The sequence below is a fragment of the Mesorhizobium sp. L-8-10 genome (assembly GCF_016756635.1).
Classification (GTDB): Bacteria; Pseudomonadota; Alphaproteobacteria; order Rhizobiales; family Rhizobiaceae.
Genome location: NZ_AP023263.1, coordinates 567,027 through 682,369, shown reverse-complemented (window position 1 = coordinate 682,369; position 115,343 = coordinate 567,027). Strand labels below are relative to the sequence as shown.

The 115,343-nt window shown below is 65.1% G+C and carries 90 protein-coding genes (2 of these 90 cut by a window edge); 55 read left to right on the top strand and 35 right to left on the bottom strand.

Annotated elements, in window-relative coordinates; translation table 11 throughout:
- From JN280_RS03050 to JN280_RS03020, 7 genes are all read left to right on the top strand, one after another.
- On the top strand, positions 1-113 hold the 3' portion of the coding sequence (locus JN280_RS03050; protein WP_244742860.1) for a carbohydrate ABC transporter permease. Its footprint begins 787 nt before the window's first position; only the last 113 of its 900 coding nucleotides appear in the window; its start codon lies beyond the left edge, outside the window; it ends in the stop codon at positions 111-113.
- 31 nt (positions 114-144) lie between these two features.
- Entirely contained in the window at positions 145-1,044 is a 900-nt protein-coding gene (locus JN280_RS03045) for a carbohydrate ABC transporter permease (protein WP_244743459.1), read from the top strand.
- Between the two features lie 4 nt (positions 1,045-1,048).
- On the top strand, positions 1,049-2,134 hold the full coding sequence (locus tag JN280_RS03040) for an ABC transporter ATP-binding protein (RefSeq protein ID WP_202310050.1): 1,086 nt from the start codon (positions 1,049-1,051) through the stop codon (positions 2,132-2,134).
- Between the two features lie 29 nt (positions 2,135-2,163).
- Positions 2,164-2,910, top strand: coding sequence for a sugar phosphate isomerase/epimerase family protein (locus JN280_RS03035; RefSeq protein WP_202310049.1), 747 nt, complete (start codon positions 2,164-2,166; stop codon positions 2,908-2,910).
- Positions 2,911-2,922: 12 nt separating this feature from the next.
- Positions 2,923-4,068, top strand: a complete 1,146-nt coding sequence (locus tag JN280_RS03030; RefSeq protein WP_202310048.1) for a Gfo/Idh/MocA family protein — start codon at positions 2,923-2,925, stop codon at positions 4,066-4,068.
- A gap of 239 nt (positions 4,069-4,307) precedes the next feature.
- Entirely contained in the window at positions 4,308-5,357 is a 1,050-nt protein-coding gene (gene mgrA / locus JN280_RS03025) for an L-glyceraldehyde 3-phosphate reductase (RefSeq protein ID WP_202310047.1), read from the top strand.
- A 64-nt stretch (positions 5,358-5,421) separates the two neighbouring features.
- Positions 5,422-7,035, top strand: coding sequence for a glycoside hydrolase family 43 protein (locus JN280_RS03020; RefSeq protein ID WP_202310046.1), 1,614 nt, complete (start codon positions 5,422-5,424; stop codon positions 7,033-7,035).
- A gap of 294 nt (positions 7,036-7,329) precedes the next feature.
- Here the strand turns inward: JN280_RS03020 and JN280_RS03015 are convergent, their stop codons facing one another.
- Positions 7,330-8,106 (bottom strand): cyclase family protein, encoded by a 777-nt coding sequence (locus JN280_RS03015; protein ID WP_202310045.1) that lies wholly within the window; start codon positions 8,104-8,106, stop codon positions 7,330-7,332.
- A gap of 425 nt (positions 8,107-8,531) precedes the next feature.
- Between JN280_RS03015 and JN280_RS03010 the strand changes: the two genes are divergently transcribed.
- The gene (locus JN280_RS03010; RefSeq protein WP_202310044.1) at positions 8,532-8,936 is read left to right on the top strand and encodes a Fur family transcriptional regulator; all 405 of its coding nucleotides are present in this window, start codon (positions 8,532-8,534) and stop codon (positions 8,934-8,936) included.
- A 256-nt stretch (positions 8,937-9,192) separates the two neighbouring features.
- Here the strand turns inward: JN280_RS03010 and JN280_RS03005 are convergent, their stop codons facing one another.
- The 3 genes from JN280_RS03005 to JN280_RS02995 form a co-directional block, all read right to left on the bottom strand.
- Positions 9,193-10,398, bottom strand: a complete 1,206-nt coding sequence (locus JN280_RS03005) for a penicillin-binding protein activator (RefSeq protein WP_274609253.1) — start codon at positions 10,396-10,398, stop codon at positions 9,193-9,195.
- A gap of 220 nt (positions 10,399-10,618) precedes the next feature.
- The gene (locus tag JN280_RS03000) at positions 10,619-10,987 is read right to left on the bottom strand and encodes a hypothetical protein (RefSeq protein WP_202310043.1); all 369 of its coding nucleotides are present in this window, start codon (positions 10,985-10,987) and stop codon (positions 10,619-10,621) included.
- Positions 10,988-11,035: 48 nt separating this feature from the next.
- Positions 11,036-22,159: a VCBS domain-containing protein gene (locus JN280_RS02995; protein ID WP_202310042.1), complete on the bottom strand. Its 11,124-nt coding sequence runs from the start codon at positions 22,157-22,159 to the stop codon at positions 11,036-11,038.
- A gap of 605 nt (positions 22,160-22,764) precedes the next feature.
- On the opposite strand from JN280_RS02995, the gene JN280_RS02990 reads away from it, so the two are divergent.
- Positions 22,765-23,463 carry a transglutaminase-like cysteine peptidase gene (locus JN280_RS02990; protein WP_244742853.1) on the top strand — a complete coding sequence of 233 codons (699 nt, stop codon included), beginning with the start codon at positions 22,765-22,767 and terminating at the stop codon, positions 23,461-23,463.
- Between the two features lie 20 nt (positions 23,464-23,483).
- Here JN280_RS02990 and JN280_RS02985 read toward each other — a convergent pair whose 3' ends face one another.
- The 4 genes from JN280_RS02985 to JN280_RS02970 form a co-directional block, all read right to left on the bottom strand.
- Positions 23,484-24,032 carry a ribbon-helix-helix domain-containing protein gene (locus JN280_RS02985; RefSeq protein WP_244742850.1) on the bottom strand — a complete coding sequence of 183 codons (549 nt, stop codon included), beginning with the start codon at positions 24,030-24,032 and terminating at the stop codon, positions 23,484-23,486.
- 67 nt (positions 24,033-24,099) lie between these two features.
- Complete coding sequence (locus JN280_RS02980; protein ID WP_202310040.1) at positions 24,100-25,389, bottom strand: HlyD family type I secretion periplasmic adaptor subunit; 1,290 nt, start codon at positions 25,387-25,389, stop codon at positions 24,100-24,102.
- A 33-nt stretch (positions 25,390-25,422) separates the two neighbouring features.
- Complete coding sequence (locus JN280_RS02975) at positions 25,423-27,558, bottom strand: type I secretion system permease/ATPase (protein WP_202310039.1); 2,136 nt, start codon at positions 27,556-27,558, stop codon at positions 25,423-25,425.
- Positions 27,559-27,597: 39 nt separating this feature from the next.
- A complete protein-coding gene (locus tag JN280_RS02970; RefSeq protein WP_244743456.1) occupies positions 27,598-29,007 on the bottom strand; it encodes a TolC family outer membrane protein in 1,410 nt (469 codons plus the stop codon).
- A gap of 488 nt (positions 29,008-29,495) precedes the next feature.
- Between JN280_RS02970 and JN280_RS02965 the strand changes: the two genes are divergently transcribed.
- On the top strand, positions 29,496-30,281 hold the full coding sequence (locus tag JN280_RS02965) for a GGDEF domain-containing protein (RefSeq protein ID WP_202310037.1): 786 nt from the start codon (positions 29,496-29,498) through the stop codon (positions 30,279-30,281).
- Between the two features lie 161 nt (positions 30,282-30,442).
- On the opposite strand, the gene polA is transcribed toward JN280_RS02965, so the two are convergent.
- Complete coding sequence (gene polA, locus JN280_RS02960) at positions 30,443-33,433, bottom strand: DNA polymerase I (protein ID WP_202310036.1); 2,991 nt, start codon at positions 33,431-33,433, stop codon at positions 30,443-30,445.
- Between the two features lie 91 nt (positions 33,434-33,524).
- Positions 33,525-33,824: a hypothetical protein gene (locus JN280_RS02955; protein WP_202310035.1), complete on the bottom strand. Its 300-nt coding sequence runs from the start codon at positions 33,822-33,824 to the stop codon at positions 33,525-33,527.
- Here JN280_RS02955 and JN280_RS02950 point away from each other — a divergent pair.
- From JN280_RS02950 to JN280_RS39215, 8 genes are all read left to right on the top strand, one after another.
- Positions 33,823-35,214, top strand: coding sequence for a M20/M25/M40 family metallo-hydrolase (locus JN280_RS02950; protein ID WP_202310034.1), 1,392 nt, complete (start codon positions 33,823-33,825; stop codon positions 35,212-35,214). The two genes, JN280_RS02955 and JN280_RS02950, sit on opposite strands and share 2 nt — an antisense overlap.
- An 8-nt stretch (positions 35,215-35,222) precedes the next feature.
- The gene (locus JN280_RS02945) at positions 35,223-35,840 is read left to right on the top strand and encodes a ribonuclease D (protein ID WP_202310033.1); all 618 of its coding nucleotides are present in this window, start codon (positions 35,223-35,225) and stop codon (positions 35,838-35,840) included.
- Between the two features lie 142 nt (positions 35,841-35,982).
- A complete protein-coding gene (locus tag JN280_RS02940; RefSeq protein ID WP_202310032.1) occupies positions 35,983-36,414 on the top strand; it encodes a BA14K family protein in 432 nt (143 codons plus the stop codon).
- Positions 36,415-36,558: 144 nt separating this feature from the next.
- Entirely contained in the window at positions 36,559-36,843 is a 285-nt protein-coding gene (locus JN280_RS02935) for a hypothetical protein (protein WP_202310031.1), read from the top strand.
- A gap of 463 nt (positions 36,844-37,306) precedes the next feature.
- Positions 37,307-42,259, top strand: coding sequence for a beta strand repeat-containing protein (locus JN280_RS39920; RefSeq protein ID WP_202310030.1), 4,953 nt, complete (start codon positions 37,307-37,309; stop codon positions 42,257-42,259).
- Positions 42,260-42,659: 400 nt separating this feature from the next.
- On the top strand, positions 42,660-42,914 hold the full coding sequence (locus JN280_RS02925) for a GlsB/YeaQ/YmgE family stress response membrane protein (RefSeq protein WP_202314491.1): 255 nt from the start codon (positions 42,660-42,662) through the stop codon (positions 42,912-42,914).
- Positions 42,915-43,150: 236 nt separating this feature from the next.
- The gene (locus JN280_RS02920; RefSeq protein ID WP_274609063.1) at positions 43,151-43,420 is read left to right on the top strand and encodes a DUF6065 family protein; all 270 of its coding nucleotides are present in this window, start codon (positions 43,151-43,153) and stop codon (positions 43,418-43,420) included.
- Between the two features lie 514 nt (positions 43,421-43,934).
- On the top strand, positions 43,935-46,742 hold the full coding sequence (locus JN280_RS39215; RefSeq protein ID WP_244742846.1) for a right-handed parallel beta-helix repeat-containing protein: 2,808 nt from the start codon (positions 43,935-43,937) through the stop codon (positions 46,740-46,742).
- Positions 46,743-46,986: 244 nt separating this feature from the next.
- Here the strand turns inward: JN280_RS39215 and nhaA are convergent, their stop codons facing one another.
- Positions 46,987-48,192 carry a Na+/H+ antiporter NhaA gene (gene nhaA / locus JN280_RS02900; protein WP_202310028.1) on the bottom strand — a complete coding sequence of 402 codons (1,206 nt, stop codon included), beginning with the start codon at positions 48,190-48,192 and terminating at the stop codon, positions 46,987-46,989.
- 266 nt (positions 48,193-48,458) lie between these two features.
- On the opposite strand from nhaA, the gene JN280_RS02895 reads away from it, so the two are divergent.
- Positions 48,459-50,663, top strand: a complete 2,205-nt coding sequence (locus tag JN280_RS02895) for a transglycosylase domain-containing protein (protein ID WP_202310027.1) — start codon at positions 48,459-48,461, stop codon at positions 50,661-50,663.
- 281 nt (positions 50,664-50,944) lie between these two features.
- Positions 50,945-51,694, top strand: coding sequence for an SDR family NAD(P)-dependent oxidoreductase (locus JN280_RS02890; RefSeq protein ID WP_202310026.1), 750 nt, complete (start codon positions 50,945-50,947; stop codon positions 51,692-51,694).
- 172 nt (positions 51,695-51,866) lie between these two features.
- Here JN280_RS02890 and JN280_RS02885 read toward each other — a convergent pair whose 3' ends face one another.
- Positions 51,867-52,427: a PAS and helix-turn-helix domain-containing protein gene (locus JN280_RS02885; protein ID WP_202310025.1), complete on the bottom strand. Its 561-nt coding sequence runs from the start codon at positions 52,425-52,427 to the stop codon at positions 51,867-51,869.
- 304 nt (positions 52,428-52,731) lie between these two features.
- On the opposite strand from JN280_RS02885, the gene JN280_RS02880 reads away from it, so the two are divergent.
- The 6 genes from JN280_RS02880 to JN280_RS02855 all read left to right on the top strand — a co-directional run bounded on the left by JN280_RS02880 (position 52,732) and on the right by JN280_RS02855 (position 58,864).
- Positions 52,732-53,931 carry a substrate-binding domain-containing protein gene (locus JN280_RS02880; protein WP_202310024.1) on the top strand — a complete coding sequence of 400 codons (1,200 nt, stop codon included), beginning with the start codon at positions 52,732-52,734 and terminating at the stop codon, positions 53,929-53,931.
- A gap of 149 nt (positions 53,932-54,080) precedes the next feature.
- Positions 54,081-54,848: an ABC transporter ATP-binding protein gene (locus JN280_RS02875; protein ID WP_202310023.1), complete on the top strand. Its 768-nt coding sequence runs from the start codon at positions 54,081-54,083 to the stop codon at positions 54,846-54,848.
- Positions 54,845-55,564, top strand: a complete 720-nt coding sequence (locus JN280_RS02870; protein ID WP_202310022.1) for an ABC transporter ATP-binding protein — start codon at positions 54,845-54,847, stop codon at positions 55,562-55,564. The genes JN280_RS02875 and JN280_RS02870 overlap by 4 nt, the downstream gene beginning before the upstream one ends.
- Positions 55,565-55,792: 228 nt before the next feature.
- On the top strand, positions 55,793-56,788 hold the full coding sequence (locus JN280_RS02865; protein WP_202310021.1) for a branched-chain amino acid ABC transporter permease: 996 nt from the start codon (positions 55,793-55,795) through the stop codon (positions 56,786-56,788).
- 133 nt (positions 56,789-56,921) lie between these two features.
- Positions 56,922-58,028, top strand: coding sequence for a branched-chain amino acid ABC transporter permease (locus JN280_RS02860; RefSeq protein WP_244742844.1), 1,107 nt, complete (start codon positions 56,922-56,924; stop codon positions 58,026-58,028).
- Positions 58,025-58,864 (top strand): alpha/beta fold hydrolase, encoded by an 840-nt coding sequence (locus JN280_RS02855; protein ID WP_202310020.1) that lies wholly within the window; start codon positions 58,025-58,027, stop codon positions 58,862-58,864. Before JN280_RS02860 ends, JN280_RS02855 begins: the two co-directional genes overlap by 4 nt.
- A gap of 13 nt (positions 58,865-58,877) precedes the next feature.
- Here the strand turns inward: JN280_RS02855 and JN280_RS02850 are convergent, their stop codons facing one another.
- Entirely contained in the window at positions 58,878-59,333 is a 456-nt protein-coding gene (locus JN280_RS02850) for a baeRF12 domain-containing protein (RefSeq protein ID WP_202310019.1), read from the bottom strand.
- Between the two features lie 428 nt (positions 59,334-59,761).
- On the opposite strand from JN280_RS02850, the gene cysG reads away from it, so the two are divergent.
- From cysG to JN280_RS02820, 6 genes are all read left to right on the top strand, one after another.
- Positions 59,762-61,222, top strand: coding sequence for a siroheme synthase CysG (gene cysG, locus JN280_RS02845; protein WP_202310018.1), 1,461 nt, complete (start codon positions 59,762-59,764; stop codon positions 61,220-61,222).
- On the top strand, positions 61,219-61,527 hold the full coding sequence (locus tag JN280_RS02840; protein ID WP_202310017.1) for a DUF2849 domain-containing protein: 309 nt from the start codon (positions 61,219-61,221) through the stop codon (positions 61,525-61,527). Before cysG ends, JN280_RS02840 begins: the two co-directional genes overlap by 4 nt.
- 33 nt (positions 61,528-61,560) lie before the next feature.
- Positions 61,561-63,231, top strand: a complete 1,671-nt coding sequence (locus JN280_RS02835; protein ID WP_202310016.1) for a nitrite/sulfite reductase — start codon at positions 61,561-61,563, stop codon at positions 63,229-63,231.
- A complete protein-coding gene (locus JN280_RS02830) occupies positions 63,206-63,976 on the top strand; it encodes a phosphoadenylyl-sulfate reductase (RefSeq protein ID WP_202310015.1) in 771 nt (256 codons plus the stop codon). Before JN280_RS02835 ends, JN280_RS02830 begins: the two co-directional genes overlap by 26 nt.
- A 9-nt stretch (positions 63,977-63,985) precedes the next feature.
- Entirely contained in the window at positions 63,986-64,528 is a 543-nt protein-coding gene (locus tag JN280_RS02825; RefSeq protein ID WP_202310014.1) for a DUF934 domain-containing protein, read from the top strand.
- Positions 64,529-64,779: 251 nt separating this feature from the next.
- Positions 64,780-65,388, top strand: a complete 609-nt coding sequence (locus tag JN280_RS02820) for a DJ-1/PfpI family protein (protein WP_202310013.1) — start codon at positions 64,780-64,782, stop codon at positions 65,386-65,388.
- Between the two features lie 61 nt (positions 65,389-65,449).
- On the opposite strand, the gene JN280_RS02815 is transcribed toward JN280_RS02820, so the two are convergent.
- Together JN280_RS02815 and JN280_RS02810 are read right to left on the bottom strand one after the other, a co-directional pair.
- Complete coding sequence (locus JN280_RS02815; protein WP_202310012.1) at positions 65,450-65,641, bottom strand: hypothetical protein; 192 nt, start codon at positions 65,639-65,641, stop codon at positions 65,450-65,452.
- Positions 65,642-66,080: 439 nt separating this feature from the next.
- The gene (locus JN280_RS02810) at positions 66,081-66,905 is read right to left on the bottom strand and encodes an LssY C-terminal domain-containing protein (protein WP_202310011.1); all 825 of its coding nucleotides are present in this window, start codon (positions 66,903-66,905) and stop codon (positions 66,081-66,083) included.
- A gap of 138 nt (positions 66,906-67,043) precedes the next feature.
- Between JN280_RS02810 and JN280_RS39915 the strand changes: the two genes are divergently transcribed.
- The 12 genes from JN280_RS39915 to JN280_RS02755 all read left to right on the top strand — a co-directional run bounded on the left by JN280_RS39915 (position 67,044) and on the right by JN280_RS02755 (position 79,521).
- Complete coding sequence (locus tag JN280_RS39915; RefSeq protein WP_274609062.1) at positions 67,044-67,178, top strand: hypothetical protein; 135 nt, start codon at positions 67,044-67,046, stop codon at positions 67,176-67,178.
- A gap of 179 nt (positions 67,179-67,357) precedes the next feature.
- Complete coding sequence (locus tag JN280_RS02805; protein WP_202310010.1) at positions 67,358-68,053, top strand: CBS domain-containing protein; 696 nt, start codon at positions 67,358-67,360, stop codon at positions 68,051-68,053.
- Between the two features lie 223 nt (positions 68,054-68,276).
- A complete protein-coding gene (locus JN280_RS02800; RefSeq protein ID WP_202310009.1) occupies positions 68,277-69,986 on the top strand; it encodes a Na/Pi cotransporter family protein in 1,710 nt (569 codons plus the stop codon).
- An 836-nt stretch (positions 69,987-70,822) separates the two neighbouring features.
- On the top strand, positions 70,823-71,914 hold the full coding sequence (locus JN280_RS02795) for a LacI family DNA-binding transcriptional regulator (RefSeq protein ID WP_202310008.1): 1,092 nt from the start codon (positions 70,823-70,825) through the stop codon (positions 71,912-71,914).
- A gap of 49 nt (positions 71,915-71,963) precedes the next feature.
- Positions 71,964-72,839: a carbohydrate ABC transporter permease gene (locus JN280_RS02790; RefSeq protein ID WP_244742839.1), complete on the top strand. Its 876-nt coding sequence runs from the start codon at positions 71,964-71,966 to the stop codon at positions 72,837-72,839.
- Entirely contained in the window at positions 72,829-73,662 is an 834-nt protein-coding gene (locus JN280_RS02785; RefSeq protein ID WP_202310007.1) for a carbohydrate ABC transporter permease, read from the top strand. Before JN280_RS02790 ends, JN280_RS02785 begins: the two co-directional genes overlap by 11 nt.
- Positions 73,663-73,691: 29 nt before the next feature.
- Positions 73,692-74,987: an ABC transporter substrate-binding protein gene (locus tag JN280_RS02780; protein WP_202310006.1), complete on the top strand. Its 1,296-nt coding sequence runs from the start codon at positions 73,692-73,694 to the stop codon at positions 74,985-74,987.
- A gap of 109 nt (positions 74,988-75,096) precedes the next feature.
- On the top strand, positions 75,097-76,539 hold the full coding sequence (locus JN280_RS02775; RefSeq protein WP_202310005.1) for an FAD-dependent oxidoreductase: 1,443 nt from the start codon (positions 75,097-75,099) through the stop codon (positions 76,537-76,539).
- 48 nt (positions 76,540-76,587) lie between these two features.
- Positions 76,588-76,830: a hypothetical protein gene (locus JN280_RS02770; RefSeq protein ID WP_202310004.1), complete on the top strand. Its 243-nt coding sequence runs from the start codon at positions 76,588-76,590 to the stop codon at positions 76,828-76,830.
- A gap of 1 nt (position 76,831) precedes the next feature.
- Positions 76,832-77,896: an ABC transporter ATP-binding protein gene (locus JN280_RS02765; protein WP_202310003.1), complete on the top strand. Its 1,065-nt coding sequence runs from the start codon at positions 76,832-76,834 to the stop codon at positions 77,894-77,896.
- Positions 77,897-78,083: 187 nt separating this feature from the next.
- Positions 78,084-78,347 (top strand): hypothetical protein, encoded by a 264-nt coding sequence (locus JN280_RS02760; protein ID WP_202310002.1) that lies wholly within the window; start codon positions 78,084-78,086, stop codon positions 78,345-78,347.
- Between the two features lie 34 nt (positions 78,348-78,381).
- Entirely contained in the window at positions 78,382-79,521 is a 1,140-nt protein-coding gene (locus JN280_RS02755; RefSeq protein WP_202310001.1) for a M14 family metallopeptidase, read from the top strand.
- Between the two features lie 153 nt (positions 79,522-79,674).
- Here JN280_RS02755 and JN280_RS02750 read toward each other — a convergent pair whose 3' ends face one another.
- The 6 genes from JN280_RS02750 to JN280_RS02725 form a co-directional block, all read right to left on the bottom strand.
- A complete protein-coding gene (locus tag JN280_RS02750) occupies positions 79,675-80,211 on the bottom strand; it encodes an NADPH-dependent FMN reductase (protein WP_202310000.1) in 537 nt (178 codons plus the stop codon).
- A gap of 2 nt (positions 80,212-80,213) precedes the next feature.
- The gene (locus JN280_RS02745) at positions 80,214-81,530 is read right to left on the bottom strand and encodes a TRAP transporter large permease (RefSeq protein ID WP_202309999.1); all 1,317 of its coding nucleotides are present in this window, start codon (positions 81,528-81,530) and stop codon (positions 80,214-80,216) included.
- Complete coding sequence (locus JN280_RS02740; protein WP_244742836.1) at positions 81,527-82,099, bottom strand: TRAP transporter small permease subunit; 573 nt, start codon at positions 82,097-82,099, stop codon at positions 81,527-81,529. The genes JN280_RS02745 and JN280_RS02740 overlap by 4 nt, the downstream gene beginning before the upstream one ends.
- A gap of 126 nt (positions 82,100-82,225) precedes the next feature.
- Positions 82,226-83,305, bottom strand: a complete 1,080-nt coding sequence (locus tag JN280_RS02735) for a C4-dicarboxylate TRAP transporter substrate-binding protein (protein WP_202309998.1) — start codon at positions 83,303-83,305, stop codon at positions 82,226-82,228.
- 102 nt (positions 83,306-83,407) lie between these two features.
- Positions 83,408-84,547: a CaiB/BaiF CoA transferase family protein gene (locus tag JN280_RS02730; protein ID WP_202309997.1), complete on the bottom strand. Its 1,140-nt coding sequence runs from the start codon at positions 84,545-84,547 to the stop codon at positions 83,408-83,410.
- Between the two features lie 10 nt (positions 84,548-84,557).
- Positions 84,558-85,367, bottom strand: a complete 810-nt coding sequence (locus JN280_RS02725; protein ID WP_202309996.1) for a citryl-CoA lyase — start codon at positions 85,365-85,367, stop codon at positions 84,558-84,560.
- A gap of 117 nt (positions 85,368-85,484) precedes the next feature.
- On the opposite strand from JN280_RS02725, the gene JN280_RS02720 reads away from it, so the two are divergent.
- The 7 genes from JN280_RS02720 (at position 85,485) to JN280_RS02690 (ending at position 95,131) form a co-directional block, all read left to right on the top strand.
- Positions 85,485-86,330 carry an IclR family transcriptional regulator domain-containing protein gene (locus tag JN280_RS02720; RefSeq protein WP_244742832.1) on the top strand — a complete coding sequence of 282 codons (846 nt, stop codon included), beginning with the start codon at positions 85,485-85,487 and terminating at the stop codon, positions 86,328-86,330.
- Positions 86,331-86,456: 126 nt separating this feature from the next.
- Positions 86,457-87,329: a DODA-type extradiol aromatic ring-opening family dioxygenase gene (locus tag JN280_RS02715; RefSeq protein WP_202309995.1), complete on the top strand. Its 873-nt coding sequence runs from the start codon at positions 86,457-86,459 to the stop codon at positions 87,327-87,329.
- Positions 87,326-87,691: a hypothetical protein gene (locus JN280_RS02710; protein ID WP_202309994.1), complete on the top strand. Its 366-nt coding sequence runs from the start codon at positions 87,326-87,328 to the stop codon at positions 87,689-87,691. The genes JN280_RS02715 and JN280_RS02710 overlap by 4 nt, the downstream gene beginning before the upstream one ends.
- Positions 87,692-87,861: 170 nt before the next feature.
- On the top strand, positions 87,862-89,328 hold the full coding sequence (locus JN280_RS02705) for an amidohydrolase family protein (RefSeq protein ID WP_244742829.1): 1,467 nt from the start codon (positions 87,862-87,864) through the stop codon (positions 89,326-89,328).
- A 123-nt stretch (positions 89,329-89,451) separates the two neighbouring features.
- On the top strand, positions 89,452-90,498 hold the full coding sequence (locus JN280_RS02700; protein WP_202309993.1) for a uroporphyrinogen decarboxylase family protein: 1,047 nt from the start codon (positions 89,452-89,454) through the stop codon (positions 90,496-90,498).
- Positions 90,499-90,631: 133 nt separating this feature from the next.
- A complete protein-coding gene (locus JN280_RS02695; RefSeq protein ID WP_202309992.1) occupies positions 90,632-94,762 on the top strand; it encodes a peptidoglycan-binding protein in 4,131 nt (1,376 codons plus the stop codon).
- A 192-nt stretch (positions 94,763-94,954) separates the two neighbouring features.
- Complete coding sequence (locus tag JN280_RS02690) at positions 94,955-95,131, top strand: hypothetical protein (RefSeq protein WP_202309991.1); 177 nt, start codon at positions 94,955-94,957, stop codon at positions 95,129-95,131.
- Positions 95,132-95,187: 56 nt separating this feature from the next.
- Here JN280_RS02690 and JN280_RS39910 read toward each other — a convergent pair whose 3' ends face one another.
- The 4 genes from JN280_RS39910 to JN280_RS02670 all read right to left on the bottom strand — a co-directional run bounded on the left by JN280_RS39910 (position 95,188) and on the right by JN280_RS02670 (position 99,028).
- Positions 95,188-95,310 (bottom strand): hypothetical protein, encoded by a 123-nt coding sequence (locus tag JN280_RS39910; protein ID WP_274609059.1) that lies wholly within the window; start codon positions 95,308-95,310, stop codon positions 95,188-95,190.
- Between the two features lie 162 nt (positions 95,311-95,472).
- Complete coding sequence (locus JN280_RS02680) at positions 95,473-97,563, bottom strand: xanthine dehydrogenase family protein molybdopterin-binding subunit (RefSeq protein ID WP_202309990.1); 2,091 nt, start codon at positions 97,561-97,563, stop codon at positions 95,473-95,475.
- Complete coding sequence (locus JN280_RS02675) at positions 97,560-98,537, bottom strand: FAD binding domain-containing protein (RefSeq protein ID WP_202309989.1); 978 nt, start codon at positions 98,535-98,537, stop codon at positions 97,560-97,562. Before JN280_RS02675 ends, JN280_RS02680 begins: the two co-directional genes overlap by 4 nt.
- Before the next feature lie 2 nt (positions 98,538-98,539).
- The gene (locus JN280_RS02670) at positions 98,540-99,028 is read right to left on the bottom strand and encodes a (2Fe-2S)-binding protein (protein ID WP_244743452.1); all 489 of its coding nucleotides are present in this window, start codon (positions 99,026-99,028) and stop codon (positions 98,540-98,542) included.
- A gap of 300 nt (positions 99,029-99,328) precedes the next feature.
- Between JN280_RS02670 and JN280_RS02665 the strand changes: the two genes are divergently transcribed.
- The gene (locus JN280_RS02665; RefSeq protein ID WP_202309988.1) at positions 99,329-100,462 is read left to right on the top strand and encodes a LysR family transcriptional regulator; all 1,134 of its coding nucleotides are present in this window, start codon (positions 99,329-99,331) and stop codon (positions 100,460-100,462) included.
- A gap of 871 nt (positions 100,463-101,333) precedes the next feature.
- Here the strand turns inward: JN280_RS02665 and mnhG are convergent.
- From mnhG to JN280_RS02630, 7 genes are all read right to left on the bottom strand, one after another.
- Positions 101,334-101,735, bottom strand: coding sequence for a monovalent cation/H(+) antiporter subunit G (mnhG, locus tag JN280_RS02660; RefSeq protein ID WP_202309987.1), 402 nt, complete (start codon positions 101,733-101,735; stop codon positions 101,334-101,336).
- Positions 101,732-102,013, bottom strand: a complete 282-nt coding sequence (locus JN280_RS02655) for a K+/H+ antiporter subunit F (protein ID WP_202309986.1) — start codon at positions 102,011-102,013, stop codon at positions 101,732-101,734. The genes mnhG and JN280_RS02655 overlap by 4 nt, the downstream gene beginning before the upstream one ends.
- Complete coding sequence (locus JN280_RS02650; RefSeq protein ID WP_202309985.1) at positions 102,010-102,495, bottom strand: Na+/H+ antiporter subunit E; 486 nt, start codon at positions 102,493-102,495, stop codon at positions 102,010-102,012. Before JN280_RS02650 ends, JN280_RS02655 begins: the two co-directional genes overlap by 4 nt.
- A complete protein-coding gene (locus JN280_RS02645; protein WP_202309984.1) occupies positions 102,492-104,114 on the bottom strand; it encodes a monovalent cation/H+ antiporter subunit D in 1,623 nt (540 codons plus the stop codon). Before JN280_RS02645 ends, JN280_RS02650 begins: the two co-directional genes overlap by 4 nt.
- Complete coding sequence (locus tag JN280_RS02640; RefSeq protein ID WP_202309983.1) at positions 104,111-104,455, bottom strand: Na+/H+ antiporter subunit C; 345 nt, start codon at positions 104,453-104,455, stop codon at positions 104,111-104,113. Before JN280_RS02640 ends, JN280_RS02645 begins: the two co-directional genes overlap by 4 nt.
- Positions 104,455-107,367: a monovalent cation/H+ antiporter subunit A gene (locus JN280_RS02635; protein ID WP_202309982.1), complete on the bottom strand. Its 2,913-nt coding sequence runs from the start codon at positions 107,365-107,367 to the stop codon at positions 104,455-104,457. Before JN280_RS02635 ends, JN280_RS02640 begins: the two co-directional genes overlap by 1 nt.
- Positions 107,368-108,326: 959 nt before the next feature.
- Positions 108,327-109,523: an amino acid aminotransferase gene (locus JN280_RS02630; RefSeq protein ID WP_202309981.1), complete on the bottom strand. Its 1,197-nt coding sequence runs from the start codon at positions 109,521-109,523 to the stop codon at positions 108,327-108,329.
- Positions 109,524-110,020: 497 nt separating this feature from the next.
- Between JN280_RS02630 and JN280_RS02625 the strand changes: the two genes are divergently transcribed.
- A complete protein-coding gene (locus tag JN280_RS02625) occupies positions 110,021-111,769 on the top strand; it encodes a type I secretion system permease/ATPase (RefSeq protein WP_202309980.1) in 1,749 nt (582 codons plus the stop codon).
- Positions 111,769-113,076: an HlyD family type I secretion periplasmic adaptor subunit gene (locus JN280_RS02620; RefSeq protein WP_202309979.1), complete on the top strand. Its 1,308-nt coding sequence runs from the start codon at positions 111,769-111,771 to the stop codon at positions 113,074-113,076. The genes JN280_RS02625 and JN280_RS02620 overlap by 1 nt, the downstream gene beginning before the upstream one ends.
- 56 nt (positions 113,077-113,132) lie before the next feature.
- Here JN280_RS02620 and JN280_RS02615 read toward each other — a convergent pair whose 3' ends face one another.
- The 3 genes from JN280_RS02615 to JN280_RS02605 form a co-directional block, all read right to left on the bottom strand.
- On the bottom strand, positions 113,133-113,837 hold the full coding sequence (locus tag JN280_RS02615; protein ID WP_202309978.1) for a glutathione binding-like protein: 705 nt from the start codon (positions 113,835-113,837) through the stop codon (positions 113,133-113,135).
- Positions 113,838-113,972: 135 nt separating this feature from the next.
- Positions 113,973-114,452 (bottom strand): hypothetical protein, encoded by a 480-nt coding sequence (locus tag JN280_RS02610; RefSeq protein WP_202309977.1) that lies wholly within the window; start codon positions 114,450-114,452, stop codon positions 113,973-113,975.
- Positions 114,453-114,571: 119 nt separating this feature from the next.
- On the bottom strand, positions 114,572-114,943 hold the full coding sequence (locus JN280_RS02605; RefSeq protein WP_202309976.1) for a hypothetical protein: 372 nt from the start codon (positions 114,941-114,943) through the stop codon (positions 114,572-114,574).
- Positions 114,944-115,203: 260 nt separating this feature from the next.
- On the opposite strand from JN280_RS02605, the gene JN280_RS02600 reads away from it, so the two are divergent.
- On the top strand, positions 115,204-115,343 hold the beginning of the coding sequence (locus tag JN280_RS02600; protein ID WP_202309975.1) for an EamA family transporter. The gene runs 298 nt beyond the window's last position; the window shows 140 of its 438 coding nt (coding positions 1-140); the start codon lies at positions 115,204-115,206; its stop codon lies off the right edge, out of view.

The following is a 115,343-nucleotide window of genomic DNA, read 5'->3' as shown; positions in this document are numbered from 1 at the left end:
CGTCCCAGAACCTCGGCCAAGGGTTTGCCGCGTCGACCATGATGCTCCTGTCGGTGATCATCGTGGTCGTCCCGTGGGTTTATCTCGAATTCGGAGGGAGGAAGCGTGGCTGATACTGCTGTCCTCGACGTTGCCGGTACAAAGCTGCCTGCAGCCGCCGCCTATTCCGGGCCTTGGGGGCCGAAACCTCGCCGCGTCATTTCGCGCCGCAACATTGTCGTATACGGCACGCTCTTCGTCGCGGCCGTTTACTATCTGCTGCCGCTCTACGTCATGATCGTGACGTCGCTCAAGGGTATGCCGGAAATCCGCGTCGGCAACATTTTTGCGCTGCCGCTCGAGGTAACGTTCGAGCCCTGGGTCAAAGCCTGGGCCACCGCTTGCACCGGTCTCAATTGCGACGGCTTGAGCAGAGGCTTCTGGAATTCGGTCCGCATCACCGTCCCGTCGGTAATCCTGTCCATCGCCATCGCGTCGGTGAACGGCTATGCGCTGGCCAACTGGCGTTTCAAGGGCGCGAACTTCTTCTTCACAGTTCTGATCGTCGGCGCCTTCATCCCCTACCAGGTGATGATCTATCCGATTGTGATCGTGTTGCGGGAGATCGGGCTCTACGGCAGCCTCTGGGGCCTCGTGGTCGTTCACTCGATCTTCGGTATGCCGATCAATACGCTTCTCTTCCGCAACTACTTCGCCTCGCTGCCGGAAGAATTGTTCAAGGCGGCGCGCGTCGACGGTGCAGGCTTCTGGCGCATCTATCTGGGCATCATGGTTCCCATGAGCCTGCCGATCTTCGTCGTAGCTCTCATCATCCAGGTTACCGGCATCTGGAACGATTTCTTGTTCGGCGTCGTCTACACGCGCCCCGACACCTATCCGATGACCGTCCAGCTCAACAACATCGTCAACTCCGTGCAGGGAGTGAAGGAATACAACGTGAACATGGCAGCGACCCTGATTACCGGACTCGTTCCCCTGATCATCTATTTCATCTCCGGAAAACTCTTCGTGCGCGGCATTGCCGCGGGCGCGGTGAAAGGCTGAGCCGATGACGAGCGTTCAGGTCAAGGATGTCTCGCTGAACTTCGGTGCCGTCGAAGTCTTGAAGAAGCTGTCCCTCGACGTTACCGAAGGCGAGTTCCTGGTGCTGCTCGGCCCGTCCGGCTGCGGCAAGTCCACCTTGCTCAACTGCATCGCCGGTCTGCTCGACGTGTCGAAGGGCCAGATCTTCATCAAGGGCAGGAACGTCACCTGGGAGGAACCCAAGGACAGAGGCATCGGCATGGTGTTCCAGTCCTATGCGCTCTATCCGCAGATGACCGTCGAAGGGAACCTGTCCTTCGGCCTGCGCAATGCCGGCCTGCCGAAGGACGAGATCGCCCGGCGCGTCGCGAAGGCATCCGGGATCCTGCAGATCGAGCCGCTGCTCCAGCGCAGGCCCGCGGCGCTCTCGGGCGGCCAGCGCCAGCGCGTGGCGATCGGACGGGCACTGGTGCGCGATGTCGACGTCTTCCTCTTCGATGAGCCGCTCTCCAATCTCGACGCCAAGCTGCGCTCCGAGCTGCGCGTGGAGATCAAGCGCCTGCACCAGCGGCTGGGCAACACCATGATCTATGTCACCCACGACCAGATCGAGGCGCTCACGCTCGCCGACCGCATCGCCGTCATGAAAGGCGGCGCCATACAGCAGCTCGACGCGCCGCAGGCCATCTACAACAACCCGGTGAACCGCTACGTCGCCGGTTTCATCGGCTCGCCGGGCATGAACTTCATCGAAGGCCGGATCGAGCCGGGCGCCGTTCCGCTGTTCAAGGCGGGCGACGCCGCGGTCCCGCTCGACCGCTACCGCTTCAGCAGGGATGCCCTGCCTGGCAGCGACGTTACGCTCGGCGTCAGGCCGGAACATATCGGCTTTGCCGACGACGGCCGGGCCTACGCCTTCGCCTTCGAGGCTGGAGTGGAGGTTGTCGAGCCGATGGGTTCGGACACGCTTGTCTGGACCGGGCTCGGCGGCCAGCCTCTGTCGTTCCGCGTCGAGGCTGATCGGCATCTCGCCGTCGGCGACAAGGTGCGCATCGGCTTCGATCCCGCCCGGGTTTCGCTGTTCGACGGCGATACCGGCGACAGGCTCTGACATCCCAACGATCACGCATGAGGAAGACGATGGACTGGTCATTTCAGCTCTATAGCGCGCGCAACTTCCGGCCCTGGGACGGTGTCCTGGAGACGCTTGCGCGGCTGGGTTACAGCCAGGTGGAGGGTTTCGGCGGCGTCTATGGCGACGCCGAGGCCTTACGCGCCACCCTCGACCGGAACGGGCTCTCCATGCCGACGGGGCATTTTTCCATCGAGATGCTTGAGAACGATTTCGCCGGCGCGCGCAAGCTTGCAGAAACACTCGGAATCAAGCTGATCGCCTGCCCCTTCCTGATGCCGGACCAACGCCCGTCCGACGCTGCGGGCTGGCAGGCCTTCGGCAAGCGCCTGGCCAGCATCGGCGATACCGTGCGCAAGGAAGGCTTCGGCTTCGCCTGGCACAATCACGACTTCGAATTCAAGCCGCTCGCCGACGGGTCGATCCCCCAGAAGCACATTCTCGATGCCGCGCCCGAGATCGGCTGGGAGATCGACGTCGCCTGGGTGATCCGCGGCGGCGCCGACCCGCTGCGCTGGATCGACGACTATGGTTCCCGGATCGTCGCCGTCCACGTCAAGGACATCGCGCCGAAGGGCGAGGCGGCCGATGAGGACGGCTGGGCCGATGTCGGCCACGGCACGGTCGACTGGCGTGGGCTTGTCCGCGCTTTGCGCGAGAAGACGCCGGCGAGGCATTTCATCGTGGAGCACGACAATCCGAGCGACTTCGAGCGCTTCGCCGCCCGCTCGATCGCTTCGGCCAAGACATTCTAGGAGCTACCATCCATGGCAAAGAAACTCGGCATCGGCGTAATCGGCTGCGGCAATATCTCCGCTGCCTATTTCGGCCTTGCCCCGCTGTTCCGCGGTATCGAGATGCGCGCCTGCGCCGACATCGACATTGATGTTGCGCGCGCCCGCGCGAAGGAGTTCAAGCTGCGGGCCGAGACCGTCGACGACCTCTTGCGCGCCGACGACATCGATATCGTCGTCAACCTGACCGTGCCCGCAGTCCACTACGAGGTATCGCGGCAGATCCTTGACGCAGGCAAGCATGTCTATTCGGAAAAGCCCTTCGTGCTCTCCGTCAAGGAAGGGCTCGATCTTGCCAAGCGCGCTGTGAAGAAGGGCCTGAGTATCGGCTCGGCGCCCGACACCTTCCTCGGCGGGGCGCATCAGCTCGCCCGCAGCCTGGTCGATTCCGGCAAGCTGGGGCGCATCACCTCGGGCACCTGCCATGTGATGAGCCACGGCATGGAGCACTGGCACCCCAATCCCGACTTTTTCTTCAAGCGGGGCGGAGGACCGATCCTCGATCTGGGACCCTACTATATCGGCAATCTGATCCAGCTCATCGGTCCGGTGAAGCAGGTCGCCGCACTCGCCACCATACCGGTCCGGGAGCGCACCATCACTTCGAAGCCGCGCTTCGGCCAGAAGATCCCGGTCGACACGCCGACCACGATCCATGCCCTGCTCGAATTCCACAACGGCGCCGCCGTCTCCTTCAATGCGAGCTGGGACGTCTGGCAACACGGACATGCGCCGATGGAGCTTTTCGGCGAGGAGGGCACGATCTATGTGCCCGATCCGAACTTCTTCGGCGGGACGGTTCGCTACACCAGGCGCGGTGACGCCGTGAAGAAGCTGCCGAAATGGGACCACCCCTTCAGCGTCCCCAACCAGAAGCATGCCATCGGCATGCTGGCCAATTATCGTGCTGCCGGCCTTGCCGACATGGCGATCGCGATTCGTGAGGGGCGTCCGCACCGCTGCTCCATGGAAGCCGCCCTGCACGCCGTCGATGTCATGACCGGTATCCTGAAATCGGGTGAGACCGGCAAGTTCGTGGCCATGCAGACCACCTGCGAACGTCCTGCGGCGCTCGGCGTGAAGGAGGCGAAAGCGCTGCTGGCCAAGACGAAGAAATAGCCATGGGTCCTTCGAGGCTCGCTTCGCTCGCACCTCAGGATGAGGGAGGTTGCGCTGAAACTCGGGTTCTGAGATATGGCGATTGCAAAGCGAGCCTCGCGATAGGATGCTTCGAAGACCGCGGTACCGTCTACTTTCCTCGAACGAGCCAAGTTTCGATCGGTAGCGTAAACCTCCCTCATCCTGAGGTGCGAGCGAAGCGAGCCTCGACGGACGCACCTAGACAATGAGGAACAACCATGCCCTGGCAGCCGGCCGAAAACCGCTATGAATCGATGATCTACAATCGCTGTGGCCGCTCGGGGCTGAAGCTGCCCGCGATCTCGCTCGGCCTCTGGCACAATTTCGGCGGCGACACGCCGCACCAAGTGAAGCGGGCAATGTGCCGGAAGGCCTTCGACCTCGGCATCACCCATTTCGACCTCGCCAACAATTACGGGCCGCCGCCCGGATCGGCCGAAGAAGCCTTCGGCGAGATACTGCGCACCGATTTCGCCGGTTACCGCGACGAACTGATCATCTCGACCAAGGCGGGTTACGAGATGTGGGCGGGTCCCTATGGCGAGTGGGGCAGCCGCAAATATCTGCTGGCCAGCCTCGACCAGAGCCTGAAGCGGATGGGAACAGACTATGTCGATATCTTCTATTCGCACCGCTTTGACCCGGAGACGCCGCTCGAGGAGACGATGATGGCCCTCGACCAGGCGGTGCGTTCGGGCAAAGCGCTGTATGCCGGCATTTCCTCCTACAATGCGCAGCGCACGCGCGACGCAGCCGATATATTGCGGCAGCTCGGCACGCCCTGCCTGATCCATCAGCCCAGCTATTCCATGATCAACCGCTGGGTCGAGGATGACGGGCTGCTCGGCACGCTTGATGGGCTCGGCATCGGCTCGATCGCCTTCACGCCGCTGGCCCAGGGCATGCTGACGGACAAATATCTGAAGGGTGTGCCCGAAGGCAGCCGCGCCACGCAGGACAAGTCGTTGCGCCCCGATTTCCTCAACGACGCCACGCTGGCCAATATCCGCGCGCTCAACGACATAGCCGGGCGCCGCGGACAGACGCTGGCCCAGATGGCGCTCGCCTGGGTGCTGCGCGGCGGCCGCGTCACCTCCGCGCTGATCGGCGCCAGCCGGCCCGAGCAGATCGAAGACTGCGTCGGTGCGTTGAAAAACCGCGATTTCTCCGAAGCCGAACTCGCCGAGATCGATCGCTACGCGCGCGAGGCCGATGTCAACCTGTGGGCGGCGTCTGCCGAACGCAAGGGCCCGGCCCGCAAGAAATAGGGCAATTGCAACAAAAGTGCGAAGCGGTTTTGCGTCCGGAACTGCGTAAAAACAAAGAGATGCGATGATCCAGAATCCGATCCTGCCTGGCTTCAATCCCGACCCGTCGATCTGCCGGGTGGGATTGGATTACTATATCGCGACATCGACCTTCGAATGGTATCCCGGCGTCCAGATCCATCATTCCACCGATCTCGTGAACTGGCGGCTGGTGAAGCGCCCGCTCGGCCGCGCCGCGCAGCTCGATATGCGCGGCAATCCCGATTCCGGCGGCATCTGGGCGCCGTGCCTCTCCTTCGCCGACGGCCTGTTCTGGCTGGTCTATACCGACGTCAAACGGCTCGACGGCAGTTTCAAGGACAGCCACAACTACATCGTGACGGCGCCTTCCATCGACGGTCCCTGGTCTGACCCCGTCCGGGTCAATTCCAGCGGCTTCGACCCGTCGCTGTTCCATGACGACGACGGCAGGAAATGGTTCCTCAACATGGTCTGGAACCACATCTCCACCGGAGTCGGTGGCAGTCCGAAACATCCATCCTTTGCCGGCATACTTCTTCAGCAATACGATCCGGAGGCAAGGAAGCTGGTCGGGCCGGTAAGGAACATCTTCGCCGGCAGCGCCCACGGCCTGGTGGAGGGGCCGCACCTCTTCAAGCGCGAGGGCTGGTATTATCTCACCACGGCCGAAGGCGGCACGGGCTATGACCATGCGGTGACCATGGCCCGGTCGCGCCGGATCGAAGGCCCTTACGAACTCCACCCCGACATACACCTCATCACCTCGAAGGATGCGCCCGATGCCATGCTGCAGCGCGCCGGGCATGGGCAGATCGTGGAGACGCCGCAGGGCGAGGTCTACCACACGCATCTCTGCTCGCGTCCATTGCCGGGGCTGCGACGTTCGCCGCTCGGCCGCGAAACGGCGATCCAGAAATGCGTCTGGGGCGAGGACGGCTGGCTTCGGCTCGCCCATGGCGGCCCTGTGCCGGAGGTCGAAGTTGCGGCGCCGGTGCCCTCGGCGCGCGCGCCCGAGCCGGAGCTTGTCCATTATGATTTCGACGGTGCGGACCTGCCGCGTGATTTCCAATGGCTGCGCACCCCCTATCCGGAGCGTCTTTTCTCGCTGACGGAAAAGCCCGGCTCGCTGCGGCTCTTCGGACGCGAATCGATCGGCAGTTGGTACGAGCAGGCGCTGGTTGCCCGCCGTCAACAGCATTTCTCGTTCCGCGCCAAAACCGAGCTTGCCTTCGCGCCTGAGACCTTCCAGCAGGCAGCCGGCCTGACGCATTACTACAACCGCCACAAGTTCCACTTCCTCGGGGTCACCCACGATGCCCGGCATGGCCGCGTGCTGACCATCCTCTCCTGTCCCGGCGACTGGCCGGACGGCCGGCTGACCTTCCCGCTCTCCGACCCGCTGCCGCTCAGCGCGGCGGGAGCGATCGGTCTGGCGGCCGAGGTCGACGGCGCGATCCTGCAATTCTGGTATCGCGACGGCGGCGACTGGATGAAGGCCGGCCCGGTGCTCGATGCCAGCGTCATCTCAGACGAAGGCGGCCGCGGCGAGCACGGCTCCTTCACCGGCGCCTTCATCGGCATGGCCGCCTTCGACACCAGCGGGGCGGGGCTGGCGGCCGATTTCGATCATTTCGTTTATGCAAGACGAGGCGGGTGATAGTGTCGGGGCTTGTGCCCAGGCATACCCCTCATCCGACCGCGCGGAGCCTGTCCTCGGGCTTGCCGAAGGCAAGACCCGTGGGCGCGGCCACCTTCTCCCACAGGGGAGAAGGGAGCGCCTGCCGCAAGGTCTCGGCCAATCGTCTACGCTGGTGGTTTGCATAGCCGGCAAAACCAAGCCCCTGCCTTCTCCCCTTGCGGGAGAAGGTGGCCTCGCCCGCGAGGGCGAGGTCGGATGAGGGGTAAGCTGTCTTCGCGAAGCGAAGGCAGCCCGCCGCTTCCTGACGGCCCCTCAATCCTCCAGGATCGCCACGGCCCGCGTCCAGCCGGCGGAGGCCTTCTCGATCTTGACCGGGAAGCAGCTCACCATGAAGCCGGTCGAGGGGAGCTCCTCCAGCCTGTGCAGCTTCTCGATGTGACAGTAGCCGGTGTGGCGTCCGGCCTTGTGGCCTTCCCAGATCAGCGAGGCGTCGCCGGTCTCCCTGTATTTCCTGGCGGTATGGACGAAGGGCGCGTCCCAGCTCCAGCCGTCGGTGCCGGTCACCCTGACGCCGCGGTCGAGCAGGTACATGGTCGCTTCGTAGCCCATGCCGCAGCCGCTCGCCACATAGTCGGGCTGGCCGAATTTGGCGCCGGCGGATGTGTTCACAACCACGATCTCCAGCGGCTGCAGGCTGTGGCCGATGCGCGCCAACTCCGCTTCGACATCGGCCGCCGTGACGACGTAACCGTCCGGGAGGTGGCGGAAGTCGAGCTTCACGCCCGGCTGGAAGCACCAGTCGAGCGGCACCTCGTCGATGCGCATCGATGGTTTGCCGTGGTCCTGGGTGGAGTGGTAGTGCCAGGGGGCGTCGAGATGGGTCCCGTTGTGGGTCGACAGGACGACGCGTTCGACCGCCCAGCCTTCGCCGTCGGGCAGGTCCTCGGCCTTGAGGCCGGGAAAGAAGTTGAGCAGGTCGCCCAGGCTCTGCTTGTGGTCGATATAGGTGATCGCCGGGATCTGGATCGGCGGATCGGCCGGAATATCGTTGGCGATCGAGACCGACAGGTCGATGATGCGGCGGGCCATGGGTTTCCTCCGTTGCAGATGTGTCAGTTTTTCCGGCGCACGACCTTGTTCTTCAGCACGCCGATGTGCTCGACGTCCAGTCCGGCCGACCGATGGTCGCGAGCTTCATCGGCCTCTACCGGGCCGGGATGGGCTCGGCAACTGGATACTGCTCGCTGCCGGCCCTTCCGCGCCCCGGACCTCCATGCCGGCGTGATCCTGCTCGGCGTGCTCGGCTATGTCAGTTCCGTCCTTCTGGCCGCCCTCGAGGCGCCTGCTCGTCTGGCGCAACCGCGCGCGCCGAAACTACCAGCGAAACAAGGGTCGCGCCGTGCCGTCTTGGCGGCATTTGGGAAAATGGCCGTGGCTTGCTATCTATTGGGACGACGATGACAAGAGCGTCGCATCATGCGATCTGATGCGATGACCGCAGGGACAGGAACGGCATGACGGCCAAGGTGGCGCTGACCAAGAACCAGCAGCTCGTGCTCGACAAGCTCGAGGCGGCCCCCGGTCCGCTCAGCGCCTACACGCTGCTCGACCTGCTGCGTGAGCACGGCTTTCGTGCGCCGCTGCAGGTTTACCGCGCGCTCGATGCGCTGATGAAGGAAGGTTTCGTCCACCGCCTCGAAAGCCTGAACGCCTTCGTCGCCTGCTCGAAGCCGCATGACCACGGCCACCGCATGACCGCCTTCGCGATCTGCGATTCCTGCGGCCAGGTCACGGAATTCTCCGACGAAATGGTCGGCGAGCGGCTCGACCAGTGGGTGCGCTCCACGGGCTTCGTCGCCAAGAAGGCGGTCATCGAGTTCCGCGGCACCTGCGCCAAATGCGCCGCGCTTGCGGCGTGAGAGCGGAACTGACTGCATATCGCGTGAAAAGGATTCAGAATCCTTTCACAGTACACGACAGACTGGTCGCGTCTGATCGGCGGCGACATATCCGCTTCGTCATCCACGGACGCGCGCACGCAGCGAAGCGGAGCGCGTGCCGATCCGAGGTTCCATGCCGTGACCGATCCGAAGGCCGCAGACGGTCGAGGAAGAGGATGGCCCCCGTCCACCTGCCCAAGCCCGTTCTGCACCGAAGCAGTCGTCGGCTCATCCGTCAGAATGCTCTGACCGCCTTGACGACAATCTTCAATTGACCTTGCTCGATGCGATGGAGCGGCATTGACCGTTCGCTCGAGCCATCCGGCCGGAAGCGGAACACTCCCGTGGAACCACGAAACCCGGACGGCGTCTGAAGCGTTTCTGGAGCAAACCCGGCGGGGCCCCGTGCGCTCACCAGACCTGCTGCCAGTGCGACGACATCATAAGCATAGGCTCCGTCAAGACCGGGATCGCGATTGTACGCCTGCCGGAAACGCTGTCTCACCGGGCCGATTTCGTCGCTGTCGAGGGTCGCTATCAAGGCACCGTCAAGCGTTTGATCATCCAGGGGATGGTCAAGCCAACGGTGTGAGCCGATGATCCGCATATCGCCTTTGACGAGCCCGCTGCCCTTCAACGCCGCCACGAGTGGCCGAGGGTCGGCCCCACCGGTCGCGATGACGATCGCGTCGGGCGAGTCGACAATGGAGGCAAGATCCGCAGCGACCTTCAGCGGCGATGCCGTCGCGGGACCGAAGCGAAGTGTGATCGCGAGCGACCCGCCGACATTGGCGACAGCGTTGGTAACCCGTTGTTCGACCCGCTGGCCGGCTGCACCTTCCGGCACGATCAGCGCGAATTTTCTGGCTCCCATGCCGGCAACGGCCGCTGCCCCGGCCGCGGCACTGTCGGCTTCGTTCAGAGTGACGCCATAGACCCGGTTTCCGCGCCCGAGATAATCCTCGGCAAGCGACAGCACCGGGGGCCGCCGGGTTCCGGAGATGGCCGCCAGTTGCCGCGACGCCTGTGGCTCGACAGGGCCGAGAATGGCCGCCGCGCCCGAACTCATCGCCTGCTGTGCAAGCTGCTTTGCCCTCGCGTCCTGCCCACCGGTGTCCATGATGGTCAGCGTGATCAGATTGTTGCCCATGTCGTTCATGGCGAGCGTCGCGGCGTCACGCATTCGTGCTCCGCTCTCTCCGAGAGGTCCCGGCGCGGAAAGCGGCAACAGCATGGCAACTTTGACCTGCCCTGTTCCGAGGTTCTTGCTCTCGGCCGCTGGCGCTGCAGCCCTCGATGCCGGTTCTGCCGCCAAGGAATTTGGATCGAGCGCGTCGGCGGCATCACCCTCCGACTGGCAGCCGGACAGCCAGGCCGAGGCCAAAAGAAGGAAGCAAAACCCACACGCCTTCAGCGCAGGGGGCCTTATTGCGAAATTCACCCATTACCCTCCCGAGAATCGGATCGCTGTGGCGGACTCCGCCTCCCCGGCATATCGGTGTGTTCCCCGCAGGAGGCGATCGTGCCCAGCGATCGCACATTGCCGGCCGGATCCCGGGCCTTCGGCGAAACGAAGGTCGAGGAAAGATAGCGATGGACGCATGGCAAGACCCATGGTCCGCCAATCGGCGTTGCGAACATGCGCGCCCGAGACCGGCGGGTCAGTTCATGTACTCGACCATCCGGTTGTGGAAGCACTCGCACTTGTTGATGGTGTCCTCGTCGCGATAACTCGTCTTCAGGTAGCCATAAGCCATACCGCAGGCGACCTTCGCTTCCGAAGCCCACAGGAAGGCCGGCCTGGACGAGTTGATCCATTGGTCGCTCTTGGCGACTGCGATCGCCTCATCCATCAGCCGGACCACTTCGTTCTTCAACGTCGTGTCGCTTTCCGTGAGGATCAGGTTCGAGGTTCCCGCAATCCTGCAATATTCCACTGCGGCACCGGTGTTGAGATCGGCACTCGCCGCCTGCCCTCCCAGAAACATCACGATCGACGCGGCCGCGGCCAGTCTCGAGCTCATGCGCATTCCCCGTTCCCCTAAGTTACCCTGCGAGATTTCGACAATAGATTTCAATCATACGTTATCCGTTTTCGTCCCGGTACCGTCGTCGAACAGAATTTTGATTGCTTCGTCGACATGCGTGTAGCCTTGGAGGACAGCCACCGTCTGGAAATTGTTCCCGCCGCCATCGACATCGACCTGGACCTGCGTGTCGGCGCCGGAAATGATGTTGACATAGCCGGATGTCTCGAGATTGGTCACGCCCGTCAGATTGTCCAGCAGTTCGCTGAGATCGATCGAATCTCCGGACGCTCCGCTCTCGAAATTGACGATGAGGTCATCGATGGCGCCGATCGCATCCGCGCTGACGACGAAGACATCTGCTCCGGCGCCGCCGGTCATCGTGTCGGCACCCAGGCCGCCGACGAGAAGATCATCGCCATCCCCGCCATTGATAATGTCATTTCCCCCGCGTCCGTAGATCAGATCGTCACCGCCGTTGCCGTTCAAGGTGTCGATACCTGACGTGCCATACATCTGGTCTGGCTGCGTTGAGTTTCCGCTCACGGTGATCCCTGGATCGCCGGGGTCGGAGTAGAAGAATTCGAACTTTGCCAGACGTGCCTGGTAGTTGCCCCCGTCATTGTCGAAATAGGAAAGCGTCCAGGTATCTCCCTCCTGTGCCGGATTGGCAGCGAGATATTGCGCAAGGCTGGTGGAGGTCGCGTTGCCCGATGCGTCGAGCTGGAAGATGTTGCTGTAGCTGACCGTAGCCTTCATCAGGCCGGTTGCACTGTCGTAGAACCAGCTTTGTTCGAAGTCCGCTGCGGTCAGATCGTCCTCGACGACCGCAAAGCGGTCGCCGTTGATGATCAGTTCGACCTGCACCTCACCTTCGCGCTGACTTCCTGCATTGTCGGCATTGAACACCGTCGGATTTTGCTCTCCCGCAGGGATCGGAGCGACAACCGGCGTCCGCTGGAAATCGGTCAGAACCTGAATCGTCGCCGTGCCAAGATTCGACATGATCCCGCTGACGAACGCCTCTGACAGCGTAAGGGTTCCTATTTGAGAATTGCCGGAGGTCAATGGCGATTCGCCGTCACCGATCTGACTGGATTCGGCCGGGAGCCGCGTCGGCGGCACCTCGTTGATCGTGACCGTCTGCGACTGCGTCGGTCCGCTTCCATCGGATACGGCGAATGTCAGCGACGTATTGACCGTGTCACCCGGTGCCGATGTTGGTCGGTACACAAGATCATCAAGCAGATTGATGCCGTTGTCCTTGTCATAGACGACAGTTCCGGAGGTAAGAGGCACATAGCTTGAGCCGTTGAAGTAGAAGACACCGCCCGGTACGCCATTCGCAGTCATGACGACATTGTCGTTGGCGTCCGCATCGGTCGGCGTAGCGACGAAGATGGGATAGCCATCAGCATAGCTGGGTGAGCCCAAGGTCTGCTGTGCGGGGTCGCTGGGGACCCAGGTTACAGAATTCCGGATGACGGGCTGATCATCGGCGCCGTTTATGGTGACCGTCACAACCTGGCTGTCGGTGCCGCCATGGCCGTCGTTCACCGTGACGGTCTGGGAGAAGGTGATCGTCTCGCCGGCCCCCAGGAACTGCACCAGATCGTTCGACACGCTGTAGTCCCAGCTGTCGTGATCGGCCGTGAAGCCCGAGGTCAGCGCGGCGATCTGAGCGCCGGTCAGAACGCTGCCCAGCGCGCCGCCCGACCAGGTCGGGCCGCTCAGCAGAGACGACTGGATCGTGTGGCTGTCGGACAGGTCGACGTCGGTGAATGAAAGAACTCCGCTGTCCGTCAGATTTCCGGCAACAACGTTGACGTCCTCCGTGACCGCACCTGCCGTGTCCGCCACCAGGACCGGCGCGTCGTTGGTGCCTGATATGGTGATCGTCACCGTCTGGCTGGCGGTGCCGCCGTGGCCGTCGTCGACCGTCACCGTATAGGTCTGGGTGCGGGTCTCGCCCGCCGCCAGGAAGTCGAGGTCGGCGTCCGCGACCGAGAAGCTCCAGTCGATCGTCCCGGCATTGTCGCCGGTCGAGGCGTTGCCGATCACCGGCACGAAGCTGCCGAGATAACCGGCCGCCGCCGGCGCCGCCGACACCGTGTGGCCGTCGCTGTCGTCGACGTCGCCGAAGTCGAGCGTGCCGCCGACCTGGTGCAACGTGGCGTTCTCGCCCGCTGCGTTGTCGGCGATCTCGGTCACCGAACCGCTGCCCGGACCCGTGCTGATCACCGGCGCGTCGTTGGTGCCCGTGATGGTGATCGTCACCGTCTGGCTGGCGGTGCCGCCATGGCCGTCGTCGACCGTCACCGTATAGGTCTGGGTGCGGGTCTCGCCCGCCGCCAGGAAGTCGAGGTCGGCGTCCGCGACCGAGAAGCTCCAGTCGATCGTCCCGGCATTGTCGCCGGTCGAGGCGTTGCCGATCGCCGGCACGAAGCTGCCGAGATAACCGGCCGCCGCCGGCGCCGCCGACACCGTGTGGCCGTCGCTGTCGTCGACGTCGCCGAAGTCGAGCGTGCCGCCGACCTGGTGCTGCGTGGCGTTCTCGCCCGCTGCGTTGTCGGCGATCTCGCTCACCGAACCGCTGCCCGGACCCGTGCTGATCACCGGCGCGTCGTTGGTGCCCGTGATGGTGATCGTCACCGTCTGGCTGGCGGTGCCGCCGTGGCCGTCGTCGACCGTCACCGTATAGGTCTGGGTGCGGGTCTCGCCCGCCGCCAGGAAGTCGAGGTCGGCGTCCGCGACCGAGAAGCTCCAGTCGATCGTCCCGGCATTGTCGCCGGTCGAGGCGTTGCCGATCGCCGGCACGAAGCTGCCGAGATAACCGGCCGCCGCCGGCGCCGCCGACACCGTGTGGCCGTCGCTGTCGTCGACGTCGCCGAAGTCGAGCGTGCCGCCGACCTGGTGCTGCGTGGCGTTCTCGCCCGCTGCGTTGTCGGCGATCTCGCTCACCGAACCGCTGCCCGGACCCGTGCTGATCACCGGCGCGTCGTTGGTGCCCGTGATGGTGATCGTCACCGTCTGGCTGGCGGTGCCGCCGTGGCCGTCGTCGACCGTCACCGTATAGGTCTGGGTGCGGGTCTCGCCCGCCGCCAGGAAGTCGAGGTCGGCGTCCGCGACCGAGAAGCTCCAGTCGATCGTCCCGGCATTGTCGCCGGTCGAGGCGTTGCCGATCGCCGGCACGAAGCTGCCGAGATAACCGGCCGCCGCCGGCGCCGCCGACACCGTGTGGCCGTCGCTGTCGTCGACGTCGCCGAAGTCGAGCGTGCCGCCGACCTGGTGCAACGTGGCGTTCTCGCCCGCCGCGTTGTCGGCGATCTCGCTCACCGAACCGCTGCCCGGACCCGAGCTGATCACCGGCGCGTCGTTGGTGCCCGTGATGGTGATCGTCACCGTCTGGCTGGCGGTGCCGCCATGGCCGTCGTCGACCGTCACCGTATAGGTCTGGGTGCGGGTCTCGCCCGCCGCCAGGAAGTCGAGGTCGGCGTCCGCGACCGAGAAGCTCCAGTCGATCGTCCCGGCATTGTCGCCGGTCGAGGCGTTGCCGATCGCCGGCACGAAGCTGCCGAGATAACCGGCCGCCGCCGGCGCCGCCGACACCGTGTGGCCGTCGCTGTCGTCGACGTCGCCGAAGTCGAGCGTGCCGCCGACCTGGTGCTGCGTGGCGTTCTCGCCCGCCGCGTTGTCGGCGATCTCGCTCACCGAACCGCTGCCCGGACCCGAGCTGATCACCGGCGCGTCGTTGGTGCCCGTGATGGTGATCGTCACCGTCTGGCTGGCGGTGCCGCCGTGGCCGTCGTCGACCGTCACCGTATAGGTCTGGGTGCGGGTCTCGCCCGCCGCCAGGAAGTCGAGGTCGGCGTCCGCGACCGAGAAGCTCCAGTCGATCGTCCCGGCATTGTCGCCGGTCGAGGCGTTGCCGATCGCCGGCACGAAGCTGCCGAGATAACCGGCCGCCGCCGGCGCCGCCGACACCGTGTGGCCGTCGCTGTCGTCGACGTCGCCGAAGTCGAGCGTGCCGCCGACCTGGTGCTGCGTGGCGTTCTCGCCCGCTGCGTTGTCGGCGATCTCGGTCACCGAACCGCTGCCCGGACCCGTGCTGATCACCGGCGCGTCGTTGGTGCCCGTGATGGTGATCGTCACCGTCTGGCTGGCGGTGCCGCCATGGCCGTCGTCGACCGTCACCGTATAGGTCTGGGTGCGGGTCTCGCCCGCCGCCAGGAAGTCGAGGTCGGCGTCCGCGACCGAGAAGCTCCAGTCGATCGTCCCGGCATTGTCGCCGGTCGAGGCGTTGCCGATCGCCGGCACGAAGCTGCCGAGATAACCGGCCGCCGCCGGCGCCGCCGACACCGTGTGGCCGTCGCTGTCGTCGACGTCGCCGAAGTCGAGCGTGCCGCCGACCTGGTGCTGCGTGGCGTTCTCGCCCGCCGCGTTGTCGGCGATCTCGCTCACCGAACCGCTGCCCGGACCCGTGCTGATCACCGGCGCGTCGTTGGTGCCCGTGATGGTGATCGTCACCGTCTGGCTGGCGGTGCCGCCATGGCCGTCGTCGACCGTCACCGTATAGGTCTGGGTGCGGGTCTCGCCCGCCGCCAGGAAGTCGAGGTCGGCGTCCGCGACCGAGAAGCTCCAGTCGATCGTCCCGGCATTGTCGCCGGTCGAGGCGTTGCCGATCGCCGGCACGAAGCTGCCGAGATAACCGGCCGCCGCCGGCGCCGCCGACACCGTGTGGCCGTCGCTGTCGTCGACGTCGCCGAAGTCGAGCGTGCCGCCGACCTGGTGCTGCGTGGCGTTCTCGCCCGCTGCGTTGTCGGCGATCTCGCTCACCGAACCGCTGCCCGGACCCGTGCTGATCACCGGCGCGTCGTTGGTGCCCGTGATGGTGATCGTCACCGTCTGGCTGGCGGTGCCGCCATGGCCGTCGTCGACCGTCACCGTATAGGTCTGGGTGCGGGTCTCGCCCGCCGCCAGGAAGTCGAGGTCGGCGTCCGCGACCGAGAAGCTCCAGTCGATCGTCCCGGCATTGTCGCCGGTCGAGGCGTTGCCGATCGCCGGCACGAAGCTGCCGAGATAACCGGCCGCCGCCGGCGCCGCCGACACCGTGTGGCCGTCGCTGTCGTCGACGTCGCCGAAGTCGAGCGTGCCGCCGACCTGGTGCTGCGTGGCGTTCTCGCCCGCTGCGTTGTCGGCGATCTCGCTCACCGAACCGCTGCCCGGACCCGTGCTGATCACCGGCGCGTCGTTGGTGCCCGTGATGGTGATCGTCACCGTCTGGCTGGCGGTGCCGCCATGGCCGTCGTCGACCGTCACCGTATAGGTCTGGGTGCGGGTCTCGCCCGCCGCCAGGAAGTCGAGGTCGGCGTCCGCGACCGAGAAGCTCCAGTCGATCGTCCCGGCATTGTCGCCGGTCGAGGCGTTGCCGATCGCCGGCACGAAGCTGCCGAGATAACCGGCCGCCGCCGGCGCCGCCGACACCGTGTGGCCGTCGCTGTCGTCGACGTCGCCGAAGTCGAGCGTGCCGCCGACCTGGTGCTGCGTGGCGTTCTCGCCCGCCGCGTTGTCGGCGATCTCGCTCACCGAACCGCTGCCCGGACCCGAGCTGATCACCGGCGCGTCGTTGGTGCCCGTGATGGTGATCGTCACCGTCTGGCTGGCGGTGCCGCCGTGGCCGTCGTCGACCGTCACCGTATAGGTCTGGGTGCGGGTCTCGCCCGCCGCCAGGAAGTCGAGGTCGGCGTCCGCGACCGAGAAGCTCCAGTCGATCGTCCCGGCATTGTCGCCGGTCGAGGCGTTGCCGATCGCCGGCACGAAGCTGCCGAGATAACCGGCCGCCGCCGGCGCCGCCGACACCGTGTGGCCGTCGCTGTCGTCGACGTCGCCGAAGTCGAGCGTGCCGCCGACCTGGTGCTGCGTGGCGTTCTCGCCCGCCGCGTTGTCGGCGATCTCGCTCACCGAACCGCTGCCCGGACCCGAGCTGATCACCGGCGCGTCGTTGGTGCCCGTGATGGTGATCGTCACCGTCTGGCTGGCGGTGCCGCCGTGGCCGTCGTCGACCGTCACCGTATAGGTCTGGGTGCGGGTCTCGCCCGCCGCCAGGAAGTCGAGGTCGGCGTCCGCGACCGAGAAGCTCCAGTCGATCGTCCCGGCATTGTCGCCGGTCGAGGCGTTGCCGATCGCCGGCACGAAGCTGCCGAGATAACCGGCCGCCGCCGGCGCCGCCGACACCGTGTGGCCGTCGCTGTCGTCGACGTCGCCGAAGTCGAGCGTGCCGCCGACCTGGTGCTGCGTGGCGTTCTCGCCCGCTGCGTTGTCGGCGATCTCGGTCACCGAACCGCTGCCCGGACCCGTGCTGATCACCGGCGCGTCGTTGGTGCCCGTGATGGTGATCGTCACCGTCTGGCTGGCGGTGCCGCCATGGCCGTCGTCGACCGTCACCGTATAGGTCTGGGTGCGGGTCTCGCCCGCCGCCAGGAAGTCGAGGTCGGCGTCCGCGACCGAGAAGCTCCAGTCGATCGTCCCGGCATTGTCGCCGGTCGAGGCGTTGCCGATCGCCGGCACGAAGCTGCCGAGATAACCGGCCGCCGCCGGCGCCGCCGACACCGTGTGGCCGTCGCTGTCGTCGACGTCGCCGAAGTCGAGCGTGCCGCCGACCTGGTGCTGCGTGGCGTTCTCGCCCGCTGCGTTGTCGGCGATCTCGCTCACCGAACCGCTGCCCGGACCCGTGCTGATCACCGGCGCGTCGTTGGTGCCCGTGATGGTGATCGTCACCGTCTGGCTGGCGGTGCCGCCATGGCCGTCGTCGACCGTCACCGTATAGGTCTGGGTGCGGGTCTCGCCCGCCGCCAGGAAGTCGAGGTCGGCGTCCGCGACCGAGAAGCTCCAGTCGATCGTCCCGGCATTGTCGCCGGTCGAGGCGTTGCCGATCGCCGGCACGAAGCTGCCGAGATAACCGGCCGCCGCCGGCGCCGCCGACACCGTGTGGCCGTCGCTGTCGTCGACGTCGCCGAAGTCGAGCGTGCCGCCGACCTGGTGCTGCGTGGCGTTCTCGCCCGCCGCGTTGTCGGCGATCTCGCTCACCGAACCGCTGCCCGGACCCGAGCTGATCACCGGCGCGTCGTTGGTGCCCGTGATGGTGATCGTCACCGTCTGGCTGGCGGTGCCGCCGTGGCCGTCGTCGACCGTCACCGTATAGGTCTGGGTGCGGGTCTCGCCCGCCGCCAGGAAGTCGAGGTCGGCGTCCGCGACCGAGAAGCTCCAGTCGATCGTCCCGGCATTGTCGCCGGTCGAGGCGTTGCCGATCGCCGGCACGAAGCTGCCGAGATAACCGGCCGCCGCCGGCGCCGCCGACACCGTGTGGCCGTCGCTGTCGTCGACGTCGCCGAAGTCGAGCGTGCCGCCGACCTGGTGCTGCGTGGCGTTCTCGCCCGCTGCGTTGTCGGCGATCTCGCTCACCGAACCGCTGCCCGGACCCGTGCTGATCACCGGCGCGTCGTTGGTGCCCGTGATGGTGATCGTCACCGTCTGGCTGGCGGTGCCGCCGTGGCCGTCGTCGACCGTCACCGTATAGGTCTGGGTGCGGGTCTCGCCCGCCGCCAGGAAGTCGAGGTCGGCGTCCGCGACCGAGAAGCTCCAGTCGATCGTCCCGGCATTGTCGCCGGTCGAGGCGTTGCCGATCGCCGGCACGAAGCTGCCGAGATAACCGGCCGCCGCCGGCGCCGCCGACACCGTGTGGCCGTCGCTGTCGTCGACGTCGCCGAAGTCGAGCGTGCCGCCGACCTGGTGCAACGTGGCGTTCTCGCCCGCCGCGTTGTCGGCGATCTCGCTCACCGAACCGCTGCCCGGACCCGAGCTGATCACCGGCGCGTCGTTGGTGCCCGTGATGGTGATCGTCACCGTCTGGCTGGCGGTGCCGCCATGGCCGTCGTCGACCGTCACCGTATAGGTCTGGGTGCGGGTCTCGCCCGCCGCCAGGAAGTCGAGGTCGGCGTCCGCGACCGAGAAGCTCCAGTCGATCGTCCCGGCATTGTCGCCGGTCGAGGCGTTGCCGATCGCCGGCACGAAGCTGCCGAGATAACCGGCCGCCGCCGGCGCCGCCGACACCGTGTGGCCGTCGCTGTCGTCGACGTCGCCGAAGTCGAGCGTGCCGCCGACCTGGTGCTGCGTGGCGTTCTCGCCCGCTGCGTTGTCGGCGATCTCGCTCACCGAACCGCTGCCCGGACCCGTGCTGATCACCGGCGCGTCGTTGGTGCCCGTGATGGTGATCGTCACCGTCTGGCTGGCGGTGCCGCCGTGGCCGTCGTCGACCGTCACCGTATAGGTCTGGGTGCGGGTCTCGCCCGCCGCCAGGAAGTCGAGGTCGGCGTCCGCGACCGAGAAGCTCCAGTCGATCGTCCCGGCATTGTCGCCGGTCGAGGCGTTGCCGATCGCCGGCACGAAGCTGCCGAGATAACCGGCCGCCGCCGGCGCCGCCGACACCGTGTGGCCGTCGCTGTCGTCGACGTCGCCGAAGTCGAGCGTGCCGCCGACCTGGTGCAACGTGGCGTTCTCGCCCGCCGCGTTGTCGGCGATCTCGCTCACCGAACCGCTGCCCGGACCCGAGCTGATCACCGGCGCGTCGTTGGTGCCCGTGATGGTGATCGTCACCGTCTGGCTGGCGGTGCCGCCATGGCCGTCGTCGACCGTCACCGTATAGGTCTGGGTGCGGGTCTCGCCCGCCGCCAGGAAGTCGAGGTCGGCGTCCGCGACCGAGAAGCTCCAGTCGATCGTCCCGGCATTGTCGCCGGTCGAGGCGTTGCCGATCGCCGGCACGAAGCTGCCGAGATAACCGGCCGCCGCCGGCGCCGCCGACACCGTGTGGCCGTCGCTGTCGTCGACGTCGCCGAAGTCGAGCGTGCCGCCGACCTGGTGCAACGTGGCGTTCTCGCCCGCCGCGTTGTCGGCGATCTCGCTCACCGAACCGCTGCCCGGACCCGTGCTGATCACCGGCGCGTCGTTGGTGCCCGTGATGGTGATCGTCACCGTCTGGCTGGCGGTGCCGCCATGGCCGTCGTCGACCGTCACCGTATAGGTCTGGGTGCGGGTCTCGCCCGCCGCCAGGAAGTCGAGGTCGGCGTCCGCGACCGAGAAGCTCCAGTCGATCGTCCCGGCATTGTCGCCGGTCGAGGCGTTGCCGATCGCCGGCACGAAGCTGCCGAGATAACCGGCCGCCGCCGGCGCCGCCGACACCGTGTGGCCGTCGCTGTCGTCGACGTCGCCGAAGTCGAGCGTGCCGCCGACCTGGTGCTGCGTGGCGTTCTCGCCCGCTGCGTTGTCGGCGATCTCGCTCACCGAACCGCTGCCCGGACCCGTGCTGATCACCGGCGCGTCGTTGGTGCCCGTGATGGTGATCGTCACCGTCTGGCTGGCGGTGCCGCCATGGCCGTCGTCGACCGTCACCGTATAGGTCTGGGTGCGGGTCTCGCCCGCCGCCAGGAAGTCGAGGTCGGCGTCCGCGACCGAGAAGCTCCAGTCGATCGTCCCGGCATTGTCGCCGGTCGAGGCGTTGCCGATCGCCGGCACGAAGCTGCCGAGATAACCGGCCGCCGCCGGCGCCGCCGACACCGTGTGGCCGTCGCTGTCGTCGACGTCGCCGAAGTCGAGCGTGCCGCCGACCTGGTGCTGCGTGGCGTTCTCGCCCGCTGCGTTGTCGGCGATCTCGCTCACCGAACCGCTGCCCGGACCCGTGCTGATCACCGGCGCGTCGTTGGTGCCCGTGATGGTGATCGTCACCGTCTGGCTGGCGGTGCCGCCGTGGCCGTCGTCGACCGTCACCGTATAGGTCTGGGTGCGGGTCTCGCCCGCCGCCAGGAAGTCGAGGTCGGCGTCCGCGACCGAGAAGCTCCAGTCGATCGTCCCGGCATTGTCGCCGGTCGAGGCGTTGCCGATCGCCGGCACGAAGCTGCCGAGATAACCGGCCGCCGCCGGCGCCGCCGACACCGTGTGGCCGTCGCTGTCGTCGACGTCGCCGAAGTCGAGCGTGCCGCCGACCTGGTGCAACGTGGCGTTCTCGCCCGCCGCGTTGTCGGCGATCTCGCTCACCGAACCGCTGCCCGGACCCGTGCTGATCACCGGCGCGTCGTTGGTGCCCGTGATGGTGATCGTCACCGTCTGGCTGGCGGTGCCGCCATGGCCGTCGTCGACTGTCACCGTATAGGAAAAGGTGATCGTCTCCCCAACTCCGAGGAACTGTACCAGCGCATTCGGCACGCTATAGTCCCAGCCGTTGGTATCGACGGCAAACCCCGAAGTCAGCGCCGCGATCTCGGCGCCGCTCAGAACGCTTGACAGTACGCCGCCCGACCAGGTCGGGGCGCTCGCCAGCGCGGCGCCGATCGTATGGCTGTCATCGGCGTCGAGATCCGCGAAAGACAGCGACCCGTTTTCCCGGAGGTTGCCGGCGGCGACATCGAAATCCTCCTGCACCCCTCCGAGCGCGTCGATCGTCAGCGTCGGCGGATTGTTCCCGTCGACCTCGCGAACTGGCTCGAGAATCTCGCGCTCCTCAAAAACCGGGAAACTCAGGGCCGTTGGAGGAAGCAGATCCGTCAGGTCGAATGGATTGCCGATCGAGCCGGCCGCCACGTCGAAATTTCCACCGGAGCTTTGGGCTGAGTTCGGTCCGGAGCCAGCCGAGATCGACCCGTCCGCGCCAAAGGCGACGTCGATGCCGCTTGCCTCCAGGGCTGCGAGCAAGGCAATGCGGGGGATCTCAACGTCTCCCAGCATGAAAGTCGGAATGTCGGCGGCCGCATTCTTGATGGTGATGAGCGTCCCGTCGGCCTGCTCGAGAACGAGATCGGCTCCGTTGACCTTGATGTTGTCGATTGAAACGCCGACCGGCAGATGAACGATGTTGTTCGCGTCGGCGACATATTCGCCTGCCGCGGCGGATGCCTGACCATCTGCAGCGGAAGGCGACTGCCCTGCCGGGACCGGCTTGGCCTCAACTGGCGCACCTGTCCCGACATCGACCGGGACCGGATCGGACTGCGTCCCCGGCTGCGCGCCGGTGCCTTCCGCCTGCGCCAGGATCACCTCCCGGGCAGATCCGCGGGTTTCCGCTTCGGCAGCAGCCGGCACCTCACCGTGCGTGACACCGCTGGCGTTCGGCTCGATCGCATTTTCCATGACAGCCCACCCCACAAACAACAATTTTGGCCGACGAAACAGGTTTATTGGATGAATTGCAACCGCAGGCTGACGGACAACATATAATGGGATATGCATTCAATGGAAAATTTCGATATCGTAAATTCATCCTATATACCATAGTATGCAATGCCGTCTTCAGGCCGATCCCAACCTGCCGTTACGGTAAATGAAGACAAAAATCTGGAGTCAATTTTAAGCAAAATAGATCGAAAGCTTTCTATATCCGTTTTCCAGATTCCTTTCCGATAAGTTTGGAGAACATCGGTACCGTTCACCAAAACAGGGTGAGCGCGATGTCAATAAAATGTTCGAGCGTCGGGAAAGTCTTTCGCATCTGCCTGTCCGCGCTTGGGGTCGTGATGGCGGTGGGGGTGACTTCGGAGCGCGTGGCCGCTGGCGACGGCCCGGCGGCGACCCCTGCGGGAGCGGCACTCCGGCTTGGCTATGCGGAGATTCTCGGGGGCGTTCCGCTCGCCCGACCAGGCGTTGATGAGGCAAGCGTCCCTGCCATTCGCATTGGAACAGCAGTTCCGTATTCGGTCGAGGCGCCGCTTTCCCGGAAGGGGCACGAGGAGGTCGACATGATGACGACTTCGGCGGTTGTCGGGGGTGTCTTCGGTTCGGTCGCCATCCCCATGAAGAATTTCCCGATCTCCTCCCGCTGGCGACCAATCTATCAGCGGATCAATGCGTGCATGGCGCGCGGTTCGTGCGTCGATCCGAAGATGGATGCAATACTTCGCGACGCTGACACCAAAGGCTTCTTTCAGAAGCTCGCGCTCGTCAATGTCAGGGTGAACGCACTCGTCAAATACAGCAGGGACAGGGCCAATTACGGCGCACTGGATCATTGGGCCACACCCGACGAGACCCTTTCGCTGAGGTCAGGAGACTGCGAGGACTATGCGATCCTGAAAATGGCAGGGCTGGCTCGCATCGGCGTTCCTCTTCAAAGCATGTCCCTTGTCATCCTGCACGACAGTCATCGGCAGGTCTTCCACGCCGTGCTGTCCGTATCGACGAGCAATGGGAATTACGTACTCGACAATCTCAGCAACGAAGTCCGCAAAGACACCGCCCTGACGAGCTATGTTCCACTTTATTCATTGAGCACCGAAAGAGCCTGGATCCACGGCTCCCGATCGGTAAGCGGTCAGCTTGCACGAATAGATGGAGGGTTCGGGAGTGTCGCGCCAGGCGAAGGCCCGGAGACCGCGGACAGGCCATCGACCAGTGGCAGCGCCGACTTCAAGCTCAGGGCGGCGATCAATTCGCTGTAGTGAATCGGTCGCCGGTCCGGTCAACCGATAATATAGGCGATCAGAAGTTCGTTGTCCTTCACTGGTGCCCTGACCGCGTTCAGCTGGCCCCGGTATCTCCTTTCGCCCAGACCCAGGACGAAACCCGTGACCACCGGAGCGTCCGGATTGTGCGCGAGCCTTTGAAAGATATCGACGACGTTGAGGTCGAGCGCGAGTTTGAGCTCCTGGCGCGTCTCGTCGCCGAAAACCGTTGGCAACTGGCGCCGGATCAGCAGCTGAAACGGCTGGTTGAAGGTGACGATCCTCTTGGCGGACGATAGCGCGAATGCGGGGGACGGGCACGCCATGATCAGGGCGTTTGTCACCTTCTGCGACGCCAGTTGCGCCAGTTCCGCATTCTGTTCGGCGAGCCAGCTGAGACAGACCACACGAATGGCCGAGGTCAGATTGCCGCCATTGCCGCGATGGCGCGCCAGTTCGTCGACGAGCATGCCGATGGTGGCATTTCGGCTCTGCGCCAGCCGCTTGAGGCAGCTCCAGAAGGGTCGTTCCAGCTTGATCCCGTAGCGGACGTTCCCTCGCGCCACGGCACGAAATTCCGGTCGCAGGTCCTCGTCCGGAGGCGGAGGAAGCAACCGTTCCGGCAAAGGGCTCTCACCGCTCACGCAACGCCTCGTCACGCGCCTTGTTGATCGGCTTCAACAGGTAGCTCAAAATGGTCTTGCGACCTGTCATGATTTCCACCGTACTGATCATTCCGGGAATGATGGAGTAGGACTTGTCGCCCTTCTTGAGCGACGAACTGTCGGTCGCGACCCTCACCTCATAATAGGGTTCTCCCGTCTCGGTATTGACGAGACTGTCGGCGCTCACGGTGGAGACCTTGCCGTCCAGGCCGCCGAAAATCGAAAAGTCGTAAGCCGTGATCTTGATGAGCGCGTGCTGGCCGGGCTGGACGAAGGCGACGTCGCGCGGCGAAATGCGCGCCTCGACCAGCAGCGTCTCCGATGTCGGGACGATACCCGCGACGACCGCACCCGGTTGAACGAATGCACCGAGCGTATTGAGATCAAGCGTATTGACGATGCCGTCGACCGGAGAGCGGATATCGGTGCGCGCGACACGGTCGGTGGCGCCCCTGATCGTCTCTTCGACCACCGACAGTTCGGCGATCGCCTGGGTAAGTTCATCCAGCGCCTGCTGCTGCAGGTCCAGCGACAGTTCGTTGACCTGCAGTTCGGCCTCGGTGATGGCAGCTTGCGAGCGCTTCATGGTTTCGCCTGCGAGCTTGAGCTGCCCACGCATTTCCGTCTGTTCGCGATCGACCCGGATCTGCTCGGTCCTTGCCATCAGGCCGCGCTTGACCATGGATGCGACCAGCTTGGCCTCCTCGTCGCTGGCAGCAAGGTTCTGGGCCAAACGTTCATTGTTCGCCTCGGCCTCGTCGAGCTCCTTCCTCCTCTGGTCGAGACGCGACCGGAGGACCGAAAGCTTGGTTTCGAAATTGTCGCGGCGAGCAACCAGGAGCCTCTGCTCGTTGGCGCAGATTTCCGGGACTGCCGAAACGATCTCGTCGGGGCACTGGAACGGATCGCCGATGTTGCCGCCTTCCTCGTGCTTCAGCCGGGCGATCTTGGCTTTCAGGCTGCGGGCCTTCGCCTGCTGCTCGCCGAGGGAGGACGTCGAAAGCGTGTTGTCCAGCCTGATCAGCAGGTCCCCTTTCTTCACCACCTGGCCGGGCTTGACGGCGATCTCCTCGACGACTCCGGGTTCGCTGGCCTGGATGATCTGGGTCTTCGAAGCCGGAATGACCCGGCCGTCGCCGCGCGCGATCTCGTCCACCTCGGCAAAAGATGCCCAAAGCGCAAACGCCACGAACAACGCCCCGATGATGAATATTGGCGCACTCGCAAGAAGCGGCGGCCGATCATCGTTGACTATCATACCCTCACCTTCGCAAGCCCCGGAACCGAAGGTCTATCTTCCGGCTTTTTGCATGGACTGGATAACCTGATCCTTGGGTCCATCCGCTACGATCTTGCCCTGATCGATGACGATAAGCCGATCCACCAGTTCGAGCATGCTGTAGCGGTGTGTCGAGATAATGATCGTCGTGCCGCTGTCGAACGCGCTCCTCAGTTGACGAATAAGCAGCCGTTCCGACGCCAGGTCCATCGAGCCGGACGGCTCGTCGAGGAAGACGATCCTGGGTTTGGTGAGCAGCAGCCTGGCAATCGCCACCGCTTGCTTCTGGCCTCCCGAAAGATTATTGCCTCGCTCCCCGACATTCATGTCATAGCCGCGTGGATGGCGGGAAACGAATTCGTCGACACCGCTCGCGCGTGCCGCTTCAATTATCTCTTCGTCCGTAGCGTCCGGCTTGGCCATCAGGAGGTTATCCTTGACCGTGCCGGAGAACAGGTCTCCGGCCTGAGCCACCACGCCGACGGCGGCGCGCACCTCGGCGGGGTGATACTGACGAATGTCGATCCCGTCGATCAGAACTTCTCCGGCGGCCGGAAGGAACAGCCTGGCGATCAGCCGGCCGAGCGTCGTCTTGCCCGACCCTATGCGGCCGATGATGCCGACGCGCTCGCCGGGCCGCACGGAAAGATTGATCCCGTTGAGAACGGGCACGTCCGAGCCGGGATAGGCAAAAGTCACGTTTCGAAGGGTCAGGGCGCCCGCACTGATCTTCCGATTGACGAAACCGATCGTGTCCGGAACATCCTCGGGCTGCGCCATGATCGCGTTCAGCACGCGAAGCGACATCATCGCCTGACGGAGGCGGGCGAGCGTCATCGCGATCTGGCCAAGCGGCGCCACGGCGCGGCCAGACAGCATCACGCTTGCGATGATGGCGCCGGTGGTGATGTCTCCGGCCTCGAATGCGTATGCACCTGCCACCACGATGGCAACAGTCACCAGTTGCTGGATGAACTGCGCGATATTGGCCGCGCTTGCGGAAAGCTGCTTGATCTTTTCGGAGGTGTTGGCGGCGTTCTTGGAATGCTCGCGCCATTTCCGCAGAAGATATGCTTCCGCCTGAAGCGACTTTATGGTCTCCACCGTCGAGATGGATTCGACCAGCAGCGCCTGCCGCTGCGCCGCCTCATTCATCGAGGCGGCCACTCTCTTGCCGATGCGTTGCTGCACGACGAGACCCACCGCAACGCTCGCCGCCAATGCGAGGGCCGGAATGATCACCAGCCAGCCGGCGATGGCGTAGATCACGGCAAGAAAAATGAAGATGAAAACAGTGTCGATGAGCACGCTGATCGTGTTCGACGTGAAGAACTCGCGGACGAACTCATATTGACTTACCCGATTGGCATACTCGCCGGTCGACATCGGCCGCGCGGAGAGCGAGGTGTTCAGCACCTTCTCGAACAGAAGGTAGGATATCTTCAGGTCGGCCTTTCGCCCGGCATAATCGATCAGGGCGGCGCGGGCCGTCTTCAGCAGCAGGTCGAAAACGATCGCGGTCGCGACCCCGAGCGCCAGAACCCAAAGCGTGGCGACCGCCTTGTTGGGGAGGATCCGGTCGTAGACGTTCATCGTGAAGATCGGCGAGGCGATGGCGAGAAGATTGATGAAGATCGCGGCAAGCGCCACCTTCGCATAGGATCGCCAGAAGGCGCCGACGGTTCCCGCGAGCCAATGTCGCTTCTCGATCTTCTCTGCCGTGCCGACACGCATCTCTTCCGAAGCGTTGCCGTAGTTCAGTGAGAAGCCGATGCCCACCGCGATCGGCTCGCGCTGGAGTTCCGACCTGCCGATCTCGGTGCGCCCATCGGTCTGAACCCCGGTCAGAAAGGAGGCGCCGTCGCCTTGCTCGGCCAGCAAGGCCAGGGGCGGCTGGCCCGATCTGAAGACGATGGCAGGCAGTTCGAAGCGGTTGCGCTGAAAATCGCGATGCGAAAAGGTCTGGGTCTGGAGGCCGATGCGTTCGGCCATGTGGCGCACTTCATCGATCTCGATCGTGTTGCCGGCGAGCGGGATTCCCGAAAACAGGACAGACTCCGCACCGGGCCGCCCCAGAAAGGAGGCGACCGAGGCGAAGCACGACCGAAAAATGTCGGTCTGTGCACCTATGTGTGGCGACTCGTTCACGGTCGACCCGTGCTCCTTTCGGGAGACCCGAGGCGGAGATTACTTCTTTCTGATCGGCGCCAGGATATCGAACGGAAGATCGTTCTTCTGTTCGGAAGGCACGCGCGCATATGTTTCGGTATCCGGCGTTTCCGGCACGTTGAATTCGTCGCGGGCGTAGGCTTTGGACTGTTTCGCCGCCGAGAGATTAAGCGTCGAAAGCAGCTGTCCCGTGGCGGCAAGGAGACGATACTCGGCGAACAACGACGCAAAGGCCGCCGTATCGGCGAGCGTAGCCGTATTGAACCGTGTGTTCTGTGCGTCGAGCACGTCCAGCAGCGATCGCTGTCCGACGTCGAATTGTTCCCTGTAGGAGCGGACGAGCTTGTCGTTGGTTGCAGCCTGCAGGCGGAGCGTCCCCGCCAGTTCGGACTGGCGGATGCGCCTCTCCCAGGATACCCTGACGGCTTCCTCGATCTCGCGGTGCACCTGGTGAAGGACCAAGCGCTGTTCGCTCGCCCGGCGAATCTGCTCCTGCTCATTCGCCTTGTCTATGCCGCCCCGGTAAAGATTCCACCGCAGGACGATACGGCCCTCGACAGTCGACGTCCGCCCATCGATGCCGTCGATGTCGTTTCCGGCGCGCGCGGACCCTTCCGCGACGATCTCGGGTCCATATTTCGCCCGTGCGGAATTGACCATGGCGGTGGCGGCATCGATGTCGCTGCTCGCTATGTGGACGCGCGGGTTGTTCCTGCGCGCGATCCCGATCGCCGTATCCAGCGATCCAGGCAACGCCTTTGCAACCGAGCCGGGCTGCTTGGCGTTGGTCAGCGGCTTGCCGACCAGCTTGTAGAAGCTGATCCTAGCCGTCTCCAGCGCCTCGGTCGCCTCTATCAGCCTTGCCTCGGCGGCATATAGGCGCTCTTCCGCCTGCTGCCGGTCGGCGTCCGTCAGGGCGCCGCCCTCGATGCCCTCGCGGATATCGCCAAGGATCGACTGATGGAAGGCCAGGTTCTTGCGCGCTTCCTCAACGATCGACCCTTGCAGGATATACTCGAAATATTCGCGCGTGATGTTCAGTGCGACGAATTCCGATCGTTCCAAAACCCTGAAGGATGCGCCGTCGACGCGCGAAGCCTGCCTGTTCACTTCGGCCCGCCTCGCGCCGTTGTCGAACAGCTTCTGAGAGACGACGACTCCAGCTTCCGTAGGATAGAGCGGGTCATCCTCGATCGAAAGGGCCCGGCGCCCGGGACCGTCCAGGAGACGTGCGCCGGCAGCCGCCTGGAGATCGATACTCGGCAGGTAAAGGCCTTTGGCCTGACGCAGTTCAAACTCGATTGCCTCGCGGTTCTCGATGGCCTGCCCAATCTCCGGATTGGACTCCAGGGCCACGGCGATCGCTTCCTTAAGCGTCAGGGCCGAGGCAGACCCGGTCGACAGGAAGGTCGTTGCCGTCAGCACCATAGCGGCGCGACCAAGAATTTTAGCGATCCTAGACGGCATTCTATCCCACCCCATATACTTCGGCTGCGCCTTGCGTCTGGGCAGCCCTTCGAATTCAGCCCCAACCATCCACTACGACGGGAACGCCGGATTGCAACATGAAATTACAAAACAATGATCTAACGTCCCCGGAAAAAAATCCGTTTGAAAGAGAAATGTGGCCCAAAGGCAACATTCATTGACCTCCGTCCTCTACATTTTGAAGAAACCGCCGGCGGCAGTATCTTCGACATGGCCCTCGGACAGGGGTGACAACATTTGTCAGCTGCGCTTCCCGGCTTTATACAAATCGTACACATAGCCGCACGTCCCGAACGATCATCTGTCACGGGCGCCCGGCCGAGTGCGGCGCCGACGCCGAGTTCAGATCATTCAAATTTGTCGGCCAAAGGAAACGAAGACTACATACGGACGTGCAAGACAGGGGAGGCAAACGGAGGAACACAGAGTTGGCAAAGCGAGAATCGGCATTCCTCGGTGTGGACTGGTGGGGAGTTGCCCGGTTGGTCGTGCCGGGAACACTCGGCTGTCTCGCCCTTTCCCTGCTGCTCAACTATGCGCTGCTCTTCGGCGACGATATCGATCCGTTCAATCGCAGCCTGATAACAGCTGTTGTCATTCCCCTGGTCGTCGCGGTTCCGCTGTTTTCCCTCCTGGCATTGATGCAGGGCAAGATCCGGCGTCTGGTGCATGAGGTCAATCATCTGTCGGCATTCGATCGCGTAACTCAATGCGTCACCGGCAGCGCATTCTCCTCGCTCGTCGACAGTTCGGTCGCCGTGGAGCGCAGGAGGCCGGCCCAGCACAATCAAGGTGCCCTGCTTGTCATCGACGTGGAGCATCTGACTTCCCTGAATGTCCGCTTTGGCCATAACTGGGGCGACGAAGCCCTGCGTTGCGTCGCCTCGGTGATCCGCTCCTCGGTCCGCAGCAGCGATGTGGTGGGACGTGTCGGCGTCAGCGAATTCGGAGTTTTCCTGCCGGGCGCCAGCGAGGAAAATGCAGTGGAAGTGGGCGAGCGCATCCGTGCGGCCGTTGCAAATGCCTACTTTGCGCCGCAGGGGGTCGAGCAGGTGCTGAGCGTCAGCATCGGTGGCGTCATCTATCGCGACGAGGTGTATTTCGCCGAAATGTTCCGCGCTGCCGAGCAACAGATGTTTCAGTCAAAGACCATTGCGCCAGGCCGGCTCGAGCTCTCGCATCTTTCTTCGAAGGGTACCGGAAACCTGAACTGACGGCACCTGAGCACGACGCCGGGATCGTCGTCCTGGTGTCCCGCACCCGAACGGCCGTTGCGCCAATCGAAACCTCCAGATCTTTGAGCTGGAACTCCGGATTCCGCGCAGTCGGATGAGGTGCAAGCCCCCATGGCCACATGCCCTGGGCTGCCGCCCCCTCAATGCGCCTCGTCCCAATTGTCGGCTGCCTGCGCGTCGACCTGCAGCGGCACGGCGAGCGACACGGCCGGCATGGCAGCGTTCTCCATCACCGCGCGGATGACGGGCATCGTCGCTTCGACCTCGCCCTCGGGCGTCTCGAAGATCAGCTCGTCATGCACTTGCAGCAGCATGCGGGCCGAGAGGCCAGCCTCGTCGAGTGCGGCCTCCATGCGCACCATGGCGCGGCGGATGATGTCGGCAGCCGAGCCCTGGATCGGCGCGTTGATCGAGGCGCGTTCGTTGAAGGCGCGGACCTGCGGGTTGGAGGAGCGGATCTCCGGATAGTGGATCCGCCGCCCGAAGATGGTCTCGACATAGCCGTTCTCGCGCGCGAACGCCTTGCTGCCCTCCATATAGTCCCGGATACCCGGGAAGCGTTCGAAATAGCGCTTGATGTAGTCGCTGGCCTCCTCGCGCGGGATCGAGAGCTGGTTCGACAGGCCGAAGGCCGAGATGCCGTAGATGATGCCGAAATTGATCGCCTTGGCTCGGCGCCGGACGTCGGACGGCATGCCCTCGACGGGAACGCCGAACATCTCCGATGCAGTCATGGCGTGGATGTCGACGCCGTCGGCGAAAGCCTTCCTGAGCTGCGGTATGTCGGCGATATGGGCGAGCACGCGCAGCTCGATCTGGCTGTAGTCGGCCGAGACCAGTTTGTTGCCCTTGTCGGCGATGAAGGCGGTGCGGATCTTGCGGCCCTCGGTCGTGCGGATCGGGATGTTCTGGAGGTTCGGCTCTGAAGACGAGAGCCGGCCCGTGGTGGTGGCGGCGAGCGCATATGAGGTGTGGACCCGCCTTGTCTCGGGATGCACATAGCCGGGCAGCGCGTCCGTATAGGTCGACTTCAGCTTGGTCAGCTGGCGCCAGTCGACGATCTTGCGCGGCAGTTCGTGGCCTTCTGCCGCGAGGTCTTCCAGCACCTGGGCCGAGGTCGACCATTGCCCCGTCTTGGTCTTGGAGCCGCCCGGTAGCCCCATCTTGCCGAACAATATTTCGCCGAGCTGTTTCGGCGAGCCGATAGTGAAGCGGTGGCCGGCAAGCCGGTAGATCTCGTCCTCCAGCCGGCCCGCGCCCTGCGCCAGCTCGCCCGACAGCCGCGACAGGATCTGGCGGTCGACCGAAATGCCGCGCTGCTCCATGCGCGCCAGCACGGGCACGAGCGGCCGCTCGAGCCGTTCATAGACCGATACCAGGCCCTTCGCGGCCAGCCGCGGCTTCAGCACGTGCCAGAGCCGCAGCGTGATGTCGGCGTCCTCGCCGGCATAGCGGGTCGCCTTGTCGATCTCGGCGAGGTCGATCGTGTTGAAAGCCTTGCCCGTTCCGGCCAGCGACTTGAACTCGATCGGCTTGTGGCCGAGCCATTTCTCGGCCAGCGAATCCATGCCATGGCCGCCGGCCGTGCCGCCGTCGAGCACATAGGAGATCAGCATCGTGTCGTCATAGGGCGCGATGTCGATTCCGTGGCGGTTCATCACGACGAGGTCGTATTTGAGGTTCTGGCCGACCTTCAGGACGGACCTGTCCTCCAGCAGCGGCCGGATCGCCTCCAGTGCTGCGCGCACCGGAAGCTGGTTCTCGACCAGCCCCCCGCCCAGGAGATCGCCGCGGCCCGCCTTGTGGGTGAGCGGTACATAGGCCGCACGCCCCGGGCGGACGGCGAGCGAGAAGCCGCACAGTTCCGCCTGCATCGGGTCGAGCGAGGTCGTCTCGGTGTCGAAGGCCACCACGCCGGCCTCGATGCCCTCCCGCACCCAGGCCTGCAAGGTCGGCAGGTCGCGGATCGCCACATAGGCGTCGGGATCGATCTTGGCCGACACCGCCGCCTGGGCGCGCTGCGCCGCGAGCATGGAAGGCGACGTCGCTTCCACCGCGCCGCCGTTCGGTGCAGGAGAAGGAGCAGCCGCTTCGACGGCCGGGCCCCGGCGGGCGCCGGCAGCGCCGTTCACCGGGGCGGCCTCGACCTCTGCCTCGATCGCGCCCGCTCCGACATCAGGCCCATGCGCATCCGCTCCGGTCTCGACCGGCACGAAGGCGGGCTCGATCTCGGCCGCGTCGGTGCCGGTTGCCTCGGCCACGCGGCGTGTGAGCGTCGAGAATTCCATCGCCTTCAGGAAAGCGATCAGCTTCGGGCCGTCAGGCGGTTGCAGGCTGAAGTCTTCCAGGCCTTCCTTCACGGGCACGTCGTTCTTCAGCCGCACCAGCTCGCGCGAGATGCGCGCCTTGTCGGCATTGCCGATGATCGATTCGCGTCGTTTTTCCTGCTTGATCTCCGAGGCACGGGCCAGCAGCGTGTCGAGATCGCCGAACTGCTCGAGCAGCTGCGCGGCGGTCTTCGGGCCGATGCCGGGCACGCCGGGCACGTTATCGATGGAATCGCCGGTCAGCGCCTGGAGGTCGATCATCTTCTCCGGCGGCACGCCCCATTTCTCGACGACCTCGGGGATCCTGATCTCGCGATCCTTCATGGGGTCGTACATCGACACGGTGGTGCCGACGAGCTGCATCAGATCCTTGTCGGAGGAGATGATGGTGGTGTCGGCCTCCGCCTCGCAGGCGAGCCGCGCATAGGTGGCGATGAGGTCGTCCGCCTCGAAGCCCTCCATTTCGATGCAGGGCAGGCCGAAGGCCCGGGTCGCGCGCCGGATAAGGCCGAATTGCGGGACGAGGTCCTCCGGCGGAGCCGACCGGTTGGCCTTGTATTCGGGGTAGAGCTCGCTGCGGAAAGTCTTGGAGGAGTAGTCGAAGATCACCGCAAAGTGGGTCGGCGTGATGCCGACATTGGTGCTGCGTGCGTCCTGGACGAGCTTCCACACCATATTGCAGAAGCCCAATACCGCACTCGTCGGAAGGCCGTCCGACTTCCGGTTCAGGGGCGGCAGCGCGTGATAGGCGCGGAAGATGTAGCCGGAGCCGTCGACGAGGAAGAGGTGGTCGCCTTTTTTCATGCCGCAACCGGTAGCGTGCGCGCCCTGGCCTGTCCATTGGAAACCCGCCGCCCATGTCAGGAGACTGGGAAGAAGCGATCTCACGCGTTTGTTACGAACTTGTAATCTTTGTGCCCTTGAAACGCCATGTTGCGAACGCCAGATAACCGGCATCGGCAGTTTTTGCCGAGTCCGGATCGAAGGCCCGTCCCCCGCCTAGGCCGGACAGTGCGGCAGCCTCATCCCCCTCTCCGGGCTGCCGCATCGTTTCATAGATGCCGCCGTGGTTTCCCTCCACCACGGCGGCACTTTTGTAACCTAGCCCCGCATCGCACTGGCCCAAGCCGCTGCTCTTTTCGTTTCCGATGCAGCCCGCTAGTTTGGCGGCCGCAGAATCGAAAGGCCGCTCCATGTCCGCACTCGCCCCCGTCCTCGACCGCCTCGACGCCGACCTCCCGCAGAGTCTCGACCGCCTCTTCGATCTGGTCCGCATCAAGTCGATCTCGACCGACCCGGCCTTCGCAGCCGACTGCCGCAAGGCCGCCGAATGGCTGGTCGCCGACTTGAAGACGATCGGTTTCAATGCGAGCGTGCGCGACACGCCGGGGCATCCGATGGTGGTGGCCCATCACGACGGTCCCGCAGGCACGCCGCATGTGCTGTTCTATGGCCACTATGACGTCCAGCCGGTCGATCCGCTGGAATTGTGGGATGCCGATCCCTTCGATCCGGTGCTCAAGGAGATCGAGCCCGGCCGCAAGGTGATCACCGGGCGCGGCTCTTCCGACGACAAGGGACAGCTCATGCTCTTCGTCGAGGCGTGCCGGGCCTGGAAGAAGCTGCACGGTTCGCTGCCCTGCAGGATCACGCTGCTTTTCGAAGGCGAGGAGGAATCGGGATCGCCCTCGCTGATCCCCTTCCTCGAGGCCAATGCCGAGGAACTGAAGGCCGATTTCGCCATGGTCTGCGACACCGGCATGCTGGACGCGAAGACGCCCGCCATCACCGTGGCTCTGCGCGGCCTCGTCGGCGAGGAAGTCACGATCAAGGCCGCCAACCGCGACCTGCACTCGGGTGAATTTGGCGGCGCGGCCGCCAATCCGATCCGCATCCTGGCCAAGGTGCTGGCCGACATTCACGACGAGAACGGCCGCGTCACCATCCCGGGCTTCTATGACGGGGTCGAGGAGACGCCGTCGCAGATCCTGAAGGCCTGGGAGAATCTCGGCGAGACGCCGGAGAGCTTCCTCGGTCCGATCGGGCTCTCCATTCCCTCGGGCGAAAAGGGGCGCTCGGTGCTGGAACTGGTCTGGGCGCGTCCGACGGCCGAGTTCAACGGCATCACCGGCGGCTACACCGGCAAGGGCTTCAAGACGGTGATCGCGGCGGAAGCTTCGGCCAAGGTGTCCTTCCGCCTGGTGCACAAGCAGAACCCGGAGAAGATCCGCGCCGCTTTCCGAGCCTTCGTCGAGCAGCGCATTCCGGCCGACTGCTCGGCCGTGTTCCATCCGCATGGCGGCTCGCCGGCCATCCAGCTTTCCTACGACTCGCCCTTCCTGACGTCTGCCCAGCAGGCCCTGTCGGACGAGTGGGCGAACCCCGCGCTCACCACCGCCATGGGCGGCTCGATCCCGATCGTGGGCGATTTCCAGACGATCCTCGGCATGGAATCGCTGCTGGTCGGCTTTGCCCTGTCCGACGACCGCATCCATTCGCCCAACGAGAAATACGACTTGACCTCCTTCCATAAGGGGCAGCGCTCCTGGGCGCGCATCCTCCACGCGCTGACGCAGAAGAGCTGAGCACGACGATGACGATCCGCTTCCACAAGCATGATTTGCCTGATCTCAGCCACTACGCCGTCGACGCGGTCGCCATCGACACCGAGACACTCGGGCTCAGACCGCATCGCGACCGGCTGTGCGTCGTCCAGCTCTCGCCGGGCGACGGCACGGCCGATGTCATCCAGATCGCGCCGGGCCAGAAATCCGCGCCGAACCTCAGGGCCCTGCTCGGCAATCCCGCCGTCACCAAGCTCTTTCACTATGGCCGCTTCGACCTCGCGGTCCTCTACCACGCCTTCGGCGTCATGCCGGAACCGGTCTTCTGCACCAAGATAGCGTCGCGGCTGACGCGGACCTATACCGACCGTCATGGGCTGAAGGATATCTGCGCCGAACTCCTCGGGGTCAGCCTGTCCAAGGTCCAGCAGTCCTCGGACTGGGCGGCCGACACGCTCACGCCCGAGCAGCTCGATTATGCGGCATCCGACGTGCTTTATCTGCACCGGCTGCGCGACGCCCTCGCGGGCAGGCTCGCCCGCGAGAACCGAACGGAAGAGGCCGCGGCCTGCTTCCGCTTCCTGCCGACCAGGGCGAAGCTCGACCTGATGGGTTGGGACGAAGAAGACATTTTCGCGCATAGCTGAGACGCCACTGACCACCGCCACGGGCCGCCGTCGGGAAACCTTCTGAAAACATTACGGAATTGTCATCTTCCGTTCAGCTTGCATTCATTCGCACGGCATCATCTTCCGCCCGTGCTCTCTGGAACATGAAAGGAGTTCGACAATGAGGAAGGTCATTTCGGCAGTCTGTGCCGCGGTGTTTTCCGTGACGGGCGTCATGACGATCGCTCCGGCATCGGCGGCGCCGATCCAGCGGCCACTGAAGCTTGAGCAGTCCTCGGACGTTCAGCAGGTCAGGCAACGACGCGGCTACTATCACTACCACGGCCGCCCTTACTACAACGGTCACCGCGGCTATCGCTACCAGCGTCCAGGATGGCGGAGCTACAACGGCTGGTGGTTCCCGCCGGCGGCCTTCATCACCGGCGCGATCATCGGCGGCGCTATCGCCCAGCCCGCGCCTGTCTATCGTCCGCCGTCCGGTTCGGCCCATGTCCAATGGTGCTACAACCGCTACCGGTCCTATCGGGCGTACGACAACACCTTCCAGCCCTATCATGGGCCGCGCCAGCAATGCTACTCGCCCTATCGCTGAGCACCTGGCGAACCGTACGGCAGTCTCCCGGGTGGATCACATCCGGGAACTGCCGCCGGAATTCGAGAGGCAGTTGTCTCCCGCTGCGCCATGATGGATCATGATCCCGGTTGAACCGGCGGACAGGCGAGGAGAGCCTTCGAAATGCAGGAAAATACGGAAATCCGGCTGCAGGCCGAAGGTGCGATCGCGAAGCTCCATTCGTTGCTTGACGCCGACGCGCAGGACACCGACGAGCAGGAACTGATCGGGCTCGCCGCACTTGCGGCCGGCGCCGTCGCCGATCCCGAGCGCCGGCACGCGTTGACCGAAGGCTTGATCGCGGCGCTTACCGCGCTCCATTTCGGCCCGGTCTTCGACGGCGAACAGGTCGAGAGCCGGAAGCAGGCCGCTGCCATCCTCGACGAATTGGCGGTGACGATTTCGTGAAGTCCGCCTTGCGTGTTCGCGCCGCGGATACCCTTCTCCGCCGCGTGCCGGGGATGACATGCATTTCGATTACCTTTTGGTCACTGCATTGTCCTTGCCGGCGGCCCTGCAGGTGCCGGGCTCGCTCAGGACTCGCAGCCGAGGATATCGACTCGATCGATCCCCAGTCCCTGAAGGAATTATGCGGCCCTTGGGAAGTCCGTGACGACAGCGGCAAGAAGACGTGCCTCGTCGTACCATCGGCGGCTCCGAAGTCACAATCGACCAAACAGCCACCGCAATAGCCGGATGGGCGACCTGCTGTCCCGGGCTTGCATCCGGGCTCTGGAGCAACGCCTACGATCGTATGCACCGGCCACGCACCATAGACTTGCCGATTGAAGTTGGATAAACCCACGGTTGGCGGGTCGCGACCCTTGATGGCAACGGTTGATTTGCGCCGCCCGGGAAGGCGGGAGGCAGCATGACCCAGGTCCTCAATGGCGGTCCAGGTGGCGATTCGCTCACGGGCACGGATCCTGGCGCGCTGGCCAACCCCGACGGCATCGACATCATCAACGGTCTCGCCGGCGACGATACGCTCCTTGGCCTGGGCGGCGACGACATCATCCAGGGCGGGCTCGGCGCCGACAACATGAACGGCGGCGCCGGTTACGACACACTGACCTTCGCCGACGCCACCGCCGGCGTCGGGGTGGTGCTGAACGCCTTTGGTGTCGCCGGTGAGGCTGTCGGCGATACAATGGTCGGATTCGAGGCCTTGATCGGCAGCGCCTTCAACGACCAGCTCGCCGGCGACGGCGGAGACAATCTGGTCGATGGTGGCGACGGCGACGACTATATTCAATTGAGCGGCGGGGTCGACACGCTGATCGGCGGCGCCGGAAGGGACCTCATAGACGGCCGCGTCGTCGGCTCCGGCTTCATCGTCGACCTGACAACCGGCACGGGCAGCGGCGGCGGCATGGCCGTCGGCACCACACTATCCGGCTTCGAACTGGTGCTGGGCTCGGCGTTCGACGACGTCCAGACCGCCAATCTGAACCTCGGCACCGACCTGGTCGGTTTCGATGGCGCCGACACGCTTAATGGCGCCAATGGCGACGACCAACTCTTTGGCGACGATTATGCCGGCATCGTCGTGACCGGCGGTATCGATACGCTGAACGGCGGCGGCGGCAACGACACGCTCGAAGGCGGCGCCTTCGGCGACGTGCTGAACGGCGGCGCCGGCGTCGATACCATCGTCTATAACGGTTCAGCGGTCGCGGTGACGATCAACCTTGCCACCGGGTCCGCCTCGGGCGGAGAAGCTCAGGGCGACACGCTGATCGATGTCGAGAATGTCAACGGCTCCGCCTTCAATGATGGACTCACCGGCAGCGTCGAGGCAAACCGCCTCGACGGCGGCAATGGTGACGACATTCTCGCCGGGCTCGGCGGCGCGGATGCATTGATCGGCGGAGGCGGGGTCGATCTGGCCGACTATTCGGCCTCTTCGTCCGGTGTCACGATCAACCTGCAGAGCGGCACTGGCGGCGGTGGCGACGCCCAGGGCGACACGTTGTCCGGCATCGAGAATGTCGTGGGCTCGGCCCATGCCGACCGTCTGACAGGCGCGGCCGGCGTCAACATCCTCACCGGCGGCGACGGCGACGACATCCTTGCCGGCCTCGGCGGTGCCGACCAGTTGATCGGCGGGGCCGGGATCGATACGGCGGATTACTCGGCATCCGGTGCCGGTGTGACGGTCAATCTCGGCTCGGGCGGCGGCAGCGGCGGTCATGCCGAAGGCGACACGCTCAGTTCCATCGAGGACGCCATCGGATCGGGTTTCGCCGATCGGCTGATCGGAACGGGCACCGCAAACCGGCTCGAGGGCGGTGACGGCGACGACGTCCTCATTGGTCTCGGCGGTGGGGATGTGCTCATCGGCGGTGGTGGTATCGACACGGCTGACTATTCCGCGTCGCTCGGCGGCGTGATCGTCAACCTCGCCGCCGGCACCGGCCTCGGTGGCGACGCCCAGGGCGATACGCTGTCCGGCACCGAGAACGTGACCGGCTCGGACAATGCCGACACGCTTCTGGGCAGCGCCGGAGCGAACCGCCTGGTCGGCGGCGCCGGCAATGATTTCCTGGCCGGGCTGGGTGGGGCCGATGAACTGGTCGGTGGTTCGGGCATCGATCGGGCCGACTATTCCGCTTCCGCCTCGGGTGTGACGGTCGATCTCACGGCCGGTACCGGCAGTGGCGGTCACGCCGAGGGCGACACGCTGAGCGATATCGAGAACCTGTCGGGGTCGGGTTTCGCCGATCGCCTGACGGGTGCCGCCGGCGTCAATTCGCTGAGCGGCAGCAATGGAGACGATATCCTCGCGGGCCTCGGCGGTGGCGACGCGCTCGATGGCGGGGCTGGTATCGACACAGCGGACTATTCGGCGTCGGCTGCCGGCGTGACGATCGACCTCAGCGTGGGCACCGCCAGCGGCGGCGATGCCCAGGGCGACGCGCTGATCGACGTCGAGAACGTCACCGGCTCGGCCCATGCCGACCGGCTGATCGGTGACAGCGGCGCTAATCGCCTCGACGGCGGCGACGGTGATGACATTTTGGTCGGGTTCGGCGGTGCGGACGCGCTGGTCGGCGGCGGCGGCACCGATACGGCGGATTATTCCCTGTCGGCCATGGGGATAATGATCGATCTCGCGCTCGGGGTGGGTACCGGCAGCGACGCCCAGGGCGACACGCTGTCCGGTATCGAGAATGTCACGGGGTCGGCACATGGCGACATTCTGATCGGTGACGCCGGCGCCAATCGGCTCGACGGCGGGACCGGCAACGACATCCTGGAAGGAAAGGCTGGCGCCGACCAGTTGCTCGGCGGTGCGGGTATCGACACGGCCGACTATGCCAGTTCGGCGGCTGGCGTGACCGTCGATCTCGGCGCCGGTACCGGCGTTGGCGGCGACGCCGAGGGCGACATCCTGTCCGACATCGAGAATGTCACCGGCACGGCTTCGGCCGACCGGCTGACAGGGGCGGCCGGTGCCAACCGGCTCGACGGCGGCGGCGGCGAAGATATCTTGGCCGGCCTTGGTGGTGCGGATGTGTTGGTTGGCGGCGGCGGCATCGACACGGCGGACTATTCGGCCTCGGCTGTCGGCGTGACGGTCGATTTCGACGCCGGTACGGGCAGCGGCGGTGATGCCGAGGGCGACACCCTCACCGACATCGAGAATGTCACCGGCTCGGCCCAGGCCGACCGGTTGACGGGCGCCTCCGACGTCAACCGTCTCGACGGCGGAGATGGCGACGACATTCTTGCCGGCCTCGGCGGCGCGGATGCATTGCTCGGCGGAGCCGGCATTGACCTTGCCGACTTTTCGGCATCGGCCTTCGGAGTGACGGTCGATCTCGATGCGGGCACGGGCAGTGGCGGTGATGCCCAAGGCGATACCCTCACCGGCATCGAGAACATCACAGGTTCGGCCCATGCCGACCGTCTGACGGGCGCGGCGGGCGTCAATGTCCTCGCCGGCGGCGATGGCGACGACATCCTTGCCGGCCTTGGCGGCGCCGACCAGCTGATCGGCGGGGCCGGCATCGACACGGCAGACTATTCGGCCTCTTCGGCCGCCGTTACAGTCGATCTCGGCACGGGCGCGGTTGCGGGCGGCGATGCCGAGGGCGACACCCTCACCGACGTCGAGAATGTCACCGGCTCGGCGCAGGCGGACACGCTGAGAGGTTCTGCCGGGGCGAACCGCTTGGACGGCGGTGCGGGCGACGACACGCTGACCGGCCTCGGCGGCGCCGATGCGTTGATCGGCGGAGCCGGCATCGATACGGCGGACTACTCAGCCTCGGCGGCCGGCGTCACGGTCAATCTGTCGACGGGGCAGGGTACGGGCGGCGATGCCCAGGGCGACACGTTGTCCGGCATCGAGACCGTCACCGGTTCGGCTTCGGCCGATCGCCTGACCGGCGCCGCGACGGCCAATGTCCTCACCGGCGGCAATGGCGACGATGTCCTTGCCGGCCTCGGCGGCGCCGACCGCCTGATCGGCGGGGCCGGCATCGACACGGCGAACTATGCGGCTTCCAGCGCCGGCGTGACGATCGATCTCGGCACGGGTGCGGTTTCGGGCGGCGACGCCCAGGGCGATATCCTGTCTGATATCGAGAGCGTGATCGGGTCGGCCTATGCGGACCGGCTGAGAGGCTCGGCCGGAGCGAACCGCCTCGACGGCGGTGCCGGGAACGACCTCTTGACCGGCCTCGGCGGCGCCGACGCGCTGGCCGGCGGAGCCGGCATCGATACGGCGGACTATTCGGCCTCCGCGTCGGGCGTCACGGTCAGTCTCACCACGGGCTTCGGCGCGGGCGGAGACGCCCAGGGTGACAGGCTGTCGGGAATGGAGAACATCGTGGGTTCAGGCGGTACCGACAGGCTGATCGGCGCGGCGACGGCCAATCGCCTGGACGGCGGCAACGGCAACGACGTTCTGGCAGGTCTGGGCGGCGCGGATACGCTGGTCGGCGGGGCCGGTGTCGATGTGGCCGACTATTCGGGCTCTTTGGCCGGCGTCACCGTCAGCCTGTCGACCGGGCGTGGTGTGGGTGGCGACGCCCAGGGCGATATCCTCACCGGCATCGAGAAGGTCATGGGCTCGCGCTTCAACGACGCCATCACGGGGGATGCCGGCAACAATGCGCTGGCCGGAGCGGCCGGCAACGACACGCTGTTCGGCGGTGCGGGCGACGACACGCTGTCCGGCGGCCTCGGTGTCGACACCGCGACGGGCGGCGCCGGCAACGACACCTACGACGTCGACAATGCAGGCGACCGGGTGATCGAGAGCGCCAATGGCGGCATCGACCTGATCCGCTCGCTGGTGAGCATCGGCACGCTTGCCGCCAATGTCGAGAAGGCGACGCTGCTCGGCACAGGCAATCTCAGCCTCGGCGGCAACGAGCTCGCCAACACGCTGATCGGCAATGTCGGCAACAACATCATTTCGGGTGGTGCCGGCAATGACGGAATTTCAAGCCTCGCCGGCAACGACAGCCTGGAAGGGGGCGCCGGCAACGATCGGCTGAGCGGCGGCCTCGGGTCCGACAGTTTCATCTTCCGCCAGACGCTGCTTTCGACTTCGGGTGTCGACCGCATCACCGATTTCGGCGCGGACGACTTCATCCGCTTCGACGTCGCCTCGGGTCCCACCGGGGTGCTGAACGCCGACGCCTTCGTGGTGGGGGCCAAGGCGCTCGATGCGAACGACCGCTTCGTCTACTATGCGCCGACCGGCGGGCTCTACTACGATGCCGACGGCAGCGGCGCGGCCCAGAAGGTGCTGTTCGCCGTGCTCGACAACAAGTTCGCCCTCACCGCCTCGGATATTATCCTGATCTAGAGCAATTCCAGCAAAAGTGCGTAGCGGTTTTGCGTCCGGAATTGCGTGAAAACAGATAAAGAGTATTTCCGTGATTCGGAGAAAACGGAAATGCTCTAGGTGCGAAACGGCGATTGTCCCTCAGACGCTCATAATCAGTCGACAGGATTGACCAGTGGAGCGCGCGACCGCGTGGCCAGCCGTTGGCGCGAAAGCCAAGTGGCGCGGGTTGGCCGCGCGGCGACTGGGGCCAGGCTTAGGCCGACTCGCGGTGCCTTTAACCGCACCGCTTGTTTCGGCGAACAGCGCCGATTTTGAGATCGGCGGCGAGCGAGGGCTCGCCATTGCCACAGCGTCGACGCCACTCGACAATGCAGAGTTGTCCGTTCATTATCGCTGCGTCCAACGGAGGGATCCCGCAATGGGCATCGAAAGCTTGATCGTCTTCCTGATCGTCGGCGCGGTGGCCGGCTGGCTGGCTGGCCAACTCGTCAAGGGTTACGGCTTCGGCCTGATCGGCAACATCGTCGTTGGCATCGTCGGCGCATTGATCGCGGGCTGGTTGTTCCCGGCGATCGGCATCAGTCTCGGGTCCGGCATCATTGCGGCCATCATCCATTCCACGATCGGTGCCGTCATTCTCCTCGTCCTCCTGAGGCTCGTGAAACAGGCATGATTGTTCGGACGAGCCTGTCGCCCGCTCCAGCGCGACTGCTGTGTTGCAGCGCCTGCTGATCGGCAAGCGACCTTCGACGGCGCGATCTCCGTCTCCCCGCGGAGAATCGAGCCGGGCCGCGGCTGCCCGTGGGGCAAAAGCCTGCAGCCCCCGGCAAGCGCGTCTGACGTGGCCACGTCGCATCGCCTCTTCCGGCTGGCGCCGGCCGGTTCGCGAACTGCTATCTCGGCTATACCGTGTTAACCCAACGTCACCCTGGTGCCGCGTGCGGGCCTCGTCCGCGGCAGCCTGAGATCATCCCGCCGGACGATGATCCGGCCTTGAAATCCGCTTTCGAGGCGCGCTCGAAAGGCCGCGCAGATTTCGACAGCAGGCTCGCCGCGCGCGACCCCGATGCGGTCGCCCAGGGCTGGCAACGTCATTATGCGCGCGGCGAGGAAACCGCCGGCCGCACCACCAGCGTCCACAACTCCGAACGAAGGTTGAAGCTCGTCAGGCGAAGCTGAGCCTGGGCACGAGCACCGTCGGTCGAAGGAAAGATCCGGCCCGCCGCGGCGGGCCGGAAGCGTGGCAAGCGACGGGCCCCGAGGGATAAGGCCCGTCGAATATCGAACTTTCAAGCGGCCTTTCAGTTCCATACCCGCGCGAATCGCCCCCTCGCAATGTCGAGCGAAGATGTATTCCGTTGGGTAAGCAGCAGCTCGGCAATGCTGCTTCTGTTGATTGGCTTGCATGGAATGTGATTCAATTTGCGCTTTTCTGGGCCCTGGATCAGGAGAACCGATCCGGTTTTCTCCAATGATTCTGGAAAGCTATGCCGCATATCGATTTTCCTGCTGCGGTTGGGCGTGCCATTCCGGGATACATTCCTTCACGCTTGTTGATTTGCCTCGCGCGGCGCACTTCCATTAGCAGGCGCTACTGTAGCTTCGGCTTACCTAAAAGGGGTACGCGGGCTCATCCGAAAGACTGACACGAAGATCCTGGCTGGCGGGGGCTGGCTAGAGAAAGGCATTCTGCATGGCAAGCACACCGACTGGATTCCCTGACGCGACGACGACGGGCGTCCCATCCGGCACGCAGTTGACGGTTTATACCGGTCCGATGACGATCACCGAGGATGGCACGGTGATCGACGGCAAGATCATCAACGGCACGCTCCGCGTCCTGGCCGACAACGTCGTCATCAAGAACTCCCAGGTCAACTTCGGTGGCATGTGGGGCGTCGATGCCGAGGGGGCAAAGAACATTACCATCCAGGACAGCGACTTCGTCGGGCCGGGTTACTCCGGCGACAGCAATGCCGCGATCCTGGGAAGCGGGAACTTCCTGCGCAACGACATCTCCAAGGCGGAGAACGGCATCGTCCTGACCGGCGGTTCCAGCGTCGTGAAGGGCAACTACATCCACGACCTCCAGGATGGCTCTAGCGATCCTCACTATGACGGCATCTCGGTCCAGGGCGGTCAGAACGGCGTACTGATCGAGGACAACACGGTGTTCGCGCGTGACACCTCGAACATCTTCATCAAGAACGATTTCGGGCCGATCTCGGACGTCAGGGTGAACAACAACTATCTCGCCGGCGATCCCGGGATCATGATCTATGTCGACGGCCGTGCCTCCGGCGGCCCGATCACCGGCGTCTCGATCACCAACAACTACATGGAGAAAGGCTACTACGACTACTTCTCCATCGACAACAGCTCGCCCGTGATTTCCGGAAACGTCTACCTCAAGGAAGGACAGTTTCCCTCCGACGTCGGCGGTGCAAGCACCGACGGCACGGATTCGGGGACCGATAGCGGCACCTCCAGCCCCGACACCGGAACCGACAACGGCACCATCGACCCTGACGCTGGAACCGGCGGAACCACCGACCCGAGCGCCGGAACCGATGGCGGAACCACCGACCCGAACGCCGGAACCGATGGAGGAACCACCGACCTCGTCGCCGGAACCGATGGCGGAACCACCGACCCGAGCGCCGGAACCGATGGAGGAACCACCGACCTCGTCGCCGGAACCGACGCGGGAACCAGTGGCCGATTCCCAGACGCGTCGAACACCGGTGTTCCGGACGGCGTGACGCTGACCCCGTCCGGCTCGATCGTCGTCACCAAGGCGGGGACGGTGCTCAAGAACCTCGACATCAAGGGCGACATCTATGTCATGGCGCCCAACGTCACCATCGAGAACTGCCGCATCACGACCAGTTCCTGGCAGGGCATCAACACCAACGGCAGTGCCAGCGGGCTCGTGGTGCAGAACTGCGAAATCAACGGCCAGGGCAAGATGGCCGGCTCCTACGGCATCATGGGCCACGGAACCTTCATCGGCAACAACATCTACGGCTTCGAAAACGGCATCGGCCTCAGTGGAGGATCCGGCGGCATCGTCAAGGGCAACTTCATCCACGACCTGCAAGCCCCCGGCTCCGATCCCCACTATGACGGCATCGCCATCCAGGGCGGTCAAAGCAACGTGCTGGTCGAGGGCAACACGGTGTTCGCGCGTGACACCTCGAACATCTTCATCAAGAACGATTTCGGGCCGATCTCGGACGTCAGGGTGAACAACAACTATCTCGCCGGCGATCCCGGGATCATGATCTATGTCGACGGCCGTGCCTCCGGCGGCCCGATCACCGGCGTCTCGATCACCAACAACTACATGGAGAAAGGCTACTACGACTACTTCTCCATCGACAACAGCTCGCCCGTGATTTCCGGCAACGTCTACCTCAAGGAAGGACAGTCTCCCTACGACGTCGGCGGCGGAAGCACCGGTGGCGAAACCACCACGCCGGAGGTTCCGGGGACCGGCGGCGACACCACCACGCCGGAGGTTCCGGAGACCGGCGGCGGTACGGGTGAAACCGTCAAGACGATCACCGGGACCGCCGGCAACGACAGTCTCCCGGCTTCGGGCGTGTCCAACGGCGGCAACGAGAAGTTCTACGGCCTTGCCGGTGACGATGTTCTCGAAGGCGGCGCGGGAGCCGACTATCTCGACGGCGGCGAGGGCAGCGACACGGTGAGCTATGCGAGCTCGAACGCCGGCGTCACCGTGAACCTCAAGACCGGCAAGGGCTATGGCGGCCACGCCGAAGGCGACACGATCGTCAGCGCCGGGCTTGTCGTCGGCTCGTCCTATGCCGACAAGCTGCTCGGCAACGACAACCTCAACATCCTTGACGGAGGCAAGGGGGCCGACACGCTCACCGGCTATCAGGGTGACGACACCTATATCGTCGACAATGCAGGCGATGTCGTCGTCGAGGCTGCCGGCGGCGGCATGGACACGGTGCGGTCGTCCGTCAGCTTCACCCTCGGCGCGAACGTCGAGAAGCTGGTGCTGACCGGTTCCGCCAATATTTCCGGCACCGGCAACAGCCTTGCCAACGTCGTTCATGGCAATAGCGGCGCCAACACGCTCAACGGCGGCGCCGGCAATGACACGATCTATGGTCACGGCGGCAACGACACGTTGACGGGTGGGCTCGGCAACGATGCCTTCGTGTTCGACACGGCGCTCAGCGCCAGTTCGAATGTCGACAGAATCACCGATTTCTCGGTGGTCGACGATGTCATCCATCTCGACAATGCGGTGTTTACCGCCTTGTCGTCCGAGGGTGTCCTGTCCGGCGCCAATTTCGTCAAGAACAGCCGCGGCGTGGCGCGGGACGCCAACGATCACATCGTGTACGAGACCGACACCGGCAAGCTGTTCTACGATTCCAACGGCAGCGCTCGCGGCGGCTCGGTCCACATCGCGACGCTCGACGCCAATCTCGATCTCCAGGCGTCCGATTTCATCGTGATCTGATCGTTTTCCCTCCGCGTTGACCGCAGACGGCGCGGAGGGCTTCTTGTTGATGGCGGGGCCGGGATATGTTTCCGGCCCCGCCTCTTTTTGTCCGACGGCCGGATGCCCTATCCGCAAGCATCGGCAGCGAGGGCTTCGGCCAAGGCCCGTTCCCCCCCCCGAGGTCGGACGACCGCACTCGCGCGGCAGGCCGGTTCGGGAAGACGACGCGGGCCCGGCGAGCAGCGGGCGCTCGCCCGGTGGATCACGCGTTCGCCGGCCGACGACGGCGTGTGAGCCGCAGCACCGCGTAGCCTGCAAGGCCGGCGACCATTGAACCCGCGAGAATGCCGAACTTGACCCGGTCGCGGAGTGCCTCGTCTTCGAATGCAAGTGAGCCGATGAAGAGGCTCATCGTGAAGCCGATGCCGCAGAGCAGCGCGACGCCGAAGACCTGCCCCCAACTCGCCGCCGCCGGCAGGCTGGCCAGTCCGGAGCGCACGACGAGAAACACCGAGCCGAACACCCCCACCAGCTTGCCGACAACCAGGCCGCCGGCGACCCCCAGAGCCAAAGGCTCGGCCAGGACGGCAGGCGTTACTCCGGCAAAGGAAACACCGGCGTTGGCGAAGCCGAAGATCGGCACGATCAGGAACGCCACGGGAGCGTGAAGCGCCTGCTCCAGGCGGTGAAGCGGCGAGACCTGGGGAGAAGCTTCCGGCGTGCCGGGCGTCCGCTTGATCGGTATGGTCAGGGCGAGAACGACGCCGGCAAGAGTGGCGTGAACCCCCGAGCGGTACACGAAGACCCAGAGAACCACACCGAGCAGCAAATAGGGAACCAGCGATTTCACCCCGGCCCGGTTGAGCGCAAGCAGCGCCGCCACGACCGCCGCGGCGCCGGCGAGATCGGGCAGCGACAGGTTGCCCGTGTAGAACAAGGCGATGATGATGACGGCGCCGAGGTCGTCGAGGATCGCCAATGCCGTCAGGAACACCTTGAGAGAGGTCGGGACGCGCGGCCCGAGCAGCGACAGCACGCCCAGGGCGAAGGCTATGTCGGTGGCCGACGGTATCGCCCAGCCGCGAATCGCACCGGGGTCGGAGTGGTTGAGGGCGGCGTAGATTGCCGCCGGAACGATCATGCCGCCGGCCGCCGCGATCCCGGGCAGGATTCGGCGCGGCCAGCTCGACAATTGTCCGTCGGTCATCTCGCGCTTGATCTCCAGCCCCACCATCAGGAAGAACACGGCCATCAAGGCGTCATTGATCCAATGCTGGACGCTCAGCGGACCGACATAGGCGTGAAGGGCGGCAAAGTAGCCTTCGGACAAGGGCGAGTTGGCCGTGGCGACGGCGAGCATCGCAACAGCCATCAGCAGGAGCCCGGCGGAAGTCTCGCTGTCCAGGAATCGGCGAAGGGTCGAGTTGATGCGGCCCTTCTCGGGGCCCGAACCGGAAGTTGATGTCACGCGTGCGCGGCCTCTGAACGGGTTTCATCCAGGTCTCCGTTCAACAGCGGCCCGGCGCACGCAGCACACGCCATGGGCAACCCCGATATAGGAACCGATGCCCTCGTTTCCAGCAAAACCGGCATGGAAATCGACCGGCATCCATCGAAATTGCAAGGGTCGCGAGGAGGGGAGCCAGCGGACCTTTCCCCGAAAGCCGCTTTAACACCCCCTTAAATCACCGCATTTAGTCTCCACCCCCGGGGCCGATGAGCATCGGGGACGACATGGCAGACCGCAACAGGCGCATCGAGCCGACTTTCGACGCGCCTCTGCGCGACGGGTCGTCGGGACTATCGGTCAGCGAGGAGGACCGCGTCGTGCCGGCGAGCCGCAAGCGGGGACCAGCAAGAAAGAAATCCTCAGCCCGCGCCTCGAAATCGCGCAAAACCCCGCGCCGCAAGCGGCGCAGCTCGCTCGGCATCATCGCGCGTCTGGCCTATTGGTGCGTTGTCTTTTCGATCTGGGGCGGCATCGCGGCAGCCGGCATCGTCGTCTACTACGGCGCCAAGATGCCAAGCGCCACGACCTGGGCCATCCCCGACCGCCCGCCCAATGTCAGGATCGTTTCCGTCGACGACAAGCTGATCGCCAATCGCGGCATGACCGGCGGCGAGGCGATCGGCCTGCATGAGATGTCGCCCTACATCCCCAAGGCGGTGATCGCCATCGAGGACCATCGCTTCTATTCGCATTTCGGCTTCGATCCGATCGGCCTCGCCCGGGCCATGGTTGGCAATATCATGGCCGGCCGCCTCACGCAGGGCGGCTCGACGCTAACCCAGCAGCTCGCCAAGAACTTGTTCCTGAAGCCGGATCGCACCATCGAGCGCAAGGTGCAGGAGGTGCTTCTCGCGCTCTGGCTCGAGCAGAACCACACCAAGGATCAGATCCTGGAGATGTATCTGAACCGGGTCTATTTCGGCTCGGGCTCCTATGGCGTCGAGGCCGCATCCCGCCGCTATTTCGGCAAGTCCGCGCGCGATGTGACCTTGTCCGAGGCGGCATTGCTGGCCGGCCTGCTGAAGGCGCCGTCCCGCCTGTCGCCGGCGCGCGACCCGAAGGCAGCGGACGAGCGCGCCCAGCTCGTGCTCGGCGCCATGCGGGAAGAGGGCTTGATCGGCGAGAAGGAGCTGAAGGTCGCCATGGCGGCACCCGCCACCCGAGCCGCCGCGTTCTGGACGGGTTCGGAGAATTATGTCGCCGACCGCATCATGGAGGAATTGCCGGGGCTGATCGGCGAGGTGCGCACCGACGTCGTCGTCGAGACAACGATCGATCTCCATCTGCAGAAGCTCGCCGAGGATTCGATCCGCCGACTGATCGGCGAGAGCGGCAAGAAGCTCGGCGTGAGCCAGGGCGCGCTGGTGTCGATCGACAATACGGGTGCGGTGCGCGCCATGGTCGGCGGCGTCGACTATGCAACCAGCCAGTTCGACCGAGCCTCGGAAGCGCGCCGCCAGCCCGGTTCCGCCTTCAAACCCTTCGTGTTCCTTGCCGCGCTGGAGCAGGGCCGCACGCCCCGGAGCGTGCGCAACGATGCGCCCATCCGCATCGGCAAATGGACGCCGGAGAACCACCAGGGCAAATATTACGGCCGGGTCACGCTCGCCACGGCGCTCGCCAAGTCGCTGAACTCCGTTGCTGCGCAGCTTGCCATGGAGGTCGGCCCCGACGCCGTCGTCGAGGCCGCGCACCGCATGGGCATCGAATCGGCGCTGCAATCCAACACCTCGATCGCGCTCGGCACCTCGGAAGTGACCCCGCTGGAGCTGACCGCCGCCTATGTGCCCTTTGCCAACGGCGGCTACCGGCCGGAAGTGCATTTCGTGCAGCGGGTCAGGACCGCCAATGGAGAGGTGCTCTACCAGAACAGTGTCGGCAGCATGCCGCGTGTCCTGCGTCCCGAGATCGTCGGCATGATGAACGCCATGATGACGCAGACCGTGGAGGCGGGCACCGGCCGCAAGGCCGCGTTCGGCTGGCCCGCGGCGGGCAAGACCGGCACCAGCCAGAAGTCGCGCGACGCCTGGTTCATCGGCTACACGGCCAATCTCACGACCGGCGTGTGGTTCGGCAACGACGACGGCAAGCCGACGAAGAACATCACCGGCGGCTCGCTGCCGACACAGGCCTGGCACGAATTCATGCTTGCCGCCCATGAGGGCGTGCCCGTGGCCAGGCTGCCCGGCGGCTGGAACCCCGACCCGGCCTTCGATGCCTCGCCCGTGCCGGCCGCGGAAGTCGGCGCAGAGGCGCCGCTGCGCCGGCCGCGTCCGGTCGAGAGCGTCGAGGCGGCGGGCGGCTTCTCGCCGCCGCATCCGGACGATTCCTCCACCGCGTCGATCCGCCGCCCCTCCGCCGATGTCGGCGGGCCCCGGCAGAAACGGCCGGGATCGATCCTCGACGTCATCCTCGGCAACGGTGGGTAACGCATCGGGTTGATCCCAAAACCAGCTCCCACTTTCGGGAGACATGCTTCAGGCAGGCAGGTGGAACGGCAGCACCGAACCATGGGGCTCCGCCGCTTTGGACGATCGACCGGGCGCGCTCGCGACGCCGCCACCCCTCGCCACGGCTGCGGGCATCGGCTACATACGCATCGGCCCGAGGATCGGTCCCGAACTTCGGGGGGCACGATGCGAGAGGCAAGAGTGCGCCCCGCGCTTGTCCGGATGGACGCGCGGAGCGGCGGCACGCCGAAGGAAGAACCATGGCCGAGATCGACACCAGAAAAACCATCGTGCTCACCGGCGCCAGCCGGGGCATCGGTCATGCCACCGTGAAGCGTTTCTCGCGCGAGGGCTGGCGTGTGATCACCTGCTCGCGTCAGGCCTTCGCGGAGGACTGCCCATGGCCGGCCGGCCCTGAGGACCATATCAAGGTCGACCTGTCGGATCCCGAGGATGTCGGCGTGGCGGTCGCCGAGATCCGCCATCGCCTCGAAGCGCATGGCGGCCGGCTCGACGCGCTGGTCAACAATGCCGGAATCTCGCCCAAGCTGAAGACGGGCGGCCGCATGAACTCGATCGACACGCCGATGCATGTCTGGCGCGACGTCTTCCAGGTCAATTTCTTCGCGCCGATCATGCTGGCCCGCGGTCTGTTCAAGGAACTGGCGGCGGCGAAGGGCTCGATCGTCAACGTCACCTCGATCGCCGGCAGCCGCGTCCATCCCTTCGCCGGCACGGCCTATGCCACGTCGAAGGCCGCGCTCGGCTCCCTGACGCGCGAGATGGCCGGCGACTTCGGCCCACACGGAATCCGCGTCAACGCCATTGCGCCGGGCGAGATCGACACGGCGATCCTGTCGCCCGGCACCGAGAAGATCGTCGAAACCATCCCGCTGCGCCGCCTGGGCGCGACCTCGGAAGTGGCCGATATCATCTTCTTCCTGTGCTCGGAGCAAGCGTCCTACGTTACGGGCTCCGAGATCCATATCAACGGCGGTCAGCATGTTTGATGGTGAATAGTGAATGGTGAATGGTATAGTTGGGATAATATAAGCCGTGACTATTTGATTGAATCACGAATCAAGAGTAATCCTCACCATTCACCATTCACCATTCACCATTCACCATTCACCATTCACCATTCACCATTCACCATTCACCATTCACCATTCACCATTCACCTCAGTGCGGCATGCCGCCCAAATGCGCCAGCAGTTCCGCCACGTTGTTGGCGGAGAATTTCTTGAGCAGCCGCGCCCGGTAGGCCTCGACGGTGCGCGGCGAGATTTTCAGCACCCTGGCGATGTCCTTGCTGGTGCGCCCTTCGCCAAGATGCATGACGATCTGCCGCTCGCGCGCCGAAAAGCCGAGCACCGGGCGTGACTGCGAAAGGTCGGCGAAGCTCCACACCGCCCGCCGCAAGGGGTCGTCCTCGCGTGTCAGCGAATGGCCGCGCACCCGGCACCAGAACAGCGTGCCGTCCTTGCGCGCCATGATGCGCTCGTCGGAATATCGGTTGGTCTTGCGCAGCGGTTCCACGCCGACGTCCCGCACCTTCACGAATTCCTCGTGGGAAGGATAGAGGATGGCGAAGGAGTGGTCGACGAGTTCGGCACGCTCATAGCCGAACATCTCGGCGAAGGCCGGGTTGCAGGCGCGAATCACGCGGCTCTCCGTCAGAACCAGGCCGATGGGCGCATGTTCGAAGGCGAGATGGTGAAGGCTCTCAGGCGTGTCCGTCATGGCGTATTTCTACGATATTGCTGCGTTTTCCGGCCCGGCCAATAATACCTCCCATGCTGCCCCGCGTGTTCGTCCGACCGACGCCCGCGCGGAGGCCGGCACCGGGAGGAGATCGCCGCATCGATGCCGGACGGAACGCCGCAGGGCGTCGCCGTTTATCCGGCTCCGCCGTGAGGATTGCAAGTGTCGCGGGGCGGGCTCGCGGCGTTGGCGCTCCCCTTCCGGACCTTTCGGACAACAGAGGCTCCCTCGCTGCGGGGCGGGAGCCACGGACGCGGTCAAAAACGGTCGGGAGGACGACATCATGAAGAGATTGCTCGCCGCATTGGCGACGTCAGCCGTGCTGCTGGCGCTGCAGCCGGCATTCGCCGAGGACGGACCGGCGAAGATCGCGCTGATCCATGGCCTTTCGGGTTCGCCGCTCGAGGCCTATTCCAAGCAGACGCAGACCGGCTTCGAGATGGGGCTGGAATACGCCACCAAGGGCACGATGGAGATCAAGGGCCGCAAGCTTGAGATCGTCAGGAAGGACAGCCAGTTCAAGCCCGACATCGCCCGCGCCATGCTGGCCGAGGCCTTCGAGGATGAGGACGTCGTGCTCGCCGTCGGCGACACCTCCTCCGGCGTGGCGCTCGCCATGCTGCCGGTGGCGGCCGAATACGAGAAGGTCCTGCTTGTCGAGCCGGCGGTCGCCGATAGCCTGACCGGCAAGGACTCCAACCGCTACGTCTTCAAGACCTCGCGGAACTCCTCGATGGACATGCAGGCCCAGGCGATCGCGCTCAAGCCGGACCAGAACCTCTATGTCGCCACGCTGGCGCAGGACTACGCCTTCGGCAAGGACGGCATCGCCGCCTTCAAGAAGGCGCTGGAAGGCACGGGCGCGCATATCGTCGCCGAGGAATATGTGCCGCAGCAGACGACCGACTTCACCGCGACGATCGAGCGGCTGTTCAACGCGCTCAAGGACCAGCCGGGCCGCAAGGTGATCTTCATCAACGTCGCCGGCATCGACGCCATGAGCCCGCTGGCGGCGGCCGATCCCGGCCGCTACGGCATCGAGCTCTCAAGCGGCGGCAACATCCTGCCCGCTCTGGTCGGCTACAAGAAGGTGCCGGGCATGGAAGGCGCGATGTATTATTATTACGAGGCGCCCAGGAACGCGGTGAACGACTGGCTTGTTGCCGAGCATATGAAGCGCTTCAACGCGCCGCCCGACTTCTTCACCGCGGGCGGCATGGCGGCCGCGCTGGCTGTCGCCAAGGCGCTGGAGACCGCACCCGAATGGGACACCGAGACCCTGATCAAGACCATGGAAGGCATGAGCTGGGAGACGCCGAAGGGCCAGATGACCTTCCGCAAGGAAGACCATCAGGCGCTGCAGTCCATGTATGCCTTCAAGATCAAGGTCGACGACAAGGTCGAATGGGCCATCCCCGAGCTCGTCCGCGAGATCAAGCCGGAAGAGATGAACATCCCGGTCGGCCGCAACAACCAGGAATGATTGGCTGCGCGGTCGTCGGCAGCTTGGCTCCGTCACCCGCGCCCGCTTGGCACCTCCCCTTCTCCCCTTGTGGGAGAAGGTGGCCGCGCGAAAGCGCGGTCGGATGAGGGGTATGTGCCGCCCACCACGCGCGAAAACAGGCACCCTTCATGCCCACTCCCTCCCTCCGCACGGAAGAGCTGACGATCCGCTTCGGCGGTCATGCGGCCGTCAACGGCGTCACCTGCGCCTTCGTGCCCGGCGAGCTGACGGCGATCGTCGGCCCGAACGGGGCGGGCAAGACGACGTGGTTCAACCTCGTTTCCGGCCAGCTCACGCCGACGCATGGCCGCGTCCTCCTCGACGGCGCCGATGTCACCGGCCTGCCGCCGTCGGCGCGCGCCGCAGCCGGTATCGGCCGGGCCTTCCAGCTCACCAATCTCTTCCCGAAGCTGTCGGTGATCGAGAATGTCAGGCTGGCCGTGCAGGCCCGCAAGCGTGTCGGCGCCGTTTTCCTGCGCCGCGCATCGTCCTTTGGCGGGCTCAAGCGCGAGGCGGAGTCCTATCTGGAAATGACACGCCTCACCACGGTCGCGGACCTGCCTGCCGCCGCGCTGCCGCATGGCGACCAGCGCAAGCTGGAGGTCGCGCTGCTGCTCGCCATGGAGCCGAAGGTCTTCATGTTCGACGAGCCGACGGCCGGCATGTCCGTCGACGAGGCGCCGGTGATCCTGGACCTCATCGCCGAGATCAGGAAGGACAGCACCAGGACCATTCTCCTGGTCGAGCACAAGATGGATGTGGTGCGCGCGCTCGCCGACCGCATCGTGGTGCTTCACAATGGCGAGCTCGTCGCCGACGGCAAGCCGGACGAGGTGATGGCCTTGCCGGTCGTGCGCGAGATCTATCTGGGGATCGGCGCGGAGGCCGGCTCATGAGCGCGATCCTCAGCCTCGACGGCGTCCACACCCATATCGGCCAGTACCACATCCTGCACGGCATCTCGCTCGACGTGCCCGAGGGCGGCGTCCACGTCCTGCTCGGCAGGAACGGCGCCGGCAAGACGACGACGCTGCGCACAATCATGGGACTCTGGCGGGCCGGCGAGGGCGCCATTGCCTTCCGCGGCCGCGATGTCACCGCGCTCGCCACGCCCGATATCGCGCGGCTCGGCATCGCCTATGTGCCGGAGAACATGGGCATCTTCGGCGGCCTCACCGTCGAGGAGAACATGCGGCTGGCGACGCGTACGGGCGCTTTCGACGATATCAGGCTGCAGCGCATCTTCGCCCTGTTCCCGGCCATGGAGACCTTCTGGTCCCGTCAGGCCTTTGCCCTGTCGGGCGGGCAGAAGCAGATGCTGGCGATCTCGCGGGCGATCATCGAGCGGCGCGAGCTGATCCTGATCGACGAACCGACCAAGGGCCTGGCGCCGGCCATCATCCGCAACATGATCGCCGCCTTCCAGGAGATCGCCAGGGAGACAACGATCCTGCTGGTCGAGCAGAACTTCCTCTTCGCCCGTTCGCTCGGCGAAACGGTCGCAGTCATTGACGACGGCCGCATCATCCATCGCGGCGGCATGGCCGAGCTTGCCGCCGACGAGGCGCTGCAGACCCGCCTGCTCAGCCTCTCGCTCGCGGCGCATCAGTAGGAGCCCGGATATGTTTGCGCTCTACGTTGCCCCCCTCTGTCCTGCCGGACATCTCCCCCACAAGGGGGGAGATCGGCTGTCACCGGCGACGGCGCTCGTCCTGCAACGTGGGCGATTGGCGAAACCCAGGCGGCCGGCCGATCTCCCCCCTTGTGGGGGAGATGTCCGGCAGGACAGAGGGGGGCAATGTAGAGCGCCGACCTTCTCTCGTGTGACGGAGGAGGCGAAATGACCCATCTCTCCACCACCTTTTCCCGTCTCGGCGGCGTCAACCTCCTGCCGGTCCTCCTGGCGCTCGTCGCCTTCGTCCTGGTGGGCTCGCCGTCGAGCTGGATGACGCTCACCGTGGCTGGCCTCGCCATGGGCATGATGATCTTCCTGATGGCGTCTGGCCTGTCGCTCATCTTCGGCCTCATGGACGTGCTGAACTTCGGCCATTCGGCTTTCGTCTCCTTCGGCGCCTTCATCGCCGCCGCGGTGCTGGCCGCGCTCGGCGGCTGGGTGACCGGCGGCAGCGTCGCGCTCAACCTGCTCGCCCTTTTCGCGGCGATCGGCGCGGCCACCGCCTTCGGCGCGGTCGCCGGCTGGTTCTTCGAGCGGGTCATCGTCAAGCCCGTCTACAATGATCACCTGCGCCAGATCCTCATCACCATGGGGGCACTGATCGTCGCCGAGCAGCTCATCCTGGCGATCTGGGGCGGCGCACCCGTCGCCGTGCCCCGCCCGGCGGTGCTGTCAGGCTCGATCGTCATCGGTGACGTGGCCGTGGAGATCTACCGCATCTTCGCTTTCCTTCTCGGCCTGGCCGTCTATGCGGTCATGCATTTCGCGCTCAACCGCACGCGCATCGGACTTTTGATCCGCGCCGGCGTCGAGAACCGCGAGATGGTCGAGGCGCTGGGTTTCCGCATCGACAGGCTGTTCGTCGCCGTGTTCATGGCGGGTTCGGCGCTGGCGGCCATGGGCGGGGCCATGTGGGCCGGCTACCAGCATTTGATCACGCCGGCGATCGGTCCCGAGATGATGATCCTGGTCTTCATCGTCGTCATCATCGGCGGGCTGGGGTCGATCGAAGGCTCCCTCATCGGCGCCATCCTCGTCGGCCTCACCGCGAACTACGTGGCATTCCTCGCGCCGAAACTGTCGCTCGCCTCCAACATGATCCTTATGATGGCGATCCTCCTGTGGCGGCCCTGGGGTCTGAAGCCGGCGATCAAGGGGTGAGAGAAATGATGCTGCTTGTTCGAGCGTCGCGAAAAGCCCCTGCCATGAAAGCAGTGCTGAAATCGGTTTTGTTTCAGGAGGATAACGGGCAGCGCCGACGCTCCATTTTTGTCCCTGCCGGAGCAGCGTACCGATGACCACGGCAGTCACCCCGATGACCGGACAAGGCTCTCGTTCCATCCCCGCGGGCCGCCTCGCCGTCTACGCCATCGCCGGCGCGATCGGTCTTTGCCTGCTCTTCGCGCCCTTCCTCTTCCCCGACGTGCGGGCGCAGGAGGTGGCGGCGCGCATCTGCGTCTTCATCGTCGTGGTGGCCAGCTACGACCTTTTGATCGGCTACACCGGCATCGTCTCCTTCGCCCACACCATGTTTTTCGGCCTTGGCGCCTACGGTACGGCGATGGCGCTGAAAGCCTTCGGCCCGGGCTGGGATGCGATCCTCATCGGCGGCGCGGCAGGCGTGCTGGCCGCATTTGTCCTGGCCGTGCTGATCGGGCTCCTGTCGCTCAGGGTCAAGGCGATCTTCTTTGCCATGGTCACCCTGGCCGCGGCCTCCGTCATGCTGGTGCTCGCCAGCCAGCTTTCCGATCTCACCGGCGGTGAGGACGGCATGACCTATCAGGTGCCGAAGCTGTTCTCCGCCGCCACGAAGCTCCTGACCGACGGCGACGGCAAGACCTTGCGTGTGGCAGGCGTGGCGATCAACGGCAAGATCGCGGCCTACTACTTCGTCTTCCTGTCGAGCTTCGTTCTGTTCCTTTTGATGCTGCGCATCGTCGCCTCGCCGATGGGTACGGTGCTGGAGGCGATCCGCGAGAACGAGATGCGGGCCGAGGCCATCGGCTACCGCGTCGTCTTCTACCGCACGGCGATCTTCTGCATCGCTGCGGTGATTGCCGCGCTCGCCGGCGTGCTGCGCGCGGTCTGGCTGAAGTATGTCGGACCCGACGTGGCGCTCTCCTTCGGCATCATGATGGACATATTGCTGATGGTGGTGATCGGCGGCATGGGCACCATGGTCGGCGCCGTCATCGGCGTCGCCGTGATGAGCCTCGCCCAGTTCTATCTGAAAGACCTGATGGAGGCCGGTGCCGAGGCGACATCGTCGCTGCCGCTGCTCCCCGATCTGCTCGATCCGGATCGCTGGCTGCTCTGGCTCGGCCTTTTGTTCATCCTGCTCGTCTATTTCTTCCCGGCCGGCATCGCCGGGACCCTCATGGGGAAAGGTTCCCGCCGATGACATGTCCCCGCTCGACCTATGTCCAGGCCGCCGGCTTCGAGATCCATGTCACCGAATGGGGCGATCCGGAAAAGCGGGCGCTTGTCATGTGGCACGGGCTCGCCCGGACCGGCCGGGATTTCGATGAGGCGGCGGCGGCCTTGTCGGAGGATTATTTCGTGCTGTGTCCGGACACGCCGGGACGCGGCCTGTCGAGCTGGGCCAGGAGCCCGGAGGCCGGCTATTCCTACCGGGTCTTCGGCGAGGCCGCGCTTGGCCTGCTCGATCATTATCGCATCGACAGCCTGCGCTGGGTCGGAACCTCCATGGGCGGGCTGATCGGCATCACGCTCGCGGCCGGCGCCTTGAAGGGGCGCATCACCCGCCTGGTCGTCAACGATATCGGGCCCGACATTCCGGCGGAAGGGGCGGGCCGGATCGCATCCTATGTCGGGAACCCGCCGGTCTACGACACGATCGGCGAGCTCGAGACCTGGCTGCGCGGCAACTACGCGCCCTTCGGCGAGAACACGCCGGCATTCTGGCGGCGCATGGCGGACAGTTCGGCGCGGCGGACCGACGACGGCCGCATCACCGTTCACTACGACCCTGCAATTGTGACCCAGTTCACCGTCCACAAGGCCGATCTCGACGTCTGGGACAAATATGACATGGTCGCGGCACCCGTGCTTCTCATCCGCGGAGAGCACTCCGACGTGCTCTCGAAGGAGACCGCCGAGGCGATGACGCGGCGCGGACCGAGGCCGCGGCTGGTAACGATTGCCGGCTGCGGCCACGCGCCGACGCTTGCCAATGGCGAGCAGATCCAGTTGCTGAAGGATTTCCTGGCGGGCTGACCCGCCATGTCTTTCACCTGGCCCATTCCTGCTGCAGAAGGGCCTCGATCTGTGCGATCGGCATATTGGTCAGTGTTTTCGGCACTTCGCCGGCCACCTTGTCCTCCACCAGCTTGTGCAGTTTCTTGCGCATCTGACCCAGCACGGCGGGCGGCGCGACGAGGATGATCTCGTCGAAGGCACCGCGATGGGCGAGCTTGTAAAGCTGGCCGGCGATCTCTTCGGCAAACCGCTCCTTCGCGAGCATATGCCAGTCGGTGTCGTCCACCGCGCTCCTGTGGACGTTCGGCCCGTCGCTGTAGCGGCCCGGTCGGTCGGAGCCTTGCTCGCGGGTCGGAGGGTTTTCCTCCGTCACCTTCCTCGCGACGTCGAGATCGGGATGCACGGCGTCACCGCTGTTCTTGAGAAAGAGCGCCTTCTCGCCATCGGCTACCAAGACCCAGGTTCCGCGCTTCAGCTTGATGGTCATCGCGGTCGCTCCTTCCGTTTGCCGCTGTTGTTCCGTTGCGTGTCCGCCTGCGCAGAACGACTTGCGGAAGGCGAAGGTTCCGGCTCGCGCGGCAGCAACTCGATCTGCAGCGCCTTATTTCTACAAAATCAGTAGAAATTGGATATTCCTCATTTCCGGCAGCGGCAGCATCGACGCCCCTATTGTGGCCAAGGCGCAGCCGCTCACAAGCAAAAACGGTGCGGCATTGCCGTCCGGCGGCATATCCGGATTCCGGCGGGTCGCGGCGGGTGCTTGGAAGCCCGCGCGGAGGCGAGGAATAATTTTCTGCGGCCCCGGAAGGCTGCGGAAAAGAGTTTGCCTGCTTGGTTTCGGGGCGCGAGTGCGTTCCTTCTGCGTGGCAACGCCAGCCGGTACATATGCCGTCTATTGTTCCGGAACCCGCGCGCATGACGCAAGACCCTTCCAAGCTCAATGCCTTCCCCGTCTTCGTGCGGGTCGAAGAGCGCGTGGTGGTCGTTGTCGGCAATGGCGACGAGGCGCTCGCCAAGGCGCGCCTGATCGCCCAGTCGAGCGCCGCGATCCGGATCGTCGCCGACCGGCCGGAGCATGCTCTGGCCGACTGGATCGCAGCGAACGATGTGGCGCATATCCGCGCTCCCTACGACGCTTCCGCGCTCGACAGCGCCGTTCTCGCCTTTGCCGCGACCGGCGATGAAGCGCTCGACCGCCGCATTTCCGACGATGCGCGCGCTCTTTCAATTCCCGTCAACGCCGTCGACCGTCCTGAATGCTGCGACTTCTTCACCCCGGCGCTCGTCAACCGCGCTCCGGTCGCGGTCGCTATCGGCACCGAGGGCGCCGGCCCTGTGCTGGCACAGCTCATCCGCGCCCGCATCGACCAGATGCTGTCGCCTTCGCTCGGCCAACTCGCGACGCTTGGCAACTCCTTCCGCGACCTGGCCGAAAAGCTCTTGCCCAGGGGCAGTGTCCGCCGCCGCTTCTGGAACGACTTCTTCTCCGGCGCGCCCGCCCGCGCCATGGAAGTCGGCCATGCCGACGAGGCGCGCGAGGCCGCGGCCGAGCTGCTTTTGCGCCGCACGGCCGCGCGCGGCCATATCGCGCTGGTGGGCGCCGGCCCCGGCGCCGAGGATCTGCTGACGCTCAGGGCCCAGCGGCTGCTGATGCAGGCCGACGTCATCGTCCACGACGCGCTGGTGCCGGAGGCCGTGGTCGCCATGGGCCGCCGCGATGCCGAGCGCCTGCCGGTCGGCAAGCGCAAAGGCTGCCACTCGAAGAGCCAGCAGGAGATCAATGCGCTGCTGGTCGAGCTTGGCCGCCAGGGCAAACAAGTGGTGCGCCTGAAGTCGGGCGATCCCTTGATCTTCGGCCGCGCCGGCGAGGAGATGCAGGCGTTGCGCGATGCCGGCGTCTCCTATGAGGTCGTGCCAGGCGTCACCGCCGCCTTCGCGGCCGCGGCCGATTTCGAGCTGCCGCTGACGCTGCGCGGCGTCGCCTCTTCCATGGTCTTCACCACGGGCCACGATCTCAAGGGCGGCACGCTGCCCGACTGGGCGAAGCTCGCCATCTCGGGCGCGACTGTGGCCGTCTATATGGGCCGTTCGGTCGCGGCCGATGTCGCCGGCCGGCTGATCGAGGCGGGCCTGTCGCCTGACACGGCGGTCGCCGTGGTCGAGAACGCCAGCCTCTCCGGGCGCCGGCTGTTCCACGGCACGCTCGCCGATCTGCCGTCGCTCGAAGGGCGCGGCGATCTCTCCGGCCCGGTCATGACCATCATCGGCGACGCCGTCGCCGGCGCCAATTTCGCCAACTCCGAGCCGCTCACAACTCGGCGCACCGTCACCACGCCCGGACCCCAAGGGACCGCGACCGAAAGGACAGCAGCATGAAGATCCTGACCGCCAATCGCCTGACAGACGGCGAGGCCGTCTGGTACGCGATCGACCGCTCCTGGGCCGAGACCATCGAGCGCTCCGAGATCGCCGCCGACAAGGAGGCCGAGGCGCGGCTGGAAGCGGTCGGCAAGGCTGCGCATGACAACAACGAGGTGATCGACGTCAATCTCATCGACGTCGAGCTCGTCGACGGCGTGCCGGTGCCGACCCGGCTGCGCGAAAGGATCCGCGCCGCGGGCCCGTCGAACCGCAACGATCTCGGCAAGCAGGCCCGTCCGGAGCTGGTCCGGGCGGCGTGAGGAAACGGCCCGCGCGGCCGACGGAAGAGAACCATGTACCGCTACGATGAGTTCGACCAGGATTTCGTGAACGCCCGCGTCGCCGAGTTCAGCGACCAGGTGGATCGGCGGCTTGCCGGCCAGATCACGGAAGACCAGTTCCGGCCGCTGCGGCTGATGAACGGTGTCTATCTGCAGCTCCATGCCTATATGCTGCGTGTCGCCATCCCCTACGGCACCTTGTCTTCGCGGCAGATGCGCATGCTCGCCCACATCGCCCGCAAATACGACAAGGGCTACGGCCATTTCACGACGCGCCAGAACATCCAGTACAACTGGCCGGCCCTGTCCGACATGCCCGCCATCCTGGCCGATCTCGCCAGCGTCGAGATGCACGCCATCCAGACGAGCGGCAACTGCATCCGCAATGTCACCGCCGATCATTTCGCGGGTGCGGCGGCCGACGAGGTCGCCGACCCGCGGCCCTATGCGGAGATCCTGCGCCAGTGGTCGTCGGTCCATCCGGAGTTCTCCTACCTGCCGCGCAAGTTCAAGATCGCGGTGACGGGAGCCGAGCGTGACCGCGCCGCCATCCAGGTCCACGACATCGGCCTGCATCTGAAGAAGAACGAGAAGGACGAACTCGGCTTCGCCGTCTATGTCGGCGGCGGGCAGGGCCGCACGCCGATGATCGCCAAGAAGATCAGGGATTTCCTGCCCGAGGAGCACCTGCTCTCCTACACCACCGCCATCATGCGCGTGTACAATCTCCACGGCCGGCGCGACAACAAATACAAGGCCCGCATCAAGATCCTTGTGCATGAAACCGGCGCCGAGGAACTGGCTCGGCAGGTCGAGGTCGAGTGGGAGGCGCTGAAGGACGGCGAGCTGAAGCTGCCCGACACCGACATCCGCGCCATCGAGGCCTATTTCGCACCGCCGGCCCTGACGCCGCGGCAGGAAGGCGACGCCGCCGTGAAGCTCGCGCGCCTGGATTCGAAAAGCTTCTCGGAGTGGCTCGACCAGAACGTCGTCACCCATCGCCATCCCGATTACGCTGCCGTCACGATCTCCTTGAAGGGCATCGGCGAGGCTCCGGGCGACGCCACCGACAGCCAGATGGAGGCGGTTGCCGACATCGCCGAGAAATATGCCTTCGACGAGATCCGCGTCAGCCACGAGCAGAACCTCATTCTGCCGCATGTCGCGCGCGCCGATCTCAAGGCGGTCTATGATGCGCTGGTCGAGATCGAGCTGGCCACGGCCAATTCCAATCTCATCACCGACATCATCGCCTGCCCGGGCCTCGACTATTGCGCGCTCGCCAATGCCCGCTCGATCCCGATCGCACAGGAGATCTCGAAGCGTTTCGGCTCGCTCGAGCGTCAGCGCGAGATCGGCGAGCTGAAGCTGAAGATCTCAGGCTGCATCAATGCCTGCGGCCACCATCATGTCGGCCATATCGGCATATTGGGCGTGGAGAAGAAGGGCGCCGAGCTCTACCAGATCACGCTGGGCGGCTCCGGCGACGAGAACACCTCGATCGGCGAGATCATCGGCCGCGGCTTCGGCCCGGACGAGGTGACCGATGCGATCGAGACCATCGTCGACACCTATCTCGGCCTGCGCCTCGACCCGAAAGAGACGTTCCTCGACGCCTATCGCCGGGTCGGACCCGCGCCGTTCAAGGAGGTGCTTTATGGCAGCGAAGCCAAGGCTGCCTGAGGCGCCCGTCGAAGCCAATGTCGAAGCCGAAGTCGCGGCGGCAGCCGCCGCGCTCGACGCGCGTTTCGGCCATCTCACCCCGATCGAAGTCGTCGAGCGGGCAGCCCTTCACGACTTCGCCGGCGGCATCGTGGCGGTATCGTCCTTCGGGGCGGACTCGGCCGTGCTGCTGCATATGATCGCCGAGGTCGACCGCGGCCTGCCGGTGATCTTCCTCGACACCGGCAAGCATTTCGGCGAGACGCTGGAATACAGGGATGCGCTCATCGCCGATCTCGGCCTGACCGACATCCGCGTCGTCACGCCGGACGAAGCGGCGCTCGATCGCGACGATCCCGACGGAACGCTGCATGGCCGCGATACCGAAGCCTGCTGTGCGATCCGCAAGGTCGAACCGATGGCGCGGGGCGTCGAGCCGTTCCGTGCCTGGTTCACCGGCCGCAAGCGCTTCCAGGCCGCCACGCGGGCCGCACTTCCGGTGTTCGAATCCGTCGGCATCCGCACCCGCATCAATCCGCTGGCGCGGTGGACCACGGCCGACCTCGCCGACTATATGCGCCGGCATGCGCTGCGCGAGAACCCGCTGGTCGCCTATGGCTATCTGTCGATCGGCTGCTTCCCCTGCACCCAGCCGGTGAAGCCGGGCGAGGACGCCCGCTCGGGCCGCTGGGCTGGACAGGCCAAAACCGAGTGTGGCATTCATTTGGGTGGCCTCGACCGGTCGCTGGCCGGTCCCTCGATCTAGGAAATGTTCATGTCGCAACCGAACGCTGAGGCGGCAACCCGCCTCTGGACGCCTGCAGGCTTTCGCGAGGACGAGTGGCGCCATGCAGACTCTCCCGAGGCGCTGCTGGCCAATGGCCGCTTCGTCCTGCCGCTGCAGGTCTTCCTCGCCCTCGACGAGGAGACCCGCAAATCGGCGAAGGAGAGGCTCGGCGTGCTCCTGCAGCCGGGCGAACAGCTCGACGCCATCGCCGGCCTGCTCGACCAACTTACTCTCGTGGCGCTCGCCTTCCCGGCCTTCAATGACGGCCGCAGCTTCTCCAAGGCCGAACTCCTGCGCCGCCGGCACAATTTCGAAGGCCCGATCCGGGCGGTCGGCCAGGTGCTGATCGACCAGCTCCCGCACATGCTGAGGCTTGGCTTCGACGAGTTCGAAGTGTCCCACCCCGTGCTGATCGAGCGTCTGGAAAAGGGCGAAACCGGCGGCATTCCGCTTTATTATCAGCCCGCGACCAAGCCGGCCGCCGAACCCACCAAGGGCGCCGGCTATTCCTGGCGCCGCAGCCGCGGGTAGATCGGGCCAGGGCAGGCAGGCGCTCGACTTCAAAGCTCTGGCGCGCTGCATACCCCTCATCCGACCGCGCGGAGCCTGTCCTGGGGCTTGCCGAAGGCAAGACCCGTGGGCGCTCCGCGAGGTCGGATGGGGTATCCTGCGCGCCCAAATATTCCCGCTCCGTCGACTTCCTCTTTCCGCTATTCCGCCTTACGATGCCAAGAATTATTTCGCATACCGAAATAATTCTATCGAACGGGAGGAGAGAGAAAATGTCGGGCAAGAAGATCCTGATGCTGGTCGGGGAGTTCAGCGAGGAATACGAAATCTTCGTCTTCGAGCAGGCGATGCATGCCGTCGGACACACCGTGCATGTGGTCTGTCCGGACAAGAAGGCCGGCGAGGTCATCAAGACTTCGCTGCACGATTTCGAAGGCCACCAGACCTACACCGAGAAACTCGGCCACGACTATATCCTGAACAAGGGTTTCGCCGAGGTGAAGCCGGAAGAGTACGATGCCGTGTATTGCGCCGGCGGGCGCGGCCCGGAATACATTCGCATCGACAAGCGGGTGCAGGCGATCGTCCGCCACTTCCACGAGGCCGGCAAGCCGATCTTCACGATCTGCCATGGCGTGCAGATCCTGATTGCCGTCGATGGCGTGGTCCGCGGCAAGGAAGTCGCCGCTCTTCAGTATTGCGAGCCGGAAGTGACCCTGGCAGGCGGAAAATATGTCGACGTCGCTCCGAACGGTGCCCATGTCGACGGCAATCTGGTTTCGGCCAAGGGATGGCCCGGCCTTTCGGCTTTCATGCGCGAATGCCTGAAAGTGCTGGGCACGGAGATAAGGCATGGCGATCTGCGCAAGATTGCCGCCTGACCGCCGGAACGTCCTTTTCGCTTCCGGCTGCCCGCGCGGGTGACCTCAGGGATCGCCACCCTTACGATCTCCGCCTCTTCCGTTTCTCCGCGCGGTCGAGTTCGTCGAGCAGGTGATCCAGCGTCTCGGGAAGTTCCGGATCAACCTTGAAGAGCGGCATGGCGCGCAGGAACCGTTTGTTTTCGGCCGTGCCGATCTGCCGTCTGATCTGCGCCGATATCCGGGTCGGCTGGTTGCCGTTGCTGCGTGACATTGCCTCAAGCCCTATTGGAGTAAGAAACTCGTCCGCCCGGTCAATGGTTCCCGCAACGCAGCATCAGGGGCAAGAAGAAGCATGCAACAAGGTAAAATCTTACTTAAACTGTCGGTTTCTCGCGCCTGTGTCACGATGGCTTTGCTGCGTTCTCCGGCATTTCATCGCGCGGCCAGCCGGGGTCGACGATCCGAGCGATTCTGCAACGGACCCCGCTGCCGCCCCTATCGCGATGCCGTCAAGTGCGTTCATCAAGAGCAGAAGGGGTAGCCGCATCGCCAGGCCGGTGCTCTCTGGTTGGCAGATGATCGCGGGGTCCTCGGCGAGGAGGAACTGGGCGCCGACGTCTCCACGTTCAGAGATGCAGCGGTATGAGCCGCGCAGGCGATACCGGCTGATTGCGCAAGCCTCATCGAGCTGCTCCGCAGGTTCTGCTTGTTCAATACTCTGTCAGGCTGGCGAAGGCGATCGCACCATCGGTAACGTAGTGGTTGACATGCCCGATCTGCAAACGCGAACCGGATTGGTGAAGCGCGACATCCCCGATCACCCGCCTTGATCTCAGCTGGGCGACTATGTAGTCGCGTTCTGCATTTGTGTCCGAATCGGTGGCATGTGTAATCTGGAATGTTAACCGGGTCAGCGACAGCCCGGTATCTCTCGTGCCCGCCCCGACCCACAATACGCGCTGATCGGGCGGCGGTCTGTCCGTATTCAGCCAGAAGCTTGCTGCCGTCATATCGTCCCCGGAATGGGTGAGGCTCAGCGCCCAGAAACGGATGTGATGGCGTTTGCGCGGGCTGTTGTCGATGGGCTGCTGGAAACCGATGTCCTGCTTGCGCCCGAAGAGATAGAGGGTGCTGAAAGGAGCTGTGGGATACGGAGAATTGAAAAGGAACGCTCGCGTCATTCGCCAGGAGCTTGCGATATCAAGGCGATCGGCCGTCGACCAGCCCGCTGTCGCGAAAGCATCGCGGAGTTGTTGAAGTGTGCCGATGAGCACGAGATTTACGGGATCGCCGGGCAGCCCGTCTGCGGTGATCGTGTATCTGGGGATCAATCTCCGATGAAGGATCTTCAGGCCTATTCGGACGGCGTTTGGCAGGATGACATAGGCGGCCAGGCCGTATGTAAGGCTCACTGCCAGGATCCACGGCAATCTGTTGTCGGCGGTGTCGAAGACAACGAAGACGATCAGCCAGACGCTCAGCACACCCAGACAAAGGACGAGAAGCCTGTTGAACAGGCGGTTCAGGAATCTCAAGATATTCCTCCCATGCCGCGCCGGACGCGCGCGCCGTCGCCCTCATCCTTCGTCGCCGCCGGTCGAGCATGCCCCAATGGCAACCTACCGCTTCCTGACGGATCTCCCGGCGGGACACGTCACCACGGAGAGTTCATCATGGCGTGGGACGAGGGCAAGGACAATTTCGTAAAGCATCCTCCCGATGCGACCGTCTCGGTCCCCGCCGGTCACGGCCTCAAAATCGAGCAAGCCGTGGTGGCCTCGATGAAGCAGCCCAGGCTTGATGCCTGACCTTCGAGGCGCTTGAAGCAAGCCCTGGCGGCGCGAGCAGAGCAGCTACCCTGTTCATCGGCTGAGGAGCCGGCCTTGGCGGCGACGCAGGGTCGCGGCCCGGTGGGCATTCTGAGGGGTAGTTGCAGGCGACGATCCGACCTAATCTGCATGGCCCCGGTCCACCCCAGGAGACAGCCATGAAAGCCAAGGACGTCATGACGACCAAGGTCGTTACCGTCTCGCCCGACCACAGCATCAGGCACGCGGCGAAGATCATGATGGAAAATGGCGTCAGCGGTCTTCCCGTCGTCGACGACGAGGGACGGCTGGTCGGCATCATCAGCGAAGGCGACATGCTGCGCCGGACGGAACTGGGGCTCGAAGGCATGGTCCTGCCGGAACAGGAGCAGGCCGATCGCGAGCAAAGAGCCAGATCCTACGTGAAGGCGCATTCCTGGCGCGTCTCAGACGTGATGACGCCGGCTCCCGTTGTCGTCGGCGAGGAGGCGTCGCTCGCCCGCATCGCCGCCTTGATGGGCGAGCGCGAGATCAAGCGCGTGCCCGTCCTCCGCGACGGCACGCTCGTCGGCATCGTCACCCGGGCCGACCTACTCTATGCGGTCGCCACCGCGAAATTGCCCGACACCACCCGCGGCGACGAAGCCATCCGCCGCAGCATCCTCGCCCGCTTCGACGAGAATGCTGGCTTGCAAGACCTGAACATCTCCGTCACCGTCGCGGACGGCATCGTCCATCTGTGGGGAGAGGTCGACGCCGAGGAATGCCGGCGGGCAGCGCGCGTCGTCGCCGAAGGCGTGCGGGGCGTGGAGGGCGTGGTCGCGCATTTCTCCACAACGGAGCAGGAGGGCGGCGAACGGCGGGACGCTGGCTGAAAGCAAGGACCCCGCAGCGGCTTCCCCCATCCGTTCCGGACGCTTCTCCTCAGGAAGTGTCGTGATTGTTGCGGTCACGTATCGGTGCCCGCTCTGATGTCTGCAGATCTGAGGGGTTTTCGGAAACGGGGAGCGTCGGTGCAGCGGCGGGCTATCGGCATAGTGTCGGCTGGCGCCATGACGCCGACGAGCTTGAGGCCGAAGCGGAGGGGAGGAGACGGGCATGTCGACGGCAATTGCCATTCTCGGAGGCGTCGGGCTCTTCCTGCTCGGCATGGCCGTCATGACCGACGGCCTGAAGTCTCTGGCGGGATCGGCCCTGCGCACCGTCCTCGCCAAAGCAGCCGCCACGCCGCTCTCCGGCGCCTTCTGGGGCGCGGTCGTCACGCTGCTCGTGCAGTCCTCAAGCGCGGTGACGATGACGACGATCGGCCTCGTCAGCGCGGAGCTTCTGACCTTTTCGCAGGGGCTTGGTCTCGTTTTCGGCGCCAATGTCGGCACGACGGGTACAGGCTGGCTCGTCGCCCTGATCGGTGTCCGCGTCTCGCTTTCGGCCTACGCGCTGCCGATGATCTTCGTTGGTGCCTTGGCCAAACTGCTGGCGGGCGGACGGATCGCGGCGGCCGGCGGTGCGCTCGCAGGCTTCGCCTTGGTGCTCTACGGGTTGACGACGCTCCAGCAGGGCATGGGCGGCCTCGCGGAGAGCCTGCATCCGTCTGACCTTCCAGCGGTGCTGGGCGCGCCAGGGGTTGGCTGGATCGCAGGGTCGGTCGGCCTCATGACCCTTGTCGTCGTCGGCCTGGCGATGACCGCGGTCATGCAGTCCTCGACGGCCGCCATCGCCGTCACCATTTCGGCCTTCTACGCCGGGGCAGTGAGCCTGGAGCAGGGCGCGGCTTTGATCATCGGCCAGAATATCGGGACGGCGACGAGCTCCGCATTGGCGGCCATCGGTGCCGGTACGATGGCGAAGCGCCTCGCCCTCGCCTATGTGCTGTTCAAGGCGATAGCGGCGCTCATAGCGATCGTTGCATTTCCGTTCACTGCGGCACTGATGAATGCCCTTGTCGCTTCCGTCGACGGGGTGACGCTTCTTGCCGCCTACCACACCGCCTACAATGTCGCAGGGGTCGCGGTGCTCCTTCCGGCGACGCAGTGGTTCAGCCGCATCGTGGAGCGGCTCCTGCCGTCCAGCCAGACGGCGCTTCAGCGTGCGCTGGACCCAAGCGCGCTGGTCAGTCCGGTGATCGCCGTCGAGACTGCCCGGCGTGTCGTGGCGGATGTCCTCTCGACAACCGCCGCCTCGGTCTCGGCGGGGCTTTCGGGCGGGGCCGGCCCTGTGGCGCGGGAAATAGCGGCGGCCGCCGCCACGCTGGGGGAAGTGCAGGATTTTCTGACCGCTCTGAAGGAGCCGCCCGGGACGGAGAATGAGCGGCTGCGCATGACAAGCACGCTGCATGCGCTCGATCACGCTTCACGTCTCGTGGAGATCCTGATGGACGACGGGCCCGCAAGGCGGCCGATCGGAACGTTCCACGACCTTCGCGCCGGCGAATTGTGCGTAGAGGCTCTGCGAGGGGCACAGGTGATCGGGCGCTCGATCACCTCGGAATCCGCGCTGGGCGCACAGGCGGCACCGATCGGTTGGAGCGTTTCGCCCAAGGTCGCCGCGGCCCTTGCTGACGCGGAGGGTGCGGCCAAGGCACTCGACGCCCTGCAGCGGGACCACCGTGCCGCGACCCTCGCCTCCGTCGCTCCGGGCAAGCTGACTGCGGCGGATGCCTTCGCGCGGATCGAAGCCTCACGACGGCTCGACCGGCTGGCGCATCATGCGTGGCGTTCGGCGGCCCATCTCCTCGGCCGCGGCGCGCACGACGATCAGGGTCCGGTGGCCCGGCCAGGGAGCGCCGCGAGCGAAAAGGCACGTGGATGAGCTCGACCGAGGGCCGCGGCTTCAGGCGCTGACCCAGCGTCGTGGCACGTGAGGCTGACGGCAGAGGTCGAGAGGCAGGCTTGCCAGCGGCTTCGCGACATCATTCGCGCCAGATCGGTGTCGGCATCGCTTCGAGGAGGGGCGTTCGTGAGAACCGCGCGGACAGACGGACAAACCCCCTGGCCGCCGCGCGGCTTCTGAAGCGAGCCTCGATGAGTTCGCGGACAAGTAGCGGTTTCAGTTCAATTGTCTTCCGAGAGAACGAAAGAACGCACGAAGCGCCTCGAACGGAAACGTCTCCGTGACTTCCTCCACGAGAAAGTCGTCCCGCACCTTCGTGTTGGGATAGGTTATCGCTATTTCATGCCAGGCGAAGGTCCTGGCCAGAACGGCCCATCGTGCCTCCCGAGACGGGGGCAACGAAGACATCCAGCACCGAGGCGCATACGGGGGCCGTAAGCTGAGGCGATGGATATGCCCGTGATCGATGCAAAGACCGCGTCGAAGGTCGGCGAGGAGACGTCGCTCGCCCGCATCGCCGCCTTGATGGGCGAGCGAGATCAAACGCGTGCCCGTGGGCCGAAACGGCGCGCTCGTCGGCGAAGGCACGTCAAGACATTGGCACTCATTCGCTCTCCCAATCCTGACCTTGGCTGTGGCAGCGTGGACGCCCGAGAACGGCCACGACATGTGACCTTGATTGCGGAGAGCTGCGATCCGCATGATTTCCGCCCGAACGGTCGACGCGCGCGGCGCTTCGCCCGTCCATGCCTATTGATTTGGTCAAAAAAGGCGAGTAAAACGTTTAACTGTAAAACGTTTAACAGGGCTCTTTCATGAGTCGCAAGAGGTCGACGATCAAGGACGTTGCCACGCGGGCGGGCGTTTCGATCGCCACCGTTTCGAACGTCCTTTCGGGTTCCAAGCCGGTGAATGCCGAACTGCGCAAACGCGTCGAGAGTGCGGCGCTCGAGCTCTCCTACCATGTCGATCGCGCCGCTTCGCAGCTGCGCTCCGGACAGGCCAAGGTGATAGGTGTGCTCGTACCTGACCTGGACGACGTGTTCTTTACATCGCTCGTTTCGCGGCTGGAGGTGAAGGCGCGCGAAGACGGATATGATGTCATCGTGGCGAGTTCGCGCGACGATGCCGAACTCGAGAAGTCGCGGCTACGCGCCCTGCTGGGTTGGCGCCCGTCGGGGCTCGTTGCCGTGCCCTGTACCGACGACGTCCCCGAGGTCCTCGCCGAAGAGGCGCACCGCCTCCCGATGGTGCTCGCGGACCGTGTCGACAGCGAAGGAGCCTTCGCCGACACGGTGACGATCGACAACGCGGAGGCTGGCGAGATTGCGGCCCGCCACCTGGCCTCGATGGGTCATTGCGACGTGGTCATCGCGGCGTCGCATCTTTCCATTGTTCCCATCCGTGAACGCGTGCGCGGTGCCGACTCCTTTCTGCGCCAGGCGATCGGGCGGGGTGCGACCGTGATCGAGCTGGGATCCAATGGCGAACGCGGCGCCGAGCTCTTCTTGCACTGGCTCGAGCGGCACGCGCGCCCGACCGCCGTTCTGGCGCTCACCAACGTGACGACCTTGGCGGTGCTGTCGGCGCTCGCAGCCCGACGCATCGACATTCCCGAGCAGGTCTCGATCATCGGCTTCGACGACTATGCCTGGATGAGCGCGCGCAAGACCGCCCTGACCGCGATCCGCCAGCCCGTGGACGAGATGGCTGGGGCGATCTGGAACAGGCTCAAGGCGCGGATCGCCGGCGACGAGTCGGCGCCGCAGCCGATCGAACTCAAGACGTCGCTGCAGGTTCGCGATTCCGTGCGCAATCTTGGCGCAGCACCGGAAGGCGTACCCGCTTCCGCTCCGCCGCTACGGGACGAGGATGCGGACGGCGCTGGCCAATCAGCGATCCACTGATCGGGAACGAAGCAGGCGCCAACGCAAGCACAGGGTCAGGGAGGACCGTTTGCGCAAGAGAAGTCTGGCCCGGCTGATGCCGCTGGTCGCTCCGGTTCATGTCCTGATCCTGAGCGTCATCGTTGTCCCGTCGATCTTCGTGATCTGGCTGAGCGTGACCAAGTCGAGCTTCGGCCAGGCACCGACCTGGGTCGGCCTTGAGAACTACATCCGCGTGCTCTCCGATCCGGCCTTTCGCAGCGCCTTGTGGAACACCGTCATCATCGTGGTCTTTGCCGTCCACATCGAGCTTGCGATCGGGCTTCTGGTGGCGCTGCTTTTCGCGAGCGGCCTGCCGTTCCGCCGCTTCCTGCTGGTGGCCGTTCTGGCGCCATACGCGGTCAGCGAGGTGATCGCGGTCGTGATGTGGCGTTTCCTGTTCGACACATCGGCCGGACCGGTGACGCTGGCCCTCCAGGCGCTCGGCCTGCCGATCCTCGACTGGTCGTTCGAGCCCACGCACGCGATGATCCTGATCGCGCTGCTCACGATCTGGCTGCATCTGCCCTTCACCTTCATCATCCTCTATGCCGCGCGGCTGGCGATACCCAGGGACCTCTATGAGGCAGCGCGAATTGACGGTGCGACCGCCTTCCAGGCCTTCCGGCGCGTTACGCTGCCGCTGCTGGGGCCGGCGATCGCGGTGGCGCTGCTCTTCCGCTACATTTTTGCCTTCCGCATCTTCTCGGAGGTGTGGCTGCTGACGGGCGGAGGGCCGGCCCGGTCGACCGAAGTGGTGGCCGTCTATCTCTACCAGGAAGCCTTCAGCTACAACGCCTTCGGCACCGCCGCCGCGACCGCCTGGATCATGGTCGTCGCCTCGCTGCTGCTCGCCGCCGGCTATGTCTTCCTTCTGCGCAGACAGGTGGCTACGAATGCGCACTAAACGGCTTGTCATCGGGGTGGGGAAGGCTGCGGCGGTGGTCACACTGCTCGTTTGGTCGCTGTTCCCGATCGCCTTCATCGTGATGTCGTCGGTGAAGCCGGGGCAGGAGATCTTCGCGGTCCCGCCGGCCTACCTGTTCACGCCCACCTTCGAGCACTATGCCTCGCTGTGGAACCGCTGGGGCGTGTTCTTCGACGGGCTGATCAACAGCACGATCGTGACGGCCGGGGCGACGGCGCTGGCGGTGATCGCAAGCACCTGCGCCGGCTACGTCTATTCGCGCAACTCCGGCCGGTTCCTCAATGCCAGCGTGATGTTCCTGATCGTCGTGCGACTGATCCCGCCGATCGTGGTGACGTTGCCGCTGTTCCCGATCGTCAATGCGATGGGACTCAACGACACCCATGTCGTGCTGATGGTTCTCTACGCCACCTTCTTCGTTTCGCTCGGCACGGTGCTGATGCGCACCTTCATCGACCAGATCCCCCGCGAGCTGGACGAGGCCGCCGAGATCGACGGGGCAGGGCGTCTCACCATCCTGCGGCGCGTCGTGGTGCCGCTGGCCGCTCCCGGCATCCTCGCGGTCGCCGTCTTCGTGGTGGTGTTCGCCTGGAACGAGTTCCTATTCGCCTTCATCTTCATCGCGACCAACGCCAAGACCACGCCGCTGGTCATTTCGGAAATGATCGGCTCCATCGACGGCGTCGACTGGGGGATCCTGTTCGCGGCTTCCACGGTGCAGCTCGCGCCCGTCCTGCTCTTCGTCGTGCTCATGAACCGCTATCTCGTCGCCGGGCTGACGGCCGGCGCCACCAAGGGATGAAGATCCGTCTGCAAGGGAGGAAAACGACCATGAAAGCGTTCAATCTTGACATAACGAGGCGCGGCTTTCTCGGAACCGCGCTGGGCGGTGCGGCAGCACTTGCCGTCAGTCCATCGCGGGCAGCGGGCAAGACGCTCAACGTGCTCAGCCACAAGGTGCACGAGACAGTTCTGGGCACCGGAACCGACAGCGACCTGATGAAAGGCTGGAGGGCCGACAACGCCGCCGAGATCGTCTTCACGACCCTCGATTCCAATCCGCTGATGGACCGCCTGTTCCGCGAGGCGAGCCTGGGCGAGACCGACTACGGCGTCGGCTACATGGTCGACAACCGGCCGACCTCGGAGATCGCTTCGCTGTTCGAGCCGTTGGATGGCATGCTCAAGGATGATCCGATAGAGGATTTCGGGGATATCGCGCCCGGCCTCGTCGAGGGCATGACGGTCGACGGCAAGCTCATCGGCATTCCAGTGCGCCACGCCACCCAGGGCCTGTTCTACAACGAGGAACTGCTTGAGGAGGCCGGCATCTCCGCGCCGCCGGCCACGCTCGAGGAACTCGTCGAACAGGCGAAGAAGACGACCTTCACCTCGGCGGCCGGCACCCCGGTGACCGGCATGATCCTCGCCAGCGACCTCGCAGTTTTCCCGGTGATGTTCGCACGCGCTTTCGGCGGCGATTTCATCACCAGGGACTTCCAGCTCGTGCCGGATCCGGCCGCCATGGAGCAGGGGCTCGAAACGCTTCGCGGCATGTTCGAAGCAGGCGCCCTGCCCCGCAACTACGCCACCACCAAGAACGATGACCAGGTGACGTGGATCCAGCAAGGCCGTGCAGCTTTCACCGTGCTCCCTTTCGCCCGCAATGCCCAGCTCAACAATCCGGAGCAGAGCAAGTACCCGGGCAGGATCAAGGCCATCGAGTTCCCGATCTCGGCCATCCTGGCCGGCAAGATGCCGATGGCATCGGTCACGGAGGCCTGGGCGATGGTCATTCCGAAGAATGCCAAGGACAAGCAACTCGCCTGGTCCTACATCAAGGAGGTGTCGAGCAAGCGGGTCACGCTTGGCATGGCGCTCAACGGCAACGGCCCGGTGCGCGTGTCGAGTTATGCCGATCCGGCACTGACACAGAAGAACCCCGTGGCCGAGGTCGAGGCGAAGGTGCTTGCAAACGCGCGCGGCGCCTTCCCGCCCTTCCCGGAGGCGGCACGCGCGCAGGCGACCATGCTCGAAGAGGTGCAGCTTGCCGTAATCGGCCGCAAGCCGGTGAAGGATGCGGTGGCCGCCATCATCGAACGGGTCAAGCCGCTGTTGCCAGCCTGACAGCAGCGATGAACGTGCGCCCGGGCCGGCGACGGCCCGGGCTGCTGGATCAAACAGGAAATGCCTTGCCGGTGCCAGGTGGCGGCCGGCAAAACCCGAGGAAACAGACATGTCCAGCTCCGCAGTCCGCTCCATCCAGGAACCGGCCCGCTCAATCCCGATCTCGGCCGAATACGACGTTCTCGTGGTCGGCGGTGGCCCGTCGGGCCTCACGGCCGCGCTCGCGGCGTCCGAGGACGGCCTGCGGGTCGGCCTGGTGGAAAGCCGCAGCTTCGTCGGCGGCAACATGACGATCGGCCTGCCGGTGCTGGGCTTTCTCGGCCAGAAGGGCAACCAGATCATCGACGGCTTGCCGGAGAAGTTCATCCAGCGCCTGCGCAGGGAACGAGACGGTGCCAGCGAGCACCGGCCATGCCCGCTGCACATGGGCATCACCCTGGTGGAACCCGAAGCTGTGAAGACGGTGGCGCTCGAGATGCTGACTGAATCCGGCGTCGACGTGCTGTTCTACACCTTCTTCGCCGGTGTCGTGATGGATGGCGACACGATCCGCGGCATCGTCACCGAGAGCAAGAGCGGCCGCTCGGCAATTCTTGCGAAGGTCGTGATCGACTGCACCGGCGACGCGGATGTCGCCTATCGGGCCGGTGTGCCGACCGAGAAGGGCAATGCCGAGGGCGGCATGCAGCCGCCAACCCTGATGTTCTGCCTTGGCGGGGTCGATACCGACAAGCTGCGCATGTCGATCGCGAACGCGCCGCCGCAGGCGCGCACCTATCTCACCGACTTCATTCCGGCAGAGTATTTCGGCCAGAACCACCAGTTCATCGTGGTGGGCCTGCGCGAGTTGATGGCCAAGGCCAAGGAGGAGCGCGGCCTCAAGATCCCCAATGAGCGCACGATCATCATCACCGGCCTCAAGAAGGGCGAGGTCTGGATCAACATGACGCGGGTCGCCGGCACGGATGGCACCGACGCGCGCAGCCTCACCAATGGCGAGATCGAGGGCAGAGCCCAGATAGACGATATCATCACTTATCTCGTCAACTATGTGCCGGGCTTCGAACAGGCCTACTTCACGAAGACAGCACCCTTTCTCGGCATCCGGGAGACGCGGCGCATCGTCGGTCAATACGTCATGACGCAGGAGGACGTGCTCGCCTGCCGCCATTTCGACGACGCCGTGGCGGTTGCTTCCTATCCCATCGACATCCACCGTCCAGGCGACCAGGGTTGCACGCTGATCTGGTGCGGCGACTGCTACGACATCCCGTACCGCTCGCTCGTGCCCCAGAAGGTGACGAACCTGCTCGTCGCCGGCCGCTCGATCTCGGCGACACACGAGGCGATGGGTGCGATCCGTGTCATGGCGACCTGCATGGCGATGGGCGAGGCGGTCGGACGCGCAGCGAAGATCTCGGTTCGCGGCAATCGTACCCCGGCAGACATCGATGTCGGCGAGCTACGCCGCCAGCAGCTCGAGCATGGCGTCTACCTGCGCAATCCGGATGGCAGCCGCGCGTCGGTGGCCGACCTGGCGCCAGCCGCCTGACCGGACAGGCGTCGGCGTGATGCCGGCGCTACGCATCGGGATACGCGCATGGTGAGGCATCATTTCATCGGAGTCGACGTCGAAACCGGCATGGGCGGGCCCGTTCTGCTCGGCACGACGGCCAGCGCTTTCGCGAGCCTGCCGGATGCAATGGCGGCGATGACCGGCGGCCCCCATATGTTCCAGCCGGCAGTCGACACGGCGGCCATCCATTCGAGACGGCTCGCAGCTTTCGAAGCGTTGCAGCAGACGGCGCGGGCCATCCGCAATATCGATTCCCCGGAGACATGACATGGCAGGCCTGCGACTGGACAAGCTTCGAAAGACATTCGGCGCTGTTGAGATCATCAGGGGCGTCGAACTGGAGATTGCGGATGGCGAGTTCGTCGTCTTCGTTGGCCCGTCCGGCTGCGGCAAGTCGACCTTGCTGCGCATGATCGCCGGACTGGAGGACATCTCCGGTGGCGACCTCTTCATAGGCGGCGAGCGTTGTAACGACATGGAACCGCGCGACCGGGGCATCGCCATGGTCTTCCAGTCCTATGCGCTTTATCCGCATCTCAGCGTATACGACAACATGAGCTTCGGCCTGACGCTCAATCGCACGCCGAAGGCCGAGATCGAGATGCGTGTGCGCGAGGCGGCGCGCATCCTGAAGCTCGGGCAACTCCTTGACCGCCGCCCTGCGCAGCTTTCCGGCGGCCAGCGCCAGCGCGTCGCCATCGGCCGTGCCATCGTCCGCAAACCGCGCGTGTTCCTTTTCGACGAGCCGCTGTCGAACCTCGATGCCGCCCTGCGCATGGACATGCGCATGGAGATCGCGCGGCTCCACAAGGAACTCGGCGCAACGATGATCTATGTCACCCATGACCAGGTCGAGGCGATGACGCTCGCGGACAAGATCGTGGTGCTCGAGGGCGGCAAGGTGCAGCAGGTCGGCGCGCCGATCGAGCTCTACAAGAAGCCGGCCAACCGGTTCGTCGCGGGCTTCATCGGATCCCCGAAGATGAACTTCTTCGACGTGACCGTGACGGATGTCGCGTCCGGCATGGCCACGGTCGAGTCGGCCGCGGTCGCACCGGTCTCCGTCGCCGCCGGCGGCCTTGCCGTCGGCAAGCGCGCGGTCCTGGGCGTGCGCCCGCAGGCGCTGCGGCGCGAGGCCATGTCCGATCGGGACGGCACGATATGCGGCACCGTCTCGCTGGTCGAGCGGCTGGGCGCGGAGACGATCGTCAGCCTCGACACCGAATCCGGCGCGCGGGCGCTGGCTGCCATACCCCAGGACGAGATTTTCGAGACGGGTAGTGCCGTAGCGTTCCGGTTTGACCCGGCGCAGGCGCATCTGTTCGCGGCGTGAGCCAACCGGGCGTTTGACGAGGAGAAGTTTGCGATGGGTATCCGGCTGGCCGCCGGCAGGCAGCCCGCGTCGCCGCCCAGGGCGTGCGCCTACCGGTTCGGGGTGCGGCATGTCGGGGCGCGGCGTTGCAGCTCTCTTCGGGAGGCGCTAGAGTTGCGACAGGCTGCATGGCCGAGGAGCACCTGATATGGCGGGGCGCGCGACGGTCCGCTGGCTGGTTCGTCTCACTCCAGCCGCGGGTCGCACAGTCGACGATCTCCTGAAGGTTCCACTGAGCTTCGACGTCTGGGAACGGGAAGCCGACGCCGTCGTGGCGGCCGTCTCCGAGCAGACGATTGCCGAACTCGAGCGCCGGCGAATGGCTGGCGTCGAGCGCCTCCGCACGATTGCCGACCTGGAAAGTGGCGTACCCAGCTCCTGTCACCCCGACGGGCAACCGGAGGGTCCCTGATCGGGCTGGCTCTGTCGAACGGAGGAATGGACATATGAGCCTCATCGCCAAGGTCACGTCTTCGGGACCGCAGAAGCCACTTGGGGACGTTCTTCGAGTACCGCTGGGCATCGACGTTTGGGAGGTCAAGCCGGATCACCTGATCCTTCGTGGAACCGAGGCTCAGCTGGACCGCCTGTCCAGCATGGGCTACCTCGTGGAGCAGATCGAGGATGTGGCGCGGCACCTGTCCACCTTCGCCAGGGCGGAGGCAACGGAACAATATCACTCGGCCGCCAGCCTGGAGGCGGAACTGCGGCAGCTCGCGGAAGCGAGGCCGGACATCGCCCAGCTGATCGAGATCGGCCGAAGCATCGAGGGCCGGCCCATACTGGCCTTGCGGATCGGGGACCGTCGCGGCGGTGTTCCCAAAGTCCTATTCATGGGCTGCCACCACGCGCGCGAGTGGATCGCCGTGGAAGTGCCTTTCCTGCTCGCCAAGGAACTCGTCGTGCGGGCCGACGAGGCGACGATCGCAGGCTGGCTCACGAGCGGAGAAGTCTGGGTTGCCCCGATGGTCAACCCGGACGGCCATGAACACAGTCGGGCGCAGGAACGGCTTTGGCGCAAGAACCGCCGGAGGAACGACGACGGATCGTTCGGCGTCGACCCGAACCGCAACTATGGCTACATGTGGGGCACTCTTGATGTCTCCACCTCCAGCCACGTGCCGAGCGACGAGACCTATGTCGGCCCGCGGGCTTTCTCCGAGCCGGAGACGCAGGCGGTCCGCAATCTCATAGGCTGCGAACGCTTCGCCGGCGTGATCACCTATCACAGCTATTCTCAGCTCATACTCTACCCCTGGGGCTACACGGACAGACCTGTCCCGGACGTTGAGCACCGGGAGCAAATGGTGGGGATGGCCCAGGAGATGCAAACCCTTATCCAGGAGGTGCATGGCAAGGTCTATGTCCCGCAGCAATCGTCCGAGCTCTACCCGACTGCGGGCGACACGACGGATTGGACCTACGGGACCTACGGCATACCGTCCTTCACAGTTGAACTGAGGCCGCGCACCTTCCAGGAAGGCGGTTTCATCCTGCCGCCGGACCAGATCCTACCGACCTGGGAGGAGAACCGACCGGCGGCCTTCCGGTTCATAGAACAGCTCTTGGCGGCACCCGTGGCATAGGCGCGGAGTGTAGTCGACGACTGTCCTCGCGTGACGGCCATCTGCCCGTCCAGAGTTGCTCTTGCACGACTTGTTCAAGAATGCGCGGCAGGAAATGCCGGTAGTAGGCGGCCGTGAGTCTCGTTGGGCGAGACGATATGCAATCTGGCGGCTTCACGGTCTTCCGAGAGAACGAAAGAACGCACGAAGCGCCTCGAACAAAAACGTCTCCGTGGCCTCGTCCGCGAGATAGCCGTCCCGCACCTTGGTGTTGGAATGGGTTATCGCCACTTCCTGCCAGACGAAGGTCCTGGCCAGCACGGCCCCGAGCACGTTCTTCAGATGCGCCTGCGCCCGCACGCCGCCTATCGCGCTTCCCGAGACGGTAGCGATGAAGACCGGCTTGTCCTTCAGCACCGAGGCGTATGCTGGGCGGGATGCCCAGTCGATGGCGTTCTTCAGCACGCCCGGAACGGAATAGTTGTATTCCGGCGTGATGATGATGACGCCGTCGGCGGCCGCGATTGCGTTCTTCAGCGCGGCCACGCTGTCCGGCAGAGGGTCGAGGTCGGCATTGTAGTGCGGCAGCGAGCCGATATCGAAGCGGGTGAAGCCGGCCTCGCCGGCAAGCTTCTGGCAGATCGTCTCCACCACGGCTTTGGACGAGGATGCGGCGCGAAGGCTGCCGCAAAGACAAAGGATCGAGTGCATCGTCAGAGCCTCGCGAGCCAGGTCGCGATCTGCGGGAAGATCGCCAGGACGATCAGGCACACCACCATGGTGAGCACGAAAGGAAAGGAACCGCGGAAGATGTCGCCGACCCTCAGCCTGGGGTCGTTGAGCGCCGACTTGACCGTGTAGGCTGACAGGCCGAACGGCGGCGTCAGCAGCCCGATCTCGACCGCGATGACGGTCATGACGCCGAACCAGATCATGTCGAAGCCGGCAGCCTGGGCGACCGGCAGTGCGATAGGCAGCAGGATCAGCATGATCGAGATCGAATCGATGAAACATCCCATCAGGATGACGAGGGAGATGAACACCAGCATGAAGCCCCATGGCCCGAGCGTCCCGCCGATAAGGAACTCGGCCAGCGCCAGCGGCAGGCCGGACATCGCCAGCATCCGGCTGAAGAAGGTCGCGGCCACGATCAGGAACAGCACCGAGACGGTGATCTGACCGGTTTCGACCAGCAACGACCAGAAGCTGGACGGGGTCAGGGATCGCCGCGCGAGAGCGATCAGCAATGCCCCGAGCGCGCCCATGGCGCCGGCCTCGGTCGGATTGAGGAAGCCGCCATAGAGGCCCCCGAGCACGACCGTCATCAGCGCGAGGATGGGCGCGCCCTTGCGCACGCCGTCCAGCAGGCCGATCGTCTCGCGGCCATCGACCCTCGTCCCCTCCCGTTCGAACACCGAGGCGGGCCGCCGCCATGCCATCAGCATGATGGTGACCGCGAAAAGGATGGACAAGAGGATGCCCGGACCCACGCCCGACAGGAACATGCGGCCGACCGATTCCTCCGCCAGCACCGCATAGACGACCATCAGCAGAGAGGGGGGTATCAGCATGCCAAGCACCGAACTGCCGGCCACCACGCCGGTGGAGAACTTCGGCGTGTAGCCATGCCGCACCATCTCGGGCACCGCGATGCGCGAGAACACGGATGCCGAGGCGACGGATATGCCTGTGATCGAAGCAAAGATCGCGTTGGCGAAGACGGTGGCGATGCCCAGTCCGGTCCGGAACCGCCGCAGCATGCGCTCGAAGAGATCGAACGTATCCTTGCCGACGCCGGAGATGGTGACCAGAAGCCCCATCAGCACGAACAGCGGCACGATGGCGTAGAGATATTCCTCCAGACTGTCGTTGGCGACGGAGCCGAGCATCCTGAAGGCGACGGTCTCGTTGCGGATGAAGGCGACGGCCCCGAAGGACGAGACCATCATCGCCACCCCGATCGGCAGCCCCAGCAGGATCAGGACGAGCAGGACGGCAATCGCGGCAATGCCGATCTCGATACCGGTCATTCCGCGCCGCCTTCCTGCTTTGCCGCCCGGCGCAGACGGGTCGCCGCCATCAGCAGGAACTGCGCGGACGCGACCGCGGCGCCGAGGAAGATCAGCGCGCGGAACGGCGACGTCGGCATGGTCAGCACGCCGATGACGCCGATGAACTCGCTGTGCTCGACGTCGCGCCGGAAGATGCCCCAGCTCGACCATGCGATGCCTGCACACAGAACAGCCCCGGCGAGGTCCCAGGTGGCGCGGATCCCGGCAGCGATGCCGGGCCACCGCTCCGACATCGCGGTCATGAAGAATTCGGTGCTGGCCAGCCGGTCGTTGCGGACCGCCGTCCCAAGCTGAAGGAAGACGATGAGGACGACGGTCAGCGCTCCCAGTTCGGCGATCAGGGGCAGGGACGCGCCCATGATGTTCCGGGCGATCACGTCGGCGACGATGATCGCCATGAGGAAGACGATCATGATGGTGCCGAGGGCCGCCAGCCCGTCGACCCATCTGTTCCACAACGGCATCGGATTCCTGCGGCCGGGCGGGCCATTCGTCGCCGCGCCGGTCCTGTTGGGTTCAACCTGCATGTCTTGCCCCTGCGCTGGAGCATCGGACCCGAAACCGGGTCCCGGTTCCGGGAGGATCCGATGCCGAACCAATGGATGGAGCGGCAGCACCGGTTCCATCCGTGCGTCCGCCGCTCCAGCGAGCGCTTACATGTCCTTGTCCCAGTCCCGCGCGGGCTTCTCGCCGGAGGCACGAAGGCCCTCCATATAGGCCTTCATGAATGCCTTGCCGGGAAGACCGCGCGCTTCCGCATCGGCCGCCCATTCGCCGGCGATGTCGGGAAGGCCGTCGACCCACTTCTGCCGGTCGCCTTCGGGCAGTTCGGAGATCGTCACCGGCGGGTTCTGGCCCTTGCCGAGTTCGACCATCTTGGCGAAGGCCGCTTCGTGGCGCTCGAGCAGGTCCTTGCCGTGCGCTTCGGTATACGCCTTGCCCGCCGCGATCATCGCCTGTTGAACCTCTTCGGGCAGGCTGTCCCAGCTGTCCTTGTTGATGGCCACTGCTCCGGAGAAGGCGGTGCCGATGCGCACCCGCGTGATGTAGGGCGCGACCTCGTAGAGCTTGGCCGGCAGGACGCCCAGCGCGAGCGACAGCACGCCGTTGGACACACCGGTCTGGATGTCGGTGTAGAAGGTCGGCAGGGAGCCGTCGACAGCGTTCGCTCCGGTGCCGCGCAGCCACTGCCCCAGCACGCCGGGCGCGGAAAGCTTCATGCCGTTCAGATCGGCGACGCCCTCGATCGGCTTCTTGGTATAGATGTCATAGTCGTCCGTGCCGGTGAGGCCCAGCACCTTCAGGTCATACTGCTCCCATTCGTTCCTGAAGGCCTCGTTGTTCTCAAGCAGATCCGACATCACCTCGAGCTGCACCGGCGGGTTGGCGGTGGCGAACGGGGCGTAGGTCGAGGCCTGGCTGAGCGGCAGCTTGGCCCCTTCCAGGAAGGAGAACACCCAGCCGACGTCGGTGACACCCTCCTGGACAGAGGTCAGCGTGGCGTTGGCCTTGTAGAGCGAGCCGCCAAACGCCTCGTTCCATTTGATCTTGTAATTGCCCTTCTCGGCGAGCTGGCGATCGGTCTCGGCCATGAAGACCGACTTGATCATCCCGACCCAGGGGATGACCAGCGGGTGGCTGGACGCGACCGTGAGCTCGATCTCTTCCTGGCCGTGGGCGACGGCTGGAAATGCCATCGCCGCGGCGAGCAGCAGTCCTCTTAGTCTATGCATGTCGGTTTCCTCCCAGTTCCAAACCGCTTGATTTCCAGCCCGGCACGCCGAGCTTCATCGTTCCCTCGTCACGATCTTCTCCGGTGCCCGCGCCATCGTGCGTCAACCCGCCTTGCGTTCGAGCTCGGCTCGGATTTCCGCGCCGTGCTCGTCGAGCATCGGCGGCGGCAGGATCGAGAGGTCCGCCTCGCCGTCGAAATTGTAGGGCGCGCGCACCGTCGTGAACGGCCCCATCTCAGCGTGCTCGGCGCCCACCTTGATGTTGAGGTGAACGGCCTGCGGATCCTCGAGCGCCTCGTCGGAATCGTAGGCGGGCGCGTGCGGCACCTCGTGCTTCAGCAGCAGGTCGCACCATTCCTCGCGCGTCTTCCCGGCGAACACGGGCGTCAGCACCTCGATCAGCTCGCTCTGGTGCCCGATGCGCGCCATGCGCTCGGCGAAGCGCGGGTCCGTCGCCAATTCGGGCATGCCGACCGCCGAGACGAGGCCTTCCCAGAATTTGGGCGGCGAGGACATGTGGATGGCGATCCATTTCTTGTCCGAACAGGCGAATGTATAGGACTGCGAGACCGTGGGCCGGCTCAGCGGCCCCATCACTTCGCCGACGGAATAGTAGTGGGTGAAGCTGTCCAGGTTGAAATGGCACATCGCCTCCAGCATGGAGATGTCGAGGCGGCGGCCCTTGCCCGTCTTCACGCGCTCGAGCAGCGCCGAGACGATGCCGAGAGCGGCATAGTGGCCGGTGACGGCGTCCGCGATCGCCGGGCCGATGATGCGGGGATTGGTCGGCGGCGTGAGCAGGCGAAGGTAGCCGCTGGCGGCCTGGGCGACGGTATCGAATGCGGGGCGGTCGCGCGACGGCCCGCTCTGGCCGAACCCCGAGATCGCACAGTAGACGAGGCCGGGATTGAGCCTGTTCAACTCCTTCTCGCCGGCTCCGATCCTTTCCGCCACGCCGGGACGGAAGTTCTGGATGAAGACGTCGGCGGTCCCGATCAGCTCATGGAAGACCGCCCGGTCGTCCGGCTTGCTCGTGTCAAGCGCGATCGACCGCTTGTTGCGGTTGTAGGTCTGGTAGTGGGGCGAGTAGAGGCCGCCCTTGAAGGCGCGGAACGGGTCGCCTGTCTCGGGCCTCTCCACCTTGATCACGTCGGCGCCGAGGTCGGCCAGATGCATGCCCGCTGCCGGACCGGTGATGTAGGTCCCCATCTCCACGACCCGGACGTCCTTGAGGATCTTCATGCCAGGGGCCTCACCTTTGCTTCGTCGAGGTGGCGGCACCAGGGCCGTCATAGCTGATGGCGAGGTCGGCCTGGTGGGACATGATGAAGCCGATCGACCGCTGCGCCTCTTCGTGGAGATGCGCGACCAGGCCGGCCGCGCGCGCCAGCAGCGGAATGCCCTTCATTGCCTCGACCGGCCATCCCGCGTCGAGCATGAGCGCCGGGATAGCGCCCGACACGTTGATCGGCAGCGGCCGGTTCATCAATTCCGGCGCGATGCGCCCGAGCGCCCTCAGGCAGGCGACGGCGTCGCCCGACACGCCCCGGTCGTCGGCGAAGCTGAGCAACACGTTGGCGCGGGGGTCGCCCGCGCTGTGCTGCGGGTGGCCGAGGCCGGGCACCTTTTCCCGCCGCGCCTTGAGGTCCGCGAGACTGGCCCGCACCGCACTGTCCAGATCGGCGCCGGGCGCGCGGCTTGCGTTGAGGATGCCGGCAATGTAACGGCCCGCGACCTCGGAACTGCCGGCCACCACCGTGCCCATGCCGAGCAGCCCGGCCGACATTGCGCCCTGCCAGGCTTCCGGGGCGGCGGCGAGCGTCATGCGCGCCGCCTGGACGCTGGGAACGAGGCCGTGCTCGGCAATCGCGACGAGGCAGGCATTGGTGACGGCGATCTGCGTTTCCGTCGGTTTGTTGCCGGTCACGAGCAGCCAGAAATAGGCGGTGAAATCGATCTGGCCGATCAGCTCGGAGCACAGGTCGTGGCCCCGGATCGTGATCGTGTCCGCATCCGACGTGGCAATGGCCGTGAAGGCCTGTTCCTGCTTTCCGATTCGCATATGAGTTTTCGCATGCCGAAAAAAATTGCACTTGCCGAAAAGCTAAAGCTCCTCTAGCGTAGCGTCAAGCTTGAACTTGCGGTGGGACGAAGGGGGCGCGACCGCATGGAGGAGAGAATGCGCATGTTGGCGGGCGAAGCCGTCCAGGACGCCGGCGATGTCGAGGCGGGCGCGGACCGGCCGGCTGAGTTCGTCGAGGCTCTCGCCAAGGGACTGGCGGTCCTGGAGTGCTTCGATGCTTCACATGCGGAAATGACGCTGAGCGAGGTGGCCAGGCGTGTAAGGCTCTCACCGGCGGCGGCGCGGCGCAGTCTCATCACGCTGCAGGCGCTCGGCTATATCGGGCAGAAGAACAAGCGGTTTCACCTGCGGCCCAAAGTGATGACGCTCGGGTCGGCCTTCTATTTCGCCGCCCGCATCGACGAAGTGCTGCAGCCCGATCTGCGCGAGCTGGTTCGGCAGTTCGGCGACGCGTCGTCCGTCGGCACGCTGGAAGGCCAGGACGTGATCTACATCGCCCACAATTCGGTCCAGCGGGCACGGCGCGCGGCGGCGGTTGTCGGCGCGCGTTATCCGGCCTGCGCCACCTCGCTCGGGCGCGTGCTGCTTGCCGGTCTCCCGGATGCCGCGCTCGACGCCTATATCGACACCGTGCGGCCCGAAGCCCTCACCTCGAAGACGATCACCGATCCGTCCGAACTGCGCCGCGAGATTCTCGCCGTGCGGAAGGCCGGATACGCCACCACGGTCGATCAGCTCGACTATGGCATCACGGCGCTCGCCGTGCCGATCCGCGGCCCCGACGGCAACACGGTCGCGGCGCTGAACACGTCGGGCTACACCGGCGTGGTGACGCCGGAGATGCTCGTCGCGGAGCGCCTGCCGTCGCTGCGCGCGGCGGCATCGCGCATCGGCCATATGATCAAGCGCTACCCCGTCCTGCAGTCCGTCATGGGCGCCTGAACGATATGGAGGGCGCGCTGATGCATGGCGGGCAGGACCTTGAAGCGCCTGAAACCCAGGCCGGACCGCGGGACGCTTCGATAGATGGACGGTTCGACCACCGTCCCGGACGAAAGGAGGATCGTCTTGGCTGAGCTTGTCGCCACCCTGGCTTCGACCCATCACCCGTTCTACCTGCGGGCGACCACCATGCCGCCCGAACAACAGATCCCGCAGGCACCGGAATGGAAGCGCAAGGTCGAGGCCTATCGCGAGACGCTTGCCCGTACCGCGCCGGATATCCTGGTGATGGTGGGTTCGGACCACTTCCATCAGATATTCCTCGACAACTATCCGCAGTTCCTCATCGGCAAGGCGGAGCGCTACGACGCGACGTTCTGGAACGAGGAGCGCGAGTTCGGCATCCCGAAATACCGGCTCGAGGGCGACGTCGACATGTCGCGCTTCATGCATCGTCACCTGATGGACCAGGGGTTCGACTTCGCATTCTCCAACGAGCTGAAGATCGACCATTCGATAATCTGCCCGATCATCACCGTGCGCCCGGACAACGATCTGCCCGTGGTGCCGATCTACACCAACATCTTCGCCCCACCGCTGCCCTCGCCGAAACGGTTTTATGACCTCGGCCGCGCGATCAGGAAGGCGATCGACGACTATCCCTCCGACAAGCGCATCGCCGCCATCGGCACCGGGCATCTGTCGCTGGAACTCGGAGGCCCGCGCCAGTTCATGGAAACCGGGCCCGATCCGGAATTCGACCGCCAGGCCATCGAATGGCTCCGCAATGGCGATATCGACGCCATACTGGCGAACGTCACCCATGAGAGCATGGCGAAGAGCGGCAACGCCACCCACGGCTTCCTGAACTTCATCCTGATGCTGGGCGTCGCCGGACCCGAGAGGGCCGACTATGTCGACAATCTCGACCTCTTCCACACGATGGAAGCCTATCTCACCTGGTACCCCCGGGCCGGGATAGAGGAGCGCGCGGCATGAGCAGATACTACGTCGACAAGTTCCTGTTCCAGGTCGATCGCAATCCCGATTTCCTCGAGCGCTACGCCGAGGATCCGAAGAATTTCGTCGCGACATGGGAGCAGTCGATCGGGCCGCGCCTCAACGAGGTCGAGCTGTCGACCGTGCATGGCTTCACGGACGAAGAGCGCAAGGCGCTCGAGGAGCACGATTTCGTCGCGCTCTTCGAGATGGGCGCGCATTTCTTCCTCAACCTCACGCTTTTCATCGGCATCTACGACGAACCCTACATGAAGGAGAAAGGCCCGCTCGCCTTCCAGCGCCACTTCGCACAGCGGCTGCAGCATTGGCGCGGCAAGGAGTACCCGACTGTGGAGACGTGATGGGGCATTTTTCCAACGGTCGATATCGACCGTTGGAGCGCGCGACCGCGCGCCGCGCCGTTGGCGCGAAAGCCAAGCGGCCCGGATGGGCCGCGCCGGCGATTGAGGCCACTGGAATGAGGCGGCGCAGCCGCCGACAGACACTTCGATTTTCTTTGGGAGGAGAAATCATGTGCAGATTTTGTGCTGAAGGGCGCCCCGGCATGCATTTCGGCCCCGCGGGCGAAGCATCCGCTGCCGCGCAGGGCGGCAAACCAGCGGCGGGCGTCATGCCCTCATGGTCCGGCCAGGACGGGCGCAAGCTTCTCATCCGCGGCGGCCATGTCCTGTCGATGGATCCCGAGGTGGGTGATTTCGCGGGTGGCGACGTCCTGGTCTCGGGCAAACGCATCGAGGCGGTCGGCACCGGCCTGGAAGCAGGCGATGCGGCGGTGGTCGATGCGACTGATATGATCGTCATCCCCGGCTTCGTCGACACGCATCACCACCAGTTCGAGACCGCGCTGCGCGGTTTCCTGGCGGACTGCATCCTGATCAACGACGGTCAGCCGCACAGCTTCTACAATTACTACGAGCACATGCTGCAGAAGTTCTCGGTGGTCTACCGGCCGCAGGACGTCTACATCAACGAGTTGTTCGGGTCGCTGTCGCAGATCGACGCCGGCGTGACGACCGTCATGGACGTCTCGCAGATCCACCATTCGCCCGAACATTCCGACGCGGCCGTAGAGGCGCTGCGCGACGCCGGCCGCCGCGCCGTCTTCGGCTACTTCGAAGGCTGGGGCGACCGCGCGAAATACCCTGAGGATGCGCGCCGTCTGAGAGAGCAGTATTTCTCATCCGACGACCAGTTGCTCAGCATGGTCATGGGCGGCGAGATCTATATTCCCGGCTACGAGAAAGCCTGGGCGATCGGTCGCGAGCTCGGCCTGCCGATCGCGCTGCATGTGGTCGGCACCTTCGGAATGCGCCCGACCTTCGACGAATTGGCGAAGTCCGGCCAGTTCGGTCCCGACAACATCTTCATCCACATGACCGGCATGTCGGACCTGGCATGGAAGACGGCCGCCGATGCCGGGTCGCACGTGTCGCTGTCGGTGCCGATCGAGATGACGATGCGCCACGGCATGCCCCCAATCCAGAAGGCGCTCGACCTCGGCATGCAGCCTTCTCTCTCGACGGATGTGGAATGCACCATGACCGCCGATCCCTTCACCCAGATGCGCTCGGCCATGACGCTGCAGCGCGCCTTCATCAACGAGGAGGCGCTCGGCGGCAGGACCGACTGCGCCGCGATGGTCACGTCGCGCGACGTGCTGCGCTTCGCGACGCTGGAAGGTGCCAAAGGCCTGAAGCTTGACCGCAGGACCGGCAGCCTGACGCCCGGCAAGGAAGCCGATATCGTGCTGCTCGACGCCTCGGCGATCAATGTCGCGCCGCTGAACCACGCCACCGGCGCGGTGGTGACCCTGATGGAGCGCTCGAATGTCGACACCGTGATGGTGGCGGGCAGGATCCGGAAGTGGCGCGGCAGTCTGGTTGATGTCGATCTGCCGAAGCTGCGCGCCGAACTGGAAGCAAGCCGCGACCATCTGTTCGAGGCCTCCGGCATCGACCGTGACGTGTTCAGGAACTAAAGCAATTCCAGCAAAAGTGCGCAGCGGTTTTGCGTCCGGAATTGCGTGAGACAAGCTCAATTCCAGCAAAAGTGCGCAGCGGTTTTGCGTCCGGAATTGCGCAACAAAGGAGGATACCGAAACATGTTCGCCGGCTTGCCGCTCTTCCCGACTTCCCTCGTCGGCTCCTACGCCCAACCTGAATGGTTGATCGACCGCAAGAAGCTCGCGGGCCGCTTCCCGCCCCGTGTGCGGGCAAGGGAACTCTGGCGCGTCGCGCCGGAGTTCCTTGACGAGGCACAGGACGACGCGACGCTGCTTGCGATCCGCGACCAGGAGCGGGCGGGCCTCGATGTCATCACCGACGGCGAAATGCGGCGCGAGAGCTATTCCAACCGCTTCGCCACCGCGTTGGAGGGCGTCGACATCGACAATCCCGGCACCGCGCTCGACCGCTCCGGGCATCCGAACCCGGTGCCGCGCGTGGTGGGCAAGGTGAAGCGCAGGCACGCGGTGGAAGCGCGCGACGTGCGGTTCCTGCGCGCCAATACCGACCGCACGATCAAGATCACCGTTCCCGGCCCTTTCACCATGTCGCAGCAGGCGCAGAACGATTTCTACGAGAGCGACGAGGAATTGGCCGTCGACTACGCCGCCGCGGTAAACGAGGAGATCAGGGATCTTTTCGCGGCCGGCGCCGACATCGTCCAGATCGACGAGCCCTATATGCAGGCCCGGCCCGAGAAAGCCCGGCAATACGGCCTGAAGGCACTGGCACGCGCGCTGGACGGCATAGAGGGCGAGACGGCGCTGCACATCTGCTTCGGCTATGCCGCGATCATCCACGAGCGGCCGAGCGGCTACAGCTTCCTGCCGGAACTGGCCGACACGGCGGTCAAGGCGGTCTCGATCGAAACCGCCCAGTCCAATATGGACTGCTCTGTGCTGGCGAAGCTCGAAGGCAAGACGATCATCCTCGGCGTGCTCGACCTGTCGACGCACGAAGTCGAGACGCCCGGGATCGTCGCCGGCCGCATCCGCAAGGCGCTTCCCCATGTCGCGCCCGAAAAGCTGATGATCGCACCCGACTGCGGCCTGAAATACCTGCCGCGCGACGTCGCCTTCGGCAAGATGAAGGCGATGGCCGAGGGTGCCGCGATCGTTCGCGCCGAGCACGGGGGTTCGAGCTAAAGCACGTCTCCCGAAACCGGTACCCACGTTCGGAAGACATGCATTAGATTAGGCATGCTGCCGTTAAGTATAACTGGCCTGGCTAGATCAATCAGGTAATTTACGTCGCGGAAGGCGCTCGGTATTCTGCGATATGCGCAGACTGCTGTTCGTGATATTGACCGTCCTGTCAATCAGCATCTGGAGTGCGTTCTCGGGCTTGGCGCAGTTCAACCCGGAGAGTTTGCTTCGCCAGGGGCTCGAGACCATTCTGAATGAAGCGGCAAGGCCCTCGGAGCCGCCGGTCGGCAGAACGCCGGGTGCCCATGCAAGGCCTGTGCGTCCGGCGCAAGGCAGTAGCAGCCAGGTGGCCGAGGTGCAGGCGCTTCTGACCCGGCTGGGCTATTCCCCCGGTGCCATAGACGGCAGGATGGGCTCGAAAACGCGCCGCGCGATCGCCGATTTCCAGCGAGATGCGGGCATGGCGATCACCGGTAGAGCAGACCGCGCTCTCCTGACGGCGCTTCGTGCGCTTCAGCCGACCGGTACTGCACGCCTTCCTGCATCGTCGGCGGATTCCGCAGCATCGGCTGCTTCCAGCTCCCTTGGGAGCCTGCAATCGGCCGGAGCCGGTTCTTTTGCGATCCTTCCCGGTTATGACCTCCCCTACGGCGACTACCGGTCAGGAATGTCCGAGCCGGCCCTCAGGGACATCCCGGCTGCTCGATGCCTGCAACTTTGCGCCGATGACGACCGCTGCCAGGCATTCACCTACAACGCGCAAGCACGTGTCTGCATACTGAAGGACTCGGTACCGCAGCGCGTGCGGTTCGCCGCTGCTGTCTCCGGCATCAAGCAAGCCGCCGCGGATGGCGTCAGGACGAGCCCGGCCTCTGCGCAGATCTCCCAATCCGGCATCCCGACCCTGAACGGGCGCCTGCTCGTCCGCGGACGCGGACCGCAGAACATTCTCTCCGACGAGGCGGTTACGGAGTTCGGCCGGATGACCGCGCGTCTGGCGCTCAGCCAGTTCCCCGACATGTTCGAGGATGAGAATTTCGCATTCGCCTCGCTTCTCCATCTGGATGCCGGGACACAGCGCCGGATCGTCGCGTCCGCGGGCCTTGCCGCCGACAAGGTCATGGGAGTTCGATACAGATATTGGCAAGGATTGGACGAGTTCGAGAGGCGGGCTCTGCTGCAGTCAATACGGGCGGAGGTTCCGCCGATCGTGGCACTTGAGCCGCATTTCCCTATCCCGGTCCTGATCCTTTGCACAGTATCGCTCGGCGAGTACGATTTCGAGCATCAGCACTTCCCGCTCGAGCATCCCGGCGGAGACTGCGACTCCGTCGATATAAGGGGGTTCGATCTCGGCGATATGTCGGTCGCGGCACCGGTGGTCACCGCCTATTTGCCGGAACACGTTTCGGTACCTCTGGACCAGGCACGGGGATACAAGCGCAGCATCATGGGCCCTCAGGGAAACGAATACCCCATGCTCGGCATCGAAGCACGGATCGTGGCATTGAGGGAAAAGAAATCGGACAGCAATATCCGGCGGCTCGAATACGGCATTGAGGTCGAAGGAACACTGCTGTTTCGGCACAACGACCTTTCGCAGCCCATCGGGAGGCTTCCGCTGATCGCAATCCCGTCTGTGGACACGGTCGGCACGGCGCCGACCGGACCGGTGCCGGTCGACTGGGACACGGTCAGTCTACTGCTGCTTTCCGGCAGCGCGGTGGACATTGACGATATCGACTTCGCCGCTTGGGCGCGCCAGCGCGCCTATCGCGAGTCATCGGGCCACCCGGACCCCTGGACGCCGTTTTTCCGCGAGCAGATCGCAGACGATCTGGCTTCCGGTGCCCAGCCGGAACCGGAACTGCTCGCCAACTTCGTCGAATGGAATCGGGCGCGGGCGAATGCGCTGCCGGAGACGCTGACCGTCAACACTCAGACGGCGACGCTCGACTGGTTGCTCGAGCGCAAGAGTCCTGCGGAGGGTGCGCGGATTTTCCCGGAGCCATCCGACAACTCGGCATTTGCCGCCGTCATGCCGCGGTTGAACCTTCCTCCGGAGCAATTGTTCGTGCCGGGCCAGCACGATTTTTCGGCAGGCCTCGCAGGCCTGGGTGCGGCGGAGGTCGTCTTTGCACTTCCGGCGGCCCGGGATCAGTTCACCGTCAAGATCGACCCGGATGCCAAGACCGGCGGGGACTATCTCGATGTCCATGTCGATCTCAGGGTGCGCGACATCCGCATCGACACGGATGAAAACCAGTCTCCGTTGGCGGCGCTCTATGTCGAGCCGGTCAAGGCGCGCGTTACGGCGCGTGCACTGGGCGGAGCCGAGATCGCTTCCGCGACGTTTGATAGCAGGCATCCCGACACAGAGGTTTCCGATATCGTAGCGGCAGCGCCGGGCAGCGCGCCTTCCGGAGCGTCCGTGTCCCGTTCGGCAGCGGCTTTTCCCTTCAACGCGGAGGCGATGGATCTGCTTCAACTTCGCTATCTGCCGGACACAGTCGACGACCGCATGATCGAGCTGATGATGATCGCCCGCCACGACTACGAAGCCACCATGGCGAAGCTTGGCGAAGTGCCGGTCGGCGCCTGGTTCTTCCGCGATCCGTCGAAGCCGCTCGATGGGGCCGAGCGGACGAAGCGCCTGGCCAGCTTCCGGGAATGGTCGCAAAAGCGCGCCGGTTCGTTGCCTGAAAGACTGACGCTCACTCTGGAATTGCGGAACGGCGTCGCGCCCTTCGAACACCCGCACGGAGGCCCGCACGCGATAGAGTGCCAGAGTGCAGACGCCAGGTCCGATGCGCAGATGGCAACGCAAGGCTCGCTCACAGAGAAGGACGCGATGGCCGCGAAGCTGTGTGCTTACCTCGATGCGGCCTGGTCGGCTCCCGAGCCTGTCCTTTTTGACGAGGGCGTCTCTGAGGGCCGCGGCCTTCGCTACGATTGCGGTGGGGAGCGGTACTGCCCCGAACATGCGGTTTATGCCTCCAATGTGCGGCAGGAACTCGGTCTCCCTCCTCCCAATGATCTGGTGAGGCTCGACCGGCTTCCAGCGCTCGACGAGGCGACCCGGAAGCTCGAGAGCGAACTCGTCCTCGAAATCGACGTCGCTCCGACCGGCGTGATTCCGCTTACGGCCCGGCCGCACACCATCTGGCGGGGAGCCAACCGCCGCGCCAGTCCCTTCGATGACGAGCATGGGCTGGGTATCGTCATGGAACCCGACGAAACTCCGCTTTCCGGCCGCTGGTTGATGGTCGAGGCGAAAGCGATTGCCGCCCGGGTGGTTAACAGCGAGACGGGCGCGACGGTCGCCGAGCCACCGCTTGCCGCGCCGGGCCCCTTGCCTGAGGCGCTGCTCGAAACATCGGGCTCGAATGTTCGGAACCTCGATGTCCTGGGCATAAGGCTTGGCATGTCCTTCGAGGACGCCGAGCGGCTCATTCGAGAGCATATGGAGGTCGGGCGAGTATTCAAGGCGGACCGGGCGGGGCAGGTCGGCCTGGCGAGTGGAAACCTCGAGCCCTACAGTTCCGGACACCTCTTCGTCTCCCGGTCCGAGAACGAAGCGATCGCCATTTTCGATGAGCCGCCGGCGGCGCCTGGCGTGGTCCTGGGAGTGTGGAGAAGGCTCCGCCTTCCCAAGGGCTCGGTAGACCCGACAGCCCTCAAGGCGACGCTCACGGAGCGCTATGGAGCCCCAAACGCGATCGAGGAGGTCTACCCGACTGGAACAAGCGACAAGGGCGTCGTTTTTCTCTGGCGGGACGTCAAGCACGAACGACAGGATTGCGGGCAGCTCAGCCAGCACGCGGAAAGCGGTCGTTGGTGGCGCGACGAGGCCGGAGCGCCCGCCCAGCCGCCGTCGTTTCTGAGGCATTACCCGGTTCTAGGCAGTGCATACCACTTCGCGTCGGCGGTTGATGGAGAGGACAAGCCTCTTTCAGACTTCTGCCCTCCGATCCTCGGGGTCTGGTATGCGACCTACCCGGTGTTGCCCGGATCGGAAGGCATGGGCCAGTTCACGACCGGCGCCGATCCGCAGGTCCCACAGATCAAGCAGTGGGCCGAACAGGTCGCCAAGGTTGCCGAACAGATGGAAGCGGACCGAGCCAGATCGGAAAGCATGGCCGACGAGATCATGACCTGGCTCAACGACCAGCGCGGCTACGCCAGGCTCTTTTTCGAAAGCCGGAGGGCCGCATCGGCGCAGCCCACTGTGCCGGCAAATGCAATGCCCCAGGTCAAGTTCTGAGAACCGGATGTGGGAGCATCGAACCAGATGGTCTCGTGCCATCAAGGGCTTCGGGTGCCGGGCAGTGCATTGATGGCGACGGCACCGGGCGGGCGTCCGAAACTCTTCACGTCGGCGCGCTGAACGTCAGGGCCATCTTTGATTGAGGGGCCAGTAAGAGCCCGGCATCCGCTGGCACGCTGAATGGCTACCTTGATTGTCGAGGAGGCCGCATGCCATTCGACGCGCCAGCTCATTCGTGCTGAGGTGAGCAAGTCCACGGCGATGTCGATCAGCGCCGACTTCGAGATGGTGCCTGGCGTTACGGCGCCCTCGACGATTGCTCCCGCCTTGCAAAAGGCGCCGCGGCACCCGGCCACCGCGCATTGAGCGGACGGGCGCGGACCAGTGGCAGCGCACCGTCGAAGGGCTAAGATCTGGTTTTCTCAAGCGGCGAACTGGTGCGCCTTCGACATATCCTCGATCTCCTTCGGCACCACGTTGCGGTACCTGCCGCTGTCGGCCAGCACGATTTCGATCATGCGGTCGATCATCTCCGTCGGGTCCATCTTGCCTTCCGGCGTGGCGAAGAAATCGTCGAATCCCCTGCGCAGGTCTATCCGGGGAAGACATATAGCGTTGTCGATTGGCCACGCGGCGGGAAGGTCGGGCGCGCCGATGCCGTCCTCGTCGCGTCGGCGAGATGCTGCGGCCGCCCGATCCGGAAGCGGCTACGCGTCAAGCATGTCCTCGAGCAGGATCGGCAGTCTCCGGATGCGCTTGCCGGTGGCGTGGAAGACCGCGTTCGCGATCGCCGGCGCCATGCCGACGAGAGCGATCTCGCCGAGTCCCTTGACCCCGAGCGGATTGACGTGCGGATCGACCTCGTCGACGAACCGAACCTCGATCTCAGCTATGTCGAGGTTCACCGGCATGAGGTAGTCGGCCATGTGGGCATTGACCGGCCGGCCGTCCCGACGATCGAGCACCGTCCTTTCCATGAGGGCCATGCCGATGCCGCCGATCATGCCCCCGGTGCACTGGCTCCTGGCCAGCAACGGGTTGACGATGCGGCCGGCGCCATAGACGCCGAGCGCACGGCGCACCCGGATCGTCCCGACGTCAGGGTCGATCGCGACCTCGGCGAAGACGGCCCCGAAGGCGTGCATGGAGAAACGGCCGGCGACTTCGGCGTCGCGCTGGGTCGAGGCGGTTGCTTCCAGCGGTCGGTCGTCTGCGGGTCGCTTCTCGGCTTCCCTGAGCACCGAAATGCAGGCGGCCTGGATCGCGGAGCCGACCGACGCCATGGTCCATGAGCCTCCGTGAGAGGGAGCCGGCGGAAAGTCCGAGCGGCCGAGGCTGAACCGCACCTTGTCGACCGGCAGTCCCAGCGTTTCCGCCGCCACTTGCGTCATCGAGGTATAGGTTCCCGGCCCCATATCGCTGGCGGCGACCTCGACCTCGGCGCTGCCGTCTGCGAGCAAGCGGACACGCGCGCTCGACGGCGCCTGATAGGCCGGGTAGGTGGCCGAGGCCGCCCCTATCCCGATCAGCAGGCGGCCATCGCGCATCGAACGCGGCTTCGCCGAGCGCTGTGACCAGCCGAACCGCTCGGCTCCAATGTCGTAGCATTTCAGAAGCGATCGACTGGAGAACGGTCTGTTCTCGTCCTCGTCGATTTCCGGCTCGTTCCGGCGGCGCAACTCTATCGGGTCGATATCGAGCCTATAGGAGAGCTCGTCGAGCGCCGATTCGAGGGCGAAGACGCCACTCGCCTCGCCCGGGCCGCGCATGTAGACCGGGGTGCCCGTGTCCAGCGGGGCCAGCCGATAGCGCGTGGTCACGTTCGGACACGAGATCATGTAGCTCGAACTGTTGACCAACGCCTCGACGAACTGCTCGTACCGGCTGGTCTCCCCGGTTCCGTCGTGGATCAGGCTGGTGAGCTTGCCGTCCTCCGTTGCCCCGATCGACACATGCTGCAGGGTGCGCGGACGGTGGCCGGTTGCGAAGAACATCTGTCTGCGGGTGAGGACGAGCTTGACAGGACGCCGCGTCACGCGCGCGGCCATCGCAGCCAGGGTGACGTGCGACCATGTGCGCAGGCTGGTGCCGAACGCGCCGCCGACGAACGGGCAGATCACCTGCACATTCTCCACCGGGATCCCGAAAATTGCGGCGATCTCGGCCTGCTCGTTGACGACGTATTGGCTCTTGCTCCACAGGGTCAGCCTGTCGCCCTGCCAGGCCGCGACGGTCGCGTGAGGTTCCATCGGATTGTGGTTCTCTCGCGCGATGTCGTAGGCGGCCGTGAGCTTCACGGGCGCGTTTGCGTAGGCGGTTTCGGCATCGCCGCGGCTGCGGTCCGAGCTGATCTCCGGAACGATAGCCCGCGCTTCCGGGTCGGCGATGTCGATGACCGGGCGTCGCGCCTCGTAGGTGATGCGGAGCGCGGCCGCCGCGCGCTCGGCATTGTCGAGGGTGTCCGCCACGACGAGCGCGACCGGTTGGCCGTGGAAACGGACTGCGTCATCCTGCAGGACGTGAAGACGTTCGCCGGACTTGGGATCGATCGATCCCTTGTGCGGCCGATAGGCCAGCTTCGGTGCATTGAGATGGCTGAGGACCGAGACGACGCCAGGCATCTTCGCGACTGCTGCGTGGTCGATCGCGGTGATGCGGCCGAGGCCGACGGTGGCGTTGACGATTACGGCGTAGGCCTGGTCGGGCTGGTTGAATTCGGCGGCGTAGCGCGCGCGGCCCGTAACCTTGTCCCGCCCGTCCACGCGTGTGACAGGCTTGCCGATGACGTGGGTTGTCATGCGATCTCTCCCGCCATTTCGAGCGCGCGGACGATGGTCCGGGGCAGCAACTCGACCTTGTAATGGTTGCCAGACAGGGGGCGTGCACCCGCGAGCGCGGTATGCGCGACCGCTTCGAGGGTAGCGCGTTCGAAGGGCCTGCCGGTCAGGGCCTGCTCGGCGGTCCGCAGGCGCCAGGGCCTCGTGCCCGCCCCGCCGACGGCAAGACGCACCTGACGGATCACCCCGCCGTCGAGATCGAGCACGGCGGCTGCCGCGATCAGCGCGAACTCGTAGGAGGCGCGGTCCCGGACCTTGAGATAACGGGCTCTCCGGCTGTAGGGAAGGCCGGGAACGCGTATCTCGACAATCAGTTCGCCCGGGAGCAGCGTATGCTCGAGATGCGGTGTGTCGCCCGGCAGGCGGAACAGTTCCTCCACCGGGAAGTTTCGTTCGCCCTGCGGTCCCCGCACCCGCATGGTCGCATCGAGCGCGACGAGCGCGACCGCGACGTCGGACGGATGCGTGGCAACGCAGTGGTCGCTCGTGCCGAGGATCGCATGGCCGACATTGAGCCCGTCGATCGCAGAGCAGCCGGAGCCGGGAGTCCGCTTGTTGCAGGGAGCATCCAGCATCCGGAAGTATGGACAACGGACCCGCTGCAGCAGGTTGCCGCCCATCGACGCCATGTTCCGAAGCTGGGGCGACGCGCCTTCGACGAGGGACTCCGCGATCACCGGATGGAGGCGCAGCGTGTCGGGATGGGCAGCCACGTCGGACATTCGGGCCAGCGCCCCGATCACCAGATCGGAGCCCTCGGCGCGGATCTGCCGGAACGGGAGCGCATTGATGTCGATCAGGCGCTCGGGTCGCTCGACCTCCTCGCGCATCAGGTCGATGAGCGTAGTGCCGCCGGCAATGTAGCGCCCGCCTGCTGCAGCCGCTTGGATCGCGTCCTGCGCGGAGCCAACACTGGTGATCTTGAAGGGCATCATGATCAGGCCCTCCCGGCAGCGTCGGCGACCGCTGCCACGATGCCTGGATAGGCGCCGCAACGGCATATGTTGCCGCTCATCCAGAATTGGATCTCCTCGGCCGAACCGGTGTGACCCTCGGCGATACACCCGACGCCGGACATTATTTGGCCCGGCGTGCAGTAGCCGCACTGGAAGCCTTCATGCTTGATGAAGGCTTCCTGCAGCGGATGCAGTTCGCCATTCGCCTCGAGGCCTTCGATCGTCGTGATGTCCGCAGCGTCATACATGGCTGCCAGGGTGAGGCAGGAGACGATGCGTTTGCCGTCGACCAGGATGGTGCATGCGCCGCAGGCGCCCTGATTGCAGCCCTTCTTGGTACCGGTGAGGTCGAGCTTCTCGCGCAGCACATCGAGCAAGGATTGCCTGGGATCGATGTTCAGGTGCTGCTGCTGACCGTTGACCTTGAAACTCACCGGCACGGTTGCTGACACCGCGACGGTCTCGGCCATCGCCGCGTTGTCTATCAGCGTTGGAATGACCGAGACTGAAGCCGTGGCACCGGCAAGCGTAAGGACGTCGCGCCGGGACATGTCGGTCGGGGTAACCGGTCGGGTCGCATGGGTCATATCTGACTTGTCACTCATAGTCGCTCCCTCTAAGCTAATCGAGCTGACCTACGCCGTTACTAGGGGCAGCGAAGTCCTGGGGCCGCGACATGCGGCAACCGAATCTGGTGCCGTTCAGACCCGGGATGTTTCGCAGGACCCGAACAAGCGGTGTATCCGGTTGGACGTCGACGTCCCGCGCCGATGATCCTGACGATCATCGCCGAGCGATTGACGAACTCATTGGCCGAGAGAAGCTTAGGTGCGTTGCAGTGGAAATCAAATTCGGATTTCACGCGCCCCTATTACCAAATCTTATACCGGGCGACCATGAACATCCGCCAGATCGAAGCATTCAGAGCGATCATGATATCCGGCTCGGCCTCACGCGCGGCTGAATCCATGGGAATCACGCAACCTGCTGTAAGTCGGTTGGTTTCGGAGCTCGAGAAGACCATCGGGTTTCCTCTGTTCGACAGGACGCGTGGGCGATTGGAGCCGACGCCGCAGTGCCGCCTGTTTTACACCGATGTCGAGCGTACATTTGTCGGTCTGGAAGTGCTGAAGCACACAGCTTCCCAGATCCGCGAGCGGGGACCGGGAATTGTCCGGATCGCGAACATGCCGGGCATCGGTCTGCCGATCGTGTCGCGGGCGGTCACTGCGTTCCGTCAGATGCATCCTGAAGTTTCCGTCGCTGCGCAGTTGATGTCTACCGCGGAAGTCTGGACGGCAGTGGCAACCGGCCAGGTCGACATTGGCGTGGCTCCAAAGGAAACGGATATCGTGGGGATCGAGTATCAGCCGTTTTCAGGTGACGCCGCCATGTGCGCCATGTCGCCTCGACATAGGCTGGCAAGCAGGGACGTCATTACGCCGGCTGACCTTCACGAGGTCGAGTATGTTGCCCACACGCCGGCTGCAAGGCTGAGGCGTGCGTTGGCAGATCTTATGGAAGCGGAGGGTTACAAATTCAACGTCGTCGCTGAATCTCCCATGTGCATGACCCTCCTGTCGATAATCAGCGCAGGCGTTGGGGTCGGCCTTGTGAACCCGATGTCCGTTGAAGGCCTGGGCAACATCGATCTGGTGCTTCGCCCGTTCAGGCCTGTCATGCCTTGCAATTTCTTCCTCGGCTATCGCGCCGATTCCAGGCAATCGCGATTTGTGCGCTCGATGGCGACGTGCTTGCTGGATGCCAGGCCTCAGACCGCCGCCTATCCGCGAAGCGATCAGTCCAGTGGAGGAACACGAAGCGCCCGCATGGCGGCTGCCGGCAGCCGCGAGGATCGTGACACTGGCGATGGTCAGGTCCTCGGGCTCAGATCCAGCCGCTGACGCGACTTTCTTCGATGATCCGTCGGCCGCGGCCCCTTCGCTGTCGAGTCCAGCCGTAGAACGACGTGCATTGCCGGGCGCGGCGTGTGTCCGGCATGGCGCCGGCCGGTTTCCGCTCCGGCCCGTCGGCGCTCGGCAGCGGCATCAGCCTTGCATTTCGCTGGTTCGGCTCACATCGGCCGACTGCTCGCATCGTCCTTCTACGCCAGCCCGTCGGGCGTCGTCCTTGCCGGCGCCCTCGACGATTGCCCCGCCTTGCGCCAGATCAAAGCCGCCACCGCTTCATCCTTCGTAGGTAAGGTCAGGTTTGCGTCGCCAGAGGCTTCGGTTGCTGTCTCTGGAGGAGGGGGCGCGACCCTTGCCATGTTCTTCTGCGTGCTCCGCCACGACGCGTCGCGATCGACCGGTCCATCATCGTTAGCCATAACGCCGACGCATCACTTCTTGCTGACCCACCGCTGTTTCGATTGACCTTCTCCGCCCGCTCGCCGAATTTCCGACGCAGAGCTTCACTTTCGGAAGTATTGCGCTTGGACCATTGCTTTGCTGCGGCGGGCGCCGACCGTACCATTCGAGATAGCCGTTGGCCGCCGACCCGCCCTCGCACGCAACTTGCAAGCTTCGTGAAGGGAACCCCTCATCCGACCGCGCTTCGCGCGGCCACCTTCTCCCACAAGGGGAGAAGGGAACGCTGCGGCAATGCTTCCGCCAGTCGCCGACGTTGGCGATCTGCAGTGGCGGCAATGCAAAGCTCCGGCCTTCTCCCCTTGTGGGAGAAGGTGGCCGCGCGAAGCGCGGTCGGATGAGGGGTAACTTGGGCGCAGCGTTGCCCAAGCGGCCACGCGCGTCCATCCTGTAAAAATCCAGTATTTTACAGGACGCGCTCCCTCGGATCCGTCCTTCCACCCCCCGTCGGAGCCGACTGCAGCACGTTGCTCGGCGGCACGTCGGGGCTGTTCTCGGCCCGGTCCCTGTAGAGCGCTGCGCGGCCGAGCAGCATCAGCGTCACCGGCGTGGTGACGGTGACGAAGATGCCGATCAGGATCTCGTGCAGGACCGGGCGGCTCTCCAGCACGGTGAAGAAGATCATCGAGGCCATGACGATCGCGGCCGTGCCCCAGCTTGCGCCGAGCGTCGGCGCATGGATGCGGTCGTAGAACGAGCGCAGGCGCAGGAGACCGATGCAGCCGAGCAGCGTCAGGCCGGAGCCCAGTGCGAGAAAGGCGGCGACCAGGATCGCCGCCCAGGCGGGAAGCTGGGCGGCGTGGCTCATTCGATCACCTCGCCGCGCATCAGGAACTTGGCGAGCGCCACGGTCGCGACGAAGCCCAGGATGCCGATGACGAGCGACGCCTCGAAATAGGCCGTGTTGCCGGTGCGGATGCCGAAGACGAGCAGCAGCAGCATCGAGTTGAGATAAAGGGCATCGAGGCCCAGGACGCGGTCCTGCGCCCTCGGCCCGCGCAGCATGCGCAGGAGGGCCAGCGCCATGGCGAGCGCCAGCGCGACCTGCGCGAAGGTGACGGCCCACAGGAGGATGGTGGCGCTCATTCGAAGATCTCCAGCAGCAGGCGCTCGTAGCGGTCCCGGATCAGCGTGCGCCAGGCGTCTTCGTCGACCAGGTCGAAGACATGGAGCAGCAGCGTGCCGCGGGCCACGTTGTAGTCCAGCCAGGCCGTGCCGGGCGTGCTCGTGACGATGATGCCGAGGACCGCGAGCCCCATCGGGCTGCGCAGCTCCAGCGGAATGGTCAGGAAGCCGGACACGCGGCGCTGGTTGCCCTCGCGGAGGATCAGCCGGGCAACGGCGATGTTCGAGCGGATGATGTCGTAGAGCACGATCGCGACGAGCCCGGGCAGCAGGCTCCAGCGCCTGATGCGCGGCTTGGCGGGGTGGAGCGCGGCCATGCCCTGCGCGGCCAGGAGCGCCACCACGGTCCCGGCGATGAGCTGGCCGGGCGAGAAGCTCGTCAAGAGCAGCCACATCACGATCAGGGAGAGGATCAGCAGCGGGTAGGGGAACAACTTCGTCATGGCGTCCTTTCCCGCGGCGCCGCGCGCGGCGCTTCCATCACGCCTTCCACGTAAGCGGGCGCGCGCAGGCCCGCGGCGGTCGCCTCCATGAAGCGCATGGTCGGCCCTGCCTGCAAGGTCAGCGCCAGCGTCAGGGCGAGCAGCGCCGCGACCGGCGCCAGCTCGATCACCTGCACGCGTGGCGTCTGCGCTTCGACCGGCGCCCAGAAGGCGCGGATGCCGGCGCGGCTCATGGCGATCAGCGCCGACAGGCCCGACAGGATGATCAGCGCCACGAGCCACCACGAGGCCGCGGGGATGGCCGCATCCTGCCCGAGCCCGCCGGGGTTGAGCATGGCCGAAAGCATCGCGAACTTGGCGATGAAGCCCGACAGCGGAGGCAGGCCGGCAAGCAGGACGCCGCAGGCGGCGAAGCTGATGCCGAGTGCGGCGATCGTGCCGGGGAAGGCGACGCCGACCTCCTCATCCTCTTCTTCGGGTTCGTCGCCGTCGCCATAGGCTTCCATCGTCACCGCCAGCACGTTGGCGGCGGCGTCCTGGCCTCGCTCGACGAGCTCGATCAGCAGGAAGAAGGCGCCGATCGTCAGCGTCGAGCTGACCAGATAGAACAGCGCGCCGGCCGTCACGCCGGCCTGCGACAGGCCGATCGCGGCGAGCAGGGTCCCCGACGAGACCAGGATCGAGAAGCCGGCGAGCCGGCCCAGCGCCTGCGAGGCCAGGACCCCGAGCATGCCGAAGGTGATCGTGGCCATGCCGCCGAAGAGCAGCACGTCGGCGCCGAAACCGGCCGACGCCCCAGCCCCTTCGCCGAAGAACAGCCGTGACAGGCGCAGCAGCGTGTAGATGCCGACCTTGCTCAATATGGCGAAGACGGCGGCCACCGGCGCGGCCGCAGCCGTATAGGCGGTGGGCAGCCAGAAGCTCAGCGGCCAGATGCCGGCCTTCATCAGGAAGGCGACGCCGAGCACGGCCGCGCCCGCTTCCAGCATCATCCGGTTCCCGGCCGCGACTTCGGGGATCCTGAGCGCCAGGTCCGCCATGTTGAGCGTTCCGGTCACGCCGTAGATCAGCGCCACGCCGATCAGGAAGAGCAGCGAGGCGGCGAGATTCATCGCGATATAGTGCAGCCCCGCCCTCACGCGGAACGGTCCCGAGCCGTGCAGGACCAGCCCGTAGGAGGCGGCCAGCATCACTTCGAAAAAGACGAAGAGATTGAAGAGGTCGCCTGTCAGGAAGGCGCCGTTCAAGCCCATCAGCAGGAACAGGAAGAGTGTGTGGAAATGCGGGCCCGCCTTGTGCCAGCGGGCAAGCGAGAAGATCAGCGCCGGAATGGCCAGCACCGCCGTCAGCGCCAGCATCATCGCCGACAGACGGTCGAGCACCAGGGCGATGGCGAAGGGCGGCGGCCAGTTGCCGAGCAGATAGACCGCGATGCGCCCGTCGCCTGCATGGGCGATGCGCAGGAGGGCAATCGCGACTGCGAGCAAAGCGAGCGTCGCCGCCACGGAAATCGTCGCCTTCAGGCGCCGTTCGCGGTCGTCGAAGAACAGCAGCAGCGCGCCTGCGATCAGAGGGATGAGGATCGGCGCGATGACGAGATGCTGGGGAGCCACGCTCATCTTTCAGGCTCCTTGCCGTCGACATGGTCGGTCCCGGTCAGGCCGCGCGAGGCGAGCAGCACGACCAGGAACAGGGCCGTCGTCGCGAAGGAGATCACGATCGCGGTCAGCACCAGGGCCTGCGGCACGGGATCGGCAAATGCGGACGGATCGACCGGCTTGCCCCCCTCGACCAGTGGCGGCGCGTTCGACCAGAGCCTGCCCATGCCGAGGATGAACAGATTGACGGCATAGGAGAGCAAGGCGAGCCCGATGATCACCTGATAGGTGCGCGGGCGCAGAAGCAGCCACACGCCGGATCCGACCAGAACCCCGATGCCCAGCGAAAGAACAAGCTCCATCAGACGGGCTCCTCTTCCTTCGCCGCCTCGACGCGCACGCGGTGGCTGCGCAGCGACTGGTGGGCGATCGCGATCAGCATCAGCACGACCGCGCCGACCACGAGCGAGAAGACGCCGAGGTCGAAGAGCAAGGCGCTCGCCATCGGCATCTTGCCGATGCCGGGCAGTTCCAGGTAGCGGAAATAGGAGGTCAGGAAGGGATAGCCGAACAGCCACGCGCCGAGTCCGGTGAGGGCCGACAGCATCAGGCCGACGCCGATCCAGCGCACGGGCAGGATGCGCAGCCGGTCCTCGACCCAGAGCGTGCCGCCGGCCAGATATTGCAGCAGGAAGCCGATGGACATGATGACGCCGGCCGCGAAGCCGCCGCCCGGCAGATCGTGCCCGCGCAGGAAGACGTAAGCGGCGAGCGTGATGATGACGGGGAACATCCACTGCATGATCACCGACGGCACCATCAGATATTCGCGAAGCGTTTCGCCCATCTCGCGATCCGGCTCGGCGTCGTCATACTGGTTCTGCACGCGCTGCTGCTCGGGCATGTCGACGCTGTCGGCGGCGGGGCGGAAGCGGCGCAGCAGCGCGAAGACGGTGAGCGCGACGATGGCGAGCACGGTGATTTCGCCCATCGTGTCGAAGCCGCGGAAATCGACGAGGATGACGTTGACCACATTGGTGCCGCCGCCCTCGGGATAGGCCCGCTCGAGGAAGTAGTCGCCGATCGTCTCGACGACGGGCGTCGTCATCATCACGTAGGAGACCAGCGCCATGCCGGCGCCGCTGACGATGGCGAGGATGGCGTCGCGGTAGCGGCGCAGCCTTCCCCATATGCTCACCACCGTGTCCACTTCCTCCAGCCGCTTCGGCAGCCAGCGCAGTCCGAGCAGGATGAGGATCGTGGTGACGATCTCGACGACCAGCTGGGTGACGGCAAGGTCGGGCGCCGACAGCCAGACGAAGGTGATGCAGGTGACGAGCCCGGCGCCGCCGATCAGGATCAGCGCCGCCAGCCTGTGGTATTTGGCCAGCACCGCCGCGCCGACGGCGCAGACGATGCCCACGGCCCAAACCAGGGCGAAGACGGGATCGAAGCCGTCGAGATCAGGCATCCTGATCGTCAGGCCGCCGCGAAGGATCGGCAGCAGCGCGGCCACGAAGGCGATCGCCACCAGCACGCGCAGCTGCGGTTGCAGCCGGCGGGTGCCGAGATGCGTCTCCACCCAGCGCGCCCAGCGCCAGGACACAGTCACCAGGATGCGGTCGAAGATTCGCTGACCCTTGAGGCCGCGCAGTCCGGGCGGATCCGGCTCGCATTGCGCGAGATAGCGCCTGAGCACGATGTAAAGCGCCAGCCCGCCCACCGTGGCGATCAGGCTCATGATCAGGGGCGTATTGAAGCCGTGCCATACTGCCAGGCTGTAGTACGGCGTGCGGTCGCCCAGCACCGAAACGACGGCGATGTGCAGATAGGGGCCGATCGCCAGACCCGGAATCATACCGACGACCAGGCAGGCGAGCACCAGGAGCTCGATCGGCAAACGCATCCAGCGCGGCGGCTCGTGCGGCTCGCGCGGCAGGTCGACGGACTTGGGCCCGAAGAAGACGGCATGGATGAAACGTATGGAATAGGTCACGGCGAAGGCGCCGGCGAGGGTCGCCACATAAGGCTGCAAGGTGTCGAGCAGGGAGGCGCGGTGCGTCTCGATCGTCTCGGCGAAGAACATCTCCTTGGACAGGAACCCGTTCAGGAGGGGCACGCCGGCCATGGCCGCGGCGGCCACCATGGCAAGCGTGGCGGTGATCGGCATGGAGCTGAACAGGCCGTTCAGCTTGCGCATGTCGCGCGTTCCCGCCTCGTGGTCGATGATGCCGGCAGCCATGAACAGAGAGGCCTTGAAGGTCGCGTGGTTCATCATGTGGAAGATGGCGGCCACGGCGCCGAGCGGGCTGCCGAGACTGAGCAGCATGGTGATCAGGCCGAGATGGCTGATCGTGGAATAGGCCAGCAATCCCTTGAGGTCCTGCTGGAAGATCGCGAAATAGGCGCCGACCAGCAGCGTGCTCATGCCGGCGAAGCCGAGCACGAAGAACCATTCGTCGGTTCCCGACATCACCGGCCAGAACCTGGCGAGCAGGAAGACGCCGGCCTTCACCATGGTCGCCGAATGCAGATAGGCCGAGGCGGGCGTCGGCGCGGTCATGGCATTGGGCAGCCAGAAGTGGAACGGGAACTGCGCGCTCTTGGTCAACGCGCCGAGGAAGATCAGCAACAGCGCCGGCGTGTAGAGCGCATGCCCGCGGATGCGCTCTCCGGCAGCCAGCACCGCATCGAGATCGTAGCTCCCCACGATATGGCCGACGAGAATGAGGCCGATCAGCAGGCAGAAGCCGCCGACGCCGGTGATCGTCAGCGCCATGCGCGCGCCGTCGCGGGCCGACGCGTTGTGGTACCAATAACCGACCAGCAGGAAGGAAAAGATGCTGGTCAGTTCCCAGAAGATGGAGAGCAGGATCAGATTGCCCGAGATCATCACGCCCAGCATCGAGCCCATGAAGGCGAGCAGGAACGAGAAGAAGCGCGGCACCGGGTCCTTCGGCGACATGTAATAGCGCGCATAGACCATGACCAGGAAGCCGATGCCGGTGACGAGCAGCGAGAACAGCCAGGCGAAGCCGTCCATCCGCAGCGTGGCGCTCAGCCCGAGCTCGGGCAGCCAGGCGATCTCCCTGCGCACCACGGTTCCGGTCGCGATGGTCGGATAAAGCAGAATCGCCGATGCGAAAGCGAGCGCCGAGACCGCTGCCGAAAGCCAGGCCTCGGCGTTGCGCGCATTGGCCGGCAGCATCGCGGCGAAGGCGCTTCCCAGGAAAGGCAGGAAGATCAGCAGCAGGAGGAGGTTCGCATCGGTCATGCTTCGCTTGGGCGATCCGTTCTATGTATGGGTGTGATGCGGCAGCGGGAAGAATATCCTCGGCGCAACGTGCGTCATGTGCTGCCGTGGTTGCCCCCGCGCAAGCCATTGACCAATAATGGCAATTGACGCCGATGTCAGCGCGGCATTCGAGTCGCGCCCATCACATCGGCATCAAAGCTTGGTGGGCGACGCTCGTCAACCGAAAGCGAGTTAACCGGTTCGCATGCGCGCGTTTGCCCCACCAGCCGCCAGCGCGATCGGTGGTTCGAAAATGGATCAAGAAGCCTTGGCTTCACAGACGAGCCGCTGCCTCAGAGAATGAGAAAGCCGGCGAGAACGACCGTCAACAGAAGCGTCGCCGGAACGGCGACTACGCAAGCGGCCTCGAGCAATATGTCTCCCGGGCTGAAATACTGCTTCATGGTCCAGACTCCCCATCTGGCGTGTCCGGCGCATCGGCCGGCCCCCAAGGTCGCAAGCGATCTTCGGAAGCACGATGTGCGCATCCAACATATCCCCGTGCGCCTGCGGGCGCGCGGCGTATCTTCGAGGAGAAGGAACGTTTGAGCCGCGCCGGGGTTCCCTTTCCCGGCCTAACGCCTAAGGATGATGGACGCAGGGTTGCATGCGCTGCCGGCGCAACGGACGCGCGACTGCGGACCCGCTCATTGCGCCGTCACGCCGCCGTCGACCGGCACAGCGCAGCCGACCATGAAGGGCGAGTCCGGCGAGGCCAGGAAGAGGACGTCCTCCCTGCCTGGTGTGTGATGACGCCGGGAGGGAATTCATGGCTCTATGAGAATCTGCAAGCGGGGCCAAACCTGTTCGGCCCTCCCTTCGTTCATCCTCGGGCCCGCGGGCGAGCGCAGCGAGCCGGAACGCCACGGTGTGGAATACGGGAAAAGCACGGGGCCCGGCGGCTGCGGTCAATGCGAGCCGCCGGGAGAATGCGGCCGTTACTTCGCCATCACCGCGGCCATGGCCTCGGCGAGGGTGGCGGCGTTCTTCTCGTTGATGCCGGCCACGCACATGCGGCCGGAGCGGACCAGATAGACCGCGAACTCGTCGCGCAGACGATCCACCTGTTCGGGCGTCAGTCCGGTATAACTGAACATGCCGCGCTGGCTGAGCAGATAGCCGAAATCCCGGTCCTGGATGCGCGCGGTCAGCACGTCGTGAAGCGTCTTGCGCATCGCCTTGATGCGTTCGCGCATCGCCTTTACCTCGCCTTCCCATTCGGCGCGCAGATCAGGGTCGAGCATCACCGTTGCCGCGACCTGGCCGCCGAAGGTCGGCGGGCTGGAATAGTTGGCGCGCACGGTGAGCTTGAGCTGGCCGAGCACCCGCCCGGCCTCGTCGGCGTCGGCGCAGACCACCGAGAGCCCGCCGCAACGCTCGCCGTAATAGGAGAGGTTCTTCGAGAAGGAATTGCTGACGAGGAAGCTGACGCCGGCATCGGCCATGGCGCGCACCGCGAAGGCGTCTTCCTCGATCCCATCGCCGAAACCCTGATAGGCTATGTCCATGTAGGGAATGAACTGCTTCTCGGCGATGAGGGGGATCAGTTCCTCCCACTGCGCGCGGGTCAGGTCCACACCGGTCGGATTGTGGCAGCAGGGATGGAGCAGCACGATGCTCTTGGCAGGCAATTTCCTCAGGGCGTCCAGCATCGCCTCGAAGCGCACGCCGCCGGTGGCGGGGTCGTAGTAGGGATAGGTGTTCACGGTGAAGCCCGAGCCCTGGAAGACGACGCGATGGTTGTCCCAGGTCGGATCGCTGACCCAGACCTGGCTGTCCGGGAAATATCGCTTCAGGAAGTCGGAACCGACCTTGAGCGCGCCGGAGCCGCCGATGGTCTGGATGGTGGCGATACGGTTGGAGACGACCGCCTCGTGGCTGGCGCCGAACACCAGTTGCTGCACGGCCCTGCGGTAGTTCGTCGCCCCTTCGATAGGCTGATAGGCGCGGGGGCTGGTGTCGAGTGCCCGCATTGCCTCGGCTTTTTTCACCGAAGACAGCACCGGGATGTTACCGTCGCCATCGTAGTAGAGCCCGATGCTGACATTCACCTTATGCGGGCGAGGGTCCTTCTGATACGCGTCGACGATCGCGAAGATCGGGTCGCCTGGATAGGCTTCGACATGCTGGAACATTTGCTTGGCTCTCTGAACGATCCTGCTGTGACGGGAATGCGCTTCCCGGTGGCTCCCCGGCTGCATCCGCATACACCGGAGTGGAATGCAAAACCACCCGTGATTCAAGCCTTTGCCGAAGCGAGGGCTGAGCACGACGGCCGAGGTCCGGCCCGCCGGCCAGGGCCGTGGCGACACCGTCGCGGCATCTGCGGCAGGCGGCCCCCTACGCGCGGCTGGTCAGCGGGGCGGCGGGCGATGGGAGGGCTGGAATCCTTTGCACGCAATGCTTGCCGGACCCTCGGCCATATTCAAGCTGCAATCACACAACCGTCTGTACCCTTGTATTAATCTGCGATAAAACGTTACCGGGGTAAGATGATTGTCGGGCGGTTGTCATTGCGCTATTGGCCCGGCCTTCCGGCATACTCGTCGAAGTCATAAAGAAGCCCAGAACAAGCTTTCAACCGTATCGCCCGCGACGTGCTGGCGTCGTGGTCGGACAACCGGTGAAGAAGATGCAACAGAGCTCGAACGATACCACGCGCATGACGCTGGCAAAGGCGTTGATGTCTTTCCGCAAAGCCTTTGGCGGCGTTGGCTTGATGACGGGCGTCATCAACATATTGGCGCTCACGGGCTCGTTTTTCATGCTCCAGGTCTATGACCGCGTCATTCCCTCCAAGAGCCTGCCGACCCTGGTCGGCCTGATGCTCGTCGCCGGCACCATGTTCGCTTTCCAGGGCGTGCTCGAGCTGATCCGGTCCCGTCTGATGGTACGCCTCGGCGCCGCGCTCGACGGCCAGATGAGCGGTCAGGTCTATTCGGCCCTGATGCGCCTGCCGCTGCGCACCAAGATGAACGGCGACGGCCTGCAGCCGCTGCGCGACCTGGACCAGATCCGTTCCTTCCTGTCGAGCGCCGGGCCGACCGCGCTGTTCGACCTGCCCTGGATGCCGCTCTATATCGGCATCTGCTTCCTTTTCCATTTCTGGATCGGCGTTACCGCGCTCGCCGGCGCCATCATCCTCTTTGCCCTCACCCTGCTCGCCGAAATGCTGACCAGGGAACCCACCAAGGCAGCCGGGCAGCTCGCGCAGGGACGCCAGTCGCTGGCCGAGGCGACGCGCCGCAACAACGAGGCGCTGCAGGCCATGGGCTTCGGCGCTCGCATGGGAGAACGCTGGGCAACCATCAACTCGGACTATCTCGCCTCGCACGCCAAGGCCAGCGACGTTGCCGGCACGCTCGGCACCGTCTCCCGCATCCTGCGGCTCGTGCTGCAGTCGGGCATCCTCGCCATCGGCGCCTATCTGGTGGTGCTCGGTCAGGCCACCGGAGGCATCATGATCGCCGCCTCGATCATGATGAGCCGCGCCCTGGCGCCGATCGAGCTGGCGATCGCCCACTGGAAGGGTTTCGTATCCGCACGACAGAGCTGGAGCCGGCTGAAGCAGCTTCTCGCCTTGCTGCCGGAGACCCCGGTCAGCGTCGAACTCAAGGCGCCGCAGCGTCTGCTCTCCGTGGAGAACGTCACCATCGTGCCGCCCGGCGACAGGAAGCTGGTGGTCCAGGACGTCAACTTCAGTCTCGAAAAGGGCGCCGGGCTCGGCGTCATCGGCCCCAGCGCCTCGGGCAAGTCTTCGCTCGCCCGCGCCATTGCCGGCGTCTGGCTGCCGGCGCGCGGCACCGTGCGCCTCGACGGGGCGACGCTGGAGCAGTGGACGCCGGAGGAGCTCGGTCCTCATATCGGCTACCTGCCGCAGGACGTGCAGCTCTTCGATGGCACCATCGCCGAGAACATCTCCCGCTTCGAGCCCGACGCGCCGTCGGACAAGATCCTGAAGGCGGCGGCCGCGGCGGGCGTGCACGATCTCATCGTCAGGTTGCCGGAAGGCTACGACACCAGGATCGGCGAGGGTGGGGCCGGCCTGTCGGCGGGGCAGCGGCAGCGCGTCGCACTGGCCCGCGCCCTCTACGGCGATCCGTTCGTGGTCATCCTTGACGAGCCCAACTCCAATCTCGACGCCGAAGGCGAGGAGGCTCTGATGGGGGCCATCCAGAGCGTGCGCAGCCGTGGCGGCATCGCCGTGGTGGTGGCGCATCGGCCGAGCGCCTTGGCCAGTCTCGACCAGGTGCTGGTCATGGCCGGCGGCCGCGCCCAGGCCTTCGGTCCCAAGAACGAGGTCCTCGGCAAGGTGATGCGGCCGGGATCGGTGCAGGTGCCACTCAAGGTGGTGGCGACCGCAGAGGAAGGTAACGGCTGATGTCCGCGAACGACAAATCGATCGAGCAGTCGATCCGGCGCTATCTCATTGCCGGTGTCGCGACGGCGGTATTCTTCATCGGCGGGATCGGCGGTCTGGCCGCGACCACCAAGCTGTCCGGGGCGGTCATCACGGGCGGCCGCATGGTGGTCGATTCCAGCGTCAAGAAGATCCAGCATCCGTCCGGCGGCGTCGTCGGCCAGATCAATGTGCGCGAAGGCACCTCCGTCAAGGAGGGCGACGTTCTCGTCAAGCTCGACGAGACACTGACCCGCGCCAATCTGGGCGTCGTCTCCAAGAGCATCGACGAGCTCCAGGCGCGTGTCGCCCGCCTCGAGGCGGAGCGTGACGGCGCCGAGACCGTCGAATTCCCGGCCGCGCTGCTGGAGCGCGAGGACGATCCGGTCGTCAAGCGCATGATCGCCGGCGAGAGGTCCCTGTTCGAGTTCCGCCGGTCGGCGCGGGAAGGACAGAAATCGCAGCTGCGCGAGCGCATCGCGCAGCTCGGCGAGGAGGTCTCCGGTCTCGAGCTGCAGAAATCGGCCAAGAGCAAGGAAATCGAGATCATGAAGGAAGAGCTGGCGAGCGTCCGTCAGCTCTGGCAGAAGAAGCTGGTGTCGCTCGAGCGCATGACGGCGCTGGAGCGCGACGCCGTGCGGCTCGACGGGGAGCTCGGGCAGCTCACCGCCGCGATCGCCCAGTCCAAGGGACGCGCCAGCGAGATCGAGCTTCAGATCATCTACATCGGCCAGGAGATGCGAAGCGAGGTCGCCGGCCAGCTGCGCGAAGCCCAGGGCAAGCTCTCCGAGCTCGCGGAGCGCCGCGTCGCCGCCGAGGACCAGCTCAAGCGCATCGAGATCCGGAGCCCGCAGGACGGCGTGGTGCATCAGCTTGCCGTCCATACGGTCGGCGGGGTGATCTCACCAGGCGAAGTGCTTATGCAGATCGTGCCGGTCTCGGACGATCTCACCATCGAGGTGCAGGTCGCGCCTCAGGACATCGACCAACTGCGGCCCGGGCAGGAGGCGGCCGTCAGGCTGTCGGCCTTCAACATGACCACCACGCCCGAGCTCGACGGCGTGCTGCGCAACGTCTCGGCCGATCTCACCATCGAGCAGCGCACCGGGGCGGCCTACTACACCGCCTTCGTGATCTTGCCGAAGGAACAGGTCGCGCGTCTGAAGGGGCTCACGCTGACGCCGGGCATGCCGGCGGAGGTCTTCTTCCGCACGACCGACCGCACCATCCTGTCCTATCTGGTCAAGCCTTTGAGCGATCAGATCGAGCGGGCGTTCCGCGAGGAGTAGCGCCGAGAGCGGGAGGCTCCGTCGGAGCCTGCTCGCTGCCTGCCATCTTCGCTACTTCAGCCTCGCGCCGGGATGTTGAGGCCGCGCTGCGAGGCCGGACGTTCGAGAGCGCGGTCGAGCCATGCCATGGTCCTGGGGAAATCCTTGAACCCGATAAGCGCGTCCGCCTCGTAATAGACCTTCAGCGTGCGCACCCAGGGGAAGGTTGCGATATCGGCGATCGAATAGTCGTTGCCCATGATCCATTTGCGATCGGCGAGCCGTGTCTCGAGCACGCCGACAAGGCGCCGGGATTCGTCGGCGTAGCGCTGCAGCGGGCGTTTGTCCTCGATCTCCCGGCCGGCGAACCTGTAGAAGAAGCCGACCTGTCCGAAGATCGGACCGACCGACGCCATCTGGAAGAACACCCATTGCAGGGTCTCGTAACGGCGCGCCGGATCCTTCGGCATCAAAAGCCCGGTCTTCTCGGCGAGATAGACGAGGATCGCGCCTGACTCGAACAAGCCGATCGGTTCGCCGCCGGGCCCGTTGGGGTCGACGATCGCCGGAATCTTGCCGTTCGGATTGAGCGACAGGAACTCCGGCGTCCAGCTCTCGTTCTTGCCGATGTCGATGAGATGTGGCTCGTAGGGAAGGCCGATCTCCTCCAGCATGGTCGATACCTTGACGCCGTTCGGCGTCGGCAGCGAATAGAGCTGCAGCACGTCCGGATCTTTCGCCGGCCAGCGCGTGTTGATCGGGAAGGCGGAGAGATCGGCCATGGGGATTCCTCGGATGGCGGGGGATGAGGCTGGAAAGTGCAAAACCCAGATAGTCGCTTGCCGGCCGCCGATCAATGCCTGCAGCTTCGACGATACCGCCGCGCGGCCGGGTCTGCGGTCGGGGATCCGAACCGACTACTGCGCAGGTTTCGCAGCCGCGTAGATGACGGCAGTGTTGGGGCTGTCGAAGTCTATTGCCAGCACATCCCGGGTCAGGATCTGCCTGGAGTCGATCGCATGGAACAGCATGGCGTTGCCCTCGATCTCCTTCCGCAGGTCGGCGATCTCTTTTTCGTGCTCTTTCACCTTCGCCTCGATCTGCGGCGGCGGGCCGCCTTCAGTGACGGCCGCATCGGCCAGGAAGACGATGTCGATCTTGTCTAGCCTGGAGATCTTGCGGACCGTCCCGATATTTTCGCTGGTCCTGTCGATCGCGGCGATGACTCTTTCGGCGTCGGCGGCGGCGCGTGCTTCTTCTTCCTTGACCTCCGAGCCGACGATCTTCTCAACCGTTTCCTTGCTTTCGAGCCCTTGCGCCCGGCCCTCGGGTGCAACGCCGACCAGCAGGGCGGCGATTGCGATGGCGGTTGTGCTTCTGAGGTCGAGAAACGGCATCACGCGCTCCCTGTGGCCTGCTATTCGACGGTTCGAAGAACCAAAACGAATCCCGGCGGCCTGTGGTTCCAGTTGTGATGCGACGGACGGGCCGCAGATCGGCCCGTCCGTCCGGGTCCTCAACCCGGCTTCTTGGTTATCAGCGTCAGTACGCCGTCGTTGCCCATGCTGAAAGCGACGACCTGCGCGGACGAAAGCCCCTTGGCTTCGAGTGCGGACTTGACTTGGGGTGTCGCGTCGACGGTGCTGCGCAGCTTCTGAAGATCGGCATCGCTGGTCTTGTCGACAACCTCATTGACCTGCGTCTGGGTGGCCTCGGGCAGTTCCTTGATGTCGACGATGTTCACACTCTGAATGCTCGGCCGGGCCGGTTGTGCGCTCGGCGCCGTCGGAGCGGAACCCGCCGGCGGCGCGGCCGGCTGTTCCTGGGCGCTCGCGGCCGAAACGAAAATGAGGGCAGCACCGGCCGCAAGGATCGTCATTGTTCGCATGGATCTTCCTTTCCATCGGTTGGCAGACGAACAGTTCGGGTGGCGGGAGCACCTCATACGCGAAATGGGGACAGAAGCCGGTGACGAGCGGGTCATTGCGTGACCATTGCTTGGCGGCAATGAGGCACCGCAGTTCTTTGCCGTCGCACCGTATGCCAACGTAGGCAAAATCCGGCCATGTCTCTGGTGTAGCGCTTATTCCTGGCCTGACGGGCCGGGAGGTGGTTCAACCCGACCGGCGATTGGTCTAGACAGACAGCATGAAATCCTTGCTTGCATCCTGGCAGTTCTGGGCATTGCTGTCGGCCTGTTTCGCCGCGCTGACGGCCATCTTCGCCAAGGTCGGCGTGGAGCACGTCAATTCCGACTTCGCCACTTTCGTGCGCACAATCGTCATCCT

Bases quoted from the DNA above. Each gene is read 5' to 3' on its own strand.
- JN280_RS03040 (WP_202310050.1), top strand. From the start codon at position 1,049: ATGACGAGCGTTCAGGTCAAGGATGTCTCGCTGAACTTCGGTGCCGTC.
- JN280_RS03035 (WP_202310049.1), top strand. From the start codon at position 2,164: ATGGACTGGTCATTTCAGCTCTATAGCGCGCGCAACTTCCGGCCCTGG.
- JN280_RS03030 (WP_202310048.1), top strand. From the start codon at position 2,923: ATGGCAAAGAAACTCGGCATCGGCGTAATCGGCTGCGGCAATATCTCC.
- mgrA (WP_202310047.1), top strand. From the start codon at position 4,308: ATGCCCTGGCAGCCGGCCGAAAACCGCTATGAATCGATGATCTACAAT.
- JN280_RS03020 (WP_202310046.1), top strand. From the start codon at position 5,422: ATGATCCAGAATCCGATCCTGCCTGGCTTCAATCCCGACCCGTCGATC.
- JN280_RS03015 (WP_202310045.1), bottom strand. From the start codon at position 8,106: ATGGCCCGCCGCATCATCGACCTGTCGGTCTCGATCGCCAACGATATT.
- JN280_RS03010 (WP_202310044.1), top strand. From the start codon at position 8,532: ATGACGGCCAAGGTGGCGCTGACCAAGAACCAGCAGCTCGTGCTCGAC.
- JN280_RS03000 (WP_202310043.1), bottom strand. From the start codon at position 10,987: ATGCGCATGAGCTCGAGACTGGCCGCGGCCGCGTCGATCGTGATGTTT.
- JN280_RS02995 (WP_202310042.1), bottom strand. From the start codon at position 22,159: ATGGAAAATGCGATCGAGCCGAACGCCAGCGGTGTCACGCACGGTGAG.
- JN280_RS02990 (WP_244742853.1), top strand. From the start codon at position 22,765: ATGATGACGACTTCGGCGGTTGTCGGGGGTGTCTTCGGTTCGGTCGCC.
- JN280_RS02980 (WP_202310040.1), bottom strand. From the start codon at position 25,389: ATGATAGTCAACGATGATCGGCCGCCGCTTCTTGCGAGTGCGCCAATA.
- JN280_RS02970 (WP_244743456.1), bottom strand. From the start codon at position 29,007: ATGGTGCTGACGGCAACGACCTTCCTGTCGACCGGGTCTGCCTCGGCC.
- polA (WP_202310036.1), bottom strand. From the start codon at position 33,433: ATGAAAAAAGGCGACCACCTCTTCCTCGTCGACGGCTCCGGCTACATC.
- JN280_RS02950 (WP_202310034.1), top strand. From the start codon at position 33,823: ATGTCCGCACTCGCCCCCGTCCTCGACCGCCTCGACGCCGACCTCCCG.
- JN280_RS02955 (WP_202310035.1), bottom strand. From the start codon at position 33,824: ATGGAGCGGCCTTTCGATTCTGCGGCCGCCAAACTAGCGGGCTGCATC.
- JN280_RS02945 (WP_202310033.1), top strand. From the start codon at position 35,223: ATGACGATCCGCTTCCACAAGCATGATTTGCCTGATCTCAGCCACTAC.
- JN280_RS02940 (WP_202310032.1), top strand. From the start codon at position 35,983: ATGAGGAAGGTCATTTCGGCAGTCTGTGCCGCGGTGTTTTCCGTGACG.
- JN280_RS02935 (WP_202310031.1), top strand. From the start codon at position 36,559: ATGCAGGAAAATACGGAAATCCGGCTGCAGGCCGAAGGTGCGATCGCG.
- JN280_RS39920 (WP_202310030.1), top strand. From the start codon at position 37,307: ATGACCCAGGTCCTCAATGGCGGTCCAGGTGGCGATTCGCTCACGGGC.
- JN280_RS02925 (WP_202314491.1), top strand. From the start codon at position 42,660: ATGGGCATCGAAAGCTTGATCGTCTTCCTGATCGTCGGCGCGGTGGCC.
- JN280_RS39215 (WP_244742846.1), top strand. From the start codon at position 43,935: ATGGCAAGCACACCGACTGGATTCCCTGACGCGACGACGACGGGCGTC.
- JN280_RS02895 (WP_202310027.1), top strand. From the start codon at position 48,459: ATGGCAGACCGCAACAGGCGCATCGAGCCGACTTTCGACGCGCCTCTG.
- JN280_RS02890 (WP_202310026.1), top strand. From the start codon at position 50,945: ATGGCCGAGATCGACACCAGAAAAACCATCGTGCTCACCGGCGCCAGC.
- JN280_RS02885 (WP_202310025.1), bottom strand. From the start codon at position 52,427: ATGACGGACACGCCTGAGAGCCTTCACCATCTCGCCTTCGAACATGCG.
- JN280_RS02880 (WP_202310024.1), top strand. From the start codon at position 52,732: ATGAAGAGATTGCTCGCCGCATTGGCGACGTCAGCCGTGCTGCTGGCG.
- JN280_RS02875 (WP_202310023.1), top strand. From the start codon at position 54,081: ATGCCCACTCCCTCCCTCCGCACGGAAGAGCTGACGATCCGCTTCGGC.
- JN280_RS02870 (WP_202310022.1), top strand. From the start codon at position 54,845: ATGAGCGCGATCCTCAGCCTCGACGGCGTCCACACCCATATCGGCCAG.
- JN280_RS02865 (WP_202310021.1), top strand. From the start codon at position 55,793: ATGACCCATCTCTCCACCACCTTTTCCCGTCTCGGCGGCGTCAACCTC.
- JN280_RS02860 (WP_244742844.1), top strand. From the start codon at position 56,922: ATGACCACGGCAGTCACCCCGATGACCGGACAAGGCTCTCGTTCCATC.
- JN280_RS02855 (WP_202310020.1), top strand. From the start codon at position 58,025: ATGACATGTCCCCGCTCGACCTATGTCCAGGCCGCCGGCTTCGAGATC.
- JN280_RS02850 (WP_202310019.1), bottom strand. From the start codon at position 59,333: ATGACCATCAAGCTGAAGCGCGGAACCTGGGTCTTGGTAGCCGATGGC.
- cysG (WP_202310018.1), top strand. From the start codon at position 59,762: ATGACGCAAGACCCTTCCAAGCTCAATGCCTTCCCCGTCTTCGTGCGG.
- JN280_RS02840 (WP_202310017.1), top strand. From the start codon at position 61,219: ATGAAGATCCTGACCGCCAATCGCCTGACAGACGGCGAGGCCGTCTGG.
- JN280_RS02835 (WP_202310016.1), top strand. From the start codon at position 61,561: ATGTACCGCTACGATGAGTTCGACCAGGATTTCGTGAACGCCCGCGTC.
- JN280_RS02830 (WP_202310015.1), top strand. From the start codon at position 63,206: ATGGCAGCGAAGCCAAGGCTGCCTGAGGCGCCCGTCGAAGCCAATGTC.
- JN280_RS02825 (WP_202310014.1), top strand. From the start codon at position 63,986: ATGTCGCAACCGAACGCTGAGGCGGCAACCCGCCTCTGGACGCCTGCA.
- JN280_RS02820 (WP_202310013.1), top strand. From the start codon at position 64,780: ATGTCGGGCAAGAAGATCCTGATGCTGGTCGGGGAGTTCAGCGAGGAA.
- JN280_RS02815 (WP_202310012.1), bottom strand. From the start codon at position 65,641: ATGTCACGCAGCAACGGCAACCAGCCGACCCGGATATCGGCGCAGATC.
- JN280_RS39915 (WP_274609062.1), top strand. From the start codon at position 67,044: ATGGCGTGGGACGAGGGCAAGGACAATTTCGTAAAGCATCCTCCCGAT.
- JN280_RS02805 (WP_202310010.1), top strand. From the start codon at position 67,358: ATGAAAGCCAAGGACGTCATGACGACCAAGGTCGTTACCGTCTCGCCC.
- JN280_RS02800 (WP_202310009.1), top strand. From the start codon at position 68,277: ATGTCGACGGCAATTGCCATTCTCGGAGGCGTCGGGCTCTTCCTGCTC.
- JN280_RS02795 (WP_202310008.1), top strand. From the start codon at position 70,823: ATGAGTCGCAAGAGGTCGACGATCAAGGACGTTGCCACGCGGGCGGGC.
- JN280_RS02785 (WP_202310007.1), top strand. From the start codon at position 72,829: ATGCGCACTAAACGGCTTGTCATCGGGGTGGGGAAGGCTGCGGCGGTG.
- JN280_RS02780 (WP_202310006.1), top strand. From the start codon at position 73,692: ATGAAAGCGTTCAATCTTGACATAACGAGGCGCGGCTTTCTCGGAACC.
- JN280_RS02775 (WP_202310005.1), top strand. From the start codon at position 75,097: ATGTCCAGCTCCGCAGTCCGCTCCATCCAGGAACCGGCCCGCTCAATC.
- JN280_RS02770 (WP_202310004.1), top strand. From the start codon at position 76,588: ATGGTGAGGCATCATTTCATCGGAGTCGACGTCGAAACCGGCATGGGC.
- JN280_RS02765 (WP_202310003.1), top strand. From the start codon at position 76,832: ATGGCAGGCCTGCGACTGGACAAGCTTCGAAAGACATTCGGCGCTGTT.
- JN280_RS02760 (WP_202310002.1), top strand. From the start codon at position 78,084: ATGGCGGGGCGCGCGACGGTCCGCTGGCTGGTTCGTCTCACTCCAGCC.
- JN280_RS02755 (WP_202310001.1), top strand. From the start codon at position 78,382: ATGAGCCTCATCGCCAAGGTCACGTCTTCGGGACCGCAGAAGCCACTT.
- JN280_RS02750 (WP_202310000.1), bottom strand. From the start codon at position 80,211: ATGCACTCGATCCTTTGTCTTTGCGGCAGCCTTCGCGCCGCATCCTCG.
- JN280_RS02745 (WP_202309999.1), bottom strand. From the start codon at position 81,530: ATGACCGGTATCGAGATCGGCATTGCCGCGATTGCCGTCCTGCTCGTC.
- JN280_RS02740 (WP_244742836.1), bottom strand. From the start codon at position 82,099: ATGCAGGTTGAACCCAACAGGACCGGCGCGGCGACGAATGGCCCGCCC.
- JN280_RS02735 (WP_202309998.1), bottom strand. From the start codon at position 83,305: ATGCATAGACTAAGAGGACTGCTGCTCGCCGCGGCGATGGCATTTCCA.
- JN280_RS02730 (WP_202309997.1), bottom strand. From the start codon at position 84,547: ATGAAGATCCTCAAGGACGTCCGGGTCGTGGAGATGGGGACCTACATC.
- JN280_RS02725 (WP_202309996.1), bottom strand. From the start codon at position 85,367: ATGCGAATCGGAAAGCAGGAACAGGCCTTCACGGCCATTGCCACGTCG.
- JN280_RS02720 (WP_244742832.1), top strand. From the start codon at position 85,485: ATGCGCATGTTGGCGGGCGAAGCCGTCCAGGACGCCGGCGATGTCGAG.
- JN280_RS02710 (WP_202309994.1), top strand. From the start codon at position 87,326: ATGAGCAGATACTACGTCGACAAGTTCCTGTTCCAGGTCGATCGCAAT.
- JN280_RS02705 (WP_244742829.1), top strand. From the start codon at position 87,862: ATGTGCAGATTTTGTGCTGAAGGGCGCCCCGGCATGCATTTCGGCCCC.
- JN280_RS02700 (WP_202309993.1), top strand. From the start codon at position 89,452: ATGTTCGCCGGCTTGCCGCTCTTCCCGACTTCCCTCGTCGGCTCCTAC.
- JN280_RS02695 (WP_202309992.1), top strand. From the start codon at position 90,632: ATGCGCAGACTGCTGTTCGTGATATTGACCGTCCTGTCAATCAGCATC.
- JN280_RS39910 (WP_274609059.1), bottom strand. From the start codon at position 95,310: ATGGACCCGACGGAGATGATCGACCGCATGATCGAAATCGTGCTGGCC.
- JN280_RS02680 (WP_202309990.1), bottom strand. From the start codon at position 97,563: ATGACAACCCACGTCATCGGCAAGCCTGTCACACGCGTGGACGGGCGG.
- JN280_RS02675 (WP_202309989.1), bottom strand. From the start codon at position 98,537: ATGATGCCCTTCAAGATCACCAGTGTTGGCTCCGCGCAGGACGCGATC.
- JN280_RS02670 (WP_244743452.1), bottom strand. From the start codon at position 99,028: ATGGCCGAGACCGTCGCGGTGTCAGCAACCGTGCCGGTGAGTTTCAAG.
- JN280_RS02665 (WP_202309988.1), top strand. From the start codon at position 99,329: ATGATCCTGACGATCATCGCCGAGCGATTGACGAACTCATTGGCCGAG.
- mnhG (WP_202309987.1), bottom strand. From the start codon at position 101,735: ATGAGCCACGCCGCCCAGCTTCCCGCCTGGGCGGCGATCCTGGTCGCC.
- JN280_RS02655 (WP_202309986.1), bottom strand. From the start codon at position 102,013: ATGAGCGCCACCATCCTCCTGTGGGCCGTCACCTTCGCGCAGGTCGCG.
- JN280_RS02650 (WP_202309985.1), bottom strand. From the start codon at position 102,495: ATGACGAAGTTGTTCCCCTACCCGCTGCTGATCCTCTCCCTGATCGTG.
- JN280_RS02645 (WP_202309984.1), bottom strand. From the start codon at position 104,114: ATGAGCGTGGCTCCCCAGCATCTCGTCATCGCGCCGATCCTCATCCCT.
- JN280_RS02640 (WP_202309983.1), bottom strand. From the start codon at position 104,455: ATGGAGCTTGTTCTTTCGCTGGGCATCGGGGTTCTGGTCGGATCCGGC.
- JN280_RS02635 (WP_202309982.1), bottom strand. From the start codon at position 107,367: ATGACCGATGCGAACCTCCTCCTGCTGCTGATCTTCCTGCCTTTCCTG.
- JN280_RS02630 (WP_202309981.1), bottom strand. From the start codon at position 109,523: ATGTTCCAGCATGTCGAAGCCTATCCAGGCGACCCGATCTTCGCGATC.
- JN280_RS02625 (WP_202309980.1), top strand. From the start codon at position 110,021: ATGCAACAGAGCTCGAACGATACCACGCGCATGACGCTGGCAAAGGCG.
- JN280_RS02620 (WP_202309979.1), top strand. From the start codon at position 111,769: ATGTCCGCGAACGACAAATCGATCGAGCAGTCGATCCGGCGCTATCTC.
- JN280_RS02615 (WP_202309978.1), bottom strand. From the start codon at position 113,837: ATGGCCGATCTCTCCGCCTTCCCGATCAACACGCGCTGGCCGGCGAAA.
- JN280_RS02610 (WP_202309977.1), bottom strand. From the start codon at position 114,452: ATGCCGTTTCTCGACCTCAGAAGCACAACCGCCATCGCAATCGCCGCC.
- JN280_RS02605 (WP_202309976.1), bottom strand. From the start codon at position 114,943: ATGCGAACAATGACGATCCTTGCGGCCGGTGCTGCCCTCATTTTCGTT.